General features: G+C 69.8%; 103 protein-coding genes, 2 tRNA genes and 1 pseudogene (2 of these 106 running past the window's edge). 55 read left to right on the forward strand and 51 right to left on the reverse strand.

What is annotated here, in order from left to right; genetic code table 11:
* Nucleotides 1-441: the 5' end (the start) of a cysteine synthase CysM gene (gene cysM / locus BLR05_RS05345; RefSeq protein ID WP_092832784.1), read on the reverse strand. 480 nt of this gene lie to the left of the window's left edge; only the first 441 of its 921 coding nucleotides appear in the window; its start codon is at nucleotides 439-441; the stop codon falls past the left edge of the window.
* 43 nt (nucleotides 442-484) lie between these two features.
* On the opposite strand from cysM, the gene BLR05_RS05350 reads away from it, so the two are divergent.
* From BLR05_RS05350 to BLR05_RS05355, 3 genes are all read left to right on the forward strand, one after another.
* Nucleotides 485-569 (forward strand) — tRNA-Leu (locus BLR05_RS05350).
* A 439-nt stretch (nucleotides 570-1,008) separates the two neighbouring features.
* A complete protein-coding gene (locus BLR05_RS25710; protein WP_143015863.1) occupies nucleotides 1,009-1,473 on the forward strand; it encodes a hypothetical protein in 465 nt (154 codons plus the stop codon).
* Nucleotides 1,470-2,222 (forward strand): DUF1828 domain-containing protein, encoded by a 753-nt coding sequence (locus tag BLR05_RS05355; RefSeq protein WP_092832785.1) that lies wholly within the window; start codon nucleotides 1,470-1,472, stop codon nucleotides 2,220-2,222. The genes BLR05_RS25710 and BLR05_RS05355 overlap by 4 nt, the downstream gene beginning before the upstream one ends.
* A gap of 178 nt (nucleotides 2,223-2,400) precedes the next feature.
* Here BLR05_RS05355 and BLR05_RS05360 read toward each other — a convergent pair whose 3' ends face one another.
* From BLR05_RS05360 to BLR05_RS05370, 4 genes are all read right to left on the reverse strand, one after another.
* On the reverse strand, nucleotides 2,401-2,628 hold the full coding sequence (locus BLR05_RS05360; protein ID WP_092832786.1) for a hypothetical protein: 228 nt from the start codon (nucleotides 2,626-2,628) through the stop codon (nucleotides 2,401-2,403).
* A 45-nt stretch (nucleotides 2,629-2,673) separates the two neighbouring features.
* On the reverse strand, nucleotides 2,674-2,820 hold the full coding sequence (locus tag BLR05_RS26470) for a hypothetical protein (protein ID WP_167361200.1): 147 nt from the start codon (nucleotides 2,818-2,820) through the stop codon (nucleotides 2,674-2,676).
* A 481-nt stretch (nucleotides 2,821-3,301) separates the two neighbouring features.
* A complete protein-coding gene (locus BLR05_RS05365; RefSeq protein ID WP_092832787.1) occupies nucleotides 3,302-3,532 on the reverse strand; it encodes a hypothetical protein in 231 nt (76 codons plus the stop codon).
* Between the two features lie 125 nt (nucleotides 3,533-3,657).
* Nucleotides 3,658-4,557, reverse strand: a complete 900-nt coding sequence (locus BLR05_RS05370; RefSeq protein ID WP_092832788.1) for a LysR substrate-binding domain-containing protein — start codon at nucleotides 4,555-4,557, stop codon at nucleotides 3,658-3,660.
* A gap of 152 nt (nucleotides 4,558-4,709) precedes the next feature.
* Here BLR05_RS05370 and BLR05_RS05375 point away from each other — a divergent pair, with 152 nt between their 5' ends.
* The 4 genes from BLR05_RS05375 to BLR05_RS05390 all read left to right on the forward strand — a co-directional run bounded on the left by BLR05_RS05375 (nucleotide 4,710) and on the right by BLR05_RS05390 (nucleotide 8,639).
* Nucleotides 4,710-5,909 (forward strand): acyl-CoA dehydrogenase, encoded by a 1,200-nt coding sequence (locus BLR05_RS05375; RefSeq protein ID WP_092832789.1) that lies wholly within the window; start codon nucleotides 4,710-4,712, stop codon nucleotides 5,907-5,909.
* A 7-nt stretch (nucleotides 5,910-5,916) separates the two neighbouring features.
* Nucleotides 5,917-7,218, forward strand: a complete 1,302-nt coding sequence (locus tag BLR05_RS05380) for a CaiB/BaiF CoA transferase family protein (protein ID WP_092832790.1) — start codon at nucleotides 5,917-5,919, stop codon at nucleotides 7,216-7,218.
* 226 nt (nucleotides 7,219-7,444) lie between these two features.
* Nucleotides 7,445-7,957: a hypothetical protein gene (locus tag BLR05_RS05385; protein ID WP_092832791.1), complete on the forward strand. Its 513-nt coding sequence runs from the start codon at nucleotides 7,445-7,447 to the stop codon at nucleotides 7,955-7,957.
* Nucleotides 7,958-7,982: 25 nt separating this feature from the next.
* Nucleotides 7,983-8,639: a DUF4124 domain-containing protein gene (locus BLR05_RS05390; protein WP_092832930.1), complete on the forward strand. Its 657-nt coding sequence runs from the start codon at nucleotides 7,983-7,985 to the stop codon at nucleotides 8,637-8,639.
* A 16-nt stretch (nucleotides 8,640-8,655) separates the two neighbouring features.
* Here the strand turns inward: BLR05_RS05390 and BLR05_RS05395 are convergent, their stop codons facing one another.
* Complete coding sequence (locus BLR05_RS05395) at nucleotides 8,656-9,603, reverse strand: NAD-dependent epimerase/dehydratase family protein (RefSeq protein ID WP_092832792.1); 948 nt, start codon at nucleotides 9,601-9,603, stop codon at nucleotides 8,656-8,658.
* Nucleotides 9,604-9,647: 44 nt separating this feature from the next.
* Here BLR05_RS05395 and BLR05_RS05400 point away from each other — a divergent pair, with 44 nt between their 5' ends.
* On the forward strand, nucleotides 9,648-10,721 hold the full coding sequence (locus BLR05_RS05400; RefSeq protein ID WP_092832793.1) for a CDP-6-deoxy-delta-3,4-glucoseen reductase: 1,074 nt from the start codon (nucleotides 9,648-9,650) through the stop codon (nucleotides 10,719-10,721).
* Nucleotides 10,722-10,766: 45 nt separating this feature from the next.
* Here the strand turns inward: BLR05_RS05400 and BLR05_RS05405 are convergent, their stop codons facing one another.
* Entirely contained in the window at nucleotides 10,767-11,114 is a 348-nt protein-coding gene (locus BLR05_RS05405; RefSeq protein ID WP_013595577.1) for a four-helix bundle copper-binding protein, read from the reverse strand.
* Nucleotides 11,115-11,253: 139 nt separating this feature from the next.
* Here BLR05_RS05405 and BLR05_RS05410 point away from each other — a divergent pair, with 139 nt between their 5' ends.
* Complete coding sequence (locus BLR05_RS05410; RefSeq protein ID WP_092832794.1) at nucleotides 11,254-12,237, forward strand: Bug family tripartite tricarboxylate transporter substrate binding protein; 984 nt, start codon at nucleotides 11,254-11,256, stop codon at nucleotides 12,235-12,237.
* On the opposite strand, the gene folK is transcribed toward BLR05_RS05410, so the two are convergent.
* The 4 genes from folK to hda are packed head-to-tail and all read right to left on the reverse strand — an operon-like array spanning nucleotide 12,234 to nucleotide 15,801.
* On the reverse strand, nucleotides 12,234-12,746 hold the full coding sequence (gene folK, locus BLR05_RS05415) for a 2-amino-4-hydroxy-6-hydroxymethyldihydropteridine diphosphokinase (protein ID WP_092832795.1): 513 nt from the start codon (nucleotides 12,744-12,746) through the stop codon (nucleotides 12,234-12,236). The genes BLR05_RS05410 and folK overlap by 4 nt on opposite strands.
* Nucleotides 12,746-14,341: a polynucleotide adenylyltransferase PcnB gene (pcnB, locus tag BLR05_RS05420; RefSeq protein ID WP_092832796.1), complete on the reverse strand. Its 1,596-nt coding sequence runs from the start codon at nucleotides 14,339-14,341 to the stop codon at nucleotides 12,746-12,748. Before pcnB ends, folK begins: the two co-directional genes overlap by 1 nt.
* Nucleotides 14,338-15,042 carry a histidinol-phosphatase gene (locus tag BLR05_RS05425; protein WP_092832797.1) on the reverse strand — a complete coding sequence of 235 codons (705 nt, stop codon included), beginning with the start codon at nucleotides 15,040-15,042 and terminating at the stop codon, nucleotides 14,338-14,340. Before BLR05_RS05425 ends, pcnB begins: the two co-directional genes overlap by 4 nt.
* Nucleotides 15,043-15,090: 48 nt before the next feature.
* Complete coding sequence (gene hda / locus BLR05_RS05430) at nucleotides 15,091-15,801, reverse strand: DnaA regulatory inactivator Hda (RefSeq protein WP_092832798.1); 711 nt, start codon at nucleotides 15,799-15,801, stop codon at nucleotides 15,091-15,093.
* 383 nt (nucleotides 15,802-16,184) lie between these two features.
* Between hda and purM the strand changes: the two genes are divergently transcribed.
* From purM to BLR05_RS05455, 5 genes are all read left to right on the forward strand, one after another.
* Nucleotides 16,185-17,243, forward strand: coding sequence for a phosphoribosylformylglycinamidine cyclo-ligase (gene purM / locus BLR05_RS05435; protein ID WP_092832799.1), 1,059 nt, complete (start codon nucleotides 16,185-16,187; stop codon nucleotides 17,241-17,243).
* A gap of 40 nt (nucleotides 17,244-17,283) precedes the next feature.
* Nucleotides 17,284-18,342 (forward strand): AI-2E family transporter, encoded by a 1,059-nt coding sequence (locus BLR05_RS05440; protein ID WP_092832800.1) that lies wholly within the window; start codon nucleotides 17,284-17,286, stop codon nucleotides 18,340-18,342.
* 121 nt (nucleotides 18,343-18,463) lie between these two features.
* Complete coding sequence (locus BLR05_RS05445; protein WP_092832801.1) at nucleotides 18,464-19,057, forward strand: isochorismatase family protein; 594 nt, start codon at nucleotides 18,464-18,466, stop codon at nucleotides 19,055-19,057.
* Nucleotides 19,054-19,704 carry a DJ-1/PfpI family protein gene (locus tag BLR05_RS05450; protein ID WP_092832802.1) on the forward strand — a complete coding sequence of 217 codons (651 nt, stop codon included), beginning with the start codon at nucleotides 19,054-19,056 and terminating at the stop codon, nucleotides 19,702-19,704. The genes BLR05_RS05445 and BLR05_RS05450 overlap by 4 nt, the downstream gene beginning before the upstream one ends.
* Complete coding sequence (locus tag BLR05_RS05455; RefSeq protein ID WP_092832803.1) at nucleotides 19,701-20,690, forward strand: GlxA family transcriptional regulator; 990 nt, start codon at nucleotides 19,701-19,703, stop codon at nucleotides 20,688-20,690. Before BLR05_RS05450 ends, BLR05_RS05455 begins: the two co-directional genes overlap by 4 nt.
* A gap of 24 nt (nucleotides 20,691-20,714) precedes the next feature.
* Here BLR05_RS05455 and BLR05_RS05460 read toward each other — a convergent pair whose 3' ends face one another.
* The 5 genes from BLR05_RS05460 to BLR05_RS05480 all read right to left on the reverse strand — a co-directional run bounded on the left by BLR05_RS05460 (nucleotide 20,715) and on the right by BLR05_RS05480 (nucleotide 25,042).
* Nucleotides 20,715-21,992 (reverse strand): Y-family DNA polymerase, encoded by a 1,278-nt coding sequence (locus BLR05_RS05460; protein WP_092832804.1) that lies wholly within the window; start codon nucleotides 21,990-21,992, stop codon nucleotides 20,715-20,717.
* A 65-nt stretch (nucleotides 21,993-22,057) separates the two neighbouring features.
* Nucleotides 22,058-22,585, reverse strand: coding sequence for a group I truncated hemoglobin (locus tag BLR05_RS05465; protein WP_092832805.1), 528 nt, complete (start codon nucleotides 22,583-22,585; stop codon nucleotides 22,058-22,060).
* A gap of 23 nt (nucleotides 22,586-22,608) precedes the next feature.
* The gene (locus BLR05_RS05470; protein WP_092832806.1) at nucleotides 22,609-23,565 is read right to left on the reverse strand and encodes a DUF3034 family protein; all 957 of its coding nucleotides are present in this window, start codon (nucleotides 23,563-23,565) and stop codon (nucleotides 22,609-22,611) included.
* A 79-nt stretch (nucleotides 23,566-23,644) separates the two neighbouring features.
* On the reverse strand, nucleotides 23,645-24,433 hold the full coding sequence (locus BLR05_RS05475) for an anti-sigma factor (RefSeq protein ID WP_092832807.1): 789 nt from the start codon (nucleotides 24,431-24,433) through the stop codon (nucleotides 23,645-23,647).
* Between the two features lie 33 nt (nucleotides 24,434-24,466).
* Nucleotides 24,467-25,042 carry a sigma-70 family RNA polymerase sigma factor gene (locus BLR05_RS05480; protein WP_092832808.1) on the reverse strand — a complete coding sequence of 192 codons (576 nt, stop codon included), beginning with the start codon at nucleotides 25,040-25,042 and terminating at the stop codon, nucleotides 24,467-24,469.
* Between the two features lie 282 nt (nucleotides 25,043-25,324).
* On the opposite strand from BLR05_RS05480, the gene BLR05_RS05485 reads away from it, so the two are divergent.
* Nucleotides 25,325-25,873, forward strand: a complete 549-nt coding sequence (locus BLR05_RS05485) for a DUF3455 domain-containing protein (RefSeq protein WP_092832809.1) — start codon at nucleotides 25,325-25,327, stop codon at nucleotides 25,871-25,873.
* Between the two features lie 406 nt (nucleotides 25,874-26,279).
* On the opposite strand, the pseudogene BLR05_RS27595 reads toward BLR05_RS05485, so the two are convergent.
* The 3 genes and pseudogenes from BLR05_RS27595 to BLR05_RS05495 all read right to left on the reverse strand — a co-directional run.
* Nucleotides 26,280-26,546 (reverse strand): annotated as a pseudogene (locus BLR05_RS27595) (methyl-accepting chemotaxis protein); the annotation flags it as partial.
* Between the two features lie 28 nt (nucleotides 26,547-26,574).
* Nucleotides 26,575-27,096 (reverse strand): nitrate- and nitrite sensing domain-containing protein, encoded by a 522-nt coding sequence (locus tag BLR05_RS27025; RefSeq protein WP_225978930.1) that lies wholly within the window; start codon nucleotides 27,094-27,096, stop codon nucleotides 26,575-26,577.
* 15 nt (nucleotides 27,097-27,111) lie between these two features.
* Nucleotides 27,112-28,272, reverse strand: coding sequence for an alpha-hydroxy acid oxidase (locus BLR05_RS05495; protein ID WP_092832810.1), 1,161 nt, complete (start codon nucleotides 28,270-28,272; stop codon nucleotides 27,112-27,114).
* Nucleotides 28,273-28,579: 307 nt separating this feature from the next.
* Between BLR05_RS05495 and BLR05_RS26475 the strand changes: the two genes are divergently transcribed.
* Nucleotides 28,580-28,750, forward strand: coding sequence for a hypothetical protein (locus BLR05_RS26475; RefSeq protein WP_167361201.1), 171 nt, complete (start codon nucleotides 28,580-28,582; stop codon nucleotides 28,748-28,750).
* Here the strand turns inward: BLR05_RS26475 and BLR05_RS05500 are convergent.
* The 5 genes from BLR05_RS05500 to BLR05_RS05520 all read right to left on the reverse strand — a co-directional run bounded on the left by BLR05_RS05500 (nucleotide 28,747) and on the right by BLR05_RS05520 (nucleotide 35,073).
* On the reverse strand, nucleotides 28,747-29,607 hold the full coding sequence (locus BLR05_RS05500; RefSeq protein WP_092832811.1) for a DMT family transporter: 861 nt from the start codon (nucleotides 29,605-29,607) through the stop codon (nucleotides 28,747-28,749). The two genes, BLR05_RS26475 and BLR05_RS05500, sit on opposite strands and share 4 nt — an antisense overlap.
* Before the next feature lie 98 nt (nucleotides 29,608-29,705).
* Nucleotides 29,706-32,060 (reverse strand): penicillin-binding protein 1C, encoded by a 2,355-nt coding sequence (gene pbpC / locus BLR05_RS05505; protein ID WP_208605984.1) that lies wholly within the window; start codon nucleotides 32,058-32,060, stop codon nucleotides 29,706-29,708.
* A 50-nt stretch (nucleotides 32,061-32,110) separates the two neighbouring features.
* Complete coding sequence (locus BLR05_RS05510; protein ID WP_092832813.1) at nucleotides 32,111-32,503, reverse strand: YkvA family protein; 393 nt, start codon at nucleotides 32,501-32,503, stop codon at nucleotides 32,111-32,113.
* Between the two features lie 89 nt (nucleotides 32,504-32,592).
* Nucleotides 32,593-34,377, reverse strand: a complete 1,785-nt coding sequence (locus BLR05_RS05515) for a methyl-accepting chemotaxis protein (RefSeq protein ID WP_092832814.1) — start codon at nucleotides 34,375-34,377, stop codon at nucleotides 32,593-32,595.
* A gap of 201 nt (nucleotides 34,378-34,578) precedes the next feature.
* Nucleotides 34,579-35,073 carry a nuclear transport factor 2 family protein gene (locus BLR05_RS05520; RefSeq protein ID WP_092832815.1) on the reverse strand — a complete coding sequence of 165 codons (495 nt, stop codon included), beginning with the start codon at nucleotides 35,071-35,073 and terminating at the stop codon, nucleotides 34,579-34,581.
* A gap of 174 nt (nucleotides 35,074-35,247) precedes the next feature.
* Between BLR05_RS05520 and BLR05_RS05525 the strand changes: the two genes are divergently transcribed.
* Nucleotides 35,248-35,484, forward strand: a complete 237-nt coding sequence (locus BLR05_RS05525; RefSeq protein ID WP_092832816.1) for a DUF3079 domain-containing protein — start codon at nucleotides 35,248-35,250, stop codon at nucleotides 35,482-35,484.
* Between the two features lie 49 nt (nucleotides 35,485-35,533).
* On the opposite strand, the gene BLR05_RS05530 is transcribed toward BLR05_RS05525, so the two are convergent.
* Nucleotides 35,534-41,548, reverse strand: coding sequence for an Ig-like domain-containing alpha-2-macroglobulin family protein (locus BLR05_RS05530; RefSeq protein WP_092832817.1), 6,015 nt, complete (start codon nucleotides 41,546-41,548; stop codon nucleotides 35,534-35,536).
* Between the two features lie 196 nt (nucleotides 41,549-41,744).
* Here BLR05_RS05530 and BLR05_RS05535 point away from each other — a divergent pair, with 196 nt between their 5' ends.
* Nucleotides 41,745-42,926, forward strand: a complete 1,182-nt coding sequence (locus tag BLR05_RS05535) for an OpgC domain-containing protein (protein WP_092832818.1) — start codon at nucleotides 41,745-41,747, stop codon at nucleotides 42,924-42,926.
* A 12-nt stretch (nucleotides 42,927-42,938) separates the two neighbouring features.
* On the opposite strand, the gene BLR05_RS05540 is transcribed toward BLR05_RS05535, so the two are convergent.
* Together BLR05_RS05540 and BLR05_RS05545 are read right to left on the reverse strand one after the other, a co-directional pair.
* Entirely contained in the window at nucleotides 42,939-43,745 is an 807-nt protein-coding gene (locus tag BLR05_RS05540; RefSeq protein ID WP_092832819.1) for an SGNH/GDSL hydrolase family protein, read from the reverse strand.
* 170 nt (nucleotides 43,746-43,915) lie between these two features.
* A complete protein-coding gene (locus tag BLR05_RS05545; RefSeq protein WP_092832820.1) occupies nucleotides 43,916-45,223 on the reverse strand; it encodes an MFS transporter in 1,308 nt (435 codons plus the stop codon).
* A gap of 96 nt (nucleotides 45,224-45,319) precedes the next feature.
* Here BLR05_RS05545 and BLR05_RS05550 point away from each other — a divergent pair, with 96 nt between their 5' ends.
* The gene (locus tag BLR05_RS05550) at nucleotides 45,320-46,228 is read left to right on the forward strand and encodes a LysR family transcriptional regulator (RefSeq protein ID WP_092832821.1); all 909 of its coding nucleotides are present in this window, start codon (nucleotides 45,320-45,322) and stop codon (nucleotides 46,226-46,228) included.
* Nucleotides 46,229-46,264: 36 nt separating this feature from the next.
* Here the strand turns inward: BLR05_RS05550 and BLR05_RS05555 are convergent, their stop codons facing one another.
* Nucleotides 46,265-47,248: a Bug family tripartite tricarboxylate transporter substrate binding protein gene (locus BLR05_RS05555; protein ID WP_092832822.1), complete on the reverse strand. Its 984-nt coding sequence runs from the start codon at nucleotides 47,246-47,248 to the stop codon at nucleotides 46,265-46,267.
* A gap of 35 nt (nucleotides 47,249-47,283) precedes the next feature.
* A complete protein-coding gene (gene argH / locus BLR05_RS05560) occupies nucleotides 47,284-48,741 on the reverse strand; it encodes an argininosuccinate lyase (protein ID WP_092832823.1) in 1,458 nt (485 codons plus the stop codon).
* Between the two features lie 51 nt (nucleotides 48,742-48,792).
* On the opposite strand from argH, the gene BLR05_RS05565 reads away from it, so the two are divergent.
* The 3 genes from BLR05_RS05565 to BLR05_RS05575 are packed head-to-tail and all read left to right on the forward strand — an operon-like array spanning nucleotide 48,793 to nucleotide 52,262.
* Nucleotides 48,793-49,857 (forward strand): sensor histidine kinase, encoded by a 1,065-nt coding sequence (locus BLR05_RS05565; RefSeq protein ID WP_092832824.1) that lies wholly within the window; start codon nucleotides 48,793-48,795, stop codon nucleotides 49,855-49,857.
* A gap of 38 nt (nucleotides 49,858-49,895) precedes the next feature.
* A complete protein-coding gene (locus tag BLR05_RS05570; RefSeq protein WP_092832825.1) occupies nucleotides 49,896-50,651 on the forward strand; it encodes a LytR/AlgR family response regulator transcription factor in 756 nt (251 codons plus the stop codon).
* An 18-nt stretch (nucleotides 50,652-50,669) separates the two neighbouring features.
* A complete protein-coding gene (locus tag BLR05_RS05575) occupies nucleotides 50,670-52,262 on the forward strand; it encodes a lyase family protein (RefSeq protein ID WP_092832826.1) in 1,593 nt (530 codons plus the stop codon).
* A 196-nt stretch (nucleotides 52,263-52,458) separates the two neighbouring features.
* Here the strand turns inward: BLR05_RS05575 and BLR05_RS05580 are convergent, their stop codons facing one another.
* Together BLR05_RS05580 and BLR05_RS05585 are read right to left on the reverse strand one after the other, a co-directional pair.
* On the reverse strand, nucleotides 52,459-53,349 hold the full coding sequence (locus BLR05_RS05580) for a ZIP family metal transporter (RefSeq protein WP_092832827.1): 891 nt from the start codon (nucleotides 53,347-53,349) through the stop codon (nucleotides 52,459-52,461).
* Between the two features lie 82 nt (nucleotides 53,350-53,431).
* Nucleotides 53,432-54,340, reverse strand: a complete 909-nt coding sequence (locus tag BLR05_RS05585; protein WP_092832828.1) for a dienelactone hydrolase family protein — start codon at nucleotides 54,338-54,340, stop codon at nucleotides 53,432-53,434.
* A 148-nt stretch (nucleotides 54,341-54,488) separates the two neighbouring features.
* On the opposite strand from BLR05_RS05585, the gene BLR05_RS05590 reads away from it, so the two are divergent.
* The 5 genes from BLR05_RS05590 (at nucleotide 54,489) to BLR05_RS05610 (ending at nucleotide 57,419) form a co-directional block, all read left to right on the forward strand.
* Nucleotides 54,489-55,076 (forward strand): GbsR/MarR family transcriptional regulator, encoded by a 588-nt coding sequence (locus BLR05_RS05590; protein WP_092832829.1) that lies wholly within the window; start codon nucleotides 54,489-54,491, stop codon nucleotides 55,074-55,076.
* 114 nt (nucleotides 55,077-55,190) lie between these two features.
* On the forward strand, nucleotides 55,191-55,634 hold the full coding sequence (locus BLR05_RS05595; RefSeq protein WP_092832830.1) for a thiol-disulfide oxidoreductase DCC family protein: 444 nt from the start codon (nucleotides 55,191-55,193) through the stop codon (nucleotides 55,632-55,634).
* Between the two features lie 11 nt (nucleotides 55,635-55,645).
* Nucleotides 55,646-56,548: an NAD-dependent epimerase/dehydratase family protein gene (locus tag BLR05_RS05600; protein ID WP_092832831.1), complete on the forward strand. Its 903-nt coding sequence runs from the start codon at nucleotides 55,646-55,648 to the stop codon at nucleotides 56,546-56,548.
* Nucleotides 56,545-56,946: a DoxX-like family protein gene (locus BLR05_RS05605; RefSeq protein WP_092832832.1), complete on the forward strand. Its 402-nt coding sequence runs from the start codon at nucleotides 56,545-56,547 to the stop codon at nucleotides 56,944-56,946. The genes BLR05_RS05600 and BLR05_RS05605 overlap by 4 nt, the downstream gene beginning before the upstream one ends.
* Nucleotides 56,943-57,419 carry a DUF2269 family protein gene (locus BLR05_RS05610; protein ID WP_092832833.1) on the forward strand — a complete coding sequence of 159 codons (477 nt, stop codon included), beginning with the start codon at nucleotides 56,943-56,945 and terminating at the stop codon, nucleotides 57,417-57,419. The genes BLR05_RS05605 and BLR05_RS05610 overlap by 4 nt, the downstream gene beginning before the upstream one ends.
* 6 nt (nucleotides 57,420-57,425) lie before the next feature.
* Here BLR05_RS05610 and BLR05_RS05615 read toward each other — a convergent pair whose 3' ends face one another.
* A complete protein-coding gene (locus tag BLR05_RS05615) occupies nucleotides 57,426-58,208 on the reverse strand; it encodes an aspartate/glutamate racemase family protein (RefSeq protein WP_092832834.1) in 783 nt (260 codons plus the stop codon).
* Complete coding sequence (locus BLR05_RS05620) at nucleotides 58,205-59,092, reverse strand: transporter substrate-binding domain-containing protein (RefSeq protein ID WP_092832835.1); 888 nt, start codon at nucleotides 59,090-59,092, stop codon at nucleotides 58,205-58,207. Before BLR05_RS05620 ends, BLR05_RS05615 begins: the two co-directional genes overlap by 4 nt.
* Nucleotides 59,093-59,397: 305 nt before the next feature.
* Between BLR05_RS05620 and BLR05_RS05625 the strand changes: the two genes are divergently transcribed.
* Nucleotides 59,398-60,657, forward strand: coding sequence for a D-amino acid dehydrogenase (locus tag BLR05_RS05625; protein WP_192883789.1), 1,260 nt, complete (start codon nucleotides 59,398-59,400; stop codon nucleotides 60,655-60,657).
* A gap of 13 nt (nucleotides 60,658-60,670) precedes the next feature.
* Here the strand turns inward: BLR05_RS05625 and BLR05_RS05630 are convergent, their stop codons facing one another.
* Nucleotides 60,671-61,612, reverse strand: coding sequence for a LysR substrate-binding domain-containing protein (locus tag BLR05_RS05630; RefSeq protein ID WP_092832836.1), 942 nt, complete (start codon nucleotides 61,610-61,612; stop codon nucleotides 60,671-60,673).
* A gap of 210 nt (nucleotides 61,613-61,822) precedes the next feature.
* Here BLR05_RS05630 and BLR05_RS05635 point away from each other — a divergent pair, with 210 nt between their 5' ends.
* Together BLR05_RS05635 and BLR05_RS05640 are read left to right on the forward strand one after the other, a co-directional pair.
* Nucleotides 61,823-62,413: a hypothetical protein gene (locus BLR05_RS05635; protein ID WP_244160050.1), complete on the forward strand. Its 591-nt coding sequence runs from the start codon at nucleotides 61,823-61,825 to the stop codon at nucleotides 62,411-62,413.
* A 150-nt stretch (nucleotides 62,414-62,563) separates the two neighbouring features.
* Nucleotides 62,564-63,259, forward strand: coding sequence for a hypothetical protein (locus tag BLR05_RS05640; RefSeq protein WP_092832837.1), 696 nt, complete (start codon nucleotides 62,564-62,566; stop codon nucleotides 63,257-63,259).
* Between the two features lie 10 nt (nucleotides 63,260-63,269).
* Here the strand turns inward: BLR05_RS05640 and BLR05_RS05645 are convergent, their stop codons facing one another.
* The 3 genes from BLR05_RS05645 to polA form a co-directional block, all read right to left on the reverse strand.
* A complete protein-coding gene (locus BLR05_RS05645; protein ID WP_092832933.1) occupies nucleotides 63,270-64,127 on the reverse strand; it encodes a hypothetical protein in 858 nt (285 codons plus the stop codon).
* A 111-nt stretch (nucleotides 64,128-64,238) separates the two neighbouring features.
* Nucleotides 64,239-64,862: an IPTL-CTERM sorting domain-containing protein gene (locus BLR05_RS05650; RefSeq protein ID WP_013595625.1), complete on the reverse strand. Its 624-nt coding sequence runs from the start codon at nucleotides 64,860-64,862 to the stop codon at nucleotides 64,239-64,241.
* A gap of 189 nt (nucleotides 64,863-65,051) precedes the next feature.
* Nucleotides 65,052-67,835 carry a DNA polymerase I gene (polA, locus tag BLR05_RS05655; protein WP_092832838.1) on the reverse strand — a complete coding sequence of 928 codons (2,784 nt, stop codon included), beginning with the start codon at nucleotides 67,833-67,835 and terminating at the stop codon, nucleotides 65,052-65,054.
* 58 nt (nucleotides 67,836-67,893) lie between these two features.
* On the opposite strand from polA, the gene BLR05_RS05660 reads away from it, so the two are divergent.
* The 13 genes from BLR05_RS05660 (at nucleotide 67,894) to BLR05_RS05725 (ending at nucleotide 82,574) form a co-directional block, all read left to right on the forward strand.
* A complete protein-coding gene (locus BLR05_RS05660; protein ID WP_092832839.1) occupies nucleotides 67,894-68,265 on the forward strand; it encodes a hypothetical protein in 372 nt (123 codons plus the stop codon).
* A gap of 149 nt (nucleotides 68,266-68,414) precedes the next feature.
* Nucleotides 68,415-69,389 (forward strand): homoserine kinase, encoded by a 975-nt coding sequence (locus tag BLR05_RS05665; RefSeq protein ID WP_092832840.1) that lies wholly within the window; start codon nucleotides 68,415-68,417, stop codon nucleotides 69,387-69,389.
* A 219-nt stretch (nucleotides 69,390-69,608) separates the two neighbouring features.
* Complete coding sequence (locus BLR05_RS05670; protein ID WP_092832841.1) at nucleotides 69,609-70,424, forward strand: BPSS1780 family membrane protein; 816 nt, start codon at nucleotides 69,609-69,611, stop codon at nucleotides 70,422-70,424.
* 223 nt (nucleotides 70,425-70,647) lie between these two features.
* Nucleotides 70,648-72,606 carry a PhoX family protein gene (locus BLR05_RS05675; RefSeq protein ID WP_092832934.1) on the forward strand — a complete coding sequence of 653 codons (1,959 nt, stop codon included), beginning with the start codon at nucleotides 70,648-70,650 and terminating at the stop codon, nucleotides 72,604-72,606.
* Between the two features lie 478 nt (nucleotides 72,607-73,084).
* A complete protein-coding gene (locus BLR05_RS05685) occupies nucleotides 73,085-74,308 on the forward strand; it encodes an imelysin family protein (protein ID WP_092832843.1) in 1,224 nt (407 codons plus the stop codon).
* A gap of 14 nt (nucleotides 74,309-74,322) precedes the next feature.
* Nucleotides 74,323-75,816 carry a di-heme oxidoreductase family protein gene (locus tag BLR05_RS05690; RefSeq protein WP_092832935.1) on the forward strand — a complete coding sequence of 498 codons (1,494 nt, stop codon included), beginning with the start codon at nucleotides 74,323-74,325 and terminating at the stop codon, nucleotides 75,814-75,816.
* Nucleotides 75,813-76,940 (forward strand): imelysin family protein, encoded by a 1,128-nt coding sequence (locus BLR05_RS05695; RefSeq protein WP_092832844.1) that lies wholly within the window; start codon nucleotides 75,813-75,815, stop codon nucleotides 76,938-76,940. Before BLR05_RS05690 ends, BLR05_RS05695 begins: the two co-directional genes overlap by 4 nt.
* 4 nt (nucleotides 76,941-76,944) lie before the next feature.
* Nucleotides 76,945-78,117, forward strand: a complete 1,173-nt coding sequence (locus tag BLR05_RS05700) for a DUF1513 domain-containing protein (RefSeq protein WP_244160051.1) — start codon at nucleotides 76,945-76,947, stop codon at nucleotides 78,115-78,117.
* A gap of 122 nt (nucleotides 78,118-78,239) precedes the next feature.
* A complete protein-coding gene (locus tag BLR05_RS05705) occupies nucleotides 78,240-79,058 on the forward strand; it encodes a collagen-like protein (RefSeq protein WP_092832846.1) in 819 nt (272 codons plus the stop codon).
* Between the two features lie 23 nt (nucleotides 79,059-79,081).
* The gene (locus tag BLR05_RS05710) at nucleotides 79,082-79,936 is read left to right on the forward strand and encodes an aspartyl/asparaginyl beta-hydroxylase domain-containing protein (protein WP_092832847.1); all 855 of its coding nucleotides are present in this window, start codon (nucleotides 79,082-79,084) and stop codon (nucleotides 79,934-79,936) included.
* Entirely contained in the window at nucleotides 79,924-80,982 is a 1,059-nt protein-coding gene (locus BLR05_RS05715; protein ID WP_092832848.1) for a sulfotransferase family protein, read from the forward strand. Before BLR05_RS05710 ends, BLR05_RS05715 begins: the two co-directional genes overlap by 13 nt.
* On the forward strand, nucleotides 80,979-82,028 hold the full coding sequence (locus BLR05_RS05720) for an ABC transporter substrate-binding protein (protein ID WP_092832849.1): 1,050 nt from the start codon (nucleotides 80,979-80,981) through the stop codon (nucleotides 82,026-82,028). Before BLR05_RS05715 ends, BLR05_RS05720 begins: the two co-directional genes overlap by 4 nt.
* A 15-nt stretch (nucleotides 82,029-82,043) precedes the next feature.
* The gene (locus BLR05_RS05725; RefSeq protein WP_092832850.1) at nucleotides 82,044-82,574 is read left to right on the forward strand and encodes a phage tail protein; all 531 of its coding nucleotides are present in this window, start codon (nucleotides 82,044-82,046) and stop codon (nucleotides 82,572-82,574) included.
* A 45-nt stretch (nucleotides 82,575-82,619) separates the two neighbouring features.
* On the opposite strand, the gene BLR05_RS05730 is transcribed toward BLR05_RS05725, so the two are convergent.
* Nucleotides 82,620-85,073, reverse strand: a complete 2,454-nt coding sequence (locus BLR05_RS05730; protein ID WP_092832851.1) for a UvrD-helicase domain-containing protein — start codon at nucleotides 85,071-85,073, stop codon at nucleotides 82,620-82,622.
* A gap of 65 nt (nucleotides 85,074-85,138) precedes the next feature.
* The gene (locus BLR05_RS05735) at nucleotides 85,139-86,008 is read right to left on the reverse strand and encodes a MurR/RpiR family transcriptional regulator (protein WP_092832852.1); all 870 of its coding nucleotides are present in this window, start codon (nucleotides 86,006-86,008) and stop codon (nucleotides 85,139-85,141) included.
* Nucleotides 86,009-86,177: 169 nt separating this feature from the next.
* Between BLR05_RS05735 and BLR05_RS05740 the strand changes: the two genes are divergently transcribed.
* The 5 genes from BLR05_RS05740 to BLR05_RS05760 all read left to right on the forward strand — a co-directional run bounded on the left by BLR05_RS05740 (nucleotide 86,178) and on the right by BLR05_RS05760 (nucleotide 90,631).
* Nucleotides 86,178-87,356: a M20 family metallopeptidase gene (locus BLR05_RS05740; protein WP_092832853.1), complete on the forward strand. Its 1,179-nt coding sequence runs from the start codon at nucleotides 86,178-86,180 to the stop codon at nucleotides 87,354-87,356.
* A 43-nt stretch (nucleotides 87,357-87,399) separates the two neighbouring features.
* Nucleotides 87,400-88,401, forward strand: a complete 1,002-nt coding sequence (locus tag BLR05_RS05745; protein ID WP_092832854.1) for a tripartite tricarboxylate transporter substrate binding protein BugE — start codon at nucleotides 87,400-87,402, stop codon at nucleotides 88,399-88,401.
* Nucleotides 88,402-88,497: 96 nt separating this feature from the next.
* Entirely contained in the window at nucleotides 88,498-89,250 is a 753-nt protein-coding gene (locus BLR05_RS05750) for a hypothetical protein (protein ID WP_092832936.1), read from the forward strand.
* A gap of 226 nt (nucleotides 89,251-89,476) precedes the next feature.
* Nucleotides 89,477-90,454: a GMP reductase gene (locus tag BLR05_RS05755; protein WP_092832855.1), complete on the forward strand. Its 978-nt coding sequence runs from the start codon at nucleotides 89,477-89,479 to the stop codon at nucleotides 90,452-90,454.
* A 101-nt stretch (nucleotides 90,455-90,555) separates the two neighbouring features.
* Nucleotides 90,556-90,631 (forward strand) — tRNA-Lys (locus BLR05_RS05760).
* A gap of 319 nt (nucleotides 90,632-90,950) precedes the next feature.
* Here BLR05_RS05760 and BLR05_RS05765 read toward each other — a convergent pair.
* The 5 genes from BLR05_RS05765 to BLR05_RS05785 form a co-directional block, all read right to left on the reverse strand.
* Nucleotides 90,951-91,175: a hypothetical protein gene (locus BLR05_RS05765; RefSeq protein ID WP_092832856.1), complete on the reverse strand. Its 225-nt coding sequence runs from the start codon at nucleotides 91,173-91,175 to the stop codon at nucleotides 90,951-90,953.
* Entirely contained in the window at nucleotides 91,172-91,663 is a 492-nt protein-coding gene (locus BLR05_RS05770) for a type VI secretion system amidase effector protein Tae4 (RefSeq protein ID WP_092832857.1), read from the reverse strand. The genes BLR05_RS05765 and BLR05_RS05770 overlap by 4 nt, the downstream gene beginning before the upstream one ends.
* 341 nt (nucleotides 91,664-92,004) lie before the next feature.
* Complete coding sequence (locus tag BLR05_RS05775; RefSeq protein WP_019701417.1) at nucleotides 92,005-92,295, reverse strand: KGG domain-containing protein; 291 nt, start codon at nucleotides 92,293-92,295, stop codon at nucleotides 92,005-92,007.
* Nucleotides 92,296-92,540: 245 nt separating this feature from the next.
* Nucleotides 92,541-93,953, reverse strand: coding sequence for a sigma-54-dependent transcriptional regulator (locus BLR05_RS05780; RefSeq protein ID WP_092832858.1), 1,413 nt, complete (start codon nucleotides 93,951-93,953; stop codon nucleotides 92,541-92,543).
* 77 nt (nucleotides 93,954-94,030) lie between these two features.
* A complete protein-coding gene (locus BLR05_RS05785; RefSeq protein ID WP_092832859.1) occupies nucleotides 94,031-97,111 on the reverse strand; it encodes an ATP-binding protein in 3,081 nt (1,026 codons plus the stop codon).
* A gap of 252 nt (nucleotides 97,112-97,363) precedes the next feature.
* On the opposite strand from BLR05_RS05785, the gene rpoN reads away from it, so the two are divergent.
* The 4 genes from rpoN to BLR05_RS05805 all read left to right on the forward strand — a co-directional run bounded on the left by rpoN (nucleotide 97,364) and on the right by BLR05_RS05805 (nucleotide 101,184).
* Nucleotides 97,364-98,770 (forward strand): RNA polymerase factor sigma-54, encoded by a 1,407-nt coding sequence (gene rpoN / locus BLR05_RS05790; protein WP_092832860.1) that lies wholly within the window; start codon nucleotides 97,364-97,366, stop codon nucleotides 98,768-98,770.
* Between the two features lie 65 nt (nucleotides 98,771-98,835).
* Entirely contained in the window at nucleotides 98,836-99,222 is a 387-nt protein-coding gene (locus tag BLR05_RS05795; RefSeq protein ID WP_092832861.1) for a hypothetical protein, read from the forward strand.
* Nucleotides 99,223-99,309: 87 nt separating this feature from the next.
* Nucleotides 99,310-99,813: a copper chaperone PCu(A)C gene (locus BLR05_RS05800; RefSeq protein WP_092832862.1), complete on the forward strand. Its 504-nt coding sequence runs from the start codon at nucleotides 99,310-99,312 to the stop codon at nucleotides 99,811-99,813.
* A 138-nt stretch (nucleotides 99,814-99,951) separates the two neighbouring features.
* Entirely contained in the window at nucleotides 99,952-101,184 is a 1,233-nt protein-coding gene (locus BLR05_RS05805; RefSeq protein ID WP_092832863.1) for a multidrug effflux MFS transporter, read from the forward strand.
* Nucleotides 101,185-101,239: 55 nt separating this feature from the next.
* Here the strand turns inward: BLR05_RS05805 and BLR05_RS05810 are convergent, their stop codons facing one another.
* The 3 genes from BLR05_RS05810 to orn all read right to left on the reverse strand — a co-directional run bounded on the left by BLR05_RS05810 (nucleotide 101,240) and on the right by orn (nucleotide 105,650).
* Complete coding sequence (locus BLR05_RS05810; protein WP_092832864.1) at nucleotides 101,240-102,703, reverse strand: sensor domain-containing diguanylate cyclase; 1,464 nt, start codon at nucleotides 102,701-102,703, stop codon at nucleotides 101,240-101,242.
* Nucleotides 102,704-102,865: 162 nt separating this feature from the next.
* Nucleotides 102,866-104,713, reverse strand: a complete 1,848-nt coding sequence (locus BLR05_RS05815) for a DEAD/DEAH box helicase (RefSeq protein ID WP_092832865.1) — start codon at nucleotides 104,711-104,713, stop codon at nucleotides 102,866-102,868.
* 355 nt (nucleotides 104,714-105,068) lie between these two features.
* On the reverse strand, nucleotides 105,069-105,650 hold the full coding sequence (gene orn / locus BLR05_RS05820; RefSeq protein ID WP_092832866.1) for an oligoribonuclease: 582 nt from the start codon (nucleotides 105,648-105,650) through the stop codon (nucleotides 105,069-105,071).
* Nucleotides 105,651-105,725: 75 nt separating this feature from the next.
* Here orn and BLR05_RS05825 point away from each other — a divergent pair, with 75 nt between their 5' ends.
* The 3 genes from BLR05_RS05825 to rsgA are packed head-to-tail and all read left to right on the forward strand — an operon-like array spanning nucleotide 105,726 to nucleotide 108,394.
* Entirely contained in the window at nucleotides 105,726-107,054 is a 1,329-nt protein-coding gene (locus BLR05_RS05825) for a M48 family metallopeptidase (protein WP_092832867.1), read from the forward strand.
* The gene (locus BLR05_RS05830; RefSeq protein WP_092832868.1) at nucleotides 107,051-107,398 is read left to right on the forward strand and encodes a 4a-hydroxytetrahydrobiopterin dehydratase; all 348 of its coding nucleotides are present in this window, start codon (nucleotides 107,051-107,053) and stop codon (nucleotides 107,396-107,398) included. The genes BLR05_RS05825 and BLR05_RS05830 overlap by 4 nt, the downstream gene beginning before the upstream one ends.
* Nucleotides 107,399-107,416: 18 nt before the next feature.
* A complete protein-coding gene (gene rsgA, locus BLR05_RS05835; RefSeq protein WP_092832869.1) occupies nucleotides 107,417-108,394 on the forward strand; it encodes a ribosome small subunit-dependent GTPase A in 978 nt (325 codons plus the stop codon).
* 35 nt (nucleotides 108,395-108,429) lie between these two features.
* Here the strand turns inward: rsgA and BLR05_RS05840 are convergent, their stop codons facing one another.
* From BLR05_RS05840 to trmD, 4 genes are all read right to left on the reverse strand, one after another.
* Nucleotides 108,430-109,422 carry a CobD/CbiB family protein gene (locus tag BLR05_RS05840; protein WP_092832937.1) on the reverse strand — a complete coding sequence of 331 codons (993 nt, stop codon included), beginning with the start codon at nucleotides 109,420-109,422 and terminating at the stop codon, nucleotides 108,430-108,432.
* A gap of 68 nt (nucleotides 109,423-109,490) precedes the next feature.
* Nucleotides 109,491-110,210 carry a CoA pyrophosphatase gene (locus tag BLR05_RS05845; protein ID WP_092832870.1) on the reverse strand — a complete coding sequence of 240 codons (720 nt, stop codon included), beginning with the start codon at nucleotides 110,208-110,210 and terminating at the stop codon, nucleotides 109,491-109,493.
* A gap of 97 nt (nucleotides 110,211-110,307) precedes the next feature.
* Nucleotides 110,308-110,694 carry a 50S ribosomal protein L19 gene (rplS, locus tag BLR05_RS05850; protein ID WP_013595663.1) on the reverse strand — a complete coding sequence of 129 codons (387 nt, stop codon included), beginning with the start codon at nucleotides 110,692-110,694 and terminating at the stop codon, nucleotides 110,308-110,310.
* Between the two features lie 146 nt (nucleotides 110,695-110,840).
* Nucleotides 110,841-111,015, reverse strand: partial view of a tRNA (guanosine(37)-N1)-methyltransferase TrmD gene (gene trmD, locus BLR05_RS05855; protein ID WP_092832871.1) — the 3' end only. Its footprint extends 593 nt past the window's final position; only the last 175 of its 768 coding nucleotides appear in the window; the start codon falls outside the window, past its right edge — the gene reads right to left on this strand; it ends in the stop codon at nucleotides 110,841-110,843.

The raw sequence follows: 111,015 nt of genomic DNA on the forward strand, positions 1-111,015 counted from the left end.
GCCCTTGCCCTGCCGCACCATGGTCTCGGCCAGGTCGCGCGCATATTCCATGCCGCCGCTCTTGGGCGTGAGGATCAGCTCCGCGCCGAACGCCTTCATCGTCTGGGCACGCTCCACCGACAGGTCTTCGGGCATCACCAGCACCATCCGGTAGCCCTTGATCGCCGCCGCCATCGCCAACGCGATGCCGGTATTGCCCGACGTGGCCTCGATGAGCGTGTCACCCGGCTTGATCTCCCCACGCTCCTCCGCGCGCCGGATCATGGACAACGCAGGGCGATCCTTCACGGAACCCGCCGGGTTGTTGCCCTCCAGCTTGCCCAGCACGACCGTGCCGCGCTCGGCGTTCTCCCGCGCGCCGATGCGCTGCAGGGCGACCAGCGGCGTGCGGCCGATCGCGTCTTCGATGGTGGGATAGGAGGGGGAAGGGGTGGTAGCCATAGCCCCCTACTGTGCCATAATCCCGGGCTTCCTTCTTCGCGTCGCCCGGGTGGTGAAATTGGTAGACGCAGGGGACTCAAAATCCCCCGCCGCAAGGCGTGCCGGTTCGATTCCGGCCCCGGGCACCATGGCTGCAGCGCCATGGTTCTAGCGCGTTTTCCGCATTCAATTTCGCGCGTTCCGTACAGCGCCCGACTGGGTACGGTTTCCCCTACCACTTCTTGAAACCCTGCTTGGCTAAGAGCCCAGCAGCGTGCACCGTGCTCTCTGACGCCAACCCGCCGCGGATCGGTTCGGGCGGTGCGGGTTGCCGGTGCCATCGCTTCTCTACAAGCTCTTGCTCGATCCGACACGGGTAAGAGTTGGGCCCGCTGGCAGTAAAGCGGACCTAGCGCTACAGTGTCGTGGCCGATTTCGCTCAACGATGTAGAGCAGAGTACGGGTTAGAACTATCCTCTAAAGGTAGGTACTTAACTCAAGGCTACCCGTCGACAGAGCCGTGCGGCATCACCCAACGGCGAGGCCTCACTACAAAAACAGATCCATACAAGTACTTAAGGGAGGGACATGGACACCCTTACAAGGGCGGAGGCTGAGGCAATCCTGTCAGAGCCCCACTACTGCGAAGACGCATCGCCGGACGACTGGGTGCTCTTGGAACGACCCAAGGGAGCATTTAGTTTTGAACTGGGGCTACTGAATTCGAGAGGTGAGAACGCAGGGCTCGTGGTGGCGATCCATTTCTTCCGCCAGCCGACCACACGTCTCATCACCATCAAGATGACGGTGTTCAAACAGCATCGCAAGCAGCCACCGGCCAGGGTCTATCAACTCCAGATTACGGCCAAGAGTTACTGTCCAGACGACTGGCACGACGAAGCCCATGAGCACTTCGGAGATGGACGCGATCCAGTCCCACAGTGGAGAGAGTGGCGGTCCTTTCCTGATATCCTGAAATTTTTCTCCCATCGAACCAACATCCAGTTCCGCCCTCCACTTGAGGACCCCGAATACCTGAGGCTCAAGCCATGATCTGCAGCAACCTACTCAAATTAACCGGATTTGCTTGCCACCCCATTGACGAGCAGGGTTCGCTTGCGCAGATTGTGACCCCGTTTTCTTTTGCTGATGGTGACCCTTTTCCTGTGTACGTTGAGACGTTCAGCAATGATGTTCATCGGTTCTTTGACGATGGGTTGACGTTGCTCCATTTCATGGGACGCGGCATGAAATTCGAGTCTGGGCACAAGTTGCGGTTCTTGAGCAACATTGCGAGCAAGCACGGTGCGACCCTCAACGAGGGTGGAGTGCTAGAGGTACTGTCTAAAGCGTCGCAGCCCGCAGAAGCGTTTGCGCGGTACATAGCGTGTTTGGTAGCAATCACGACCTGGGAAGAAGAGCACCAAGGCGTAGATGCTGATGGGTCAGCTTTCGCTACCATGGTGGCGCATGCACTCATGCAACTCCACCCTGAGCAGGAATTGGAGCAGCGGCCTAGCTATGTCGGAAGCTCAGGAAAGCGGCATGAACTGGACTTTAAGATCGGTGGGACGGGATACGTCGCAGTCAAGCCATCGCCGCAGTCGGCAGCTCCGGCACTATACAAACTGGTGGATATAACCAACCGCGAAAGCAACGCGCATGAATCCCTCGCCGTCGTGGTAGACGACAGGTTCGATCAGGAAGGGGCGAAAAGTACCCAACAGGTTTTTAGAGGCATTGCGAGCCGGGTCATCGGCTATAGCAAGATTGCACCTCCAGAGCCTTCTGTAGTTCAATAAGCATTCTTACCCATCCACAGAGCCCGTCTCGCGCGGGCTTTCTTTAGGCTTCCACCGGCCCAGCGTCGTACGCGCCCATCAACGCCAAGAAAGAAAACTTCGATACTCTGCAATTTGCCACCCGCGCACCATCCAAGCGCCACAAGATCGCCAAATTAAAGCAGCGCCAAAGCAGTGCTCACCGCGACCACTTCCGCTCGGCCTTCGGCTCCACCGTGATATCCACTTGCTTCTGCACTTCCGGCCGGCCGGTACGGGGATTGGTGTCCACCACATCCTCCAGCGTGATCTTGCTCACCTCGGCCTGGGTGTCTGTCTCCAGATCCTCCAGCACCTCACCCACCCGCTTCTCTGCGGCATCCACCTGTTGCTGCGTGGCGGGAGACGGGGTGGTGCGAGACAGCATGGCGGAGTTCCTTGGCAGAGAGACGGAAGGAAGGGATTGGGGCCGTCAGGACAGAACCTGTGCAACGGCCGAAGAGCCCGTCAGCCACCCGCAATGGGGAGGCAGATCGGCCGGCTCCGGTGGTGGCGCCGGAATGTCGGGCTCGACGGGCTGGTCGCCCTTGTCGGCAGGGGAGCGGTGCAGGGAAGGCATGGGGAATGGGAGCGAGGGAGAGCTAGGACGTAAGGGCCTGATCAGAATCCACTCATGACGGATGCCGCGAAGTAGGCGATTCCCAGGCTGGAGAAAAGCACGAATCCGGCCACGACAGTCAGCATTTCTTTCATGTTCGTCCTTCAATGGGGAACATTGCCCGGCCGGGGTGGATGCGAAACGCATCGACATGGCGCCACGGCCGGCGCAGAATTCCTGGAGAACGGCTGGTGGCAATGCCGCCCGAACCGCCTCCACTACGGCCCGCCGCGGGACGATCCGTCACCGGGCCTGGCCACTCGTTTTCAATCTCCGGGCACCTGCCGGAGGAGGGGAACAATTCCCGTCTCATGCAGGCACAGCCGATACTGTATGAAAACCCCGAATTCCGCGGTGTAGGACGAATGCCGGTTCGGTGTCGGACGGGTGGGCGGAAAAGAAAAAGCCGGGGTGCGCCCCCCGCCTGGCGCACGGCGGCGGGTCAGCCTTCCTGGCGGCGGATGACGGCGCGGCCGCTGTCGGTGATGACCAGGTCGCCGGTGGCGTTCTTCGCGATGTAGCCGCGCTCGTAAAGGCGGCCCGACAGGTGGTGGCGCAGCGCCGCCGGCACGCTGATGGCGCGGCCGATCTCCAGTTGCTTGAGGGCTTCGAGCTCATCGACGGTCGGGTCGAAATGGGGGGCGTGGTAGGTGCCGCTCGTGTGGTTTTGCATGTGCCGGTACTCCTTGTTGTGACGATGGGCAGGGAAACAGAGCCTGCAAGCGCCTGCTCTACAGCAGGCAGGTACAGCCTAGCCCGGGGTGGCAGCCGATGCAACCGGACAGGGTGCCGCCCGAGTCAAGTCGCGGCCATGTCCTGCAACCATGCGGCAAAGGCCGAGACGACAGGAGACTGAGGCTGCGCGGGGGTGACGAAGTAGTAGCCCCGCCCTCCCCGCGGCGGCCGGTCGCAGGCCGGCACGAGTTCGCCCCGGGCGCGCTCGGGCTCGATCAGCATCAGCGGCACCAGCGCCACGCCCAGGCCGTGGGCGGCCGCCACGGCGGACATGGAAAAGAGTTCATAGCGCGGGCCGTCCAGGGCGTGCTGGGGAGCGTGGACGCCCATGGACTCGAACCACTGGCGCCATGCCAGGGGCCGCGTCGTCTGCTGCAGCAGCGGCAATCCCGCCAGGGCTTCCGGCGGCAGGGGCCTGCCGTCCGGCAGCAGCGACGGGCTGCAGACGGGCGCCACGTCTTCCTGCAGCAGCCACATGGCCTGGGTGCCGGGCCAGTTGGCCACCTGCTCGGGCGTGCCGGCGTAGAGGGCCGCATCGAAGCCGGCGTCCGAAAAAAGGAAGGGCCGGACCTGGGTCTCGATGTGGACGACGATGTCGGGATGCCGTTGGGCCAGTTGCGGCAGCCGGGGCATCAGCCAGCGGGTGGCGAACGTGGGCACGGCGGCGAGCCGGATGGAGCCGCCCTGCCCCTGGTGGGCCATGACGTCCAGCGTGTCGCGCTCCAGCCCTTCCAGCCAGCGCCCGACCTGCGCAGCATAGTGGGTTCCGGCAGGCGTCAGGGCCACGCCGTGGCGGGTGCGGCGGAACAGGGCCACGCCCAGGAATTCCTCCAGCGCCATGATCTGCCGTGATACGGCGCTTTGCGTGAGGAACAGCTCCTGGGCCGCGCGCGTGTAGCTTTCGTGGCGGGCGGCAGCTTCGAAGCAGGCCAGGGCCTGGGTGGACGGCAGGGTGCGGCGCATGGGGGAATGCTACACAGGTATTCCATAACTTCATTTCTGGATGCAACTTCATCGCTTGCCGCAGCCCATCTGCAAGGCATAGCATCCACGCATCCCGAGTGACATGCCGAACCGGCAAATCACATCCTTCGCCCGATTTCAGGAGACACACCATGGCCCGCCCTGCCGCCTTCCACTGGGAAGACCCCTTCCTGCTCGACCAGCAGCTCAGCGACGACGAGCGCATGGTGCGTGATGCCGCAGAGGCCTACTGCCGCGACCGGCTGGCGACGCGCGTGCTCGAGCAGTTCCGCCACGAAAAAACCGATACGGCCATCTTCCGCGAGATGGGCGAGCTGGGCCTGCTGGGCCCGACCATTCCCGAGCAGTACGGCGGCCCGGGCCTGAACTACGTGGCCTACGGGCTGATCGCGCGGGAGATCGAGCGGGTCGATTCCGGCTACCGCTCGATGGCAAGCGTGCAGAGCTCGCTGGTGATGGTGCCGATCTTCGAGTTCGGCACCGAGGCGCAGAAGCAGAAGTACCTGCCGAAGTTGGCGAGCGGCGAATGGATCGGCTGTTTCGGCCTGACCGAGCCCGACCATGGCTCCGACCCCGGCAGCATGGCCACGCGCGCCTACAGGACCGCCGGCGGCTACAAGCTCAAGGGCAGCAAGATGTGGATCACCAACAGCCCGATCGCCGACGTGTTCGTCGTCTGGGCCAAGGAGGTGAGCGAGGCCGGCGCCGTGGGCCCGATCCGCGGCTTCGTGCTGGAAAAGGGCATGCAGGGTCTGACCGCGCCGGCCATCCACGGCAAGGTGGGCCTGCGCGCCTCGATCACCGGCGAGATCGTGATGGACGACGTGTTCGTACCCGAGGAAAACGCATTCCCCGAGGTGCAGGGCCTGAAGGGCCCGTTCACCTGCCTGAACAGCGCGCGCTACGGCATCGCCTGGGGCGCATTGGGCGCGGCCGAGTTCTGCTGGCACACGGCGCGCCAGTACACGCTGGACCGCAAGCAGTTCGGCCGACCGCTGGCCGCCAACCAGCTCATCCAGAAAAAGCTGGCCGACATGCAGACCGAGATCGCCATCGGCCTGCAGGCCTGCCTGCGGCTGGGCCGCATGAAGGACGAAGGCACGGCCGCCGTGGAGGCCACCTCCATCATCAAGCGCAACAGCTGCGGCAAGGCGCTGGACATCGCCCGCATGGCGCGCGACATGATGGGCGGCAACGGCATCAGCGACGAGTTCGGCGTGGCACGGCACCTGGTGAACCTGGAGGTGGTCAACACCTACGAGGGCACGCACGACGTGCACGCGCTCATCCTGGGCCGCGCCCAGACGGGCATCGCCGCGTTCGCGAACTGACGGCGCCATGCACGCGGCGCTCCCATCCGTCTCTTCGCCCGCCCCTGCACCCGCGGGCGGCGCGCTCGCCGGCATCCGGGTGCTCGACCTCTCGCGCGTGCTGGCCGGGCCATGGTGCACCCAGGTGCTGGCCGACCTGGGCGCGGATGTGGTCAAGGTCGAGCGCCCCGGCCTGGGCGACGACACGCGCCAGTGGGGCCCGCCGTTTTTGAAGGACGCCCAGGGCCGCGAGACGGACCAGGCGGCCTACTTCACGGCCTGCAATCGCAACAAGCGGTCCATCACGATCGACATGGCCCACCCGGAAGGCCAGGCGCTGATCCGGGACATGGCACTGCGGGCGGACGTGGTGGTGGAAAACTTCAAGGTGGGCGGGCTGAAGCAGTACGGCCTGGACCACGCAAGCCTGCGGGCCCTGAACCCGCGGCTCATCTACTGCTCGGTGACGGGTTTCGGACAGGACGGCCCCTATGCCGCGCGGGCCGGCTACGACCTCATGGTGCAGGCCATGACCGGCCTGATGGACATCACCGGCCGGGCGGACGGCGAACCGGGCGGCGGCCCGCTGCGGGTGGGCGTGGCGGTGATCGACCTGTTCACGGGCCTGTATGCCAGCAATGCCATCCTGGCGGCGCTGCATGCCCGCGACAACGCGGCCACCGGCACCGGCCAGGGCCAGCACATCGACATGGCGCTGCTGGACGTGGGCATGGCCGTGCTGGCCAACCAGGCCGCCGGCTTCCTGGCCACCGGGGAATCACCGCGGCGCCAGGGCAACAGCCACCCGAGCCTCGTGCCGTACCAGGACTTTCCCACGGCCGACGGCGCCATGCTGCTGGCCATCGGGAACGACGGCCAGTTCGCGCGCTTCTGCACGGCCGCCGGGCAGCCCGCGTGGGCATCGGACCCACGGTTCAGCACGAATACGCTGCGCGTGCGGCACCGCGCCGAGCTGGTGCCGCTCGTGGAGGCCGTGACCCGCACGCGCACCACCGCGCAGTGGGTCGCGCTGCTGGAGGACAAGGCCGTGCCCTGCGGGCCGATCAACAGCATTGCCCAGGCTTTCGACGACCTACAGGTGCGCGCGCGCGGGCTCGCCGTGGAGCTTCCGCGCCGGCCGGACGGCAGCGCAGGTGCGGATGGCATCGCCAGCGTGCGCGGCGTGGCCAGCCCGCTACGGCTGTCGGCCACGCCGCCGGTGCTGCGCAACGCGCCGCCCGCCCTGGGGCAGCACACCGAAGAGATCCTGGCGAACCTGGGGCTGGACGCGGCGGCCGTGGCACGGTTGCGCGACGCGGGCGTGGTGTAGCAGCCCGGCTGCAGGCGGCGGCGAGGGGCTCAGAGGTGTCGGCACCCGCATCCGGGGGATCGGGGCCCGCGCCGACAGACAGCGCGACGGGAGGTCAACCAAAATGCAGGCTGACGCGTCACATGGCCGTCATCCTCCGTTTGGCCGGCGGCCTGCCGGCCGGACGCCCGTCCACCGCGGACCGGCCTGCCTCCGGGCGCCGTATCCGCACCTGCAGCGAGAGCCCATGCGCCCACCCGCCCTCCTCCTCAAATCCCTGGCTGCCACCGCCGCGTGCGCCATGGCAGCGGGCTGCGCCGTGCCGGGCGATCCGTACTACGACTACGGCTATGGCTCCGGCCCTACCTACGGCAATGCCTATCCCACGGGCCCGTCCTACCCCTACGGCGGTGCGGTCTCGGTGTACGAACAGCCCACCTACGTCGTGCCCCGGCCCGGCTATCCCGTGGTCGTGCCCGCTCCGGGATATGCCGTGCGGCCGAATCCCTGGGACGACGGCTGGCGCGAACGGCGCGACCGCGAGGCGTGGGAGGCCCGCGAGCGCGAGAGGCAGCGTGAACGCGACCGGGACAGGGACCGTGACCGGGACCGCGCCCGGCCTTCGGGACCATCGCTGAGCGGCACGCTGCAGCAGGAATCCCGCCGCAAGGCCGACGAGCAGCGCTGGCGGGACGAAATGCGGTCCCAGGGCCGCCTGCCTCCGCAGGAGGGCCCGGGTCGCCTCTTCCAGAGGCCCTGAGCCCAGCATGAAAGGGCCGCGTTCCATGACCGGTTTTGCATCCCGCGCAGGCTGCATCGCCACGCTGTGCCTGGCGGGCACGTTCGCCCACGCCCAGGTGGTGCGCTGCACGGACCCCTCGACCGGCCAGGTGACCTACACGGACGGACGCTGCGACCGGGGTGCATCCGTGCGCGAGGTGGAGCCACGCAAGACGCCGGAGGAGATCGCGCAGGAACGCGAGCAGGCGCGCGAGGCGCTGGAGGCAAAGCGCCAGCGCCAGCAGGCGGAAGCGCTGGCCGAACAGCAGCAGGCCCGGCGGGAGGCGCAGGAATCACGCGCCCGGGGCCGGGAAATCTCCACCGACCCGGCGCGTTCGCCCGAGTGCGCGCGGTCCCGCCGCCAGCTCGACCGCGTGGCCGCCGAGACCGGCCAGGGCAGCTACGAGACCCAGGCCCGCCTGTCGGCAGCACAGCGGCAGATGGAGCTGGACTGCCTGGGCTCGGCGGGCTATGCGCAGGTGGAGCGCTCGCGCGGCGGAGGCACCACCTACGGGACGCAGGACGCCTATATGCCGCCAGTCGTGGTCGTGCCCAGGCACCCCGTGGTGGTGCAGCCGGCCGTGCCGGTGCCCAGGCCTCCGGGCACGCAGTGCAACGTGTTCCGGTGCTACGACGGCAACGGGAACATCTATCCCCGCTGACGACCCGCGAGGCCTTTCAGGCGCTTCGCAGCCCTTCGGCCACCGTCGGATAACGCAGCCGCACGCGCAATTCCTTCGCGAGCCGGGTGGCATCGAGCCGGCGCGATTCACCCATGAAGCTCAGCAGCATCGGCGATAGCTCTTCGCGGGCCTGCTCCCGCGTGATCCTGCGCGGGCGTGGCAGCCCGTACAGGTCGGCGGCGAGGTCGAAGTAGTCGCCCATCTTCAGGCCGCTCGCGTCGCTCACGTGGTAGATGCGCTGGGGCCGCCCCCGCCAGAGGGCTGCGACGCAGGCGCGGGCGAGGTCGTCGGCGTGGATGTGGTTGGTATGCACGTCGTCCTCGCGCACCAGCGCGGGCGTGCCGCGGCGCAGCCGGGCCTCCGGCGTGCCGCCCTCGCGGTCGGGCGCATAGATGCCGGGAATGCGCAGCACGCTCGCGTGCACGCCGGCGCGGCCCAGGTGGCGCACGGAACGTTCGGCATCCACGCGCCGCCGGGCGCGCGGCGTAATGGGCGCCACTGGCCGGGTTTCCGGCACGAGGGCACCTGCGCAGTCCCCATAGACACCGCTGGTCGAACCGTACACCAGCGCACGCGGAAGGCTGCGCAGCCGCAGCGCGCGCGCCAGGGCCGCCGTGCGCGGATCGGCCCACCGGGCGGCGCCGGCGTCGCGCTCCCCGGGCGGCGGGGCCAGGTGCAGGACGCGCGTGGCCAGGCCCGCGAGGCGCCGCAACGTGCGCACGTCGTCCAGGTTGCCCTGCAGGGGCACGATGCCGGCCGCACGCAATGCGGCGGCACGTCCCGGACTGGAGGTGAGCGCCAGCACGCGCGGGCGCGGCGCCCCCTGCGCGGCGCGCAGGGCGCCCACCGCGCGCAGGCCCACGTCGCCGCAGCCGACGACCAGCACACGTTCACGGCGGAAACGCGCCGGCAGCGCGCCAAGGGGGTTCAGGTTTGAGGGCAAAATCCGGTTCCGGCAACGAAGAGACACGCAAGGATAACGACCCCATGACCACCGCAGCGACGGCCGCAGCCTCCCACCAGATCACCGTGCAGCCCAGCGGCCGCGCCTTCACCGCCCAGGCCGGCGAGACCCTGCTGGGCGCCGCCATCCGCAGCGGCGTGGGCCTGCCTTACGGCTGCAAGGACGGCGCCTGCGGCTCCTGCAAGTGCCGCAAGCTCAGCGGTTCGGTCGTGCACGGCGAGCACCAGTCCAAGGCCCTGACGCCCGAGGAGGCGGACGCGGGCTTCGTGCTCACCTGCTGCGCCCAGCCGCTCACCGATGTGGTGCTGGAGTCCCGCCAGGTGACCGACGAAAGCGCCTACCCGATCAAGAAGATGCCGGTGCGCGTCTCCACGCTCGCGCGGGCGTCGCACGACGTGATGGTGCTGCGCCTGCAGCTGCCCGCGGCCGACACGTTCCGCTACCACGCGGGCCAGTACGTCGAGTTCATCCTCAAAGACGGCGCACGGCGCGCCTATTCCATGGCGAACGCGCCGCACACGCAGGAGGGCAGCCCGGGCATCGAACTGCACATCCGCCACATGCCGGGCGGCCGCTTCACCGACCATGTGTTCGGCGCCATGAAGGAAAAGGAAATCCTGCGCGTCGAAGGCCCCTTCGGCAGCTTCTTCCTGCGCGAGGACAGCACCAAGCCCATCATCCTGCTCGCCTCGGGCACGGGCTTCGCGCCGGTGAAGGCCCTCATCGAGCACCTGCGCTTCAAGGGGATCGACCGGCCGGCCACGCTCTACTGGGGCGGCCGCCGGCCCGCCGACCTGTACATGGACGCCTGGGTGCGCGAGTGCCTGGCGGACATGCCCGGGCTGCGCTACGTGCCGGTGGTCTCCCAGGCCCTGCCGGAAGACGGCTGGACCGGCCGCACGGGTTTTGTGCACCAGGCCGTGATGGACGACCACGCCGACCTGTCGGGCCACCAGGTGTATGCCTGCGGGGCACCTGTCGTGGTGGAGTCGGCGCGCAAGGCCTACAGTGCCGAACGCGGGCTGCCGCCGGAAGAGTTCTACGCCGACGCGTTCACGTCGGAAGCCGACAAGCACGGCCACACCATCGCCGCGTAGCCGCGCCGGCCGCGGCCCTGCACCGCTTCAAGCGGCACGAAGCCGTCAGGCCATCGCCCGGCACAGCTCCGCGCAGCGGCGGCACATGGCCGCGCAGGCCTGGCAGTGCGCCATGTCGTGCCGGCTGCATTCGTTGGCGCAGGCGTCGCACAGGCGGGCACAGAGCGCGCAGATCTCGTAGGCATGGGCGCTCTCGCGCGCCATCGCCGCTGCGGCAGTACGGCAGATGTCCGCGCAGTCCATGTCGAGCGCGATGCAGCGCACCATGTGCCGCGGATCCGGCTCGCGCAGGCAGGCGGCCGCACAATAGTTGCACGCATCTGCGCAATCGTTGCAGGCGCTGATGCAGTCCGCATAGCGGGAAGGGGGAAGCGTATCCTGGGAGGTCTGCATGGGGATGTCCTTGGAAGAGGCGGGGCGGGCTTCGCGAAGCGCCGCGGGCATGGTTTTGTTTATAGAAATCACCGCTCCGTGACGCTGTAGGACATCACAGCGAAGCCTGGCCGATGCGTTGCCATGTTTTTTTTGCACAATGTCGGACATGACGCATCGCAGACACTTCCTCCTTTCGGCGGCCACGGCAGCGGCGGCCTGTATTTCGCCCCTGGCGCATGCCCAGGACAACACCATCCGGCTCATCGTTCCCTACGCTCCCGGGGGGCCCCTGGACGTGACCTCCCGCGTGCTGGCCGAGCGGGTGCGCGATGCACTGGGCACGGTCATCATCGACAACAAGGCCGGCGCGGGCGGCAACATCGGCGCGGACGCCGTGGCCAAGGCGGCGCCGGACGGCTTGACCATCGGCCTGGCGGCCACGGCCACGCATGCCGTGAACCCATGGCTGTACAGCCGCATGCCCTACGACGCCGCAAAGGATTTCGCGGGCATCACGCAGATGGTGCGCGTGCCCAACGTGCTGGTGATGAACGCGGCCAAGGCCGAGCAGCTCAAGATCCACACCGTGGCCGACCTCATCGCCTACGCCAAGGCCAACCCGGCCAGGTTGAACTATGGCAGCGGCGGCAATGGCAGCGCGGGCCACCTGGCCGGCGAGATGTTCAAGCAGCGCGCGGGCATCTACGCGCTGCACATCCCCTACCGCGGTGCCAGCCCCGCCCAGCTCGCGCTGCTGGCCGGCGAAGTGGATTTCAACATCGACAACCTCGCTGCCGCAGCGCCTAACATCCGCGCCGGCAAGGTGAAGGCGCTCGCCGTGACCTCGCTGCAGGCCTCACCGATGCTGCCCGGCGTGCCGCCGCTGTCGGATACGTTCAAGGGGTTTTCCGTGGACACCTGGTGGGGCCTCGTCGCTCCGGCAGGCACGCCGAAGCCCGTGATCGCCAAGCTCAACAAGGCCTTCGTGGCGGCGCTGAACTCACCTGAGACCAGGACGCGCTTCACCACCCTCATGGCCGAGCCGGTGTCTTCCACACCCGAGCAGTTCGACGCCTTCATGGCATCCGAGCGCGCCAAGTACCAGCAGGTGGTCAAGGCGTCCGGCGCGAAGGTGGACTAAAAACCGCTCCAGCCGGGGCCGGCCGTGGCCTCCACGCGCTGGCCGGCCACGCGCTCGAGTGCAGCGGCCGGCACCCGATGCGGCGCCACCTCCGCCAGGGGCCGCAGCACGAAGGCCCGCTCGTCCACCCGCGGATGCGGCACGACAAGGCGCGCCGACGCGATGCGCGCGCCGCCATAGAAGAGCAGATCGAGATCCAGCGTGCGCGGCGCGTTGCGGTAGGGGCGCTCGCGCCCTGCATCGGCCTCGATGGCCAGCAGCGCATCCAGCAGCGCCGGGGCTGTCAGGCGGGTGACCACCAGCACCACGGCATTCAGGTAATCGGGGCCAGTCGCGTCCACCGGAGCGCTGGCGTACAGGGACGATACCGCCTGCAGCTGCGTGGACGGCAGCCCGGCGAGCGCGGCCACGGCCACGGCCAATGCGGCCCGGGCATACCCGAGGTTGGCGCCCAGCCCGATGCCGGCCAGGACGGGCTCCCGGGACGCGCCCACGGTCGCTCCGGACATCAGGCGTCAGGTGCGCCCTGCGGCGCGCCGTCGCCACCGCCGACAGGCTTGCGGCGGCGCCGGCGGCGCTTCTTCACGGCACCGCCATCGCCGGCATTGCCTTCGGTGCCATCGGCGTCGGCGGGCGCCTGCGGCGCATCATCGGCAACGGCCGCGCCGTCCTGCTGTACCGGCTTGGGCACGCGGCGCACCACGGGCGGGTTCTTGCGCTGGCGCTGCTTCTGCTCCTCGCGCACCTGGTCGATCATGTCCTCGCGACGGGCTTCATCGGCGAGCTGGAACTCCTGCCACCAGTCGGCCAGGGCCTCGTCCACCTCGCCCACGTCGGCGCGCAGCCGCAGGAAGTCGAAGCCCGCGCGGAAGCGCAGGTGCGTGACCATGCTGAACGGCGTGGTGCCCACTCGCTTTTCGAAGCGCGGCTGCATGACCCAGATCTCGCGCATGTCGGCGGCCAGCTTGCCGCGGCCGGACACGTCGCCGATGCGCTGGTCGAACACGTCGTCGATCGCGCCCTGCAGCGCCGGGAACGGATGCTCGCGCTGCGCGAGGCGGCGGTCCCACTGCGTCTTCACGTCCTGCCAGAGCACGCAGGCGAGCAGGAAGCTCGGCGCGACCGGCTTGCCCTCGCCCACGCGGCGGTCGGTGTCGGCCAGCGCGGCACTCACGAAGGAGGTGCCGGCCCGCTCCACCACCACGTCCAGCAGCGGATAGATGCCGGTGGCGAGGCCCAGCTTCTTGAGCTGCTCGATCGTGGCGATCGCGTGGCCGGTCTGCAGCAGCTTCAGCATCTCGTCGAACATGCGGCTCTGCGGCACGTCGGCCAGCAGCGCCTGCGATTCCACCAGCGGCGCTGCGGTCTTGGGCTCGATGCTGAAGCCGACGCCGGCGAGCTTGGCCGCGAATCGCACGGCGCGGATGATGCGCACCGGATCCTCGCGGTAGCGCGTGGCCGGGTCGCCGATCATGCGGATCACCTTCTTGCGCGCGTCCTGGATGCCCTTGTGGTAGTCCACCACCACCTGCGTGGCCGGGTCGTAGTACATCGCGTTGATGGTGAAGTCGCGGCGCGTGGCGTCCTCGTCCTGCGGGCCCCAGACGTTGTCGCGCAGCACGCGGCCGCTGGCGTCCACGGCATGCTGCATGCCTGCGAGCGCGGCCCGGGAGGTCTTCTCGTTGCCGCTCACCTGTTGCTCGGCGGCCGTATTGTCGAGGTAGGCGCGGAAGGTGGAGACCTCGATCACCTCGTGCTCGCGGCCGCGGCCGTGCACCACGTGCACGATGCGGAAGCGCTTGCCGATGATGAAGGCACGGCGGAACAGGCCCTTGACCTGCTCGGGCGTGGCATTGGTGGCCACGTCGAAATCCTTGGGCTTGAGGCCCAGCAGCAGGTCGCGCACGGCGCCGCCGACGATGTAGGCCTCGTAGCCGGCCTGCTGGAGCGTGCGCACCACCTCGGTGGCGCGGCGGTCCACGAGTTCCGGGTCGATGCCGTGCTCGGAGGCGGGCACATCCGCGCGCTTGCCGAAGCGGTTCTTTCCACGGCCCGCGCCCGGTGCGGCCTTGCCGAGCAGCTTGTCGATGAACTTCTTGATCATGGTGATGGCGTAGAAAACAGGTCCAGGATGCGCCAGCCGCGCTGCTGCGCGAGTGCGCGCAGGCGGGGGTCGGGGTTGGTGGCGACGGGGTGGTCGACTTTTTCGAGCAGGGGCACGTCGTTCATGGAATCGCTGTAGAAAGTGCTTTCCACATCGCTCCAGTTCCAGCCGCGGGCGGACAGCCATTGTTCCATGCGCCGCACCTTGCCCTCGCGCATGGAGGGCACGCCGCGGATGCCGCCGGTGATCCAGCCGCCGTCGTCGCGCTCGAGCTCCACGGCCAGCAGCTGCTCCACGCCCAGGGCCCGAGCGATCGGGGCCGTGACGAACTCGTTGGTGGCCGTGATGATGACCACTTCGTCGCCCGCGTCCCGGTGCGCGCGCAGCAACTCGAGGGCCGGGGGCAGGATGGCCGGGCCGATCACCTCGCGCATGAACCGTGCGTGCGCCGCCTCCGCGGCCTCGGGGCCGCGCTGGCGCACCGCGTCCACGGCGAAGCGCACATAGTCGTGCACATTCAGCGTGCCGGCCACGTAGTGGTCGTAGAACTCCTTGTTGCGGCGCCCGAATTCGGTGCGGTCGGTCCAGCCGATGCGGATGGTGAACTCGCCCCACTCGTAGTCGGAATCGAGCGGCAGCAGGGTGTGGTCCAGGTCGAAGAGCGCGAGCCGTGGGCGGGAAGCCGGAAGGTCGGAAGTCATGCGGATGTGCGTGCGGTTCGGGAAAGGCGGGTCGGCAGCGGCAACCCGCTATTCGGACTCCAGCATGGTCTTGAGCAGGGGAATCGTGATGGCCCGCTGCGTGCGCAGCGCGAAACTGTCGAGCTGGTCGAGCAGTTGCATGAGGCTGCCCAGGTCGCGCGAGAAGCGGCCCAGCATGTAGTTCATGACGTCGTCGCCCAGGGCGATGCCGCGGGCGTCGGCTTCCTGCCGCAGCACCGCGCGGCGCTCGGCCTCGTCCAGCAGGTGCAGCTGGAACACGTGGCCCCATCCCAGCCGCGTGCGCAGGTCGTCGCGCAGCGGCAGGTCGGCGGGCGGCAGTTCGCCGGCGGCCAGCACCCAGCGCGGCGCGCCGACGGCGGGGCTGATGGCATTGATGAACCAGTTGAACGCCGCGGCCTGCTGGGCGGTGGAATACAGGTGCACTTCGTCGAGCAGCACGGCAGACCAGCGCTCGTCGAAGGCCGTGGGCAGCATCACCGACGCGTCGAGCCAGCCCACCGTGCAGCCCTGCTCGCGCAGCGCCTCGCGCACCGCTTCGAGCAGGTACGTCTTGCCGCTGCCCGATTCGCCCCAGAGGTAGGTGGGCACGGGCGAGCGCACCGGTGCGGCGCCCGAAGCGGCATCGCCCTCCCCCACGGCGATGCGCAGGTGCTGCAGCGCCTGGGCGTTGGCGCCGGGAAAGAACCGCGCCAGCGTGGGGCCGGTGGCCAGGCCGATGTCGAGCGCGAGCTGCTTCATGGGAGCCCGTGCAGGCCGCCAGCCATGGCCACCGGCGCGCGGCGGGCCGGCGGCACGGATACGTGCACGGCGGTGACGCGGAACGGGGAAAGCGGCAGCGGCATGGATGAGGAACGGAACGAGGATCAGGGGGCGGCAAGGTGCACGGCCACCGGCCGTGCGCACGCTAAAGGCCGTCCCGGCGACGCGCACCGGGGCAAGCGGCGAGGCCCGGACAGCCCGGGCAACCCGCGATTTTAGTCTGCTGCAGAGACCGGTGCCGCCACGCACCGCCCATCCGCGGCGTGCACGGCCGAGGGGGCATTGGGCCGCGATGCCGGCGCGGCCTTAGAATCCGCGCGATCCGGCCCGCCCCGCGGCCCCCGCACCACACCATCGAGCCCATGAGTTCCTCCGCTTCCTCCACCCCCATTTCGTACAAAGACGCCGGCGTCGACATCGACGCGGGCGACGCGCTGGTCGAGCGCATCAAGCCGCTGGCGAAGAAGACGATGCGCGAAGGCGTGCTGGCCGGGATCGGCGGCTTCGGCGCGCTGTTCGAGGTGCCCAAGCGCTACAAGGAGCCGGTGCTGGTCTCCGGCACCGACGGCGTGGGCACCAAGCTCAAGCTGGCCTTCGAGTGGGACATGCACGACACGGTCGGCATCGACCTCGTGGCCATGAGCGTGAACGACGTGCTGGTGCAGGGCGCCGAGCCGCTCTTCTTCCTGGACTACTTCGCCTGCGGCAAGCTCCATGTGGATACCGCCGCCGCGGTGGTGGGCGGCATCGCCCGCGGCTGCGAGCTGTCGGGCTGCGCGCTGATCGGCGGCGAGACCGCCGAGATGCCCGGCATGTACCCGGCCGGCGAATACGACCTCGCGGGCTTCGCGGTGGGCGCGGTCGAGAAGTCGAAGATCCTCACCGGCCGCGAAGTGGCGGCCGGCGACGTGGTGCTGGGCCTGGCCTCCGCCGGCGTGCACTCCAACGGTTTCAGCCTGGTCCGCAAGTGCATCGAGCGCGCCGGCGACTCCGCCCCCGCCACGCTGGACGGCAAGCCCTTCAGGCAGGCCATCATGGAGCCCACGCGCCTGTACGTGAAGAACGTGCTGGCCGCGCTGGCGCAGCACCCCGCCGACGCGGGCGGCATCAAGGCCCTGGCCCACATCACGGGCGGCGGCCTGCTGGAGAACATCCCGCGCGTGCTGCCCGAGGGCCTCGCCGCCCACCTCAAGGCCGACAGCTGGCCGCAGACCGAACTCTTCGCCTGGCTGCAGAAGACGGCCGGCATCGACGACATCGAGATGAACCGCACCTTCAACAACGGCATCGGCATGGTGGTGGTGGTGTCCGCCGCCCAGGCCGAGGCCGTCGCCGCCACGCTGCGCGCGCAGGGCGAATCCGTGCACACCATCGGCGTGATCGCCGAGCGCGGCACGGGCGCCCCGGTCGTGGTGGCCTGATCCGCAAGCACATTTCACGACTCCCTCGCGCCCCCGTCCCATGGAGCCGCTTCCGACGGCCGACCTGCCCCCCGCAGCGCCGACGCGCGGCGTGCGCACGGCCAGCTACCTGCTGATGGGCGGCGCCCTGCTGCTCGTGATGTGGCAGGGCCTGCTGCCGGGCCTGATCTGCGCCTGCCTGGGCTTCCTGCTCACGCGCTGGCTCGCACCGCGGCTGGCAGGCGTGCTTCCACGCAGCTGGCAGGCCAGTGGCCACGCCATGCGCACTGGCCAGGTGGCCGCCGCCACGCTGGTGGGCATCGCGCCGCTGGCGCTGCTGGCGCTGGCGGCCACGCATTCGCGCACCTACGTGGTGGAGGCGCCGCAGCAGTACCGCGAGTTGCTCGACTTCCTGGCCCGGACGGTGCTGGAGCTGCGGCTCAAGCTGCCTCCGGACATCGGCGCCCACCTGCCGGAAGGCGCGGCGGAAATCCAGCGCACCATCGCCGGCTACCTGGGCGCCAAGGCCGGGGCGCTGGCCATGGCCGGCCGGGCCTGGCTCGGCGGGCTGCTGCACGCCTACGTGGGCCTGCTCATCGGCGCGCTGGCCGCCGTGCGGGCAACCGGCGGGCCGCGCGGGCCGCTGGCCGTGGCGCTGGCCGACCGCATCACCTACCTGGGCGAGGCATTCCGCCAGATCGTGGCGGCGCAGTTCTGGATCGCCACGTTCAACACGCTGCTCACCGCGCTGTTCCTGCTGGCCATCCTGCCGCTGTGGGACCTGCGCCTGCCCTACACCCCGGCCCTCATCACGCTGACCTTCCTTGCGGGCCTGGTGCCCATCGTGGGCAACCTGCTGTGCAACGCGGTGATCACCATCGTGGGCCTGTCGGTTTCGCCGACCGCGGCCATCGCCTGCCTGGCCTTCCTGGTGCTGATCCACAAGGCCGAATACGTCATCAATGCCAAGGTGGTGGGCCAGCGCACGCACATGGGCGTGTGGGAGCTGCTGTCGGTGATGTTCGTGGCCGAGGCGGTATTCGGCCCCGCGGGCCTGGTGGCGGCGCCGCTCTTCTACGCCTACCTCAAGAAAGAGCTGGAAGCCGTGCGGCTGGTGTGACGGCCGCATCCTCGGCGCTTGTCCGGAATTGATCGATGCAGGTCCGCGCAAGGCCGGACTTTCCTGCTCCTTCACGGCACCATCAAGGCAATCCAACCACCACCCGCTTACGGGAATTGCCATGAAAACCTGTCTGTTAGTGATCGACGTGCAGGAGTCGTTCCGCCACCGCCCCTTTTTCTCGGAAGACGGCCTGCCCGCCTATCTGGCGGCGCAGAACGCGCTCATCGAAGGCTGCGAGGCGCGCGGCATTCCCATCGTGCGCATACTGCACAGCGACGGCCCCGCAGAGGCATCGAACCCCTTCGCGCTCGCATCCGGGCAGGTGCGCCCCCTGGCCGCGCTGGCCGCATTCACGCCCGCGGCGGAGTTCACCAAGCACCGCCACAGCGCGCTGGTGGGCACCGGGCTGGATGTCTGGCTCACGCGCCAGGGCATCGGCCGGCTGATCGTGAGCGGCATCCGCACCGAGCAGTGCTGCGAGACCACCACCCGCCATGCCAGCGACCTGGGCTGGGAAGTGGACTACGTGGGCGAGGCCACGCTGACCTGGGACATGCGCCAGCCCGACGGCCGGCTGCTGACGGCGGCGGACATCCTGGCCCGCACGGAGACGGTGCTCGCAGGACGCTTCGCCACCCTGTGCACTGTGCCCCAGGCACTATTCCGCGCGCAGGCAGGCACTGAGGCAGCCCTCGCCAGGGAGGCCGCATGAGCACAGCCACCATCCGGGTGGCGATCCTGGCGTTCGACGATGTGGAGGCGCTGGACCTGGCCGGCCCCTACGAGGTGTTCACCACCGCCGCGCGCATGCATGCCCGCGAGCAGCCCGGCACGCCGCCGCTGTTCGACGTGCGTTGCGTGGCCCGTCCGGCCGCCGCCGAAGCCGTGGTGCGGGCGCGCGCCGGGCTGCGCATCGTGCCGGACGGTGATTTCGGCGAGGCGTTCCTGCCCGACGTGCTGATCGTGCCGGGCGGCGTGGTGGACGATGCCATGCGCTGCCCCGACACCCTCGCCTGGATCGCGCGCGCCGCTGCCGGCGCGCGGATCACGGCCTCTGTCTGCACCGGCGCCTTCCTGCTCGCGGCCGCGGGGGTGGTGCGCGACGGCACGGTCACCACCCACTGGGAGGATGTGGACGACCTGCGCAAACAGTTCCCGCAACTCGACGTGCGCACGGACGTGCGCTGGGTTCAGCACGGCGATGCCGGCCGGCTGTTCACCTCCGCGGGCATCAGTGCCGGCATCGACCTGTCGCTGCACTTGGTGGAACGCCTTGCCGGGCGCGCGCTGGCCGAACGCACGGCCCGCCAGATGGACACGCCCTGGCATCCCGATCCGCAGGGGGCCCTGCAACCATGACCAGCGGCAGGCCCGCACCGATCCACGTCGTCTTCGCCTTGCTGCCCCACAGCCTGGTGCTGGACTGGGCGGGCCCGGCGGAAGCGCTGCGCATCGCCAACCAGTGCCTGCGCGCGCAGGGGCTGCCCGAGCGTTTCGTGCTGCGCTTCGCAAGCCCCACGCCGCAATCGGTCACCTCGGTCGGCGCGGTGCTCAGCGGCCTGGAGCCCCTGCCCACGGCATGGCCTGCCGCTGCCTGGGTGGTGCTGATCGGCCTGCCGGGCGCAGCGATCGACGTGGCGACCGATGAGGCCCGCGCGCTGCTGCACTGGCTGCGCGGCCTGCGGCCGGAACGGGGACGGCTCGAGCTGCTGGCCATCTGCGCGGGCTCGGTGCTCGCGGCCCATGCCGGGCTGCTCGCGGGCCGGCGCGCCACCACGCACCACCAGCACCTCGCGGAGCTGCAGCAGGTGGAACCGCGCTGCGACGTGGTGGCCAACCGGGTCTTCGTGCCGGATGCCCCGCTCTACAGCAGCGCAGGCGTCACCACCGGCATCGATCTCGTGCTGCACCGCATCGCGGACGAATGCAGCCCGGCGATCGCCGCGCAGGTGGCCCAGACCATGGTGGTGGCGCTACGGCGCGGCCCCCACGATCCGGAGTTCTCGCCGTTCCTCGCGCACCGCGACCACCTGCACCCGGCGCTCCACCGCGTGCAGGACGCGGTGTCGCAGCACCCGGCCGGCGACTGGAGCGTCCCGGCCATGGCCGAGGTGGCGCATGCCTCGCCACGCCATCTCACCCGCCTGTTCATCGACCACGCGGGCATCGCCCCGCTGGCCTGGCTGCGCACCATCCGGCTGGCCACGGCCGAGGCGGCGCTGCACACGGGCCACACGGTGACGCAGGCGGCGGCCCTGGCCGGCTTCAGCTCGGACACCCAGTTGCGCCGGGCATGGCACCGGCTCGGGCGCGGCGGCACGCCGTCCGGGGCGGCGCGCGCCTGACCCGCAGGCACCGCGGCGCCGCTGTCAGTCGTCGAACAGGCGCCGCGTCTCGGGCACGCGGGTCGCGGCCTCCGCCTCGCGCGCCTCATCGTCCGTCAGCAGGTTGCCCACGCGCACCCCCAGCAGCCGCAGGCGCTTGTCCAGCGGCACGCGCTTGAGGCATTCGCCCGCCGCGCGCCGGATGGCGGCCGCATCCCGGGTATGGGCCGTGATGGTCTGGTCGCGCGTGGCGATCTTGAAGTCGTCGTAGCGCAGCTTGATGCCGATGGTCTTGCCCACGTAGCCCTTGCGGCGCAGGTCCTCGGCCACGCGCTCGCACAGGTCGGTGAAGATGCGGCCGAGTTCCGCGCGGTCGCGCACGGCGTGCAGGTCGCGGTCGAAGGTGGTCTCGCGGCTCATGGAGACGGGCTCGCTCTCGGTCACCACGGCCCGGTCGTCGCGGCCCCAGGCGGCCTCGTGCAGCCAGGCGCCGTAGGCCTTGCCGAAGGTGCGCACGAGCCAGTCGCGCGGGCGCGCCGCGAGGTCGCCGATGGTATGGATGCCATACGACTGCAGCTTCGCGTCCGCCTTCGGGCCGATGCCGTTGATCTTGCGGCAGGCCAGCGGCCAGATGGCCTCCCGCAGGTCGCCCTCGTGCACGATCGAGATGCCGTTGGGCTTGTTGAATTCGCTCGCCATCTTGGCGATGAGCTTGTTGGGCGCGACGCCGATCGAGCAGGTCAGGCCTGTGGCGTCGAAGATGCTTTTCTGGATGAGCCGCGCGAGCACCCGCCCGCCCTCGCGCTGGCCGCCGGGCACCTCGGTGAAGTCGATGTACACCTCGTCCACGCCGCGGTCTTCCATGGCGGGAGCGATGGAGAGGATCACGTCCTTGAACTGGCGGGAAAAGCGCCGGTAGGACGCGAAATCCACGGGCAGCAGGATGGCCTGCGGGCACAGCCGCGCCGCCTTCATCAGGCCCATGGCCGAACCCACCCCGAACTGCCGGGCCGGGTAGGTGGCGGTGGTGATCACGCCCCGGCCCACGTAGTCGCGCAGCAGCGGGAAGGCGTCCACGGGGATCTCGGCCTCGCGGCCGGCATAGGCGCTGGCGAGTGCGTCGTCTTCCCGCCGGCGACCGCCGCCGATGACGGCCGGAAGGCCCTTGAGTTGCGGATAGCGCAGCAACTCGACCGACGCATAGAAGGCATCCATGTCCAGGTGCGCGATGCGGCGCGGCAGGGACGCCGGCGCCGCGCTGGCGGGAGGGGCCGCGGCCTGCAACTGCGCGGACGTGTCAGGGGATGCGCTCACGGAACGCATTGTGCCGCGCCGGCCCGGCGCCCGCAGCGCGCCACGGGGTGCCCGGCCGCGGTCCCCGGGTTCGCTCAGCGCACGGTGATGACGTCGCGGTGCATCGGGGCCAGGAGCGCCAGCAGCCGGCTCTGCTGCGTGAAGGGTATGTGCTCGGCGTCCATGGCGTCCTGCAGCAGTTCCACCAGCACGTTGAAATCGCTCCGGCGGATGCGCAGGTCGGCGTGGGCATCCTTCATGCTGACGCCCTCGTATTCGCAGGGGCCGCCGGACAACACGCACAGCTGCGCCGAAATGCTGTCCTTGAGCGCGCGCGGGCGCACCCCCTTGAAGATCGGGCCGATCTGCGGATGCACGGTCGCGGCGTCTATGAGCCGGTCCACCACGCGGGCGATGCCCTCCCGCCCTCCCAGCGCTTCGTAGAGGCCGGGGGGCGCCGGCAGCACCGAGGTATCGACCGGCTGGCGCGGTACCGGTGGCGGAATGAGGGGAGCCTGGACCGGCGGCCCCTCCTGCGCCCGGGCCGGCGCCATGGCGCCCGGCAGGCCGCCGCAGGCAAGAAAGGCCGCACAGGCGGCCACGGTGTACCGGAGGATGGGCATGTGAAAGCTCCTGCCGCGCATGGTCAGTAGGCCGCCTGCAGCGACAGGTAGGCCCCGCGCTGGCGCCGGTAGGCGGTCACGCCGGGGACGACGCGGCCCAGATCGACGTAGGCCAGGGTGACGGAGAGATGCTTGCTCGGCACCCAGACCACGAAAATGTCGCGCCAGTCGTCCTCGCGCAGTGCGTCGCCCAGCCCGGCGGCGCGGCCCAGCGCCCGCAGGTTGTCGGGCTTGAAACGCCATTCCGCACCCACCGCCAGGTCGCGGCGCAGCAGATAGGCCACGGAGAACTCCGGCTGCAGCGATCGCCCCGACCTGGCCGGCCCGCGGCCCCCGAAGCCCAGCAGGCCGTTCTGGTTGGCATTGGTGTAGCGCAGCGTGGCATGCACCAGCAGGTTGCGGTCGAGCAGCAGCTTGGTGGCGCTCACATAGACATCCGTGCCCTCGGTGTCGGCGCCCAGGAACTCGATCACGCCGCCGGCCGATGCCGGGTGCAGCCGCTTGTGCTCCACGCCCACCGCGATCTGCGGCATGGGCGAATCGGTGTCGAGGACGGCGTCGCCGGCCAGCCGCACCTTGGCGCCGATGATGTCCATCTTGAGGTGCAGGTCGGGCTCCACGCCGAACGGCGCCACCGCATTGAGCGCGGACGCGGGCGCGGCGCCGAAATCCTGGCGCGCCACGGACAGCTCCACCCGGTCGTACAGGCCGAGCGCGAGGCCCGAACTGGTCAGGCCGTAGTCCCGCGTGCGCAGCCGCGTGGCGAAGGCGCTCACGCCGATCTCGCCTTCCGTCGCGTTGGTGCCGATCACGGCCCAGGGCGTGAGCCCTCCGCCCGCGGCGCCGGAGATGGAACTCACGCCGCCGGTGAGCGGCAGCTTGCCCGTCTCCGCCCCACCGGGGGCGGCCAGTGCCATGCAGAGCATGGCCAGCACGGGCGTGCGGAATGTCCGCATCGCAAGCCTGCGACGAAAGCTCATGGGACCCACCTCCTGGATCGCAGTATGCCAGCGACGCCGCTGCCGTGGCAGCGGGTTCCGCCCTGGACACCACGAAGGATCACGCCATGCGTTCGATCAGCGCACCCTTGAAAAGCACCGGCCCGGTCGGCCCCTTGTCGCCCGCCACGCCGCCTCGGGGCTCCAGGCTGACGGCCAGGGCCGGCACGCCGTGCACTGCGCCCTCGGACGCAGGCAGGCTCAGCAGCACCTGGCGGTCGAGCACGCCCAGCGAGCGCGGCGCGCCGCCGGGCGGCAGCGCCCAGAGCTGCAGGGACTTGTCGCCGGCCTCACGGTAGCCGCCCACGCGCTGCAGCACCAGCGCGTTCTTCGCCGCATCGAACGTGACCAGCAGGGACGGTGCGGCGTGGTCGTCGGCGAGCACCGCGACGTAGCGCACCTGCGGCGCGGCCTCCAGCTGGCGCTGCAGCTCGGCGATGCGCGCGCCGCTGTCGGTGCGCAGTCGCTCCTGCAAGCCGGCGCCCACTACCACCGCGGCCAGCGTGGCGACTGCGCCGGCCAGCGCGGCGCCACGCCAGAACACGAGGCTGCGCAGCCAGCCCTCCGCCCGGGCAGGCCGCGCCGGCCGGGCGGCTCGCTGCGCCTCCCGCGCCTGTTCTGCATCCACCAGGTTGCGGATGCGCAGCCACACGGCCGGCGGCGGCTCCAGCGGAGGCTGCAATTCGGTCAGGCCGGCCAGGCGCCCCTGCCATGCCAGCACGGCCGCGCGCACGGTTGCATGCTCGCGCGCCAGGGTCTCGAAACGGCGCCTCGCACCGCCGCGCAGCGTGCCGAGGGCGTGGGCCGCGGCCAGGCGTTCCAGCAGTTCGGGATGGCGGTTCAGGTCCATGGAGAGCCTGCTTTCATGTCGGGGGCCTGCAGGTCACGCATAGCGCGCCATGCATTCGCGCAGCTTGTCGAGGCTTCGCCGGATCCAGGTCTTCACCGTGCCCAGCGGCAGGTGCAGGTGCGCGGCCAGTTCGGCATGGCTCATGTCGCGCAGGTAGGCCAGGCTGACCACTTCCCGCTGACGGTTTTCGAGGCTCGCCAGGCACTGGTGCAGGGCCGTGGCTTCCTGGCTGGCCTGGGCGAGGTCGGCCGGCGCCGGATCGCTGTCGCTCAAGGACTGGGCGACATCGTCGTCGAACTCCTGCGTGAGCTGCGCGCGGTCGGCCTTGCGGCGGCGCAGGTGGTCGAGCGCGCGGCTGCGCACGATCAGGCCCATCCATGCCAGTGGCGGGCTCAGCGTCGCGCGGTAGGTGGCCGCGGTGCGCCAGACGGCGAGAAAGGCGTCCTGCAGCACGTCCTCGGCCGCCTCGCGCTGGCCAACGACGCGCATCGCGACACCGAACAGCCGCGACGCGGTGCGGTCGTAGAGCAGCTTGAGCGCGGCGTCATCCCGCCGCGCGACGCGTTCGATGAGTTCCATCAGTTCCTGGTCCGAGCAAGGCGTTCCCATGCGCCGATTGTGAGGGAAGGCATGGGTGCGGCAAGGGTGTGGGTGCCGGCCGTCCGATGCCATGCGATACGCGCCGGGGTCCCGCCCGGATGCAGATCACCCGCCATTGCTAGGGGAATCCCGGAGAGGTGAATCCACCTGCGCGCGCCGGCCGTAAAGGAAGCGGCTTTCCAAAAAACAGAACTCCATCCCGGGAAGGCCGTGCGGTACGCAGGCTCTTCCAGTGCGCGCACCTTCGCAGCGCCCCTGCCCTTCCCATCACAACCACCAAGGAGTGTTCCCATGCGAATCCATCTTCCCCTCGCGATCGTTGCCACCCTGGGCCTTGCAGCCTGCAGCCATATGGGCGGCGCCCCCATGGGAGCGTTCTCGCAGGCGTCCCTGCCGGCGGCGGTGCAGGTGCCCGCAGGGCACAAAGTGGCCCTGGAAACCGTGGGCAAGGGAGAAATCACGTACGAATGCCGCGCCAAGAAGGACATGGCGGGCGACTTCGAATGGGTGTTCGTCGGCCCGGACGCGAAGCTCTGGGACCGCAAGGGCGCCATGGTGGGCCGCTATTGGGGCCCGCCAGCCACCTGGGAAACCAGCGACGGATCCAAGGTGACCGCCACGCAACTGGCCGTGGCGCCCGCGGGCACGGGCAACATCCCTCTGCAGCTGGTCAAGGCGAACCCTGCCACGGGCATGGGGGCGATGCAGGGCGTGGCCTACATCCAGCGCGTGGCGACCCAGGGCGGCGTGGCGCCGGCCATGCCGTGCACGGCGGGCAACGCCGGGCAGAAGCAGATCGTGAAGTACCAGGCCGACTACATCTTCTGGCGCGCCGCCTGAGGCGCTCCGGCCCGCGCCGGATGAGGAAAAGCCCCGGGGCCTCGCGGCCCCGGGGCTTTTTTGCTGGCGGCGGATCAGGCGCCGGCGCCCAGCCGGAACATCGCCGCGGTATCCACCAGTTGCCGGACGTGATCTCGCCCACGATGCCGCTCACCTTGCGGATCGAATCCACGATGATGGTGGAGCCCAACTCCTCCATGGAGGCGGCGGTCTGCTCCAGCGCGCTGGCCTGGCTTTCGGTGCGCTGGCTCAGGTCTGCGTTGCCCTGGGCGATCTGCACGCTGGCGCTGGCCACGTTCTCGGCATTGAGCCGCACCGTGCCCACCACCGTGCCGAGCTTGCGGTTCATGGCGGCAAGCGCGTGCAGCAGGCGCGCCACCTCATCGCGGCCCTGGGGCTCGACGCGCGCGGTCAGGTCGCCGTCCGCCACGGCCTCGGCGATCCGCACGGCCTCGTCGATGGACCGGGTGGTGGCGCGGGTGACCATGGCCATGATCCAGAGCGCCGCTGCCGCCAGCGCCTCCAGCACGGCTTCCAGCACCAGCATACCCTGGCGCAGCTGCGCAATCTGGCTGTCCAGCGACTGCTCCAGCACGTCGAACGACACGCCCACCAGTTCGAACTGGGTGTCGGTGATGCGGGTCATGCGCGCGACCCAGTCGGTGGACGGCATGCTCAGCACGTCGGCCTTCACGATGTTGTCATCGGCCAGGTTGAACCCTTCCTGGGCCGCGGCCAGCGCCGCGTCGCGGGCCTTTTCCACGGCGGGGGGGCAGGCTTACGCCCGCCGCCAGTTCGAGCGCCTTGCGGGCATCGCCGTAGTATTTGCGCACCCGGTCGGACAGGGCCTCGATGCGCGCCCGCTCCTCGGGTGCCACCTCGCCACGCGCCAGCACCAGTGCGCCGTGCGCCCGCATCTGGCCCAGCGACTCCGTCAGCTGCGGCAACTGCCCGAGCACCGCCTTTTGCAGGTAGTGGGTGCGGATGTCGGTATCGCGGGCAAGTCCGGAGGTGTTGGCCACGTCGTCGATGAGGTCGAGCACCCGCTCGATGAGTGCCACGTGCAGCAGGTTGCTGTCCGCGCTACAGCACGCCCAATTTTTGGTATTCCCTGCCAAAAAAAGCTGTAGGTCCACCACGCGACCCAAAAAACGAAAAGTCGATGAAGATACGTTTTGTTTCTTATGGATTGTTTTTTGGATTAGCCCATCTTCATTGGGCATGCCGATCGGTTTGTCTCAACCGGGCAGCGTGCCCGGCAGCAGGATGGAACGGTCCACCCGGTGGATGTCGGTATGGCCGCAGAAGGCCATGGTGATGTCCAGCTCCTTCTGGATGATCTGCAGGGCCCGGGTGACGCCAGCCTCGCCAAAGGCCCCGAGCCCGTACAGGAAGCTGCGCCCTATGAGCGTGCCCCGGGCCCCCAGCGCCCAGGCCTTGAGCACGTCCTGCCCGCCCCGGATGCCGCCGTCCATCCATACCTCGATGTCCCGGCCCACGGCATCGACGACGGGCGGCAGCGCATGGATGGACGATGGCGCGCCGTCGAGTTGCCGTCCGCCATGGTTGCTCACCACGATGGCGTCTGCGCCCGTCTCCACCGCCAGCCGCGCATCGTCCGCATCCATGATCCCCTTGAGGATGAGCTTGCCGCCCCAGCGCTTCTTGATCCACTCGATATCGCGCCAGTTGAGCCGGGGGTCGAACTGCTCGGCTGTCCACGACGACAGCGACGAAAGATCGCCCACGCCCTTGGCGTGGCCCACGATGTTGCCGAAGCTGCGCCGCTTGGTGCCCAGCATGCCCGCGCACCACCGCGGCTTGGTCGCCAGGTCGAGCAGGTTGGCGAGCGTGGGCCGGGGCGGCGTGGACAGGCCGTTCTTGATGTCCTTGTGCCGCTGTCCGAGGATCTGCAGGTCGAGCGTGATCTGCAGCGCCGATACGCCGGCGGCCTTGGCGCGGTCGATCAGGCGTTCGACGAAGTCGCGGTCGCGCATCACGTACACCTGGAACCAGAAGCCCGGTCCGGCATGTTCGGCCACGTCCTCGATGGAGCAGATGCTCATCGTGGACAGCGTGAACGGCACGCCGAAGGCCCGCGCCGCGCGCGCGCCGAGGATCTCGCCGTCCGCATGCTGCATGCCGGTCAGGCCCGTGGGCGCGATGGCCACCGGCATGGCCACGTCCTGCCCCGCCATCCTCGTGCGGGTGGTGCGGTTTTCCATGTTCACCGCCACGCGCTGGCGCAGCCTGATCTTCTGGAAATCCTCGGAATTGGCGCGGTAGGTGCTTTCCGTGTAGGAGCCGGAATCGGCGTAGTCGTAGAACATGCGCGGCACGCGCCGGCGGGCGACGGTGCGCAGGTCTTCGATGCAGGTGATGCGGGACAGTGGGGCCACGGTGGATGCTCCTGGTCATTGTTGTTCTGCCGCATGGCGGCTGCCGGCCACCGGGATGCGGATGCAGAGGGCATCGTACCGGCGCTCCGCCCGGCGGGCGCTGAAGTTTTTTGCACGGGGTTGAACCTTTTTCCAGGTATCGCGGCCAGTGCGCCGCATGGCCGGCGCTCCGCGGCCATAGAAGGACCTTCGCATCGCGCCAGGACTCGGGTGCCGCGACCCCATGGATTCAATCCTGTGAGAAGCATGGAGTGATTCCGCCGGGCTTTTTGCGCGCCTTCTTCCATCACTCGAGGTCATAACGAAAATGCGAAGCACCCGTCTTCCGAAAAAGCTGCTCTCCATCACTCTGGCCGCGCTGACGGTCTTCGCGGTCGCGCCGGCATCCCGGGCCCAGGCCGGCGTGCTGGGCCAGGGCCTCACGACGGAAATCGCCTGGAACTGCCACGACAACCCCTGGCGCCCGGGCAGCCCCTAGCGCCGCGCCAGCGCCACGCCCCCGATGGCCACGGCGAATCCCACCACCTGCAGGGCCGTGAGCGTCTCGCCGAAGATGGCCCATGCCTGCAGGGCGGAGAGCGGCGGCACCGCGAGCACCAGCGCCGCCGTGCGCGTGGCCTCGCCATGGCGCATCAGCCAGATCAGCAGCGTGGCACCGCCGATCGACAGCACTAGCACCGAATAGGCGAGATAGCCCCAGAGCAGCGGCGATCCGTCCCAGCGCGCCTCGCCCAGGCACATCGCCATCAGGACCAGCACCGCGATGGAGCCCAGGTTCTGCACGGCGCTGGCGCTGCGCAGATCGCCGGCGGCCAGGGGCGACTTCTGCACCATGGACCCCACGGTGAGCGCGAGGATGCTGCCCGCAGCGGCCAGCAGCACCGGCAGCGGGAGCGCGGCCATCCCGGCACTGGCCGATAGCCGCGGCCACAGCACCATGGCCACGCCGCCGAAACCCAGCGCCAGCCCCGCCCAGGTGGACGGCCCGAGCCGGCGCCGCAGCACGGCCACGGCGATGAGGGCGGTGAACAACGGCTGCAGCGCACCGATGAGTGCCATCACCCCGGCCGGCAGACCGCGCGACATGGCCCACCAACTGGGCCCTATGTAGAGGCCGTTCATGAGCGCCCCCGCGGCGAGATGCAGGGCGATGCGGCGCGGCCCGCGCGGCCATTCGACACGCGCCCACGAAGCCGCGGTACCGAACAGCACGGCCACGCCCACGAAGCGCACGGCCAGGAACCAGAACGGATCGGCATGCGCGGACACCCCCCGCCCCACCAGAAAGCCCGTGGACCAGATCACGACGAAAAGCAGCGGAGCGATGGCATGCATGCCGGTTCCTTCCTCAAGGGAAAGCAGTATCCCTGGAACCGGGGCCGGCCGGGCGCGGCAGCCTGGCCACGCGCGGGCCACCGCCGCAGGGACTCATTTCAGGGCCGAGGCCCTTTCACCACGCCAGCCCCCCGTACCTCGATGCGGATCTCGTCCACCACCTGCCCTACCGCATCCACCAGCTCCACCCGGTGGCGTCCGGGCCAGGGCATCCAGGCCCATTCCGTCCCCCGGCCCTGCACCCTGCCGTCGATGCGCCAGCGCAGGCCCCCGGGCGCTGCGCCACCCGCCGCCGCGAACTGCAGCCGCTGATGGGCAGGAGGGATGTCGGGATCCAGCGCCACGATGGTGCCCGGTGCCGGCGACACGATGCGCGGCTGCGGGGCCTGCAGTCCGTCCAACGCACCGCCCTCGCCCGCCGCCGCCTCCGGCGCTTCGCGCCCCCGCGGTATGGCGCGGGGGCCCGCGTCCACCACGAACAGGGGCTGCTGGGTGCCGGCGAGGAACCACTCCTGGCGCGCGCTCTCCAGCAGGCGCGTGCCGCCCGGCTCGGGGCCGAAGCGCACGGCGGCGCGGACCAGCCCGGCCGGGGGCTCGGGCGCGCGGCTGCGCACGCCCCGCCCGTGCAGCCAGCCCATGATTTCGGCCCACACGGGCGCCGCGCCACTGGTGCCGCTCACATCATGCATGGGCGCGCCGCCGGCATTGCCCACCCAGACACCCACCGTGTAGCGCTGTGACCACCCCACTGCCCAGTTATCGCGCATGTCCTTGCTGGTGCCGGTCTTCACGGCGGTCCAGAACCGCGTGGCCAGCACGCTGTCGGTGCCGAAAGTGCGCGCACGCGCATTGCCGTCAGAGAGGATGTCGCCCACAATGAACGCCGCGCGCGGATCGATCGCTGGCGCTGCCGCCGCAGCGGCCGGGGCCGGTCTGGAGCCCGTGCGCCGGCCACCTGCAGGGGCAGGACGGAACACGACGGGACCGGTCCGCCCGCCGTTGGCGAGCGCGCGGTAGGCATTGGCCAGGTGGAGCAGCGGCATCTCGGCGCTGCCCAGCGCAAGGCTGTAGCCGTAGTAGTCGCCCGTCTCCCGCAAGGGCAGGCCCAGCGCCAGCAACTGGCGGAAGAACGCATCCGGGGTGACCATGGCGATGGTCCGCACCGCCGGCACGTTGAGCGAGGCGGCCAGGGCGGTGCGCACGGACACCCAGCCCTTGAACTGCCGGTCATAGTTCTGCGGGATATAGAGCCCCGACGCGGTGGGTATGTAGGCGGGCGAATCCTCGATCAGCGATGCGGCGGTGATGCGGCGCTGCGCGATCGCCTGGGCGTAGAGGAAAGGCTTGAGCGTGGAGCCCGGCTGGCGCGCGGCCAGCACCCCGTCCACCTCGCCCGCCTGGCTCAGCAGGCCGGACGATCCGACCCATGCCAGCACCTCGCCAGTGGCGTTGTCGAGCACGACGACGGCACCGTCTTCCACGTTGCGGCCGTGCAGCTCGCGCAGATGCTGGTGCAGCGACTGCACGGCCACGCGCTGCAGGGGCGCGCTGAGGCTGGAGACCACGGAAGACGGAACCGGCCCGTCCGTGCGGGCGAGCAGCTGGCGCGCGAAATGCGGCGCCAGGCCTTCGCTGGCCGCGTAGTCCCGGCGCTGCAGCGCGGCCGTGGTGAACAGGTCCAGCGCCTCGCAGTCGGCGGCCGGCCCCGCACGCCCGCCGCCGCCCGCAGGGGTCGCAGCCATGGCGCGCAGCACGCCGCAGGCACGCTGCGCCACGACGGCGGGCCGGGCGTTCGGGGCCCGCACCAGCGCCGCGGCGACCGCTGCCTCGCGGTCGTCCAGCCCATGCGGCGCCTTGCCGAACAGCGTGCGGGACAGCGCATCGATACCCACCAGCTCGCCCCGGAACGGCACGAGGTTGAGGTAGGCCTCCAGGATCTGGTCCTTGCGCCAGCGCCGCTCCAGCACCTGCGCGGCCACGCTCTGCCCGAGCTTCTGGGCCACCGACCGGCCGCCGGGTCCCTGCCGCCAGTCGCCGTCCAGCAGGCCGGCGAGCTGCATGGTCAGGGTGGAAGCGCCGCGCGTGCGCTGGTTCCACAGATTGCCCCAGGCAGCGGCCGACACGGCGCGCCAGTCCACGCCGCTGTGCCCGTAGAAACGCCGGTCCTCGCTGAGCACCAGCGCCTCCCGCAGCGCGGGCGATATGTCGTCCAGTCCCGTCCACTGGCCGCGCCGCACGGTGGCGTCGGTCCGCAGCCGCTGCAGCACTTCGCCTTCGCGCGAGAGCACCAGGGTTTCGGACGAGCGGTAGTCCGCGCGCACTTCCGCGTAGGCCGGCAAGGCGCTTGCGGACAGTGGCGCCCAGAGCGCGAGGCACAGCGGCACGGCGGCTAAAGCGCTGCGCAGGCATGCAAGACGGCTGACCGGGGAAGACGAAAGAACGCGGCCCGACATGAAGGCGTGCAGCCTATCACCAGGGACGCCGCCCACCGGCGGAACGCGCTTCATGCGGCGCTGCCCCGCCGCCGCCGTGCCCAGGCCCCGAGCCATGCCGCGCCCGCGATCCAGATGGGCACGAATACGATCGCCATGGCCGCGCTCAGGGGCCGTTGCACCGCCGGTCCGGCGCACCGGCGCGCACTTTCGAGCACGTCCGGGGGCAGCAACCGCACCACCAGGGCGATGCCGGGGGGTCCCAGGATGACGCCGTCCAGATAGCCGAGCACCGGGATGAAATTCGGGATGCGATCGATCGGGCTCAGGGGGTACGCCGCCACGCAGAGCGCGAGGAGCCGCACGGACCGGGGCGTCCGGGGATCGCACGCGGCGAAATACACGTTCAGTGTTTCCGTCTTCAGGCGGCGCGCCCACTGGCGCAGGGAGGCGAGGACAGGCATGGAAAAACCGCCACGGGGGCTGCCGCGGCGGTGCAAGGGCTGGAAGGCCCCGATTCTGGCGCAGCGGCGGGCTGCCGCCGCGGATCCGGTCAGAACGACTCCCAGTCGCCTGGCGCTCCCTGGACCGCCATGGCGGGGGCCGCCATGAGGCCCGCTGCGGCGGCGGCAGCGGCAGGCCGCAGCGCGGGTGTACGGGCGGGCGCGCGCACCTTCGCCGGTGACGGCTTGCGGGCAGGCGCGGAGGGCCGGGCCGCTGCCGGGGCGGGCACCGCGGGCGCCGCCGTCACGGAAGGCACCGCGGCCACCACCGCCTGCGGGCCGTCCGACGCCAGCCGGAACACGCTGACGGCCTGCACCAGATCCTGCGCCTGGGAACGGAGGCTGGAGGCCGCGGCCGCCATCTCCTCGACCAGTGCAGCGTTCTGCTGCGTGGTCTGGTCCATCTGGGTGACGGCCTCGCCCACCTGTGCGACGCCCGCGCTCTGCTCGCTGCTCGCCGCGCTGATCTCGCCCATGATGTCGGTCACGCGGCGGATGCTGCCGACCACCTCCGTCATGGTGCTGCCGGCCCGGTCGGCCAGCTGCGCGCCGCTTTCCACCCGCTCCACGCTGGCGGTGATGAGTTCCTTGATTTCCTTGGCCGCGCCGGCGCTGCGCTGCGCGAGGCTGCGCACCTCGCCCGCCACCACCGCGAAGCCGCGGCCCTGCTCGCCGGCACGCGCGGCCTCCACGGCCGCATTCAGGGCCAGGATGTTGGTCTGGAAGGCGATGCCGTCGATGACGTTGATGATGTCGGAGATGCGCCGCGAACTTTCCGAGATGCCCTTCATGGTGTCCACGACCTGCGCCACCACGGCGCCGCCCTGCTCCGCCACGCCGCTCGAGGCCTGCGCCAGCTGGTTGGCCTGCCGCGCGTTGTCCGCGTTCTGCGCCACCGTAGAGCCCAGTTCCTCCATGGAGGCGGCAGTTTCCTCCAGCGCGCTGGCCTGGCTTTCCGTGCGCGACGACAGGTCGGAATTGCCCTGCGCGATCTGCATGCTGGCGGAGGCGACGGATTCGCTGCCCTGGCGCACGCGGGAGACGACGGTGGCGAGCGCGGTGTTCATGTCGCGCAGGCTCTCCAGCAGCAGGCCTACCTCGTCCCGTGCATGGATCTCGATGCGCTGGGTCAGGTCGCCCGCGGCGACGGCCCGGGCCACGTCCACGGCCCTGGCGAGAGGGCGGGTGATGGAGCGGGTCACCCACAGGCTGAGCAGCACGGCCACGACCACGGCCAGCGTGGTCCCGCCGACCTCCACCTCCAGGGCCGTGGCACGGGCGTCTTCCGCCTCGGCCTGGCGCACTTCGAGCAGGTCGCGTTCGGCCTTGGAGAACTCGGTCTGCAAGGCGCGGAAACCGTCCATCGCGGCCTTGTCGCGTGCCTTGCCGAATTCGCCCACAAAAGCTTCCATCGGGACCTTGCCGGCATCCACGTCGCGGCGCATGTCCTGCAGCGACTGCATCACCGCGGTGAAGTCCGCCTGGCGGGCACGCAGCACGTCGAGCCGCTTCTGCTGCTCCGGATTGTCCGCGGTGAGCGTGCGCAGCGATTGCCAGGCGGAGTCGAAGGTCTCGCGCCCCTGGCTCCACGGGCCGAGGAAGGCGGTGCTGCCCGACAGCAGGTAGCCCCGGGCGCCGGTTTCCATGTCCACCACGCCCAGCAGCATCCGCTGGGCCTCCTCCAGCACCTTGTAGGTGTGGATGTTCATGCTGGTGGCCGTCTTGACGTGGTTCTGGCTCTGGATGGCCACGCCGATCACCACCAGGAAGATTGCGATGACGCCGCCGAATGCCAGCGCAAGCCGTCGGCCCAGGGGCCAGTGTGAAATGTTCATGGGAGTACCGCTTTCGTGCAGGAACGCCGCGCCATGGGGAAGGGCCGGCCCCCGGCCCTCGCCACGCGACATCCGTGGCCAACATCCGTCATGGGAGCACAATCGCGATACTAAAGTTACAAATTAATGCGATTTGTAGGCATTCGGCGTACCTCACTGTCGCGTTCGGACGTACAGCGGGCGTGCGCCGATGCTCCCTCCTCAGTTCTTCGTGGCCGCATCCCAGTGTTCGGCAATCTGCCCGTCCTGGATGCGGAACATGTCGAACCAGGTGGTCGTATAGGTCTGCTCCGCGTTTTGCGGATCAGGCAGGCGGCGGGCGAACACCATGGTGACCATGTCGCCCTCCGCGAGGATGCGCACCAGCGGGGCCCTCACCCTCGGCTGGATGGGCGAGCGTGGCGTGACCTGCGCCAGGAACTGCTTGAAAGGCTCGCGGCCCGTGGCCACGAGCGGGTTGTGCTGGATATAGTCTTCCTTCATGTAGCGGTCGGCCAGTTCCACCTGGCCGGACTCGAACACTTCCCGCCAGAAGTCGTACACCAGCCGCTTGTTGTATGCGAGCACCGGGTTGTGGGACCAGAGCAATTTGTCATGGTTGGGTTCTTCGGCCACAGGCACCTGGGCATGGGCCGAAAGGCATGCGGCGGCAGCACAGGCCAGCACGGCGCGGGAGAACAGCAGTTTCCAGGTCATCTCATTTCCTGTCGGGTTGCAACGGCCGGGTTATACCGGTACGTTCCCCCTGACGGAAAGATGGCATCTGCAAGCGATGTCAGCAGGTGTGTCGGCCTTGACCCGGCGCAAGACGCCGCCCTGCCGCCGGCGCAGACTGTTTGTTGCCGGCCCCAGGCAACACCTGCATCGACCATGACCCGGAAATTTCCCGAACGCCCCGCCCACCCGGAGCGCATCTGCTGGGGCTGCGACCGCTACTGCCCCGCCGCCGCGCTCGCCTGCGGCAACGGATCCGAGCGCTCCCCCCATCCAGCGGAGCTGTTCGGAGAGGATTGGCTTGCATGGTCGCCGGCGGCGGTGCTGCCGTCCGGCGGATCCACGCCGGACGGCGGACAGGCACCACAGCGGACCTCCGAGATCCGCAGATAGCGGCGGATGCCGGTGCGCCGGCCTCTCGGCCATGCGCACCCTGTGCCCGTCAGCGCGCGTCTTCCACCTTCATGCGGGGGTTGGGAGTTTCTCCGAACATCTCGGGCGCATACATCGCCTCCACCCGTGTCGGCGGGAGCGCGAACTCCCCGACGTTGTTCAGCCGCACGGTGTACTCGGCCGTGAGCGCCCCCTTGGACACGTACTCGTAGTAGCCGCGCCAGGCCTCGAAGCTGCGTTCCTCGTAGGCCATCCAGCCGCTGCCACGCTTCTCCCCCTGCGTCGCAATCTCGGAGTCGCGGCCCAGGCCGTTGCCCAGGATGGTGGCGCCGCCGGGCACCGGGTCGGTAAGCACCACCCAGGTCATGTCGGCGGTGGAGGTCACCTCGAGTTTCACGCGCAGCACATCACCGCGGGTGTACCGGCCCGCCACCGCCTGCTCCACCGGCGTGATGGTCTTCTTGACGGTGTAGCCGGCGGAGAACGGCTCCTTGAGCTGGACCGCAGCCACCGACTGCAGCGTGAGCCAGGGCTTGCCGGTGCCTTGCTGGGTCACCGTGAGCGTCTCCTTGCCGCCCGAGGCGCTCCAGGGCAGGAACATGCCGTTGTTGGTCAGGTTGCCGGGCGATGCGGGTGCACCGAACCAGGTCGTCTGGTGCGCAGCGCCGGTGGCATCGGCGGTGGAGACGCGGCCGACCTTGCTCCAGTCCACGCTGGCGGTATTGCGGCCCATCGTGGCGCGGGTGGACCCGGTGACCGGCGTGGCTTCGAACTTCGCGCTGAATTTCTCCAGCGCCAGGCCGCCCCAGAGGTTGGCCGTGGTGGTATGCCAGGCCCCGCCCTGCTGCCGCGCGATGAATCCGTTGGCCAGGCGCCCCATGTCGTCCTTCCAGGCCGGATCGTCCATCACGGCCAGCATGAGCCGCGCCGTGTTCACATCGCCGTTCTGCATGAGCCACCACCAGTAGTCGTCCTGTTCCGAGCTGAAGATCAGCTTGGTGCCCTGGTAGGACAGGCGGGACTTGAGTATCTGGGTGGCCTCTGCCATGCGCTGCTCGCGCTGCGGTGCATCGGTCACGCGGCGCAGCACGTTCAGCCAGTCGATCACGCTGTGCGTGGGCCACTGGTTGGGTGCCACGGTGATGGACGAGAGCATGCGGCCAGTGGCCTTGCCGTAGCGCGACAGCGCCTCGATCGCGGTGAGCTTGCGCATGTCCAGGTCCTTGCGCGGGCTCCAGAAGTCGCGCTGGATGCGCCCTTCCACGAAGGCGATCAGGCCGCGCTCCATCGGCGCGCGCACTTCCGGAGCCAGTGCGAAGGCCGGATCGATGGACGAGGCCTCGTGCGTGGCCGCGAGCAGGTAGGCAGTGAGCGTGTCGCTGCCGCGGTTGCCGCTGCCGGCCTGCGGCGGGAAGTAGCTGGCCAGGCCGTCGCCGTCCAGGTAGGTGGGCAGCTGCCCCACCACGGTCTGCCACATCCTGCCGTCGCGCAGGCCCACGGCCTTGCTGGTCTTCTGCTCCAGGCAGAGGAACGGGTAGTTGGCGAACCAGTCGCGCACGCCCGGCAGGCCCTCGGCGAGCTTGGGTTGCACCGACATCTTCAGCCCTCCCCGGCCGGGGATGGCGTCAGCAGGCGGCTTCACGTCGATGCCGAAGCTGCCGTCCACCTGCACGAGGGTGGCCTGCTGCACCGTCAGCGGCACGGCCGGCACGAGCCGCTGCGTGGCCTTGAGCGCATCGCGCGCGCCGCCGGCGCCGGGCGTGGTGTCACGCGCCTCGATCTCCCAGAGGATCGCCTCGGCCCGCGTGCGGGTGAGCTGGGCGGGCGCGGTCACGTTCCAGGCCACTTCGCGGGATTCGCCGGCCGGGATGTCCACCGTCTGCTTGTCCAGCGCGAGCAGCGTGGAGCGCGGTGCGACCTCCACCTTCATGGCCGCCTTGGTGGTGTTGCGCAGCGTGAACTGGGCGCGGAACTGGTCGTCCTCGCGCACCAGCGGCGGCAGGCCGCTGATGACCTGCAGGTCCTGCGTGGCCCGGATGCTGGTGGAGCCGGTACCGAACTGGCCGGTGCCCGCATCCGCCACCGCGACGATCTTGAAGGTGGTGAGGGCGTCGTTCAGCGGCACCGTGACCTGCGCGCGTCCGTTGGCGTCCAGGCGCACCGCGGGCTGCCAGAGCAGCAGGGTGTCGAGCAGCTCGCGCGTCTGCGCCCGCCCTCCCCCGCCGCCCGCCGGCACGGCCTTCTTGCCGTAGTGGCGCCGTCCGATGATCTCCATCTGCGCGGTGGAGGTCTCCACGCCCCAGGCGCGCCGCTGCAGCATCGCGTCCAGCAGGTTCCAGCTGGTGTTGGGCATCAGCTCCAGCAGGGCCTGGTCCACGGCGGCCACGGCCACCTCGGCGTTCGCCGCGGGCTTGCCGTCGGGCAGCGTGGCGGCGATGGTGACCTGCGCCTTGCCGCGCACCGGGTAGCTCTCCTTGTCGGCCGTTACCTTCACCTCGATGCGGTGCGCCTTGGCGCCCACCTTGATCTCGGCCAGCCCGAGCCGGTAGGCGGGCTTGGACAGATCCACCATGGCCGTGGGCGCGATGTATTCCTTGCCCTCGTACCAGAAGGCGGTCCACCACTCGCGCGGCGCCTTGAAGCCCCAGGTGAAGAAGCTGTACCAGGGCACCTCGCGCAGCCGTCCGCGCAGCGCGAGCACGCTCACATAGACGTTCGGGCCCCAGCCTTCCTCGATCTTGAGCTGCACCGTCGGGTCCTGGCCATTGAGCTGCACCACGCGCATGTCGATGAGGCCCTCGCGCTCCACGCTCACCAGCGCCGTGGCCTGGCGGAAAGGCATGCGCACCTGCAGCCGGGCGGTTTCCCCGGGCTGGTAGCTTTTCTTCTCGGGCAGCAGGTCGATGCGGTCGTGGTCTTCGCCGCCGAACCACAACTCGCCCTGCCGCGTCACCCAGACCGACGCGGCCGCCTCGGACTGGTTGCCGTCCTTGTCGCGCGCGGTGGCCACCAGTTCCACTTCGCCGGCCTCGTCGAGCTTGGCCTCGCACAGCACCAGTCCGCGGCTGTCGCTCTTGCCGGTGCACACCGTTCCCAGGTCCTTGGTCTCGGTCTTGTTGTCGTAGCTGTAGAAGCCGCCCACCATGCGCTTGCGGCTCGTGGTGGTGATGCGGGCCACGGCCTGCACCTGCACGGGCACGCCCTCCTGCACCTTGCCGTCCAGGCCGAGCGCCAGGGCCTGGAAGCGGATCTTCTGCGCGGCGGACACCCAGCCTTCGGTCTTGATGCCGGCCACCACCGCGGCCGGCCAGACCGTCTGCGTGCTGCGCAGGGTCTGCACCTCGCCGTTGGGGTCGGAATACGTGGCTTCCAGCACCAGGTCCTGGGCACGGCGGGAATTGGGAATGTTGTCGATCGCCACCTTGCCCGCGCCGTTGCGGTCGAGCGTCACGGCCAGCTTGTCGGCGATCACGCGCGCGTCGTCGGCAGAGGCGGGCTCCTCGTCGTCGCCGCTGTTTCCGCCCTGGGGCTGCGCACCCTTGCGGCGCGGCGGCTCGAAGCTGAAGGCGTCGAAATCGGGGAACTGCAGCGGCTTGCCGCGCACCAGTGCCGACACGCGCACCGGCAGGTTGGCTGCGCCGCCGCCGGACACATAGTTCACCTGCACGTCCGTGGGCACCGAACGCGGGCGCACCAGCGGCTTCTTGTCGGACGGCGCGATGCGGCCTTCCAGCACGGGCAGGCGGAACTCTTCCACGCGGAACTCGCCCGAGGTGAAGCTGCGGCCGCGGCTGTCGTCGTCGCCGCGCAGTTCCACGCTGTACACGCCCAGCTTGGCAGCGGGCGGCAGCGCGAAGGTGCTCTCGGCGCTCAGGCCCCCCGTGGGCGTGCGGCGCCACTGCAGCGGCTGGGTGAATTGCTGGCCGCTGCCCACATGGGCGATGGCCAGCGTGTGCGGCTGGCTGTCGGGCAGGCCGAAGCCCTGGCGGTTCTGCGTGCGCAGGATGTGCTTCATCGAGACCGTCTCGCCTGCGCGCAGCAGGGTGCGGTCGAAGATCGTGTGCGCGATCTGGTCCGGCTCGGGCTGGCTGCTCGTGGGCACGTTGAAGCGCCATGGCTCGATGCCGCGCTGCCAGTCGCTCCAGGTGAAGGCCATGTCCTGCACGCCGTCGGCGTCCTGGGCACGGGCGCTCACGAAATAGGCATTCATGCCCTCCAGGCCGTCGCGGCCCGGGCACGAGGGCGGCTGGGGCGACAGGCCGTCGAAGCGCGCGATGCCCTGCGCATCGGTCGTCGCGGTGGCCAGTTCGCGGCCGTCGCAGCCCGACACGCGCACCACCGCGCCCGGCACCACCTGCCCCTTGTCGAGCGTGGTGACCCAGGCGGCGGCATTCTCGCGCCCCAGCTTGAAGTGCACGCCCAGGTTGGTCACCAGCGCGGAGGTGCGCACGTACATCGTGCGCCCCGCACCGTGTCGTTCGTCCAGCAGCGAGCGGCCCAGCATCGGGGAGGCGATCTCCACCACGTGGAAGCCCGCCGGCAGCGGGATGCCGACCACCTCGAACGGACGGGGGTCGCCGCCAGCCGGGCGTGGCAGGTCCAGCACCTTGGCACGGGGCTGGCCGCCGAGCAGCGACACCATGCGCGACTGCACCGTGTCCTTGCCCTCGTCCTGCAGCACCTGGGGCAGCGGGCCGCGCACGTCACGGCTCGCCTCCCTGCGCGTCACCAGGTAGTCGTCGTACCGGCGGACCCGGCGGTACCAAGCGATGATGTCTGCATCGGCGGTGGGCTGGAAGGTGCTCACCTTGCCGGCGGGCGCCGGCGCGGCCGCGGGTGCGGAAGCGCCGGGCACGGTACCGGCCGCCACGCCCTGCACGCGCAGGTCCGCCTCGACATTGCGCAGGGTGACGGGCAGCAGCGCCGGTCCTTTCGCCCCTTCCGCGAAACGCTCCACCACGCCGAACGGCGAGGCGGCGAACTTGGCCAGCGGCGGCATCGGGCCGGTGGACACGGACAGCGGGAAGCTGTCCGCATTGCGCAGCGGCCGGCCCGAAGCGTCCTTGAAATCCTTGGGCAGCTCCAGCCGCATGGCGGTCTGCGGCGCGAAAGGCGGCATGAACTGCACGCCGTTGACCACCGTGTCGCCATCGCCTTCGCCGTCCAGTCGCGGCTTGAGGGTTTCCTTGTCCGATTTCAGCCGGATCGCCTCGGCGAGCCTGCGCGGCACGGGCGCGTTGAACGACAGGCGCATCGGCCGGATCGGCAGGCAGGCCGCCTGCGCATTCTCGCGCTCGCAACCGAAATCGGCGCTGAAGGGCTCGCGCACGGTGTAGCCGTAGCGGCGCTCCACGGTGTTGGGCACGCCGCTGGGGGTGGCCACGCCCTGGCCGTACACCAGTTGCACCTTGGAGCCCGAAGTGAGCCGGCGGTTGCAGGCCAGCGACGCATAGCGCAGGGGCGCCTGCCTGGCCGCGCTCTCCAGTCCCAGCGAAGTCAGCAGTGCGGCGCGTTCGGTGCCTTCGATGAGGCGCACCGGAATGCGCTCGCCCACGTCCTCGGCCACGCACCAGACGTTGGCCTTCACGCTCTCCAGGGTGGCCGGGCCGCTCAGCTGCAGCAGGAAGAACTGCTCCTCGTCGATGGGCTGGTAGGTGCCGGGGCGCACGCTCTGCACGAAGGGGCCGCCGGTATTGAACTGGTAGCGCACCGTGCCCGACAGGGCCGCGCCACTGGCGGACTTGAAGCCGGGCCGGGCGGTGGCCGTGCAGCGCGTGCCGGGCGGCAGGTCCGCAGCGAAGTCGTACACCCACTCGCGCTCGCCGGTCCAGCGGCCCGTGCCCCTGGACGCATCGCCTCCGCAATCCACGGAGAACGGCGCGGGAGCCTTCGGATCGCCGAAATTCACGGCAGCCGCGTCGAACTTCACCACCACCTGCCGCACGCGGGCGACCTCGCCCTGCGGCGAAAAGCTGGAGACGGACAGGGCCTGCGCTGCCCCGGCCGAGGCCAGGCCCAGGAAGGCGGCCAGCGCCGCGCGGACGAAATGCGTCGTTGTTGTCATGGATGTGCGAGCAATGGCGCGCTCCCCGAGGATGCAGCGGCCCCCGAACGGCGGCTGCCGGAGCGGCAAATTCCGGGAGGTTAGCCCATCGCCGGGGAACGGCGCACACTGCCGCCCCCTGAGTTGTAAACGGCCTACACAACCCGTTTACGGGATGCCCGCACAATGGCGCAGCGCTCGAAGCGCCCTCCACTCCATGCCCGAAACGTCCACTTCCCGCCGCTGGGAGATCGATGCCGTACGGGGACTCATGCTGGTCCTCATGACGGTCACCCATCTGCCCACGCGGCTCACGATGCCGCTCGGCCAGCCCTTCGGCTTCGTCTCCGCGGCGGAAGGGTTCGTACTGCTGTCCGCGTACATGGCCGGCATGGTGTACGGGCGCACCGCCGCGCGCCGCGGCATTCCGGCCATGCGGCAGGCCTTCCTGCGCCGGGCCACCAAGATCTACGCCTGCCAGGCCGCCACCCTGCTCTTCCTGTTCACCGTGATCACCTTCATCGGCATCCAGGTGGACGAACCGGCCATCAAGGGCCTCATCACCTTCTACCTCGCCAAGCCGATCGAGGCGCTGGCGGGCGGGCTGCTGCTCGTGTACGAGCCGCCCCTGCTGGACATCCTGCCCATCTACGTCCTCTTCATGCTCGCGAGTCCGTGGGTGATGTCGGTCGGGTTGCGGCGCGGCTGGACGCCGGTGCTGGCCGTGAGCACCGTGCTGTGGTTCCTGGCGCAGTTCGGGCTCTCGAAATGGTTCTACGACGCCATCGACACGGTGGTCCCCAACCCCATCCCCTTCCACGAGACAGGCACCTTCTCGATGTGGGGATGGCAGTTCCTCTGGGTGCTGGGCCTGTGGATGGGCGCATCGCGCAACGATCCCGAAGCGCCGCCCTTCGTCTTCCCGCGCTGGGCGGTGGGGGCGGCGGCGGCCATCGCGGTGGTGGGGTTCTGCTGGCGCCACGCGATCGGGCAGGTTCCCTTCGGCGACGGCCTGCCCGAATGGAACCTGTTGTTCGACAAGTGGCAGCTGGGACCGCTGCGGGTGCTCAACCTGTTCGCGCTGCTCGTGCTGGCGATCCGGTTCGGGCCGCCCCTGGCGGCGCGCATGCCCCGGCCCCGCTGGCTGGAAACGCTGGGCGCGGCCTCATTGCCGGTGTTCTGCGCGCACCTCGTGGTGGTACTGCTCGCCATCAGCCTGATGGGGGCACGCTACGACCGGCCCTGGTGGCAGGACATCGCCCTGCTGGCCGTCTGCTTCGCGGCCCTGCACGCCGTGGCGCGGGTCAGCCTGTGGTGGGACAAGGGCCCGGACGAGGATGCGCCGGGCACCCGCCGCAGGCTGCTGCGCCTGCGCAGGCCGCTGCCCCCGGCGTTGTAGCCTGGGGGAAACTCAGGGCCGTGCGCTGGCCCGGATGAGTCCGTCCGTCCGCGGCTGGGCGGCCGTGGCGCCGCTCGCCGGCACGCCGCCTTCGCCCACGTAGCTGCCGATGATGGTGCGCCAGAGGTCGTAGCCCGCATCGTTCATGTGCAGGTGGTCGGCTCCGAACAGTTCGGTGCGCGGCAGGCCCTGGGCATCCAGCATGGGGTTGAAGATGTCGATGAAATCGCTGTTGGGCACCGTGCGCACGTACTGCGCCAGCAGGTCGTTGGCCTCGCGCATGCGCGGCAGCAGCGACAGCCGCAGCGGGCTGGGCTTGATGGAGATGTAGCTGATGCGCGTCTCGGGCAGTGCCTCGCGCACCGAACGCACGAAGGACTGGAAGCTCTCGAGCACCTGCTCGGGCGTGCGCCCTTCCGCCAGGTCGTTGTCGCCCGCATACACCATCACGTGGCGGGGCCGGTATTGCAATACCAGGTTTTTCACGAAGTACTGGCAGTCGGCCATGGTCGAGCCGCCGAACCCGCGGTTGATGACCACGGGGAGCTGGCGGAAATCCTCGCGCAGATCCGTCCACAGGCGAATGGTCGAGCTGCCCACGAACAGCACGCCCCCCGCCTGGGGCTGGGCCGCCTTGTCCGCGGCCGCGAAGGCGTCCATGCTCGACTGCCAGCGCGCGTAAGGCGTCGGGAGCGCGGCGGCTGCCGAAGGTGCCGGCGTGGGCGCGGCCCAGGCGGCACCGGCCGGCAGAAGCACTGCGCACAGCGCGGCAGCGACGACGCGGCCAGGACGGAAACGGCGGAAAAGGCTCAGGGACATGGACGGGTCACTCCGAGAAAAACAGCAACTTGTGATCGATTGTCCGCCGCAGCATTCCCATGGAACACAATTTTTACAAATTAAACCTTATCCGTTACAAATTACCGATCCATTTTCACGGTGCGGCCGGCTGAGCGGCCCGCCAGGCCAGGGGATCTGCCAGGGGCTCATCAGTGGGCTAACACCGCCGCCCGTGCCGTTCCCGCCCTGCCCGGAGCCGCCGCAGCCCCCAGGCCGGCCAGCGCGATGCCACCCGTCAGCCCCGCCACGGCCGGCCATCCGCCGTGCTGCCAGAACCAGCCGCCCACGGATCCGGTCACGCTGGAGCCGAGGTAATAGAAGAGCAGGTAGAGCGACGCCGCATGGCCCTTGGCTTCGCCCGCCTGCGGCCCCACGGAGCCGCTCGCCACGGCATGGCCGATGAAAAAACCGGTGGTGACCAGCGCAATGCCGGCCACGACGGCGGGCAGCGGCGCGAACAGCGTCAGGCCCACGCCTGCCAGCATGAGGGCGAACCCGGCGGCCAGCAGCCGGTGGCGGCCGAAGCGGTCGGCCAGGGCGCCGGCGACCGACGAGGACACGATGCCGAAACCGAAGGCCAGGAAGATCAGGCTGGCCTGCGTCTGGCCCAGGTGGTAGGGCGCTCCGGACACCCGGAAGGTGGCGTAGTTGAACAGGGTGACGAAGACGCTGGTGAGCAGGAAGCCGATGGCATAGATGCGCAACAGCCCCGGATTGCGCAGGTGCCCGGCCCACGCACGCAGATGGAACCGCGCGTTGATGCCGGGCCGGCGCACGAAGCGGCGCGACGGCGGCAGGAGCCGCAGGAAACCTGCCGCCGCGGCCAGGCACAGCAGGCCGAGCCCCCCGAGCGCCAGGCGCCACGAGGTGAACTCGGTGACCAGCCCCATGCCCACGCAGCCCACCATGCCGCCGAAGGCTGTGCCGCCCACATAGAGGCCCATGGTGCGCGCGAGGGCGGCGGGCTCGATCTCCTCGGCCAGCCATGCCATGGCCACGGCGGGCACACCGCCCAGCACCAGCCCTTCCAGCGCCCGGGCCAAGAGCAGGCCATGCCACGTGGGCGCGAGGGCCGCGCCGATCTGCAACAGCGCCGCGAACGCCATGGATGCGCACATCAGCCCGCGGCGGCCGAGGGCCTGCGAGAACGCGCCGGCCAGCACGATGGCAAAGGCCAGCCAGCCCGTGGTGAGCGACAGCGCGAGCGAGCTCTCCGCCGGGCTGACGCCGAAACCCGACGCGAACGCCGGCAGCAGGGGCTGCACCGAATAGATCAGCGAAAAGCTGGCCAGGCCCAGCAGGAACATCGCCAGGCCGGCGCGGCGGTACTCCGGGGTGCCGCGCCGCACCCAGTCGGCATCGATGGCGCTGCCTTGCAGGGTGGAAGGAGACGGGGGAGTGGCGGCGCCGTCCGGGCTGCCGGAGGACGAAGGGGGAAAGGCGGAGGAAGAGGCCATGGACTGCGGAAGGTGACGCAGGTCAATGTAGGGCGCACGACTCCATCTGTCCAATATATCACACCCCATGGAGCCATATGTTCTATAAATGCCGACATGGAACTGCGACACATCCGCTACTTTCTCGCCGTGGCCGAGGAAGGCAACTTCACCCGGGCCGCGGCACGCCTGGGGATCGGGCAGCCGCCGCTGAGCCTGCAGATCCGCGACCTGGAAACCGAGGTCGGGGCCCCGCTCTTCCACCGGGTACCCCATGGCGCCGAGCTGACGGAAGCCGGCAGGGCCTTCCTGGAAAGGGTGCAGCCCCTCCCGGCGCAGGCCGCCCAGGCGCTGCAGGCGGCCCGGCGGGCGGCCCGCGGCGAGACCGGCCAACTGCAGCTGGGTTTTACCGGCACCGCGGCATTCAACCCCCTGGTTCCGGCCTGCATCCGGGCGTTCCGCCATGCCTTCCCCCAGGTGGAGCTGCGCCTGGTGGAAGCGAATTCGGTGGCGCTCGCCACGGCACTGCTGGAGGGGCGGCTCGATGCCGCCGTGCTGCGCCCTTCCCTCTCCGACCCGTCCGCGCTCGCGGTGCGGCCGTTGGTGGACGAGCCGCTCGTGGCCGCGTTGCCTGCCGACCATGCCTGCGCCCGCGGGCGCGGCGGACTGGCACTGCAGGCCTTGCGGGACGACCCGTTCATCCTCACCCCGCGCGCGGTGGGCGTCAGCCTGCACGACACCGTGCTGGACGCCTGCCGCGCCGCCGGCTTCGAGCCCGCGCAGGGCCAGCCCGCGCCGCAGATCGCGTCCATCCTGTCGCTGGTTGCGGCGGAAGTGGGCGTCTCGCTGGTGCCTGCCTGCATGCGCCAGCTCAGCGTGCGCGGCGTGGCCTTCCGCCCGCTGCGCGCTCCCGCGCCGCGCGTGGGCCTGGCCGTGGCCCACCGTGCCGCGCGGCCGCCGGAGCAGGCCCTGCAGTTCGCGGCCATCGCCCGGCGCGTGGCGGCAGGGCCGGGGCAGCCGGAGTGAGACACGCGGGCGCAGGCGCCCTGCCCCGCTCCTCGCTCACTGCGGCTGGAAGCCGCTCTCGCGGATGATGCGCGTCCAGGCCTGGGTGTAGGCACGCTCGCGCGCCGTAAGCTGCTGCGGGGTCATCGGCGTGACCGTCAGGCCCATGGCCACCAGTTGCTCCCGCACGTCGGCACGGGCCAGCACCTTGGCGAGGGCTTCCGAGAACTGCTGCACGCCCTTCGCGGGCATGCCGGCCGGCGCATAGAAGCCGTAGTAGGGAAGCTCCTCGAAACCCTTCAGGCCCAGCTCGCCGAAGGTGGGTACATCAGGCAGCGCGGCCTGCCGCCGGTCGCCCAGCACCGCCACGATGCGGATCTTGCCGGCCTTGTGGTTCTCCAGGAAGTCCGGCACCGATCCGACGCCCGCCGCGATCTGGTTGCCCAGCATGTCGCCCATCATCGGCGCACTGCCCCGGTAGGGAGCGGACACCAGGTCGAGCCGGTAGCGCTCGCCGAGCAGCTTCACCAGGAACTCGGGCGTGGAGGCCGGCGCGGGAATGCCCACCGCGCTCTTGCCGCCCTGCGACTTCACCCAGGCCACGTATTCCTCGAAACTGCGGGCCGGCGTGCCGCCGGACACCGCGAACGCATTCACGAAGGTGGCCACCCCGCCCACGGCGATGAAGTCGTGCACGGGATCGAAACCCGGGTGCTTGACCACCTGCGGCAGGATGGAGATGGTGTGGTCGTGCGTGAGGAAGACGGTGCTGCCGTCGAGCGGGGACGTCTTGAGCACCTGCGCGGCGATCTGGCCGCCGGCGCCGGGCCGGTTCTCCACCACCACCGGCACGCCGAGCACGTCCTTGAGCTTGTCGGCCAGCAGCCGCGCGATCGCGTCCGAACCGCCGCCGGGGGGGAAGCCCACCAGGATGCGCAGCGTCTTGCCGGCCTGCGCACCGGCCGCGAGGGGAAGGCCCGCCGCCAGCGCGGCGCCGGCAAGGGAGGCATGGGAGAGCAGGCGGCGGCGGGACAGGGTCATGGCAAGGTGCTCCGGTCGGGAAGAAAGCGAAGTGTTCAGCCCAGGCGCGCGCGGTGGCGCGCCAGCTGGGTGCGCACCTGGGCGGGCGCCGTGCCGCCCAGCGTGTTGCGGGCGTTCAGCGATCCGCGCAGGCTCAGGGCATCGAACACGTCCTTCTCGATGGCCGGATGAAAGCCCTGCAGTACCGTGAGCGGCAGCTCGGACAGGTCCACGCCATGCGACGTGGCGGCCTTCACCGCATGGGCCACGGTTTCGTGCGCGTCGCGGAACGGCAGGCCCTTCTTGACCAGGTAGTCGGCCAGGTCGGTGGCCGTGGCATAGCCCTTCTGCGCGGCCTGCTCCATGGCCTGCGGGTTGACGGTGATGCCGCCCGCCTTCTGGCCGGTGGCCGGGTCGGGCTGACCGCCAACCATCTCGGCGAAGATGCGCAGCGTGTCCTTGAGCGTATCGACGGTGTCGAACAGCGGCTCCTTGTCTTCCTGGTTGTCCTTGTTGTAGGCCAGGGGCTGGCCCTTCATCAGCGTGATCAGGCCCATCAGGTGGCCCACCACGCGGCCGGTCTTGCCACGCGCCAGCTCGGGCACGTCGGGGTTCTTCTTCTGCGGCATGATGGACGAGCCGGTGGTGAACCGGTCGGCGATCCGGATGAAGCCGAAGTTCTGGCTCATCCAGATGATGAGCTCCTCGGAGAGGCGGCTCACGTGCACCATGCAGAGGCTGGCGGCGGCCGTGAATTCGATGGCGAAGTCGCGGTCGCTCACGGCGTCCAGGCTGTTCTGGCACACGCCGTCCATGCCCAGCGTGCGGGCCACGCGCTCGCGGTCCAGCGGATAGGTGGTGCCGGCCAGCGCGGCGCTGCCCAGCGGCAGCACGTTGGTGCGACGGCGCACGTCCTGCATGCGGTCGGCATCGCGCGCGAACATTTCCACGTAGGCCAGCATGTGGTGGGCGAAGCTCACCGGCTGGGCAACCTGCAGGTGGGTGAAGCCGGGCAGGATCACATCCACGTTCTGTTCGGCCACATCCACCAGCGCCACCTGCAGCTCCTTGAGCAGGTCGGCGATCAGGTCGATCTCGCCGCGCAGCCAGAGCCGCACGTCGGTGGCGACCTGGTCGTTGCGGCTGCGGCCGGTGTGCAGGCGCTTGCCGGCATCGCCCACCAGTTGGGTCAGGCGGGCCTCGATGTTGAGGTGGACATCCTCGAGGTCGAGCTTCCAATCGAAGGCGCCGGACTCGATTTCCTGGGTGATCGTGGCCATGCCGCGCTGGATGGCGGCATGGTCGTCTGCGCCGATGATGCCCTGGGCCGCCAGCATGTCGGCATGCGCCAGGCTGCCGGCGATGTCGGCCTGCCACAGGCGCTTGTCGAAGAACACGCTCGACGTGTAGCGCTTGACCAGATCGCTCATGGGTTCGGAAAACAGGGCCGACCAGGCCTGGGCCTTGGTGGCGAGCTGGTCTTGGGAAGGTTGCGCGGAAGGGCTGGAGGACATGGAGGGCAATAATCCGGAGGTTTCGGCCACCCGGAACGCCCGGATGCCGCAATGCAAGAGACCCAAATTTTATCGACCCGGCCCCAACCCCTGGCCGAGCCCCCTCCGGACGGGCTCGGCGGGCGTGCGCTCGTCTTCGACGCATGCCACGTCGGCGTGGTGCTGCGCGCCGTGCTGTTCGTGGAAACCGTGCTCGGCGTGGGCGCCATGTACGGCGCCGACGGCCCGGTCGCCTGGCTGGCCCGGCTGTCGCTGCTGACCGGCGGCGCACTGCCGGCCACGCTGGCCTGGCTGGTCACGGCCTGCAGCCTCAAGACCCTGCTGCAGCGCCTGCCGGTGGCGCTGCAGTCCGCGGCCGGGGTGGGTCTGGGGGCGCTGGCCGGCCTCTACGCCTGCGGCATGCTCGTGCTGGTCGGCGTGCCCATGGAGGCGCCGTGGCTGGCCAGTGCCGCGAGCGGGGCGCTGCTGTCGGCCCTGCTCGTGGCAGCGCTGGTGCTGCGCGCCCGGGCACGCACGCCGGCCGCCACCACCGCGCGGCTGAGCGAGCTCCAGGCGCGCATCCGGCCGCACTTTCTCTTCAACACCCTCAACAGCGCCATCGCGCTGGTGCGCGACGAGCCGGCCAGGGCCGAGGCGCTGCTGGAAGACCTGAGCGACCTGTTCCGCCACGCCCTGGTGGAACAGGGCGACTCCGCGACGCTGGGCGAGGAGATCGCGCTCGCGCGGCGCTACCTCGCCATCGAGGAAGTGCGCTTCGGGGACCGCCTGCGCGTGCAATGGCTGCTCGACCCGCGCACCGACGGCGCCCGGCTGCCGCCGCTGCTGCTGCAGCCGCTGGTGGAAAACGCCGTCAAGCACGGCGTGGAGCCTTCCGCCCAGGGCGGCAAGCTGCGCGTGACGACCGAGCTGCGCGGTGCCCGCGCCGTGGTCACCATCACCAACACCGTGCCGCCCGGCGGGGGACGCGCGGACGACGACGCGCCCCGTGGCCACGGCATCGCCCTGGCCAACGTGCGGGGCCGGCTGCGCCTGCTGCACGATGTGCAGTGCGATTTCTCGGCGGGCATGCACAATGGTTTCTACCGGGTGCGCATCTCCCTGCCGGCGCACGCCTGATCCGCCATCGCGACCGACACTTCCTCCCTGCGGCTCCCATGCACATCCTCATCGTGGACGACGAAGCCCTGGCCCGCAGCCGCCTGCGTACGCTGCTGTCCGACGGCGGCGGGCACACCCTGGCCGAGGCGGCGAACGCCGCCGAAGCCCTGCAGCTGCTGAGCATCCCCGGCGATCGGCCCTTCGACGCCGTGCTGCTGGACATCCACATGCCAGGACAGGACGGACTCTCCCTGGCGCAGGTGCTGCGCGCGCAGGCCCGGCCGCCGGCCATCGTCTTCGTGACGGCGCATGCCGACCATGCCGTGAGTGCCTTCGAGCTGGACGCGGCGGACTACCTCACCAAGCCGGTGCGGGCCGAGCGCCTGCAGCAGGCACTGGCCAAGGCCCGGCGCGCCGCCGCCCAGCCCCCGGCTGCCCCCCCTGCCCCCCCTGCCCCCCCTGCCCCGCCGGACGCGGAAGCGCTGCTGATCCAGGACCGGGGGCGCACCGAGCGCGTGCCGCTGGACGAGGTGGTCTATGTCAAGGCCGAGCTCAAGTACCTCACCGTCCGCACGGGCACTCGCAGCTACATCCTGGACGGCTCGCTGAGCGAGCTGGAAGCGCGACACCCGTCGCGCTTCCTGCGCGTGCACCGGAATGCGCTGGTCGCCCGGCGCGCACTGCGCGCCATCGAGAAACACTACGACCCGGTGGAAGGCGAAGGCTGGGCCGTGCGCATGCACGGCCTGCCGGAACTGCTGTCGGTGTCGCGCCGGCAGGTGGCCGCGGTTCGCGAAGCGCTGGCGGGTTAGAACACACAGGAGACAGGCATGACGATTCCACGAGAAAGCTCCCGAAAACACCCCCGGGTGCGCACCGCGCTGCACGCCCTCGCCTGCGCCGCCGCGTTCTGCGCTGGCGCCGCGCCAGCGCAGCCGGCCTCTCCGGCGCCGGCCGCCAGCGCCCCCTCCGCTGCGCCGGCCCGGCCGGCCGCGGCCCCGCCGCGCGACGAATTCTTCTGGCTGGGCGAGATCAACAAGGCATCGGCCGTCATCAACATCGACGAAGGCCTGCTCGACAAGTCCCTGGCACCGCTGGTCCACGGCGGCATCAGCAAGGTGCTGGCAGACGGCAGCCGGCCCGGCGGCAAGCGGCCCCGGCTGGTGATCACCTTCGAGCCCCTGCTCATCGAGGCCGCGGGCCCGCAGATCACGCTGCTGCATGCCGGCCGCTCCAGCCAGGACATGCTCTCCACCGTGCGCGCGGCCATGCTGCGCGACCAGATGCTGCAACTGGCCGAGGCGCTGAACCAGACGACGGCCACCATGGTCCGGCTGGCCGGCAGGCACCAGGCCACCGTGGTGCCCAACTACACGAACGGCGTGGCCGCGCAGCCCAACAGCTACGGCCACTATCTGCTGGGCCTCGCCAGCGGCCTGGACCGCGACGCGCAACGCATCCGCGAGGCCTATGCCCGCATCGACCGTTCGCCCATGGGCACCACGGTGCTCAACGGCACGAGCTGGCCGCTCGACCGCCAGCGCATGGCGGACTACCTGGGCTTTTCCGCCATGGTGGACAACGCCTACGATGCGGCGCAGGTCTCGGCCGTGGACCAGCCGGTGGAGGCCGGCGCCATCGTCATGGCGATCGCCCTGCATGCCGGCACCTTCATCGAGGACGTGATGACGCAATACGCCCAGCCCCGTCCGTGGATCCTGCTGCAGGAAGGCGGCGGCAACACTTACGTGTCGAGCGCGATGCCGCAAAAGCGCAATCCGGGTCTGCTGAACGCCACGCGCCGCGACGCCTCGCAGGCGCTGACGCTGGGCATGGGCGCGGCCATCCAGGCGCACAACATTCCGCCCGGCATGCAGGACCCCAAGGAAGAGCGCAACAACACCGCCATGGTGCAGAGCGCGATCGACGTGCTGCGCCAGTGGGACCGCATCCTGGGCGCGCTGGTCATCGATCCGCAGCGCGCGCTCGAGGAGTTGAACAGCGACTGGACCGCCTCGCAGGAACTGGCCGACGTGCTGATGCGCAAGTACCGGCTGCCCTTCCGCGTGGGCCACCACTTCGCGTCGGAGGTGGTCGGCTACGCCAAGGCCAAGGACATCAAGCCGCTGGACTTCCCCTACGCCGAGGCGCGCCGCATCTATGCGGAATCGGTGCACGGCTCGGAATTCCCCGCGCAACTGCCCATGGACGAGGCCGAGTTCCGCGCCACGCTGGACCCGGTGGCCATCGTCCGCCACCGCGCGACGGCCGGCGGTCCCCAGCCGGCGGAAATGGCCCGCATGCTCAAGGCCGCCCAGGCGCGCGTGGAGCAGCAATCGGCCTGGATAGCCGCACAACGCGCCCGCATCGGCGGCAGCCTCGCCCGCCTGGACCGCGATTTCGACCGCCTATCCCCCCGCTGACCACGGCGCTGCGGCCGGTCCTGTCCTGTTCTGTCCTGTAGCGCCTAAAGTAGCCCGCGGCCCATGCCATGGCGCGGCCCGGGCCAGCAGCAGCCAAGCAAGGGCCGCCCCGCAGCGAGGGCTGCGTCCCCCCACCCGCCATGCGCAGCATGGCGAGAGAGGGGGGAGGCGGCGAAGCCGCTCAGGGGGGTGCCTCTTAATGTGCGTGCGCCATCCCGCTCACCAGCGTGACCACCACCATGCCACCCAGCAGCCAGGCGATCTGCGCCAGGGTCTGTTTGGCCGTCAGGCGCTTCTGCAGCTGGGGGATGAGGTCGGCCAGGGCCACATAGACGAAGCTGCTGGACGCGATGGCCAGGAAATACGGCAGCCAGTCCTGCAGCTCACCCACCAGGAAGTAGCCCACCACGCCCCCGAGCGCGGTGACCGCGCCGGCCAGGGACACCTTGACCAGGGCCGCGCGCCGGTCGCCGCTGGACTGGCGCAGCACCACCAGGTCGCCCATGTGGTGCGGCACTTCGTGGGCCAGGACGGCCAGCGCGGCGATGGCGCCCAGGCGCAGGTCGGCCAGGAAGGCGGAGGCGATCAGGATGCCGTCGCCGAAGCAATGCACGCTGTCGCCCGTGAGCAGGGCCCAGCCGCCGGAGCTGCGGTGGGAATGGGAATGGGCGTGCCCGCCGTCGCCGCCATGCGCGTGGGCATGGTGCCCGTGGCCATGTCCATGGTGGGTATGTCCATGGGCATCGGAATGCCCTCCAACTCCGGCGCCCGGCTCGTCGTTGGCAGGCCCCACGCCGTGCTCGTGGCCGTGGTGCCAGAGTTCCGCCTTGTCCAGCAGGAAGAAGAAGACCAGCCCCACCAGCAGCGTGGCGAAGAGTTCGTGCGCGCCGGCCTGGCTCTCGAAGGCCTCCGGCAGCAGGTGCATGAAGGCCGTGGCCAGCAGCGCGCCGGCGGCGAAGCTCAGCAGGTGCCGCGGGCCGATGCCCGAGCGGCCGTCCCCCCAGCCGGCCCGCATGAGCAGGGCGGCCACCCACACACTGCCGATGCCCGCGGCCAGGGTGGCCAGGATGATTGCGATCAAAGTCATAGCTGTACGCGCTCGATTCTCGAAAACGAAAAAAGCCCCGAAGGGCTTTGCTGCGGGACGCGGCGCCCGGCGGGGCGGCGCGTCAGCCCACGCCGTGCACCTTGAACCACGCCAGCGCGCGCTTCCAGCCATCCTCGGCGGCTTCCTTGCGGTAGCTGGGCCGGTAGTCGGCATGGAACGCATGCGGCGCGTCAGGGTACACCACGAACTCCGATGCCTTGGCGGCGGCGGAGCCGTTCTTGAGGGCCGCTTTCATCTTATCAATCGTGTCAAGAGGGATTCCGGTATCTTTTTCACCGTAGAGGCCGAGCACCGGCGCCTTGAGGATGGGGGCGATGTCCACCGGGTGCTTGGGCGTGAGCTCGCTCGCCTGGCCCACCAGCCGGCCGTACCACGCCACGCCGGCCTTGACCGGGCCGTGGGCCGCATAGAGCCAGGTGATGCGCCCGCCCCAGCAGAAGCCCGTGATGCCCACTCTGGAGAGATCGCCGCCGTGGTCGCCGGCCCACTTCACGGTCGCGTCGAGATCGGCCAGCACCTGGGCGTCGGGCACCTTGGAGACGATCTCGCTCATGAGCTTGGAGATTTCGGTGTACTGCGAGGCGTCGCCCTGGCGCACGAACATGTCCGGGGCGATGGCGAGATAGCCCGCCTTCGCGAAGCGGCGGCAGGTGTCGGCGATGTACTCGTGCACGCCGAAGATCTCCTGGATCACCAATACCACGGGCAGCCCCGTCTTGCCGGCGGGCGCGGCGCGGTACGCGGGCACCTTGAAGCCGTTGACGTCGATCTCGACCTTGCCCGCCACCAGCCCGTCGGACGGCGTATGGATGGCCGTCTGCGCCATCACCGGCATCGCCGCGGCGGCGTAGCCCACCCCGAAGCCCGCACCCAGCGCCACGCGCATGGCGGTGCGGCGGCTGGCGCCGGCGTCGCTGGACTGGCCGGGCAGCAGGGCGTCGAAATCTTTCCTGAGGTCGTCATGCAGCATGGAAGCTCCTGTGAAAGAAAAGAGGAAATGGAAAAGCGGGGTCCGGAAGACTGGGCAGTCTATGTGAGGGCACGGTCGATTGCACGGAATGGGATTCAACGGTAATTTCTGTATTGACAGAAATTACCGAAGCAATAGACTCACAACCATGCAACTGACCGACACCGCCCGCCGCTTCATCGTCCACTGGGGCGAGATGGGCACCGCCTGGGGCGTCAACCGCACCGTCGCCCAGATCCACGCCCTGCTCTTCTTCCATGGCCGTCCCTTGCATGCGGAAGACATCTGCGAAACTCTCGGCGTCGCCCGGTCCAACGCGAGCAACAGCCTCAAGGAACTGCTCAACTGGCACCTGATCCGCGTCACCCACGTCCTGGGCGACCGGCGCGACTATTTCGAAACTTCCACCGACATCTGGGAGCTGTTCCGCACCATCGTGCGCGAGCGCAAGGAGCGCGAGTTCGAGCCGACGGTGCGCATGCTGCGCGAACTGGCGAGCCGTCCCGAGATGGCTGACGAAGCCCCCGATGCGCAGGACCGCGTCCGGGAAACCCTGCGCCTGATGGAATCGCTGGACCTCTGGACGGAGGAGATGCTCCGGCTCACCCCCTCCACCCTCGAAAAGGTGCTGCGCCTGGGTGCCAGCGTGCAGAAGTTCGTGCGCGGCGATGACGCCGCGTCGCGAAGCAAGCGCTCCCCGGCCGGGCCGCAGCCTCCGAACAAGCCCGCCACCTGAGTGCACCACGCCATCGGTTCCCATACCCTTTTGCGCCCCGACATTTCATTTCGTACAGAAATTTAAAAAGCAGAGAAAACCCGACGACGGCCAACCATTTCCAAGGAGCCCGCCATGACCACCGATCCGCAAGCCCTCTATCCCCTCACCCTCTACTTCGATTCCCGCTGCCAGCTCTGCAATGCGGAGATGACCAACCTGCGGCTGCGCGACCGTGCCGGCCTGCTGCGGTTCGCGGATGTCTGGGCGCCCGGCTTCGAGGGCCCGCCGGGTACCACGCACGAGCAACTGCTGACACTGATCCATGCCCGCACCGCGGATGGACGGGTGCTGCGCGGCGTGGAGGTATTCCGCCACGCGTACGAGGCGGTGGGCCTGGGCTGGGTCACGGCGGCCACGCGCCTGCCGGTGCTGGGCCCGCTCGCGGACCGGCTCTACACGGTGCTGGCGCGCAACCGCTACCGCCTGCCGCGCTGGCTGGTCGGCGGCCTGTTCGAACGCGCGAGCCGGCGCGCGGCCCTGCGGCGGTGCCCCCCCGGCGACCGCTGCGACCTCTGAGGAGATCCACCATGCAAGTCCTCATCACCGGCGCGACCGGGTTCATCGGCCGGCACGTCGCCGCCCGGCTGCGCGCGGACGGCCACACCGTGCACGAAGGCGTTTCCCCGCGCCACGGCCGGCGCGATGCCGGGCAGGTGCCCGTGGATTTCGCACACGACACCGATCCGGGCGCCTGGCTGCCCCGCCTCGCGGGCATCGACGCGGTGGTCAACGCCGTGGGCGTGCTGCGCGACAGCCCCGGCCGCCCCATCGATGCACTGCACCGCGATACCCCGATCGCGCTGTTCCAGGCCTGCGCCCAGGCCCGCGTGCGGCGCGTGGTGCAGGTCTCCGCGCTGGGCGTGGACCGCAGCGAGACCCGCTATGCCCGCACCAAGCGCGGCGCGGACACGTTCCTGCTGGGCCTGGCGCAGGGCGCGGCCCCGGCGCCTTCCGCCTGCGTGCTGCGGCCCAGCATCGTGTTCGGCCGCGGCGGAGCGAGCAGCGCACTCTTCATGAACCTGGCGCGGCTGCCCGTGGTGGTCCTGCCGCGTCCCGTGCTGCAGGCCCGCGTGCAGCCCGTGGCCGTGCACGACCTGGCCGATGCCGTGTCCGCGCTGCTCGGCCCGGCCCTGGACCGGCAGGGCATCATCGAATGCGCGGGCCCGGAGGCCGTGCCCATGGCCGGACTGGTCGCCAGCCTGCGGGCCCAATGCGGACACGGGCCGGCCCATGTGGCGACGCTGCCGGACACGCTCAGCCGCCTGAGCGCACGCCTCGGCGACCGCATGCCGGCCTCGCCCTGGTGCAGCGAGAGCGTGGCGATGCTGGGCAGCGACAACACCGCCGATCCCGCGCCGCTGCGCAGCCTCCTGGGCCGCGAGGCCGTGCATTACCGCGATCTGGTCACGCGCGCCTGGAAGCAGCCATGACAGCGCGCGCACAACCATCGTCCGCAGGCCCGCGCGAACGGGGCTGGCTGCGCGAGAGCCTCGTGGCCGTCTGGCTGGGTACCGCCGTCGCCAGCGTGGCGGAGTTCCATGGCCAGAGCCGCGAACTGCTCGTGGCCGCCGGGATGCAGAACCCCCTACTCATGCAGGCCATCATCGCCGCCGGCATCGCCGCGGACCTGGCCGTCGGCGCGTGGCTGTGGTGGCGGCCGGGCCGGCCCACCTATGCCGCGGCCCTGCTGCTCATGGGCGCGATGACCGTGATCGCCACCGTCCTGCTGCCCGGGCTGTGGCTCGACCCGCTGGGCCGGCTGCTCAAGAACATTCCCATCGCGGCCATTCTGCTCGTGCTCTGGCACACGGAAGAAAGGCGTCCATGAACGCGTACCTGGTCCTCAAGTGGGTGCACATCCTCTCCAGCGTGCTGCTGGTGGGCACGGGATTCGGCTCGGCTTTCTACCTGTTCTTCGCCAACCGCAGCGGCAGCGTGCAGGCCCAGGCCGTGGTGGCGCGGCTCGTGGTGCGCGCGGACACCTGGTTCACCACCCCCGCGGGAATCGTGCAGCCGGTCAGCGGCGTGGCGCTGGCCCACATGGCCGGCTGGCCGCTCTCCACGCCGTGGATCGCCGCCTCGCTGGGGCTGTACGTGGTCGCCGGCCTGTGCTGGCTGCCCGTACTGTGGCTGCAGTGGCGCATGGCCGCCATGGCGCGCGACGCGGCGGAGCGCGGCACCGCGCTGCCGGAAGGCTACCGCCGCCATGCGCGCTGGTGGGAGGCGCTGGGCTACCCGGCCTTCATCGCCATGCTCGCGATCTACTACATGATGGTGGCCAAGCCGGCGCTCTGGGGCTGAGAACGGTCAAGGACGGCTGCCGTCGATCGGCTCCGGATACGCTTCGCGGGCCAGTGCATCCGCCAGCGCACGGGCAGGGTCCAGCAGCGCGGTGCCCGCGCCGGCCTCGTCCAGGGCCAGGGGAATCTCGGTGCACCCCATCACGATCACCTCGGCGCCGCCGGCATCGCGCAGCGCCTGCGCCACCTCGCGGAAGCACCGGCGCGCCAGTGCCATGTCACCGGCCTTCACGCCTTCGTAGATGCCCTGCATGAGCCGCTCGCGGCCGGCCTCGTCCGGCTCCAGGCATTCGATGCCGGCGTGCTCCAGCGCCTGCCGGTACAGGCCGCTGCGGTAGGTGCCCTGGGTGGCCAGCAGGCCCACGCGCAGCCGGCCCTGGGCGCGCAGCAGCGCTGCCACCTCGCGTGGCATGTGCAGCACGGCGAGCTGCGGGAACCGCTCCTGCAGCAGGCCGTGCCAGGCGTGCGCGGTGTTGCAGGCGATCGCCACGGCCCGGGCTCCGAGCGCGGCCAGGCGGCCCGTGGCCTGCAGCAGGGCGTCGCCCGGCTGGTGCGCCCCGGGCCGGGGGTCGTCCAGCGCCGCCGTGCGGTCCGGCACCGGTACCTGGGCAAGCCAGTGCTCCGGGTAGGCCTGGTCGCGCACGGCGATGCCCCGTGCCTGCATGCGCGCCGTGCACGCCTCGACGAAGAGGCGCGCGAAGTCCGCACCCGCCGCCGGCCCCATGCCGCCCAGGATGCCGACGGTGTGCGGCAGCCCAGCGCCCGCCACCCGCCCTGCCGGCTGCGTCATACCGCGGGCTTGTCGCTCTGCGCCGTGAGGTTGTCGCGCAGTTCCTTCGACATGGGCAGCCCCAGCGCCTGGCCCTTGGGCGGAATGGGCGACAGGAACCACTTGTTGTAGAGCTTCTCGAATTCACCGGACTTCATCATGCCGCCGATCACGCCGTTCACGAGGGCCTGGAACTGCGGGTCGTCCTTGCGCAGCATGCAGGCGTAGGGCTCGACCTGCAGCGCATCGCCGACCACATCCCACTCGGCCGGGTTCACGGCATTGGCTTTCAGGCCGAAGAGCAGGATGTCGTCCATGGCGAAGGCCAGGGCCCGGCCCGTGTCCACCAGCAGCATGGAGTCGTTGTGGTCCTTGCCCAGCACGATGTCCATGTCGAGGTTGTTCTCGCGGTTGTACTTGCGGATCACCTGCGCGTTGGTGGTGCCGGTGGTGCTGGCCACGGTTTTCTTCGCGAGGTCGGCGTAGTTCTTGACGCCGGAAGATTTCTTCACCAGCAGGCGCGTGCCCGTGTAGAAATAGTTGACGGCGAACTGCACGTCCTTGGCGCGGGCGGTGTTGTTGGTGGTGGAGCCGCACTCCAGGTCCACCGTGCCGTTGGTCACCAGCGGGATGCGGTTCTGCGAGGTCACGGCCTGCAATTCGACCTTGATGTCAGGCTTGTTCAGTTTCTTCTTCACCGCGTCCACCACCGCGTTGGAGATATCCACCGAGAACCCGATGGGCGCGCCGGCGCCGGCCAGATAGCTGAAGGGCACCGACGATTCGCGGTAGGCCAGCGTGATCTTGCCGCTGTCCGCGATCTTCTTCAGGGTGTCGGCCTGCGCGGCGGCGCCGGCCATCAGGCCGCAGGCCAGCAGTGCGGCGGAGCAGAGGGTGGTTTTCATGGGAATTCCTTCTCGGATGAGCGGGTGGTGAAAGGCGGCATGGCCCCCGCACGGTGCGGCGGTGCGAGCACTGTAGGAAGGTGGCGGCACCTTGAACAATTCATTCCACGCGCAATGCCATGCCTGAAAGTTATGCCCCTGTAGGGGTCAACCCGCAGGAGAAGCAAGAGCCACGCCGGGGCGCATGCCGCAACCCGCTCCGTTCCGGTGCATAACCTGGCGGCATGGGCGGCGCTCCGATCGGCATTGTCCAAGCGGCACGCACGCTTCTACAGTGCCCGCGGATGGAACGGATCGGAATCGATATGCATGCATGTGTGATGGGTGCCGGCATCGTGGGCCTGGCCACGGCCTATGCGCTGGAGCGGCAGGGATGGCAGGTGACGGTGATCGACCAGGGGCCGGTGGGCGGCGGTGCCAGCGGCGGCAACGGCGCGCAGCTGAGCTACAGCTACGTGCAGCCCCTGGCGGACGCATCGGTCTGGGGCCAGTTGCCCAAGCTGCTTTTTTCGCCGGATTCGCCGCTCAAGCTGCGGCCGCAGTGGAGCCTGCGCCAGTGGCGCTGGGGTGTGGCGTTCCTCGCGGCCTGCAATGACGCCACCTCCCGCCGCACCACCGGCTCCCTGCTGGAGCTGGCCGCGCGCAGCCGCCAGGCTTTCGAGCGGATGCGCGAGCGCGAGGGGCTGGACTGCGATTTCTCGCAAACCGGCAAGCTCGTGGTGTACCGCTCGCGCGAGGCACTGGCCGCCGGGGAACGGCAGATGGCGCTGCAGCGCGCATGGGGAAGCGAGCAGGAGTCGGTGTCCGCCGCCCGCTGCGTGGAGCTGGAGCCCGCTCTGGCCCACGATGCGGACCGCATCGCCGGAGCCATCCACACGCCCAGCGAGTGCGCCGCCGACTGCCAGAAGGTCTGCGACGGCCTGCACGCGCTGCTGGCTGCACGCGGCGTGCGCTTCCTGCTGGGGGCGCAGGTGGCAGGGTTCACGCGCGGCGCGGACGGCGCGGTCACCGCAGTGCGCGTGCGCCCCGGCGCATCGGGCACGGAAATCCCGGTGGCCGCGGACCAGTTCGTGCTGGCCCTGGGCAGCGCGAGCGCGGCCTGGGCGGCCCGCCTGGGCGTCCACGTGCCCGTCTATCCGCTCAAGGGCTACAGCATCACGGTGGACGCGCCCGAAGACGCGGCGTGGGCGCCGCGGGTGAACGTGACCGATGCGGCCCGCAAGGTGGTCTTCGCGCGGCTGGGCAACCGCCTGCGCGTGGCCGGCATGGCGGAGCTCGTGGGCGACGACCGCAGCATTCCCTCGGACCGCATCGAGCGCCTGCGTGCCACCGTGGCCGCGGTGCTGGGCCATGATCCCGGCACAGGCGCCGGCCTGCGCCCCTGGACCGGCATGCGCCCCGCCACGCCCACCGGCCTGCCCGTCGTGGGCCGCAGGCCGGGCGGCCCGCCCAACCTGTGGCTGCACACCGGACACGGGGCGCTGGGCTTCACCCTGTCCTTCGGCACCGCGGAACAGCTCGCGCACGCCATGGCCGGCGGCCGCCAGGCCGCACGAAACGCCTGAAGTCTCAAGACGGTCAGGCGTCCGGCGCCGTATCCGGCAGCGCTCCCGCGCGGCCCTGCAGCGTTTCGAGGGCCGCGTCGCGCATGCAGCGCACCATGGCATCGGCCAGCAGGGACGCCGGGCGGTGGGGCATGCGCAGCGCCTTGACCGGCACGGCGATGCGCGGCAGCAGCTCCAGCACGTCCACCCGGCTGGGGTCGGCGGAGGCGGCGGTGCAGGCATCCACCAGCGCCACCCCCAGCCCGTGGTGCGCCAGCGCCAGTGCGGCATGGTAGGTCTGCACCGTGATCGCGGAGGTCAGCCCCACTTCCGCTTCGCGGCAAGCATGGTTCACCATGGTGCCCAGCGGATCGTTCAGCCCCAGCCGCACCACCGGCACATCGACCAGGTCGGCCAGGTGCACCGAGCCCCGGTCCACGAGCGCCGCGTCGAGCAGGCCGCGCGGAGCGACGCACACCATGCGGCCCTCGGCCAGGGTTTCCTGCTCCAGCGAGGGGTGCGACAGCGCGGAGAACACGAACCCTACGTCCGCCTCCTGCAGCACCAGGGCGGAGACGATCTGCGGCGAATGCAGGGATTCGATCGTCACCTGCACGCCCGGATGCAGGGCATGGAAGGCGCGCAGCGCCCGCGGCATCACCTCGTGGCTCAGTGCCAGCACGCTGAGGATGTGCAGTTCGCCCTCGCGCTGCCGCCCGCGCAGGCTGCCCGCCAGGCGCTGCACCTCGTCGAGCTGCGTGAACAGGCGCTCGATGTGCGGGAAAAGCGTCTGCGCCTCCCGCGTGGGAACCAGCCGCCCCTTGTGGCGATGAAAGAGCGCGAAGCCCAGCTGCAGCTCCGCATGGGACAGGATGCGGCTCACTGCCGGCTGCGTGACGTTGATGAGGCGCGCGGCGGCGCTCACGCTGCCCGTGAGCATGACGGCGTTGAAGACTTCGATGTGGCGCAGGCGCATGGGGTATGGGAACAGGGCGCAACGGCCCGAGGACGGTCGAGGCGCGCATATTGCATCAAAACGTATCCCGACGAAGTGCCGCGCGGCAATTGGAAACAAACCTGCACACCTCTCATATTCCAACCGATAGAGTGGCGCGCCCGTCTCTCTTTCCCCGGATGCACCGGTCCCACGATGGCCTGCGAATCACCGCCTGCACTGCGCCGCGCCGTGCGCCCCGCCCTTCTGTGCTGCATCGCGCTCGCCTGGGGCGTGGCGCACGCGGCACCCTATCCGACCAAATCCCTCGCCGCGCGGGTCGCCATACTGGATGCACGCTCGCCGGCAACCGCCCGCCTCGCCACGATGGATGCAACGGATCCGTCTGTCCTGCCCGGCGATGGCGCGCCGCTCCCGCAATTGCGTTTCCTGCGCCTGTCGCCGGCCACGGCATCCTCCAAGGAATGCTGCGTGCAGCCCCTGGCCCCCGTCGATCCGCGGGACGCCTCCACTCTTCGCTATGAAGGGGAAGACGCCCAGCCGGCCGCAGAACGCGAAGTCCGTTTCACCCATGCGCCCCGGGAGGGATTCGTCGGACTGGCGGTGGAGGGCGATGCCGTGGTGACACGGATGCCGAGCCACCGGATCCTGCTGCGGTGGCCGGACCGCAAGGCATCGCTGCGCGTGGACCATTGCCTGTCGGCGGAGGGGCTGCACCTGAAGATCTCCGAAGGGACCGGCGCCGGCCCCTGGAAGCCCGCGGCGCACTACTACCTTCCCCTGGCAGCCGATGCGCGGCCCGACTGCCCGCAAGGCTGGTGAGCGGCAAGCCGGCCGCCCGGCATGCGGACACGGGCCGCAGCGGTATGCACATCTTTACGGGCGCCCCCGGAACTCCACGCATACTTCGCCCCTCAGCATCCGGTGGCGCGCGCAGCGCGCCTGGCACCGCCCGGATCTTTCCCCTTCCCGATGATGGCCACTGAACGACGACACCGATCCCCTTTCCGTACCGGCACCCTCTTCTTCCTGGCCTTCTCCCTGGCGATCGCCTGCGGCGAGGCGCCCGCGAAGCCCAAAGCCGCCAGCAAGTCGAGGGCTGCCGCCAAGGCCCGCAAAGCCACCAAGCCCCGCGCACCGGCACCTGCCGCAGTCTCGCAGGGCGATCCGCTGTCCTCGCGCGTCGGCGTGGTGGACGCCAGCGCCCCCGGCGCCGCACGGCTCGCGCTGGCATCCGGCAGCACGGCGATACCGTCCGGAAGTCTTCACTATCTGTCCCTGGCTCCCGCGGCGAAAGCCCCGGAATGCTGCATCCGCCCGCAGGCCGCCGTGCCGCCCCGGGATGTCGCCATCCTGCGCTTCGATGGCGACAATTCGCAGCTCGCCGCCGAACACACGGCCCAGTTCACGCAGGCACCGGGCGAATCCTTCATGGGCCTGGCGCTGCAGGGCAAGGCCACGGTCACCCGGGCTTCCGACCAGCGGCTGTTCCTGCAATGGCCGGACCGCAAGGTCTCGGTGCGCGTGGACCACTGCGTTTCCGGAGAGGCCATGCATGTGCGCATCGCCGACAGCGCGGGTCCCGGCCAATGGCAGCCTGCCGCGTACTACTACCTGCCGCTCGCGGTACCGGCCCAGCCGGACTGTCCGGTGGACGAGGCGCCCTGAAGCCGCGGTATTACGTCCGCCCTCCGGAAGCGCCCCACTCCGTCAGTTGCCGGTTGAGCCACATGGATTCCTGCAGGGGCGTGGCCTTGCGCAGCGAAGCGCAGGCCGCCATGGACAGGCTGCGTCCCTGCCGCGCGTCCACCGCCCGGCGGCGCGGCGCGATGCATGCCAGGAAGGACTCCCGCGCCGCCGCCGGCAGGGACGGCGCGGTGGACAGGTAGGCCTCCGCCGCCTGGTAGCGGTCCCGGCGCTGCCAGGCCACCATGTAGGCCGAACTGTTCGAGAGCAGCAAAGCCTTCCTGTGCGGCAGGTGCATGACGAGCGGGGCGATCGGCGCCAGGGCCGGCCATACGTCGTTGGCGTAGAACTCCGCCCCCCAGTAGGCCTGGCCGATGCGCACGAAATGCTCCAGGCTGGAAATGTTCACCAGCCCGGACTCCGCCATCGGCAGGATTTCGATCGAGGGCTTGCGCACGTCCACCGTGTCGTTGGAGACATCCACATACAGGCTGCCGAACTGGAATGCGTTCTGGAAGTAGCGCTCGCGCAGCACACCCCAGACAGCGCCCACGTAGCCGCCCTCGCCCATGAAAGCGCGGATGGCGTCCAGCCCGGGCAGCGCAGCGTCCGATGCCACCGCCGCGCGCAGCTTCCTCTCAAACGCCTCCGAGATCTCCAGGCAGCAGCCGTAGGGATAGGGCTTGCGGTACGTGGGAATGCAACCTGGCAGCTTCTGGTCGATTTCACGGCGCACGGCATACAGGTAGTGCTCCACCTCGGCCAGCCGGCCCTGCAGGTGGCGCTCGGTCAGGCGTTGCTGCTCCTGGTCTGCAGGGCGGATTTCCTGGGGGATGAAACGACGGGACACACGCAAACCGCTCCCGATGCGGAGCTGCATATACAAAGACTTACATTCTAACCCAGCAGGGCGACAGACAGCGTGCTGCCTGCGCACACCGCCCGGCGTCGCCGATAAAGGTCAGCGTCGGCGCGTGCGGGCCAGTCCGAAGAGGGCCAGCAGGCCGGACATCAAAATCACACCCCATTCGGACAACGTCGGAATGCTTGCCACAGTGCCACCACCGCCCACGGGGGTGGTACTGCCGGCAACCGTGATGCCCAGGGTCGCGCGGCGGGAGGAGTCCAGCGGCGGCGTGGAGCCGTTGGTCTGCGTCACGGTACCGGTGCACGGCGCCTGGCCCGTGTTGATGAACAGGGCGCCCGGGCCGCTGACCAGGGTCTGCTTGAACGTGACCGTGGAGCCGGCGGGAATCACCGCATTGTTGAAGCTGAAGGTGACGGGCGTGCCGCCGGCAGTGTTCGCGGCGATGTTGGCGGTCGAGTTCACGGTGCCGACCAGCGTGCCGTCGAAGGCGTTCAGCCGTGCCTCGAGCGTGACGGTATAGCTGCCGCCGGTATTCGTTCCGTAGTTGACGGTCACCGTATCGAGCGTGGTGCCACCGTAGTTCGGCAGATAGAAGGAACGACTGATGTTGTCGCCGGTCGTGCTGGGACTCGATGGACAGCTGACGATCGTGGCGGCGCCGGCGAATGCCGGCGCGAGCAGGGCGGACAACGCCAGGGCGCGGAGAGTGTGTTGCATGGTGCCAGGACAGTGATGGGAGCAAACGGGGAGAAGCGTATCCCAGTGTAAAACGGTGCGCCCCCGCAGGCCACCCAAACAGAGGCCTCGTTCACCGCTTTCCATACCAGGCCCGACCATTCACCGGGACCGTGGCACCGTCCGCCTTCCCCGGCCGGCGAAGCACAGCAGGGGGCCTCCACGGGCCCGTCAGTGCGCCTTCTCCCAGTTCGGCCCCGTGCCCACCTCGGCCAGCAGCGGCACCTTGAGCTCGGCCACGCCCGCCATGAGCCGCGGGATCTCCGTGCGCAGCCAGCCGGCCTCGTCCTCCGGCAATTCGAAGACCAGTTCGTCGTGCACCTGCATGATCATCAGCACCTGCGGCTTGTCCGCGTCCAGCACGGCCTGCACGGCCACCATCGCCTTCTTGATGAGGTCGGCCGCCGTGCCCTGCATGGGCGCGTTGATGGCGGCGCGCTCGGCCGCGCCGCGCCGCGGGCCGTTGGGCGAATTGATCTCGGGCAGGTAGAGCCGCCGGCCGAACACCGTCTCGACATAGCCGCGCGCCTTGGCCGAGGCCTTGGTCTCGTCCATGTACTGCTTCACGCCGGGATAGCGCTGGAAGTAACGGTCGATGTAGGCCGCGGCGGCCTTGTTGTCGATGCCCAGGTTGCGCGCGAGGCCGAAGCTGCTCATGCCGTAGATGAGCCCGAAGTTGATCACCTTGGCATAGCGGCGCTGCTCGCTGCTCACCTGGTCCACCGCCACGCCGAACACCTCGGCCGCAGTGGCGCGGTGCACGTCCAGCCCTTCGGTGAAGGCGCGCAGCAGCGCGTCGTCGCCGCTCAGGTGGGCCATGATGCGCAGCTCGATCTGGCTGTAGTCGGCGCTGGCGATCACGCGGCCCGGCGGGGCCACGAAGGCCTCGCGCACGCGCCGGCCCTCGGCCGTGCGGATGGGGATGTTCTGCAGGTTGGGCTCGTTGCTCGACAGGCGCCCCGTCACGGCCACGGCCTGCGCGTAGTGCGTATGCACCCGGCCGGTGCGCGGGTCGGCCAGCTGGCCCAGCTTGTCGGTATAGGTGCCCTTGAGCTTGGAGAGGCTGCGGTGCTCCAGGATCTTGGCGGGCAGCGGGTAGTCCTCGGCGAGCTTTTCCAGCACCTCCTCGTCGGTGCTGCGCGCGCCGGTGGCGGTCTTCTTCACCACCGGCAGGCCGAGCTTGTCGAAAAAGATCTCGCCGAGCTGCTTGGGACTGCCGAGGTTGAAAGGCTGGCCGGCGATGTCGTAGGCCTCCTGCTCGAGCTTGAGGATGCGCTGCGCGAGGTCGTGGCTCTGCTGCTGCAGCGTGGCCGTGTCGATCAGCACGCCGTTGCGCTCGATGCGGAACAGCACCTCGCTGCTGGCCATCTCCAGGGCATAGATGGCGGAGAGCTTCTCGTCGGCCTCGATCAGCGGCCACAGCACGCGGTGCACGTCCAGAGTCTGGTCGGAGTCCTCGCAGGAATAGGCGGCGGCCTGCTCGACCGGCACCTGGGCGAACGGGATCTGCTTGGCGCCCTTGCCGCAGAGGTCTTCGTAGCTGATGCCGGTACGGCCCGTGTGGCGTTCCGCCAGGCTCGCGAGATTGTGCGGCTTGTGCACTTCCAGCACGTAGCTCTGTAGCATGGTGTCGTGGACGTAGCCCTGCACGCCGATGCCGTGGTTGGCGAACACGTGGCGGTCGTACTTGACGTGCTGGCCGAGCTTCGCCCGCGAGCCGTCCTCCAGCCAGGGTTTCAGGCGCTCCAGCACCGCGGCCAGGGGCAGTTGCTCGGGCGCGTCCGGCCCGCTGTGGGCCAGGGGAATGTAGGCCGCGGCACCGGGCTCCACGCTGAAGCTCAGGCCCACGATCTCGGCACGCAGTTCGTCGAGCGAGGTGGTCTCGGTGTCGAGCGCCACCAGCTCGGCGCCGCGGATGCGCTCCAGCCAGCGGTCGAAATCCTCCCAGGTGAGCACGGTGTCGTAGGCCACCTCGCGCCCCTGCGCGGCTTCGGCCACGAAGGTGGTTTCAGGGCTCGCGAACAGGTCGCCGCTCGCGCCGGACAGCGTGGCCGTGGCGTTCGCCGGCAGGTCGTCTTGCAGCGCACGGGCGAGGCCCTTGAAGCCGTAGGCCTGGTAGAAGTCGCGCAGCGCCGCGTTGTCGGAGGCCCCCATGGCCACCCCGGCCAGGTCGGGCAGTCCCTCCACATGGCCCGTGAGGTCGCAGTCGGTGCGGATGGTGACCAGCTCGCGCCCCTTGGGCAGCCACTCCAGCGCGCCGCGCAGGTTCTCGCCGGCCACGCCCTTGATCTCGGCCGCGTGCGCCAGCAGCCCGTCGAGCGAGCCGTATTCGTTCAGCCACTTGGCGGCCGTCTTGGGGCCCACCTTGGGCACGCCGGGCACGTTGTCCACTGCATCGCCGACCAGCGTCTGGTAATCGACCATCAGCGTGGGCGGAACGCCGAACTCGGCCGTGACGCCCGCCACGTCGCGGCGCTTGCCGCTCATGGTGTCGATGATGGTGATGTGCTCGTCCACCAGTTGCGACAGATCCTTGTCGCCGCTGGAGACGATGACCTCGATGCCCTGGCGTGCGGCGCAGGCCGCGAGGGTGCCGATCACGTCGTCGGCTTCCACGCCGGGCACGCAGACCACCGGCCAGCCCATCAGGCGCACGACCTCGTGGATGGGCTCGATCTGCGCGCGCAGGTCGTCGGGCATGGGGGCGCGGTGCGCCTTGTATTCGGGATAGAGCGTGTCGCGGAAGGTCGGCCCGCTCGCGTCGAAGACGCAGGCGGCGTAGTCGGCGGGATAGTCCCTGCGCAGCGCTTGCAGCATGTTGATCATGCCGCGGATGGCCCCGGTGGCGGGGCTGGCCGGGTCGCCGGGCACGGCCCGCAGGTCCGGCATGGCGTGGAAGGCGCGGTAGAGGTAGCTGGAGCCGTCCACCAGCACCAGGGTCTTGGGTTTGCTCATGGTCCGGGATTGTGCCCGCGGGCGGGTACGCGCGCCCGTGCGGGCCTACAATCCGCCCATGCGCGCCGCCACCACCCTTCTCTTCCTGGCGCTGGCCTCCGGGCCGGCCCTTGCCCAGACTCCCGCACCCTCGCCCGCTGCTCCGCAGGCCGCCCCCGCGGCGGACGCGCAGCCCGGTGCCGCGGCGGATGCCGAGCCGGGCCGGCGCAACCAGCGCGTGGAACGCATCCGCGTCGAGGACGAAGGCAGCCGCGTGGACGAACTGCGCGTGGGCGGGCAGACGCAGAGCATCACGGTGCAGCCCAAGGCCGGCACCACCATGCCCGAATACGAAGTGCAGCCGCCCGATGGCGTGCGCGCGCGGCCCGGCAGCCGCAATGGCGCGGAAACCATCACCAGCCCGCGGGTCTGGAATGTCATGAAGTTCTGATCCAACGCCCGGGCGCCTGCGCCCCGGCGCCACCCGCTCCGCAGCGGATACGGAGGCCTTCCTGCGGCCGCCTGCCGCGGCATCCGGCCCGGCGGCCCGCCCGCCGCTCCGCTCCTTTTTCTGTCTTCCGCTCTTTTCCCCGCCCAGCAATGGCCGTTTTCACCGAAGTCTCCAAGAAAGAGGCGCGCGATCTGCTGCGCCGTTTGCAGTTGGGCACCCTGGAGTCGCTGCGCGGCATCGAAGGCGGGATCGAGAACACGAACTACTTCCTCACCAGCGACCAGGGCGAGTACGTGCTCACGCTGTTCGAGCGCCTGAACGCCGAGCAGCTGCCGTTCTACCTGCACCTGATGAAGCACCTCGCGCAGGCGGGGATTCCCGTGCCGGACCCGCGCGGCGACCGCCATGGCAACATCCTGCACGCCGTCGCGGGCAAGCCTGCCGCCGTGGTGAACAAGCTGCCCGGCAGGAGCCAGCTCGCACCGGAACCGGTGCACTGCGCGGCGGTGGGCGGCATGCTGGCCCGCATGCACCTGGCCGGGCGGGACTACGAGCGCCGGCAGCCCAACCTGCGCGGCCTGGCCTGGTGGAACGAGACGGTGCCCGCGGTGCTGCCCCACATCGCCGAGGCCCAGAGCACCCTGCTGCGCTCGGAACTGGCCTACCAGAACCATGTCGCCGCGTCCCCGGGCTACGCGGCGCTGCCGCGCGGCCCCGTCCATGCCGACCTGTTCCGCGACAACGCCATGTTCGACGGCGAGACCCTGACGGGGTTCTTCGACTTCTATTTCGCCGGCGTGGACACCTGGCTGTTCGACCTGGCGGTGTGCCTGAACGACTGGTGCATCGACTGGCCCACCGGCCTGCACGCGCCCGGCCGCGCCACGGCCATGCTGGACGCCTACCAGGCGGTGCGGCCGCTCTCGGCCGACGAGCGGGCCCTGCTGCCTGCGATGCTGCGCGCGGGCGCACTGCGCTTCTGGATCTCCCGCCTGTGGGATTTCCACCTGCCGCGCGAGGCCAGCCTGCTCACGCCGCACGATCCCACGCACTTCGAGCGGGTGCTGCGCGGCCGCATCGCCCGGCCGCTGCATGCGCGTGCCGGAGGCGGATTCGACGAATGAGCCTGCCGGCTGCCGGCCACCGTGGCGGCGCGGCCACATGAAACCTGCCGGCGCGCCTGGAAACCCGCGCCGGCACGGCCCATCCGGCCCTTCGGCGCGACAATCCTTCCCATGCGCGCGCCGCAGCATGCCAGTTGCCCCACGCCTGCCGAAACGACCGCGCCTCCCGCGAAGCGCCCAGCCACTGCCCCACGGGCGTAACACGCACACTGCACCGCAATGAAACTGCACATCGTCCCTGCCCGCGCCGGCCTGGAATGGGTCCGCCTCGGCATCCGCATCTTCTGGCGCCAGCCGATGGCGCTGGCGGCCCTGTTCTTCCTGACCATGGCGGCGATGTCCATCGCCACGCTGCTGCCGCTCGTCGGGCCCGCCGTGGCGCTGGCACTGCTGCCCTCCGCCACGCTGGCCATGATGGTGGCCGCCGGGGACGCCACGCAGGGCCGCTTTCCCACCCCGGCCCTGCTGCTGGTGGCCTTCCGCACCGGCCGGCAGCGCCTGCGCTCCATGCTCGTGCTCGGCGCGCTCTACGCCGTCGGCTTCCTCGCCGTCATGGCGATTTCCGCGCTGCTGGACGGCGGGCAGTTCGCGCGCGTTTACCTGGGTGGGGAGGAACTCACGCGCGAGATGGCCGAGATGCCGCAGTTCCAGGCGGCGATGTGGCTCGCGCTCGCACTCTACGTGCCGCTGTCGCTGCTCTTCTGGCACGCGCCCGGCCTGGTGCACTGGCACGGCGTTCCGCCGGTGAAAGCGCTGTTCTTCAGCATCGTCGCCTGCCTGCGCAACATCGGCGCGTTCACCGTGTACGGCCTGGCATGGACAGGGGTCTTCCTGGGCGCGGGCATCGCCGCCAGCGTGTTCGTGACGCTGCTGGCGCTCATGGGCCTGGGCAACGCGCTCGCGGCCGGCATCATGGTCGGCACGGCCATGCTGCTGGCGGCGATGTTCTTTACCTCCGTGGTGTTCTCCTTCCGCGACTGCTTCGAGCCGCCCGAGCGCCCGGCGCCGCTCCCGGAAAGCCCCGCCACCGCCTGATGCCGCGAACGCCGGCACGCCTCCTGCAGGCGGGCGACTCCAGTGGCTCCAGGCGCCCGGTCACGGTACCGTCACCAAAGCGTCAAATCCCCGTCATCACGGATTCCTAGCATCCCGGTCCGGAGACAGGCCCGGGTACGCCCGGCCTGCCCATCGAGAGGCCCGTTGCGCATTCATGCGTCTGCGGCGCCCGTACAGCAGACCGACCCATCCGGAATCCATGATGTCCCACACCCCGATGCCCTCCCGCCGCAAGGCCCTGCAATTCCTGGCCGGCATGCCCCTGCTGCCCCTGGGCGCCACTGCATCCGCCGCCTCCGTGCTGGCCGCCTGCGGCGGCGGCAGCGGCGGCATCACCCCCGTGAGCTTCGCATCCGCCAGCTTCACGTCGATGGCCGCGCCCACGCTTTCCACGCCCGCCGCGATGGCGACGACCACCGTCGGCTCCACGCTGAACGTCAAGTTCAGCGACGACTCGGTCCAGAGCTACCAGCTGGCCTACCAGCCGTTCTTCGTCACGGGCGACCGCGTGTCCGACGGCAAGGGCGGCACGATCCTGGCCGGCGGCTACGTGGACATCAACAACCGGCCGATCATCGACACGACCGTGGCCGGCAAGGATCGCCAGTTCTTCTCCGATTCGCCCGACGGCACCTCGCTGCTCACCGTGCCCAATGCCAAGGTGGACGGCGTGAAAGGCAACCCCGTGTTCGCGGTGGTGCAGTTCGAATACACCACCTGGGCGCAGGACGGCAAGACCGACATGTACGGCAAGCTGCCCTCTCCCATCGCGGTGCTGTCGCTCGATCAGGACCCCGCCACCGGCAAGCTGACGCTCGTGAAATACCACAACGTGGACACCTCCACGGTGCACGGACTGTGGATCACCTGCGGCGCGAGCCTCTCGCCCTGGGGCACGCACCTTTCCAGCGAGGAGTACGAGCCCGACGCGTTCACGGCGGCGTCGAACGCGCAGTTCAAGGCCTACAGCAAGAACCTCTACGGCAGCGAGACGGCCGCCAACCCCTACCACTACGGCCACATGCCCGAAGTGACGGTGAACGCCGACGGCACCGCCTCCATCAAGAAGCACTTCTGCATGGGCCGCATCTCCCATGAGCTGGTGCAGGTGATGCCCGACCAGCGCACCGCCCTGATGGGCGACGACGCCACCAACAGCGGCTACTTCGTCTTCGTGGCCGACAAGGAAAAAGACCTGTCCTCCGGCACGCTGTACGCGGCCAAGGTGGGCTCCGGCTTCTCGATCGACCCGGCTGCCAACTCCGCCGCCCCGCTCACCTGGATCAAGCTCGGCTCGGCCACCAGCGCGGAAATCGAGAAGCTCGCCAGCACGCTCAAGCCCACCGACATCATGTCCGTGGCCTCCACCGACCCGAAGGACGCGAGCTACACGAAGATCGTCGCCAACGGCAAGACCGAATGGATCAAGATCAACCCCGGCATGGAAAAGGCCGCCGCCTTCCTGGAAACGCACCGCTACGCCGCATTCGCCGGCGCGAGCCTGGGCTTCACCAAGATGGAAGGCACCACCGTCAACGCCAAGGAAAAGATCGCCTACTCGGCGCTGCAGAACGTGCAGGCCTCGATGGTGGCCGGCAATGCCGCCAACGTGCCGGGCAACGGCATCTCGGTGCCCAGGCAGCTCGTCGCCGGCGCGGTGATGGCGCTCAACCTGCGTGGCGGCCAGAAGGACACCCAGGGCAACACCATCAACAGCGACTGGATGCCGGTGGACACGAAGGCCCTGCTGGCCGGCGAGGACATCGCCGCCGACGCCCTGGGCAACACGGCCAACCCCAACAACATCGCCAACCCGGACAACCTGAAGTTCTCCGAGAAGCTGCGCACCCTCTTCATCGGCGAGGACAGCAGCCAGCACGTGAACAACTTCCTGTGGGCCTACAACGTCGATACGAAGCAGCTCTCGCGCCTCATGTCGGTGCCGGCGGGCGGCGAATCCACCGGCCTGCATGCCGTGGACGAGATCAACGGCTTCACCTACATCATGAGCAACTTCCAGCACGCCGGTGATTGGGGCAGCATCCACTCCAAGGTGAAGGACCAGCTCGACCCGCTGGTTCGCGCCAACTACAAGGACAAGTTCGGTTCCGCCGTGGGCTACCTGACCGGCACGCCCCGGCAGATGAAGCTCAGCGCCTGACCGGCGCCGTCCGCGGGGCATGCGCCGCGGATATCTCCCCTGACGGCGAGGCCCCTTTCGGGCCTCGCTTTTTTTCGTCCGCGGCATGCGGCCTCTGCGTTCTCCGAAGCCACCTGAACCGCCCTCCGGAGCGGTTGCCCCTGCGCAACGACTTGCTATTTTTAGCATAGCAAAAACCCTTCATCGGATGTGGCGTTCCAGGCATTCCTTTCGTCTGCGGATGGGCGCATGGGCGGCGTCCGGAGATGATAATTAATCTCATTCCTATAATGCCTGCGCCCGCCGTGCTGCACCGCGGTGCGGACCGGGAGGGGTCTGCGCCGCCGGGAAGCGCAGGGCACGCCCGGGTGGGCTCCAGCCCTCCCGGCTTCACCAGGTTCCGTACGCCGCGGCGCGCCATGCGCCGGCCCGGCAGCACGGGCACCGTGGATGCCCTGCTGCATCCGCACCGCCTTTTCCCATCATTTCAGGAGATGCCATGACCACCGCTTCGTTCCAAACCACCGTTCTCTCCGGGCTGCTGGCCATCGTTGCGCTCGGCTCCACGGGGGTGGTCCTGGCACAGGCGGCCCCGCAGGGCGCCGGCGTGTCCGCCGCGGCGCCTTCGGCCACGGCGGTCACCCCCGCCGCCGTGGCGGCGCACTACGCCGTGCTGGTGCACGCGAACTACGAGGACGCGCTGAACGCCGCCAGGACGATGCAGGCCGCCATCAAGGCCTTCACCGCCAGGCCGTCCGCGGAGACTCTGGCCGAGGCGCGCAAGACCTGGCTGGCCGCGCGCGAGTTCTACGGGCAGACGGAAGCGTTCCGCTTCTACGGCGGCCCCATCGACGACGACAAGGGCCCGGAGGGCCAGCTCAACGCCTGGCCCATGGACGAGTCCTATGTGGACAGCGTGGAAGGCAAGCCCGGCTCGGGCCTGGTGAATGACCGGAAATTCGCCATCACCAAGAAGAACCTCGCCGCGCAGAACGAGCGCGGCGGCGAGGAGAACGTCGCCACGGGCTGGCATGCCATCGAGTTCTTCCTGTGGGGGCAGGACCTGTCCGAGACCGGCCCGGGGGACCGCAATTTCGAGGACTTCGTGGACGGCAAGGGCCGGAACGCCGACCGCCGCCGCCAGTACCTGAACGTGGTCACGGACCTGCTCATCGACGACCTGGCCTCGCTCGTCAAGGCCTGGGACCCGAAAGCGCCGAACAACTACCGCGCGAAGTTCGTGAAGGGCGGCCAGGAATCCGTGCGCAAGATGCTGGTGGGCCTGGGCTCGCTGTCCCGCGGCGAGCTGGCTGGCGAGCGGCTGGAAGTGGCCCTCAACAGCCAGGACCAGGAAGACGAGCACTCCTGCTTCTCCGACAACACCCACCGCGACGCCGTCGCCAATGCCCTGGGCATCCGGAACGTCTGGCTCGGCGAGTACCGGCGTGCCGACGGCAGCCTGGTGCAGGGCGCCTCGCTGCGTGGCCTGGTCGCCAAGAAGGACGCCGCACTGGCCGAACGGACCACGCAGCAGATCGCCGCCTCCGTGCAGGCAGCCGAGGGCATCCAGGCCCCCTTCGACCGCGAGATCATCGGCGGCAAGGACGCCCCGGGCCGCCTGCGCATCCAGAAAACCATCGACAGCCTCACGCAACAGAGCAAGGATCTCGTGGAGGCCGCCAACGCCATCGGCATCACCAAGCTGACGCTCGTGCAACCGTGAAGGCGATGCGCGACATGACTTCCTCGCAGGCCGACCCGGGGCGGCGGCGCGCGCTCTGGCCGGCCGTTGCCCTCGCAGGCACCGGCATGGCCGCCGCGGGCGCCCTGCTCCTGGCCAACGGCGCCGCGGCAGGCGACCCGCCCGACCCGCTCGGGGAAAAGACCGGTGGCGACACCACGGTCTATGCCACCGGCCGCAACGCCTTCTCGTTCCCCGCGGCCAACCTCGAGGACGCCGAACGCACGCGCTTCGTGATCGGCAACTCGTTCTTCAAGCGCAACTGGGTGGAAGCCGGCGCCTCGACCAAGGCGCGCGACGGCCTGGGCCCGCATTTCATCGCACGCTCCTGCGGCGGCTGCCACGTGCAGGACGGCCGCGGCGAGCCGCCGGAGATCTTCAACCGCCTCGGCGAAACCCGCGACCCGATCGTCTCGCTGCTCATCCGCCTGTCGATCCCCGGCACCGACCCGCACGGCGGCCCCAACCCGGAACCGGTGTATGGCGACCAGCTCAACACGGCCGCCGTGCAGGGCGTGAAGCCCGAGGGCACGGTCACCCTGCGCTACGAGACCGTGCAGGGCCGTTTTGCCGACGGCACGCCCTACACCCTGCTCAAGCCCCACTACGGCGTGCGCGACCTGGGCTACGGCCCGCTGCATGCCGGCACCATGCTCAGCCCGCGCATCGCGCCGCAGGTCATCGGCGTGGGGCTGCTGGAGGCCATCGACGAGGCGGACATCCTCGCCAACGCTGCCGACCAGGCGGCCGCGCCCGGTCCGGTCAAGGGACGGCCCAACTACGTCTGGGACGCGCCGTCGGGCCGCAAGATGCTGGGCCGCTTCGGCTGGAAGGCCAACGTGGCCACCCTCGCGCACCAGACCGGCGGCGCGTTCGTCGGCGACATGGGCATCACCTCCCGGCACTTTCCCAGCGAGCACTGCACCACCACGCAGGTGGACTGCGGCGCAGCGCCCAGCGGCCGCAGCGCGGGAGCGCGCGGCCAGGAAGGCGTGGAGATCGACGACAAGACCTTCGACGACGTGGTCTTCTACCAGGCTACGCTGGCCCCGCCCGCGCGCCGCGACGTGAACGACGCGGCCGTGCTGCGCGGCCAGGCGCTGTTCGCGCAGGCCCAGTGCGCGGCCTGCCACCGCCCGAGCTATGTGACGAAGGAAGGCCCCTTCCCGCGGCTGACCAGCAAGGCCCTGTCGGGCCAGCGGATCTGGCCTTACACCGATCTATTGCTGCACGACATGGGCGAAGGCCTGGCCGACGGACGGCCCGATTTCCTGGCCACCGGCCGGCAGTGGCGGACACCGCCGCTGTGGGGCATCGGGCTCATCAAGGACGTGAACGGCCACACCCGGCTGCTGCACGACGGCCGCGCTCGCGGCGTGCTGGAGGCCATCCTCTGGCACGGCGGCGAGGCGGAAGAAGCGAAGCAGAACGTGCTGAAGATGGACAAGGCCGAGCGCGACGCGCTGGTCCGATTCGTGGAGTCCCTATGACCGCATCCCTTGAACTCCTTTCCGCCCTGCGACGCCGCGGCGCGCCGGCCCTGGTGGCCGCGGGTGTCGCGCTGCTGGCGGCGGGCGCGCAGGCCCAGGCACCGGCAGACTGGCGCCGCGACGCCGTGCCGTTCTATGACACCACGCACGCGCTGCTGGGGCTCTACACCCACTGGGGCCTGCCGCGCGCCACGGAGTTCGCCCAGGCATCGGGCGCCCTGCCTCCGGCGCTGCGCGCGCTCTGCACCGCAGCGCCCGACGGCTCGTCCGCGCCGCTGGCCGGCGCGCGCCAGGCGTGGCAGCGCGCCATGCTGGCCTGGGAGGGCCTCTCCGCCGTGGCCGTCGGCCCGGTGGTGGCGCGCCGCGCGCAGCGCCAGATCGACTTCATGCCCGCGCGCCCCCAGCTCATCGAGCGCGCGATCAAGGCGCAGCCGCAGGGCGCCACGGCCTTCGAGCGCGTGGGCACGCCGGCCAAGGGCCTGCCGGCGCTCGAATGGCTGCTGTGGACCCAGCCGGCGCAGCCCGCCTCTCCCGCGTGCGCGTACGCCGTGGAAGTCGCGCTCGACGTGGAGCGTGAAGCCGTGGCCCAGCAGGCCGCGTTCAGCGAGGCCGCGCACACCGACTGGGGTGCCGAGGAGCAGCAGGAGCGCTCCGCCCAGGCCATGGGCGAATTCATCAACCAGTGGGTGGGCGGCATCGAGCGCCTGCGCTGGGCGCACATGGAAAAGCCCCTGCGCGCCGCGCAGGGCACGCGTGCGCCCGACTATCCCCGTGCCGCGAGCGGCCAGATCCGGGCTGCCTGGAACGCCGAATGGGCCGCCCTGCGCGCCCTGACGGTACAGGCCGACGGCACGCCCCCGGTACAGCCGGGCCAGGGAGCGGTGCCGCTGGAAACCTACCTGCGCGGGCGGGGCCTGAACCCCCTCGCCGACCGCCTTCGCGACGCGGCTTTGCGCATCGACGCGGCGATGGCGGCCGCTGCCAGTCCGGATGCCGCTGCACCCGACGGCCCGCGGGTGCTGCAGGCCGCGAAAGAGTTGAGTGCGCTCAAGCGCCTGGCCGAAGCCGAGGTGGCGCCGGCGCTGCAGGTCAGCATCGGGTTTTCGGATGCGGACGGGGACTGACGCGATGAACGCATCTCGCGGGAAAGGCGGCATGGCCCCGGGCGGGCCTTCGCGGCGCGGGGCCCTGTGTACGCTGGCCGGCATCGGGCTCGCCATCCCGTTGTCCGGCGCCTGGAGCAGCGCGGGGGCGGCGGGTACGCCCCTGCGCCTCGCGGCCGCCTGGCAGCAGGAGGATGGCGGCTACCGCATCGGCCTGCTGGAAGCACTGCCCGGATCCGGCACCGCACTGCGCGCGCTGCACGCGCTGGAGATTCCCACCCGCGCGCACGGCCTGTGCCCCCTGCCCGATGGCAGCATCGTGGCCGCGTCGCGCCGCCCGGGCGACTGGCTGCTGCGCTGGTGGCCCGGTACGGCGCGCGAGCCCGTCTGGCAGTGGTCCGACGGCCAGCGCTCGTTCAATGGCCATGTGATCGCGTCACCGGACGCGCGCGCGCTGCTGTCCACGGAAACCGAGGCGGACACGGGCCGCAGCCTCGTCGTGCTGCGCGATGCATCCACCCTGGAAGTGCGCGCGGAATGGCACGCGCAGGGCATCGATGCGCATGAACTGATCTGGGACCGGCGCGTGCCGGTGGACGGCATGCCGACCCTGATCGTGGCCAACGGCGGCGTGCCGACGGCCCCCGAGACCGGCCGCGTGAAACGGGCGCTGGACACCATGGATTCGTCCATCGTGCGCCTGCACGGAGGCACCGGCGAAACCCTCGGGCAATGGCGCCTCGGGGATCGCCGCCTGAGCCTGCGCCACCTCGCCTGGAATCCGCGTGCGGACGTGCTTGGCATCGCACTGCAGGCCGAGCACGACGGGCCGGATGCGCGCACCGCGGCGCCGGTGCTCGCGCTCTTCGATGGCAAGGCGCTGCGGGCCGCAGACCCGGCGCCGCAGGCACTGCCCGGCGGCCTGCGGGGGTACGGAGGCAGCATCGCCGGATTGGCGCAAGGCTGGACCGTGAGCTGTCCCCGCGCCCAGGGCATCGCCGCCTTCGACGCCAGCGGCGCCTGGCAGCGCCTCATCCCGCTGCCCGAGGCCTGCGCCCTGGCGGTGCACGGTTCCGGGCTGTGGGCGGCAGGAGTGGACCATACCCTGCAGAACGCCCAGGCCACGGCACCGCTCCGACACCCCCACAGCCCCTCGCTCGCGGACGCGCGAATGGACAACCACTGGTACCCCGCCTGATTCATAAACCACGGCAGATATACATTCAAATACAATTACACGGAAAGTTATACAAGGCATTACAAGAGCACTCATTTGTGCAAGGTTTTACCTACACTCCGGCGATTCCCGCGAGGTCGCCAATGCCTTTTCTTCCCCCCCACCGCACACGTCTGATCGCGCTCTGCTGGGCAGGCGCGCTGCACTGCCACGCCGCCCTGGCGGCGGACATCCTGCTCGCCCCTCCGCCCAACGGCGGCTTCTCGGTGACCAGCAGCGACAAGACGCAGATCCGGCTGCGCGTGGACGAGGCCTCGGGCACCGTCACACTGCCCGGGCTGGCCTCGGTGCCGCCACAGGGCACGCCCGTGTGCCATGGTCCGGGCGGCGTGCTCGGCGATTGCAGCGCCGGAGTGGTCGGTGCCACGGGTGCGACCGGCGCCACGGGTGCGACCGGCCCGGCAGGGGCGACCGGCCCCACGGGCAGCGCAGGGCCCACGGGGGCGACGGGCGCCGCAGGCCCCACGGGCGCATCCGGCGCCACCGGAGCCACCGGCCCGGCGGGTGCGACCGGGCCTGCCGGCCCCGCGGGCCCGTCCGGGCCCACTGGTGCGACGGGAACGACAGGCGCACAGGGCAGCGTCGGCCCCACCGGGCCCACGGGCGCGACCGGCTCCGTGAGCACGGCCGTCGCGATCCGCACCTTCACGCTGTCCACCGTGAACAGCGACGCCTGCGCGGTCGTGTCCTGCTGCAATCCCGGAGAGAAAGTGCTGGGTGGCGGGCATGCCGCGAACACCGGCAGGGTTTCGCCCGAAGATGCGGCCGTTTATGTTGGCGAAAGCCGCCCGGTCGATAACTGCGGCGGATCCACGGGCACCCTCGGTTGGTCGGTGAAGATACTCAACTCGTACCGCGCGAACCTGCAGAGCTGCTCCGCCTACGCCATTTGCTCGCAGTAGCGCCAAGCCTTCCGGTTACCACGATGACCGAGACCACGCACACGCCCCGGGCCCACCGCTGCGCCGCTCCGGAGGACTTTCCGCGCGCCCGCCGCATCGCGCGCGGCGTGGACATGGCTGCCGCGCTGGCGGAAGTCGATGCATTGCCGCACGCCCGGTGGGGGCCGCACTTCAATCTCGCCAAGCACAACGGCGGCTGGCACGTGGCCGCATTGCGCGGCACGCCCCGCTCGCCCCTGGCCGCCGCGCCGGGGGAGTTCTCCGCCGACCTCTACCAGGACGGCGCAGCGATGGCGCAGTGCCCGTCCGTGCGCGCGCTGGTGGCCGCCATCGCGGGCGACGCGCCCCTCAAATCGGTGCGGGTGCTGCGGCTGGCACCCGGGGGCACCATCCTCGAACACACCGATCCGGGCGTCGGCCTGCGGGACGGCGAAGCCCGCCTGCACCTGCCGCTGCGCACGCACGACGAGGTCTTCTTCTACGTAGGCAGCGAGCGCGTACCCATGCGCGCCGGAGAATGGTGGTACGCCGATTTTTCCCTGCCCCACCGCGTGTCCAACCGGGGAGCGCGCGAGCGCCTGCACCTTGTGGTGGACTGCGCGGCCACGCCCGCGCTGAGCGGGGCCATTGCCGCGGGAGACGCGGGCGAGCCGCTGCCCGAAGCGCACGATCCGCAATGTCAGTTCGCACGGTTCCGCCAGGAAGTCTTCGGCGATCCGGCGCTGCAGGAGCGCCTGATCGGCATCCGCTCGCGCGAGGATTTCGCGCAGGCCTGCGTGCAACAGGGCCAGGCCCTGGGCCGGTATTTTTCCGAGGCGGAGGTCCTGTCCGCCATGGCCTGCGGGCGCGATGCATGGATGCGGCAATGGATCGTATGAATTTCGAGGGCTGGTCGCCCATTCGCATCTATCGGGAGCCGGGCGGCGAACTGCTCGTGGACTGGATGCGCGCGCCGCCGGAAGTCACGCGCACGCCCTTCTTCGCCGATGGCGTGCAGAACGCGATGCAGTGGCCGTTCCACCAGGCATTCCGCCGCCAGACGCCTCTGGCCGACCTGATCGACTGGGCACACACCTCGCCGGGCCTGCAGCCGTCGGGCATCGTCTTCCACGTCTCGCGCTGCGGCTCGACGCTCGTCACCCAGGCGTTCGCGGCGCTTGAGGACCACGTGGCCCTGTCGGAACCGCCGCCGCTGGACGACCTGCTGCGTGCGGAACACCGGCTGCCCGGCCTGGACGCGGCCCAGGCACTCGCTGCTGCGCGGGCCTTCGCGAGCGCATGGGCCCAGCCGTCGCTGCCCGGACATGGAAGCCGGCGCAGCCATCTCGTCATCAAGTGCGACTGCTGGGACACGGCCCTGGCCGGCCGTATCGCCGAAGCCTGGCCCGATACGCCGTGGCTTTTCCTGTACCGCGATCCGGTGGAGGTGCTGGTGTCGCAGATGCAGCAGCGTGCGGCCTACCTGATCCCCGGCGGACCGCTCGGCGTCAACCCCGCAGGCATCCCTTTCGACGAAGCGCTGCACATGGGTCCGGAAACCTATTGCGCGCGCAGCCTGGGCAGCATCTACGCGGCGATGGTCCGGGAATTCCGGCCGGAATGCACGCTGCTGCTCGACTACCGGCAACTGCCCGAGGCCATCTCCCGGGCGATAGCACTGCATTTCGGCATGCAGCCCGGCGCGCAGGCCATCGAACGCATGCAGGCCACCTTCGGCGTGCATGCGAAGAATCCCTCACACCCCTTCGCCCCCGATGCCGGGCGCAAGCACCACGAGGCGCCGCAGCGCCTGCGTGCGCTGGCGCAGGAATGGATCGCCCCGCACTACGATGCCCTGGAGCGGCTGCGCGCCCGCCAGGACGGCGAGGCGCGGGCGGCCGGCCACAGGCCCGGCGCCCTTGCCACAGGAGCGACACTCCCATGACCCTTCCGCCCCCCCCCACTGCGCGCCTCGGCCGCCGCGGCTTTCTCGGGGCATCGGCGTCCACGGCCGCCGCCGCGGCCTGCGCCCCGGCCTCCGGCCTGGCGGCAACGGCCACGCGCGCCAGCGAACGGCCCGCCCCCGGTGCGCGCCTCACCGTGGGCGTGCTGCTGCCCGAATCGTCCCGCTACCCCACGCTGTCCGCGGAGTTCCTTGCCGGGCTGGACGCCGGGGCCGCCGCTTCCGGCCTGGCATCGCCGCGCTGGTTGCCCCTGCCCTATGGCCGCAGCGTGCGATCGGCGCTGCAGCAGGCCCGGGCCGCCGTGGAAACCGGCACGGTGGATGCCCTGGCGGGCTGGCTGCCCGTGGACTCCGCCATGGAATTCGCGCCGCTGCTGCAGCGGCACGGCGTGCCATTCCTCGCGAGCGATACGGGCGCCGACCGGCTTCCCGACCGCCCCGCCGCACGCTCGCCCTGGCTCGTTCCGCATACCCTGGAGTTGTGGCAGTCCTGTGCCCGCCTGGGGCGAGAGGCACCGCGTCGCTGGGGTACCCGTGCGGTGCTCTGCATGGGCCTGCTCGAAAGCGGATACGACTTTCCTCACGAGTTCCGTGCAGCCTTCGAGGCCGCCGGGGGTACGGTGGCCGCCACCCATGTCTCGGGCCTGCCGGACGGACGGCCCGAATTCGACGGGCTGCGGTCCGTGCTGAAGGGAACGGCCGCCGATTTCGTGGTGGTGCTTTACTCGGGCAGGCAGGCGGAGCGCTTCCGCGCGGCATGGCAGCGCCTCGGCATGGACCGCCAGCAGCCCCTGGTGGGCAGCCCGGTCGCGCTCGAAAGCCCGCTGTCCGCAGCGTCCCCGGCAGCGGCACTGCAGTTGGGCACCGATGCAGGGGAGCGCCTGGCACGGTGGCAGGCGGCGGTCCCTGGCGGGGCGCTGGCGGCCCTGGCCCGGCTGCACGCCGCCCTCCAGGAACCGGCATTCCTGCCCACGGCCGCACGCCCGGGCGTGCGCAGTGGCTGGACCAATCCCTATCTCGTGACTTGATCAAGGACAAAAGACATGGCCATGGATCCATTCATCGGCGAAATCAGCATTTTCGCCGGCAACTATCCTCCCAGAGGCTGGGCGTTCTGCCAGGGGCAGATCCTGTCCATCTCCCAGAACGCGGCGCTCTTTTCACTGCTGGGCACCACCTACGGGGGCAACGGCACCACGACGTTCGCGCTGCCGGACCTGCGGGGGCGCATACCGCTGGGCCAGGGTCAGGGACCCGGCCTGCAGACCTACGTTCAGGGGCAGGTGGGCGGGCAGGAGGCCGTGACGCTGCTGAACAGCCAGATGCCCATGCACGTCCACCCCACATCGGTGGCGGTGAGCAGCAGTGCCGGGAACACCGCGGCACCCAATGGCCGCTACCTTGCCGCTTCCGACCAGCGCAACAACCAGTACACCGACCAAAACGGGAATGGCAACCTGGGGGGCGTTTCGGGCGGTGTAGCGGGAGGCAGCCAGTCGCACGAAAACATGCAGCCCTACCTCTGCATCAACTTCATCATCGCCCTGCAGGGCGTCTTTCCGTCGCGCAACTGACCGGCCGGGCCGGCGATCGTCTCGTCTGCCGGCACGGCCCCCGCATCAATCCACCACCGTGAGCTTGGCCACCGACAGCGCCAGCCACTTGGTGCCATGGCGGGGGAAGTTCACCTGCGCGCGCGCATCGTCGCCCGCGCCTTCGAGCGACAGCACCTTGCCCTCGCCGAACTTGGTGTGGAACACCGCCAGGCCCACGCGCAGCCCATGCGTGGGCGGTACCTTCTGCGCCGGCACGGGCGGGCTCGCGAAGCTTTCGGACTTGCCCGATCCGAAGCCACCCCACGGCGCGCCTGCGCTCCCGCTCCGTCCGCCGGACTGCGGCGCGAAGCTGCCGAAGCCTTGCTGCTTGGGCGTGATCCATTTCAGAGCCGCCTCGGGCAGTTCGTCGAAGAACCGGCTCTTGATGTTGTAGCGCGTCTGCCCGTGCAGCAGGCGCGTCTGCGAATGGCTCAGGTAGAGCCGCTTGCGCGCGCGCGTGATCGCCACGTACATCAGGCGGCGCTCTTCCTCCAGGCCGTCCCGGTCGCTCATCGAGTTCTCGTGCGGGAACAGGCCCTCCTCCATGCCGCCGATGAACACGGCGTCGAACTCCAGCCCCTTGGAGGCGTGCACCGTCATGAGCTGCACGGCGTCCTGCCCGGCCTGGGCCTGGTTGTCACCGGCCTCCAGCGCCGCATGGGTGAGGAAGGCCACCAGCGGCGAGAGCGTCTCGCCGGTGTCGGCATCCACCACGCCTGGCAGCGGCTCGTCGACCACGGGCTGCGACGGGTCGATGCCCTGGCTGGCCGGGCTCTGGCGCAGGCTGTTGCCATGCTCGTCCACCGGCAGCGCGACGGCGTCCCGCCCGAAGCCTTCCTGCGTCACGAAGCTCTCGGCGGCGTTGATCAGTTCCTCCAGGTTCTCCAGCCGGTCCGCGCCTTCCTTCTCGGCGCGGTAGTGCTCCACCAGCCCGCTCGATTCGAGCATCTGGCCGATGATCTCGCGCAGGGTCTGGCCCTGCGTCTGCTCGCGCATCACATCCACCATGGCGACGAACGCGCCCAGGTTGGCGCCCGCCTTGCCGGGCACGGCACTCACGGCATCGTGCAGCGAGCAGCCGGCCTGCCGCGCCGCGTCCTGCAGCACCTCGACCGAGCGTGCCCCGATGCCGCGCGGCGGGAAGTTCACCACGCGCATGAAGCTCGTGTCGTCGTGCGGGTTCTCCAGCAGGCGCAGGTAGGCCAGCGCATGCTTGATTTCCGCGCGCTCGAAGAAGCGCAGGCCGCCGTACACGCGGTAGGGCACCGCGGCATTGAACAGCGCCGATTCGATCACCCGGCTCTGCGCGTTGCTGCGGTAGAGCACGGCGATCTCGCGTCGCTCGAAGCCGTCATTGCGCGCGAGCTGGCGGATCTCGTCCACCATCCATTGCGCCTCCGCCAGGTCGGTGGGCGCTTCATACACGCGCACAGGCTCGCCGGGTCCCTGCGTGGTGCGCAGGTTCTTGCCCAGGCGGCGGCTGTTGTGGCTGATGAGGGCGTTGGCCGAATCCAGGATGTTGCTATAGCTGCGGTAGTTCTGCTCCAGCTTGATCTGGTGGCGCACGTCGAACTCCCGCACGAAATCCTGCATGTTGCCCACGCGCGCGCCGCGGAAGGCGTAAATGCTCTGGTCGTCGTCGCCCACCGCCAGCACGCTGCCGTGCGTGACGAGGCGGCCGTCCACCATGTCGCCCGCGAGCTGCTTGAGCCAGGCGTACTGCAGCTTGTTCGTATCCTGGAATTCGTCCACCAGGATGTGCTGGAAGCGCCGCTGGTAGTGCGCGCGGATCGGGTCGTTGCCCTGCAGCAGTTCATAGCTGCGCAGCATCAGCTCGCCGAAATCCACCACGCCCTCGCGCTGGCACTGCTCCTCGTACAGCTGGTAGAGCTCCACCTTCTTGCGCCCGTCCGCATCGCGTGGATCCACGTCGCCGGGCCGCAGTCCCTCTTCCTTGCAGCCGCTGATGAAGTAGGCCATCTGCTTCGGAGGAAAGCGCTCCTCGTCGATGTTGAACTGCTTGCACAGCCGCTTCACGGCCGAGAGCTGGTCCTGCGTGTCCAGGATCTGGAAGGTGGAGGGCAACCCTGCCGACTTGTGGTGGGCGCGCAGCAGCCGGTTGCACAGGCCGTGGAAGGTGCCGATCCACATGCCGCGCATATTCACCGGCAGCATGGCCGAGAGGCGGGCCGTCATTTCCTTGGCGGCCTTGTTGGTGAAGGTGACGGCCAGGATGCCGCCGGGGGTGGCGTAGCCGTTCTGCAGCAGCCAGGCAATGCGCGTGGTGAGCACGCGGGTCTTGCCGGAGCCGGCACCGGCCAGGATGAGCGCATGGCCGGCGGGCAGGGTCACGGCCGCGAGCTGCTCGTCGTTCAGGTTCTGCAGCAGGGGCGATGCGGCCGCCGGCGGCGTGGCCGGGCCTGGCTCGGCAGCGCCGAAAGGCGCTGGCGCGCCGGAAAACAGGTCGTGTGGGAGCATGCCCCCATTGTAGGAACACGGGCGCCCCGGCCCGGGCCGCGGGGTCATGCCCCCGGACCCTGTCCCTACGTCAGCAGTCCGTCCAGCGCATCGGACTCGAACTGCTTCCACAGCGCATCGCGGCGCTCCAGCGCCTCCTGCACCGCGCCGTGGCGCAGCTGCGCCACCGCCGACACCAGGGCATTGCAGAGAAAGAAGGCCGCGGTGTAGGAATCGAACGGCGACGCGTTGGCCGTGCTCGCTACCAGCGTGTGCTGCGCATGCTGCACGATGGGCGCCACCGGGCTGTCCGTGAGCGCCACCACCGTGGCGCCCTGCGCGCGGAAATGCTGCGCCGCCAGCAGGCCGCCGCGCGAATAGCGGCGTATGGTGAACACCAGCAGCACGTCCTGCGGCTGCACCCACAGCATCCGGTCCACTGCGAAGGGGGCGCCCGCCCCCAGGTCCTGCACGCCCGGGCGGCACATGTTCAGGTGCGTGGCCAAGTGGCTGGCCACGGGCGCGCTGTTCTTCTCGGCCATCACGAACACGCGGCCTTTCCCGTGCCCCAGCAGGCGCGCCGCCGCCTCGAAGGCGGCCATGTCCAGTCCCTGCCGGGTGGCGGCCAGGTTGTGCTGGTCGTGCAGCAGGGCATCGTCCACGCACTCGGCCAGGCGGCGTCCGGCGCCCAGGGTGGCAGGCGCGCGCTGCGCCGCGGTCTGCAGGCGCGAGGTGACCTCCGTGCGGGCCTCGCGCCGCACCTCGGCCAGACTGCCGTAGCCCAGCTTGGAAAACATCCGCACCACCGTGGAAGCGCTCGTGCCCGTGCGCGCCGCAATCGCACTGGCGGAATCCAGCAGCCCGTCAGGGTAGTGGCGCAGCAGGTCGTCGGCCAGCGCGCGCTCGCTGGCGGTCAGGGATGCGGCATGGGCGGCGAGCCGTTCGGTCAGGAGCATGGGTCGGGAAAGGAGGTGCGGGTAGCGCGCGGGCAACGTGCCGCTCGCGCTGATTGTGCACGGCGCGTCACGCGGGAACGCAAACCTGATTGCAACACTCATTGCAAGACAATATGATTTATGAAATTTCCATTTCAATCATTCCCCGTTGCCGCAACACTGCCCGACCATGACCGCCACCTCCTCCGCGCCTGCCGTCCCCTCTTCCGCCCAGCCCCTGCTCGACTGGCTCGCCTCGCAGGAGCAGGCCATGGCCGACCTGCTGGCGCGGATCGTCAACATCGACAGCGGCAGCGGCCATGAAGAGGGCGTGCGCCAGGTCGCCGCAGTGCTGCGCGGCCGCCTGGAGGCCGCGGGCATCGCCGTGCAGACCCTGCCCGAGCCGGGCTGGGGCGAGTGCATCCTGGCCAGGGTGCCGGGCAGCGACGCGGCCGCCTCGGGCCACTACCAGCTCATGGGGCACATGGACACGGTCTTCCCGCTCGGCACGGCGGCGCAGCGGCCCTGGCGCGTGGAAGGCGGCAAGGCCTTCGGCCCGGGCGTGGCAGACATGAAGTCGGGCCTGGTGATGAACGTCTTCGTGGCAGAGGCCCTGGCACGCTTCGGCGGCAACGCCACCCCGGTGCACCTGCTGTTCACTGCCGACGAAGAAGTGGGATCGCCGGCCTGCCGCACCGTCATCCGCGAGCACGTGCAGGGCGCCCGCGCCGTGCTCAATGCCGAACCCGGCCGCATCAGCGGCAACGTGGTCAACGAGCGCAAGGGCTCCTACCGCATCGACTTCGAGGTGACCGGCGTGGCCGCGCACGCGGGCATCAACCCGGCCCAGGGCGCGAGCGCCATCGACGCGCTGGCCCGCAAGATCCTGGCGCTGCACGCCCTGAACGGCTGCGAGCCCGGCATCACGGTGAACGTGGGCTTCATCCAGGGCGGCATGGCCTCCAACGTGGTGGCCCCGCTGGCCTCGGCGCACGTGGACCTGCGCTACACCGCCGGCAACGACCTGGAGGGCGTGCTCGCGCGCATCCAGGCCATCATCGAGGAAGAATCCCTGCCGCGCACCGGCGGCCGCATCGTCGCCAAAACCGGCACCCTGCCCATGGCCCGGACGCCCGACGCACTGCTGCAGACCTACCAGCGCTGCGCGCAGCAGATCGGCTTCTCGGTCGAGGGCGAAGCCACCGGCGGCGCGGCCGACAGCGGCATCACCTCGAACATGGGCATCCCCTCGCTGTGCGCGCTGGGCCCCGTGGGCGGCTACGCCCACAGCGAGCGCGAGTTCTGCGACCTCACCACCTTCGTGCCCCGCGCCCAGGCGCTGGCGCTCACGCTGCTGGCGCTGGGCTGAGCCGGCTTCCACCCTTTTTGTTGTCCTGACCTTTCCGAGACCTATGTCCTTCGAACGCACCCCCGCCACCCGCCGCCAGATCCTCGCCACCGGCCTGGGCCTCGCCGGCGCCGCCGCCCTGCCCGCCTTCGCGGCCGGCGACAAGTACCCCAGCCGCCCGATCACCCTGGTCGTGCCCTTCCCGCCCGGCGGCTCCGTGGACGTCATGGCGCGCCAGTACACCGAATCGCTGGGCCGCATCCTGGGCGTGCCGATCGTCGTGGACAACAAGCCCGGCGCGGGCGGCTCCATCGGCACCCAGTTCGTGGCGCGGGCCCCGGCAGACGGCTACACCCTCGTGGCCTCTTCGCAAAGCAGCCACCTGGCCAACCCGCTGGTGCAGCCCAAGCTGGGCTACGACCCGATCAAGGACTTCGAGAACATCGCCATCCTGGGCCGCCAGCCCAACGTGCTGGTCGCCCACCCGAGCGTGCCCGCGAAGAACTTCGCCGAGTTCGTGGCCTACCTGAAGGCGAACCCCGGCCAGGTCAACTTCGCCACGGCCGGCGCCGGCAGCATGGGCCAGATCAACGCCGAGGCGTTCCTGCTGGCCGTGGGCGCCAGGGGCGTGCACATCCCCTACCGCGGCGGCTCGCCCTACGTGACGGCCATCCTGGCGGGCGAAGTGCAGTTCGCGCTCGACAACCTGGTGGTGTTCCTGCAGCACATCCAGGCCGGCAAGCTGCGCGCCCTGGCCGTGGCGTCGGACACGCGCGTGGCCCAGCTGCCCGACGTGCCGACCTTCAAGGAACTGGGCTTCCCCGCCCTGAACCAGCCGTCGTGGACCGGCATCGCCGCGCCGGCGGGCACGCCGGCCGCCGTCGTGGCCACGCTGTACAAGGCCATCCGCAAGGCCGCGACCGAACCGGCGATGATCGAGAACCTCAAGGCCCGTGGCGTGATCCCGCCCGAAGACATGCCGCCCGCCGCCTTCGAGAAGATGATGTCCGAGCGCCTCGTCTCTTACGGCGAGGTGGTGCGCAAGGCCAACATCAAGCCGGAATAAGAGCGGCTGGCACGCTCCGGCGAAGCGGTCCTGCGCCGCGGCGCGTCTTGTGGGAACATGCGCTGCACCCCCACCGCACAGCCCCAGGACCCGCCGATGCGCACCTCCCTCTCCGCCCTGCTCCTCTGCCTCGCGCCGGCCTGGATGGCCGGCGCCCCCTCTTCCGCTGCGGCCCAGTGGACCGCGTGCAGCAGCGACGGCAAGGCCGCGCCGCGCGTGCTCTACGAGCGCTTCCTCAGCGCAGATTGCACTGCCTGCTGGGCCGATGCGCCTGCCACGGCCCCCGGCAGCCGGTCCCTGGTGCTGGACTGGATCGTGCCGGGCCGCCAGGGCGACGAAGCGCCCTTGTCCGCCGCCGCCACGCGCGACGCGCTGGAACGCCTGCAGGCGCTGCGCCGCGATCCGCCCGCAGCCACCGACACCGCCATCACCGACGTCACCGCCACAGCCCCGCTGCCGGGCCGGCTGCGCGTGGCCCTGGGCCCGCCCGTCAATGGCTATGTCGGCGCCACCATTGCCCTGGCACGGAGCGGAGGCAAGGCCGCAGCCCCACATGTCCGCGCCGGCACCCGCCATGCATTCACGCTGCTGCTGGTCGAGACCGTACCCGCCGGAGCGGAAGGCAATGCCGCAGAACGCCACATCGTGCGCAATGCACTGCAGGGCACCTGGGAGGCTGGCACGGCAGCGCCCCGTGCCGGATGGTCGGAGTTGCGGCCCATGCGCATCCCCGACGGTGCCGATCCGGACCGGCTCGGCGCCGTGGGCTGGCTGCAGGATGCAGGCGGCACGGTGGTTGCGGCGGCACGGGCCCAATGCCCCGCCCGCGGCGCCGGCGGACCGCAGTAACCCTTCGCCGCGTCCGCCAACCCCCTGGCACATGCCGGATGCGTGCGGCAGGGGTAGAATCAGTTACCGGGCCCAAGTTTCTTGACGTCCGGTTTTTTTGTGCCTGCGCACAGCAGGGTTCGGCAGAGGCCTCCACGGCCCGCCCGCACAACCGGCCTCCAAGCCAAGCGCCCCATCGCGGGGGAAAACGGTCCTCCGCGACCTTTCACAGGAGCTTGGAAATCTCATGGAAATCTTCGACTACGACAACGTCCTGCTGCTGCCGCGCAAGTGCCGCGTGGAGAGCCGCTCCGAGTGCGACGCCAGCGTCACCCTCGGGCAGCGCAGCTTCCGCCTTCCGGTGGTGCCGGCGAACATGAAGACGGTGGTGGACGAGAAGATCTGCCGCTGGCTCGCCGGCAACGGCTACTTCTACGTCATGCACCGGTTCGACCTGGACAACGTGCAGTTCGTGCGCGACATGCACGCCGCCGGCTGCTTCGCCTCCATCTCGCTGGGCGTGAAGCAGCCCGACTACGACACGGTGGACCGGCTCGTCGCGGAAGGCCTCTGCCCCGAGTACATCACCATCGACATCGCCCACGGCCATGCGGACACCGTGAAGGCCATGATCGCCTACCTCAAGCAGCACCTGCCGCAGGCCTTCATCATCGCCGGCAACGTGGCCACGCCCGAGGCCATCATCGACCTGGAAAACTGGGGCGCGGACGCGACCAAGGTGGGCGTGGGCCCGGGCAAGGTGTGCATCACCAAGCTCAAGACCGGCTTCGGCACGGGCGGCTGGCAGCTCTCGGCGCTCAAGTGGTGCGCCCGCGTGGCCACCAAGCCCATCATTGCAGACGGCGGCATCCGCAGCCACGGCGACATCGCCAAGAGCATCCGCTTCGGCGCCACCATGGTCATGATCGGCTCGCTGTTCGCAGGCCACGAGGAATCCCCCGGCAAGACCGTGGAAGTGGACGGCGAGCAGTTCAAGGAGTACTACGGCTCCGCCAGCGACTTCAACAAGGGCGAGTACAAGCACGTGGAAGGCAAGCGCATCCTCGAGCCCGTCAAGGGCCGCCTCGCCGACACGCTGGTGGAGATGGAGCAGGACGTGCAGAGCTCCATCAGCTACTCCGGCGGCCGCAAGCTCATGGACATCCGCAAGGTGAACTACGTGATCCTGGGCGGCGACAATGCCGGTGAACACCTGCTGATGTGAGGCTATGGAAAATTTTTGCGGGCCAGCTTGCAGGCAGGCGAAAAAGTAGTGCATAATTCGAGGCTCTGCAGCGCTGCAGACACAGTTTCAAAAGTTACTGTGGGTTCTTAGCTCAGTTGGTAGAGCAGCGGACTCTTAATCCGTAGGTCGAGTGTTCGAGTCACTCAGGACCCACCACCACAAAGCCGCAAGGCTGAAAACGCCGGTGCTATCGTAAAGGTAGCGCCGGCGTTTTTTCTATTGGTGTCTGCATGGGGCGTTTATGCTCTACGCCACGTGTACAGGTGGTCTACACCACAGTGTTTGCGCTAATAGCGCCGGCCTTTTTCATTCGGGCTCGAATGTGATGCCTTATGAGACGTGTCTCCAGTCTCGCGCATCCCTTCGAACACCTTTTCCAGCAATGGCTTTGCAGGCGCGAGCGCAGCCAGAGTTGAGGACTTGGCCACAAACAGGCCTCGTCCACACCCGTTCGCCGTCACGAGGGCGACGCAGACTAAGCCCTGCGCGCGCGCCGCCGGTGCAGCGCATAGCCGACCAGCGCGCCGGTGAATGCGGAAACTGGGAGAACCACGAACAAGAGCACGGCGGCCAGGATGTTGGACCGCTCTTCGTTCAGGGGATAGCCGGAGCCGAAGACGCGGCTGAACGCCGCAGAAGCCAGAACGCCGAGAAGCACGCCCAGGATCACCCCGGCAATGATGTGGAGTGTGGCTTTCATGCGAGTTGCCAGAACCATACCGCCTGGGCTTTTTCCATATCTGAAACGTCGCTCAGGATGCTATGAATCCCGTAGCTACCGATGCGCGCATGGATGCGCAGCCAGGAGCCGCGATCGGTCAGTCGGCTGCCGTTCCAAAGGTCGATGTGGTCCCCCTGCATGCCAGGGCCCCAGTAGTTCTGGAAGAACACCAGGCCGGTACGGTTTTTCATGCCCGCGCTCCCCTCCGTACGGCCGAATGCCTGTGCGCCGGTGAACTTCTCGATACTGATCGGCAGGCGCGTCCCCTCTTGCGCCCGGATAGGGTATTTCGTGGCGCCCTGTTGCCAAGACCATGCGCCGCGGAACGTGCGGAAGTCCACGCCGGTACGCATGAGCGCTGCGGAGAAGTTGATGGCACATTGGTTTTCGTAGGCTGCTTTATTCAGCAGTGGCGCATCACCTCGCACGTTGGGATGGTTTTTCCAGATGTCTTGGAAGTTTGGCATTTGCTTGTCTGCGGAATGAGCAAAAGGCCTGGAGCGTGACCTTTGCGATGGGCTGGCCTCTCGCCAGCACTCGGCATTACCACGGTTATTCCTTACCAAATTCTTACGCAGCAGACTGTGAATTGTTGGGTTTGGAAACAGCGCAGAAGCTTGCGACTTTCCATCCTTCGACATACGCACCTGTCCTGCCCGTCAGCCCGTCCACCCATCACAGCAGCCTTGCACGGCGTTTTTACGGCAAGAAATCCTTTCGAAAAGCCTTCGCCCATGAAAAAGGCCCGCCATGAAGGCGGGCCCAGACGCTCCGGGAACGGCGATGCCGGCACCGGCGCGCGCTCACTTCAGGACGAGGCAGCGCCTGCGCTGGCGCCCGCACCGCCGCCGCTGGAAGCCGCAGACTTGCGATGGCTCTTGCGGCCAGCCTCGCGAGCTTCTTCCGACGTGAATTGGTGGGCGTTGCCGCTGGCGTGGGCCGCCCGCCCGCCCAGGGACGCAATCTCGCGCTGGCGGGCCGGGTCCATGCCCGCGAACCCCCGCCGGGCCGGACCGGCACGGCGGGCTCCCTGCTTCAGCGCCTCTTCCGCCTGTGCTTGCTTGCCCGTATCGCGTTCGTTCGTTGGGTCATTGGCCATGTACCGCTCCTCTCAACAAAATGGAAATGGATGGATGGAAATTTGCAGTCCGGCGCTACGGCAGCCAGGCCTACGCAATGGCACAGGGCAAACGGCGTGCCCGACCGTTCGGACAAGGCAGACGGGCAAAAAAAGAGCCCGCCATGGTGGCGGGCCCAAGAGGGGCGCGCCTGGCGGGGCAGCCAGGCACGTATCACGGGGCAAGCGGCGTGCCCCGGAAGCGGGGGCAGGCCGCCGCCTGCGCGTCAGCGCGTGGAAGAAGGGTCCGCGGCCGTGCTTTCGTAGGCCTTGAGCTTGTTGTAGAGGGTCTTGAGGCTCACGCCGAGGGCCGCCGCAGCGCGCTCCTTGTGGTTGTCGAAATGCCGCAGGGTGCGCAGGATGAGCTGCTGCTCCACGTCCGCGATCGAGGTGCCCACATCCACGCGCAACTGCCCCGCGGATTCGGCCCACCCCTCCACCGGCGTGCGGGTTGCCCGGCCCTCGGAGGCGGCCTCGGCCTCGGCACCGTTGGTCGGGAGCCACTGCGCCGTGATCGCATCGCCCTCGGCCATCACATAGGCGCGCTGCATCACATTGCGCAGTTCGCGCACATTCCCCGGCCAGCGGTAGCGCTCCAGGCGCTCCAGGGCCTGGGGATCCAGCCGCTTGGAGCGGCCTTCCTGCTGCCCGATCGCCGCCAGGAAATGGGCACTCAGCAGGCCGATGTCCTCGGCACGGTCGCGCAGCGGCGGCAACTCGATCGGGAACACGTTCAGCCGGTAGAACAGGTCCTCGCGCAGCGTCCCTCCCGCCACGGCGGCCAGGGGGTCGCGGTTGGTCGCCGCCACGATGCGCACGTCGGTGGCGCGCTCCACGGTGGAGCCCACGCGCATGAAGGTGCCGGTTTCCAGCACCCGCAGCAGCTTGACCTGCAGCTCCAGGGGCATTTCGGTCACCTCGTCCAGGAACAGCGTGCCGCCGTGTGCGCGCTCGAAGAACCCCTGGTGCTGGCGCTCCGCGCCGGTGAAGCTGCCCTTCTCGTGGCCGAAGATCTCGCTTTCCATCAACTGGGGCGAGATCGCTCCGCAGTTGATGGCCAGGAAGGGCTGCGAGCGCCGGCGGCTCAGGTCATGCACCGTGCGCGCCACGAGCTCCTTGCCGGTACCGCTGTCGCCGGTCACGAACACCGTCACCGAGGTGCCGGCCACGCGCGCGATCTGCTCGTACACCCGCCGCATGCAGGCCGAGCGCCCCACCAGGTGGCCGAAGCGCCCGGTATCGTCCACCGTCTTGCGCCAGGACTCGATCTCCGCGGCGATCTCGGCGGGGGGCATCACGCGCGAAAGCACCCCGCGCAACTGCGGCAGGCTCACGGGTTTCACGAGATAGTCGGCCGCGCCGAGGCGCAGCGCCTGGATCGACGTCTCCAGCGTGGCGTGCCCCGTCACCAGCACCACCTGCGTGTTGGAACGCAGCGACTGCTCGTTCATGAACGACAGGCCGTTGCCATCCGGCAGGTGCAGGTCCAGCAGCACCACGTCCGGCGGCTGCAGCACCATCTTCTTGCGCGCGGCCTCCAGCGTGTGCGCCGTGGCGGCGTGATAGCCCTCGGCGCTGCACAGCGCCGCCAGCATGTCCGCCGCATCGGCGTCATCGTCCACGATCAGAGCCAAACCCATGAGTCCTCCAGGATGCCTTGCCACGGTGCAGCCGTCCGCACACCGCGCAATACAGATGCATGTGGACTCTGCACCCGTCAAGGCGTGCGGTCCATTGCGTTTTGTAATTGTTCCATCGTGATCGGCTTGACGAGGTATTCGTCAAATCCGGCTTTCCGCGCCTTGGAAATATCCTGCGCCTGGCCGTAGCCCGACACCGCCACCATCCGGCCGGCATAACCCGCCGCCCGCGCGCGCAGCGCGATCTCGTACCCATCCACGCCCGGCAGTCCGATATCGACGATGGCCACGTCGGGCCGCTCCGCGATGATCAGGACCAGCCCGTCCAGCCCGTCCTCGGCCGTGTGCACCGTATGCCCCCCGCCCTGCAGGTAGGCATTCACGGAGCGCAGCATGTCCGCATTGTCCTCCACCACCACGATCCGCCGCGACGGGCCGTGCGGGCGCCTCGCCACGGCGTCCGCAGGCACGGCAGCGCTGCCGGGCGCCACCCGCGGCCAGCGCACCGCGAATACCGTTCCGTCCTCCGAGGTGGAGACGTCGATCGTGCCACCGTGCTGCTCCACCAGGTGCTGCACCAGCGTCAGCCCCACGCCCAGTCCGCCGTCCTGCCGGTCCAGCATGCGCTCTCCCTGGCGGAACAGGTCGAAGATGTGCGGCAGCAGGTCCTCGTCGATGCCGTCGCCCCCGTCCGCCACGCACAGCACGGCCTCGTCGCCCTCGCAGGCCACGCTCACATCGATGCTGCGGCCCTCGGGCGTGTACTTGATGGCGTTCTGCAGGAGATTCACGATCACCTGCTCGATGCGCGTCGCATCGCCGTTGATCCAGGCCGGCTGCAGATCGAACGTCCAGGCGTGGCGCCGCATCGTGCCCCCGACGGACAGGGATTCGCGCACGCTGCGCACCCGCTCGGCCAGATCGGTGGGACGGCGCGCCAGCACGGCGTTGCCGCGCAGCACGCGGCTGACGTCCAGCAGGTCGCGCATCATGCTCGCCAGGTGCTGGGTCTGGCGCTGGATGATGCCCAGGGCCTGGTTCGTCGTCTCCGGCCCGCCCGCGCCGGTGGACAGCACATCGGATGCCGCCGCGATGGCCGCCAGCGGATTGCGCAGTTCATGGCTCAGCATGGTCAGGAATTCGTCCTTGGCCCGGCTGGCGGCCTCCGCCTGCCGCCGTGCCGCCTGCTCCTGCTCGGACTGCAGCGCCCGCCGCCGCTCCGCGTTCTTCTGCTCGGTGACGTCCACCGTGATCCCCACGACCTGCTCGGGGCGGCCGCGGATGCCGTAGCGCAGCAGCAGCCGGCTGGACAGCCACCGGGGCGCGTCGTCGGGCGCGGCGGCGATCCGGTACTCCAGCTGCGCCCTGGAGCCGCGGGTGCGCAGCGAGCGGGCCAGCGAGCGCCGCAGCCGTGCGCGGTCGTCCGCATGCACGAGCGCGCTCCAGGCCCTCAGCCCGCGTGGCCCTCCGCCACCCGCCTGCAGAGCCGCCGGGTCGCTCCCGAACAGTCCTTCCTGGCCCGCCGTCCATACCAGCTCCGACGGCCGGAATCGGTACTCGAAAAATCCCACGTAGCCCGCTTCGCAGGCCAGGTCGATCAGGCTCTGCTTTTCCTGGCGCTTGCGGTCCGCGGCCAGCCAGAGGGCCATCACCTGCAGCAGTTCGGTGATGTCCGTCACCGCGCTCAGTGCGCCGCGCGGCCGTCCCTGCTCGTCGAGCAGCGGCACCGCGCTGGTCACGACCGACATGGACGCGCGCCCCGGCACGCGGATCTCCAGTTCCATCGGACCGACGGGCTGGGCCAGGCGGCACGCCAGCAGCAGGGGCTGCTCCTCGGGCTCGAGCTCCTTCCCGCCACGGAAGATCCGGGCCGGCACCTCCCGGCCGTCCTCTTCGTCCGCAACACCCAGCAGGCCCCGCATCACGGGGTTGAGGACCACATGGCCGCAGTCCGCGCCGTCGGCGAATGCCAGGCCGATGGGCGTGTTCTCGAACAGGGCCTCGAATTCCGCGGCCTTGGCCTGCAGCCGCTGCCGCGTGGTGGCATCGCGCCGCTGCGCGGTCCAGAGCGCATCGCGCAGCAGGGCGATCTCCCGCACGGGAATGCGCAGGGACGGCGGCAGGCGCTGGGCCCGCGCCAGCATCTGCAGCGGCTGGGCGATGCGCCATGCCAGCAGGAACGCCAGTGCGACGCCCATCACCAGGCAGGCCCCCATGGTGGCGATCGCGGACAGCACGGTGCGGCCCTCGGCCGCCTCGATGGGCGCCGCCGGCACGCCCACGCTCACCTGCCAGCCGTAATGCGCCACCGGCCGCCAGGCCGCCAGCGCGGGCTCGGCGATGCCATCCGCGCCCATGCGGGCCTGCACGCGCTCCACGCCCGTGGGCAGGAGTTGCCGGCCGCGCGCCAGATGGCCTGCCGCGGCCACCACGTTCTGGCGTGCATCCACCAGCGCGATGAAGCCCCCGTCCGGCGGCGTGGCCGTGGACAGCAGCTTCTGCCACGCATGCGCGTCCATGCGTGCGCCGAGCACATGGCCGCCTTCGGCCGCGAGGCGCACCGGCACGGCCAGCGCCACCTCGGCCCGGGCCGAGTCCACGGCGACGGATTCCGAAAGCGCCGCGCGGTGCTCCGACGAGGCCCTGCGCACCAGCGCCTCGATGGCCGCATTCTGCACCGCATCGCCCGCAGGCCGGGCGGTGTCGAATACGATGCGTCCGTCGGCCGCTGCGAGGAACACGCTGTGCCACTGGGGTTTCATGGGCGGCCGCTGGCGCAGCCAGCGCTCGAGCGCGGAGGGCTGGCCGGACCGCAGCGCATCCGTGCGCTCCAGCGCCAGCAGCGCATCGACCGTGGAGGCCATGTCCAGCGCCACGGTCTGCGCCAGCCCGGCGGCGCTGTGGCCCAGCACGGACTGCAGGCGGCTGCGTGCCTGCACGAGGTCCGCTGCGACCTTGTAGGTCAGCAGCAGCGCGATGGGCAGTGTCGCGGCCAGGATCATGGCCACCAAGTAGGTCCGCAGCGACGCCGACGGCCAGGCGCGTTCAGCCCAGCCGGGCAGCCCCTGCCGCGGCCATCCGGAGTCCTTCGCCTCCTGCGCGCCGGCATCCTCCTCTTCTCCGGAAGGGGGGATCGGTGAATCGGTGTGTTGGGCCATGCAATAGTTTCCGCAATTAATACCGTCCGGTGGCAGCATTCCGGGCCAGGAGGGCGCGTTCGCCGCGCCTGCGCAACCGCATGGCAATCCGCACTCCCCGCTCGACTCCCACCGTTACAGGCTTCGCTTTGCGGGCTGCCGAATTGTTGCAAAGGTATCTATACGTATACTGTCAGACAAGGGCGGCATGGTGTTTGCACGAAGAGTCCGAAGGCCACATGTGGCTGGCCTGACCAAGGAACCTTTCGCCCGATGCCGACACTCGCTCTTCGAGCCCGACAGACGCAGTCCCCGCACCTTTCGCCCCGCCTGCAGAAGGCCGTGCAGTTGCTGCAGATGCCGACCGCGGAATTCATCCAGAGCGTGATGGCCGCCGTGGACGAGAATCCTTTTCTCGAGGAAGACGAACCGGCTGCGCCTGCTGCCCCGGGCCCGGAGGACGGACCCGCCTGGACCGCGGCCCCGGGATCCCGGTCGGCCCAGGGCGGCAGCGGCGATGGCCTGTCCATGCTGGAACGCGAACCGGCGACCGCCACGCTGCACGAACACCTGCACGCGCAGCTGCGCCTCCTGCGGTTGCCCGACCGCGCCTTCCTCCTGGCGAGCCTGGTCGTCGAGGAGCTGTCCGACGACGGCTACCTCGCCCCCCCACTGGAGTCCCTCTGCGGCGACTACGGCGTGGACCCGGAGGCGACGCCCGAAGAACTGGACGCCGCACTGCGCACCGTGCAGTCCCTGGAGCCCGCGGGCGTGGGCGCGCGCAATCTGCAGGAATGCCTGAGCCTGCAGCTGCCCGCGGTTGTCTGCCCGCTGCAGCGTGCGCTGTGCGACGCGGTGCTGGCCAGGGCGGCGGAAGGGTCCGGGCCGCAGGCCATGCGGCAGCTGGCGACGCGACTGGACGTGCCCGCGCATGCCGTGCGGGAAGCGCTCGAGCGGCTGCGGCACCTCGACCCCCACCCGGGATGGCGCCATGGGCACCAGCCGGTGCAGTACATCGTGCCCGACGTCATCGCGCACAAGGCCCGCGGCCAGTGGACCGTCTCGCTGAATGAGGCCGTCATGCCGCGCGTGCGCGTCAACCGCCAGTACCAGCAGCTCCTGCAGACGCCGGCCAGCGCGGCCGACGGGGCCCCGTCCGTCGCGGACGATGCGGGCACGCGCACCGCGCACCGCGACCTGGCGGAGCAGCTGGCCGAGGCCCGCTGGACCGTACGCCACGTGCAGCAGCGCTTTTCCACCGTGCTCGACGTTGCCAGGGCGATCCTGCGGCGGCAGCCCCACTTCCTTGAATACGGCCCCATCGGCATGCGGCCGCTGGCGCTCAAGGACATCGCCGAAGACGTGGGCGTGCACGTGTCCACCGTATCGCGCGTGACGAACAACAAGTACCTGCAGACACCGTTCGGCCTGTTCGAGCTGAAGTATTTCTTCTCCCGCGCCATGGCCACGCCCACGGGGCGGGACAGCTCGCCCACGGCCATCCGCGGGCTCGTGCAGGAAATCCTGGCGGCGGACGACGGGCAGCGTCCGCTCTCCGACGTGGACATCGCGCGGCAGCTCGAGCGCCAGGGCATCCGCATCGCGCGCCGCACGGTGACCAAGTACCGGCAGCAACTGCGCATTCCGCCTGCCGAGCAGCGTGCCGCCGCGCTTCCCTGAGGCGGTGCCCCCAGGGCCACACAGGCGCGGGGCCGCGGGGGACGGCCGATAATCACCGGCGCACCATGCCGTTCCTCCGCAGCGCCCTCGCCGTTCGCCGATTCGTGCTCGCCTGCTTCCTGTGGGCGATCGCCGCGTCGGGTGCGTCCCCGCTGGTGCTCTCCGCCGAGCCCCTGGACCGCATCTGCTCGGCGGACGGTACCGCCGTGTGGGCGGCGATGCCTGCGGCGGAGCGCGGCGAACCGGCACCGCTGCCGCATGCCCATGCGCTGGATTGCCCCGCATGCCTGCCCACGGGACTGGCACCGCCCGCAGGTCCGGCCGGTGCCCTGCAGCCCGCGCCCCTGCCTGCGGCGCGCCCCTCCGGCCGCCAGAACCCGCATCCCGCATGCCCTGCCGCCGGACATCTCCCGGCCAGGGGCCCGCCGCGGTGCGCTCCCTCCGGAGCCTGAAGCGCTCCAGCTTCCTGCCTTACTTATAGGCTTATAGGCCTTCTCCTCCGGGCGCCGCGCTGCGGCCCCTCCGAACGGACATCACCCATGAAACACATCCTTTCCTCTTCCCTGATCGCCATCGCCGCCCTGGCCAGCCTGGCGGCCCACGGCCAGACCGCCACCGTCCAGGACGCCTGGGTCCGCGCGACCGTGCCCCAGCAAAAGGCGACCGGCGCCTTCATGAAGATCACCGCCGCCAGGCCGATGCAGCTCGTCGGCGTGAAATCGCCCGCGGCCCCCGTGGCGGAAATCCACGAAATGCGGCTGCAGGACAACGTCATGAAAATGCGGGCCGTGGACAAGCTCGACCTTCCTGCCGGCCAGGCCGTGGAACTCAAGCCCGGCGGCTACCACGTCATGCTCATGGACCTGCCCAAACCGGTGAAAGCGGGCGACACCGTGCCCCTGCAACTCGTGCTGGAAGGCGCGGACGGACAGCGCCAGACGGTGGACGTGCAGGCTTCCGTGCGCGCCCTGGGCGCGACCGGGAACAGCGCCCCTGCGCAGGACGCCCCGGCCCATGGGGGCCACGGCGCGCACCAGCACTGACGCCCGTGGGACGCAGGCCGGCCACCCGGCCTGCAGCGCCGCCCCGATAATGGAAGCCGCGCGCCCACCTGCCTGCGGCCCGCACCGCGTGGGCCGGTCCACCTCTTCCCCGCCCCCAGCCCCCGCACTGCTTCCACCATGAATCCAGACGCCCACCATCTCTGGCGCGCCCCGCGCTGGGCCCTCGCCGTCCTGCTGGCCGTGCTGGGCATGCTGGGGCCGTTCTCGATCGACACCTATATACCGGCGTTCTCGGGCATCGCGGCGGCACTGGGCGCCACGCCGGTGCAGATGCAGCAGACGCTGTCGGCCTACCTGTTCGGCTTCGCATTCATGACGCTGTTCCACGGCGCACTCTCCGACAGCTTCGGGCGCAGGCCGGTGGTGCTCTGGGGCATCGCCGTGTTCACGCTGGCCTCCGCGGGCTGCGCCCTGTCCCAAAGCATCGGCCAGCTGGTGCTGTTCCGCGCGATGCAGGGCCTGTCGGCCGGCGCGGGCATCGTGGTCTCGCGGGCGGTGATCCGCGACATGTTCCCGCCCGCCCAGGCCCAGCAGGTGATGAGCCAGGTCACCATCTATTTCGGCGTGGCACCGGCCATCGCCCCCATCGTCGGCGGATGGCTGTTCGTCCACGCAGGCTGGCACAGCGTGTTCTGGTTCCTCACCGGCGTGGGGCTGCTGCTCTGGATCGCCAACTACCGCCTGCTGCCAGAGACACTGCATGCGGACTACCGCCAGCCCTTCAACGCCCGCCACCTGCTCCAGGGCTACTGGCAACTGGGCTCCAGCCCGCGCTTCCTGCTGCTGGCGCTCGCCAGCGGAGTACCGTTCAACGGCATGTTCCTCTACGTGCTCGCGGCCCCCGCGTTCCTTGGCGAGCACCTGCACCTGACGCCCACGCACTTCTTCTGGTTCTTCATACTGACCATCTCGGGCATCATGGGCGGCGCCTGGCTCAGCGGCCGCCTGGCCGGACGCATCCCGCCCAAGCGCCAGATACGGCACGGCTTCCTCATCATGTTCGTCATGTCGCTGCTGAACCTGGTGGCCAACGCGCTGTTCACGGCGCACGTCTCTTGGGCGCTGTTCCCTATTGCGGTCTTCGCCTTCGGGTGGGCGCTGATGGTGCCCGTCGTCACTCTGCTCGTGCTGGACCTGTACCCCGAGCGCCGCGGCATGGCCTCGTCGCTGCAGGCCTTCGTCGGCTCCACCGCCAATGGCCTGGTGGCGGGCGTGGTGGCCCCGCTGGTGATGCACTCCACCCTGCTGCTGGCCTGCGCGTCGCTGGGGATGATGTGCGTGGGCCTGGTGGCCTGGGTCTATCTGCACCACCGCTGGCCGGACATCGGCCGCGTGGCCACCGCCGCGTGAAGAACGCGCGACCCGCCGCGCCGCGCACAGCGTGCCGCGGCCGGAGGCACCCGCTTCAGCCGCGGCGGCGTTCCAGCCCGGCCTGCTGGTAGTAGCGCAGCTTCTCCGCGTACATGGCCTGGTCGGCGCGGTGCACGGCCGCCTCGACCTGGTCGCCCGACACCGCGATGGCCGTCCCGATGGCCAGGCTGAGCGGGTTGCCCGGATAGAACTGGTTGTTGAGCTCCAGCAGCGATGCGATCCGGTCGGTGACGGCCTGCGCGCCGCGCTCGTCGCAGGCCGGCAGCAGCAGGGCGAATTCGTCGCCGCCGATGCGCGCGGCGCAGTCCGGGGAATCCACCGCCTTGAGGAGCACCTCGCCCACCCGGCGCAGCAACGCATCGCCCGCCGCGTGGCCGTACTCGTCGTTGATGGTCTTCAGCCCGTTCAGGTCCAGTACCACCACGGCCACCGGCCAGGGGCCCTTGCGGACGAGCCGGTTCAGCTCCTCCATGTAGAAGGCGCGGTTGCGCAGCTGGGTGAGCACATCGTGCTTGCCCAGGTACTCCAGATAGGCCTCCGCCTTCTTGCGGGCCGTGATGTCCACCAGGGACAGCAGCACCATGGACCAGTCGTGCCTGCGCTCGTCCAGCACCGCGAACTGCATGTGGATGTACACCGGCTCGCCGGAGAGGCTGTAGTTCACGACCTCGCGCTGCTGCACCAGCCGCCCCTCCCACAGGTCGAGCAGTTGCTCGGCGAACGACTCGGCCATCTCGCCGCGGAACACCTTGCCGATCTGCTGGAGCAACTGCTCCTTGCTGTCGGCCCCGAACATCTCCAGCGTCTGCTGGTTCACGTCGATGACGCGGATCTCCTGCATGCAGCGCGTGACGAACTCCGGATGCACCTTCAGGAAGGTCTTGAAATCGCGGATCCCCTGTGCACGCACGTCGTCGAGCAGGCGCTTGACGGAGCTGAAATCCTCGACCCACAAAGACACCGGCGAATGCTCGAACAGGCCGCGCGCATACTGCTCGCTGCCCAGCAGCGCCGAGCCGGCACGGATCTGCTCGGTGTTGTCTTCCAGCGAGATCAGCACGCGGTCCCAGCGGTCCTCATGGCCCGGCAGGATGCGGCCGCGGATATGCACGTCGAGACGGCGGCCGTCGAGCGCATAGTTGACCGTCTGGTTGGAGAACTCCAGCGAGCCGGCCCACAGCTGCCGCAGCTCGGAGATCGCCTGTTCGAACATGTCTCCCCGGAAAACCCGGTCCAGCGAAGCCAGCAGCGTGGCCTGGTCGGGTGCCGCGAACAGTTCCAGGGTGCGCCGGTTCACCTTCAGCACCTTCAGGCACACGCCGTACTGCTGCATGCGCGCACGGTCCGCACGCACATGGGCCTCGGCATCCACCACGCCTTCGCTGCGCCATCCGTCGAGCAGCGACTTCAATGCGCTGAAATCCTCCAGCCACAGCGAAACCGGGGCCAGGTCGAACATGTGTTCGAAATCATTGTCCGACGAAGGAGAAAAGCTCATTTCCGGAATACTCCGTGCATACGGGCGGGGGGCATCCATGCCGGTGCGGCCCGGCCCTGGGGGGATGGATTATCTGCCGCGTCCACACGCCGGCAGCCCCGTGCCGCGGCATGGACGAAAAAAAGCCAGCCTCCAGGGCTGGCCTTCTTGTTCACGCAGTGATCAACGCGCCGGACGGGCCGGACGCTTGCGCGCATCGTGCGGTGCAAACGACGGCTTGCCGCCACCCGCTCCGGGCTTGGCGAAGGCCGGCTTGCGGGGTGCGAAATCACCACCACGGCTTCCGCCCTCGCCGCGGCCGCCACCGAAGCCGCCACGTGCCGGCTCGCCGAAGCCCTGCTTGCGGCCATAGCCATCGCCGTCGCGGCGCGAACCGAAGCCGCGCTGGTCTTCACGGGGTGCGAAACCGCGCTGGTCATCGCGCGGAGCGAAGCCCCGGGCGTCGTCGCGGCCACGGCCATGGCGATCGCCGAAACCACCGCGGCCGCCGCCACCGTTCGGACGGCGATCACGGAAACCGCCACTGCCTTCGCGGCCGCGGCCGCCGAATTCCGGACGGGCTTGCGGCGCGCGCTGCTGCGGCTCCAGACCGGCGATCACGTCGGTCTTGAACTGCTGTCGGCTGTAGCCTTCGATGTCGAAGATCTTGCGGCGGTCGCGGAACTCGGCGAACGTAACGGCCAAACCGTCGCGGCCGGCACGGCCCGTGCGGCCGATGCGGTGCGTGTAATCCTCGGCCTTCATCGGCAGGCCGAAGTTGAAGACGTGGGTGATCGTGGGCACGTCGATGCCGCGGGCCGCCACGTCGGTGGCAACCAGGATCTGCACCTGGCCGTTGCGCAGCGCCATCAGGCGGCGGTTGCGCAGGCCCTGGCTCAGTGCGCCGTGCAGCGCCACGGCCGAGAAGCCTTCCTGCTGCAGGTCGTTGGCGAGGCCGTCACATTCCACCTGGGTGCTGGCGAACACGATGGCCTGGTTGATGGTGGTGTCACGCAGCCAGTGGTCCAGCAGCTTGCGCTTGTGCTGGGCGTTGTCGGCCCAGAAAAGCGTCTGCTTGATGTTGGCGTGCTTTTCCTGCGGGGAATCGATCTGCACCTTCTTCACCGAGGTGCCGCCGTCGTGCATGACGCGCATCGCCAGTTGCTGGATGCGGGGCGCGAAGGTCGCGCTGAACATCATGGTCTGCTTGCGCTGGCTGGTCAGCTCGTTGATTTCCGCGAGATCGTCGGAGAAGCCGAGGTCGAGCATGCGGTCGGCCTCGTCCACCACCAGGAACTGCACCTGGTCGAGCTTGATCTGCATCGAGCGCTGCAGGTCCAGCAGGCGGCCGGGCGTCGCCACCACGAGGTCGGCGTTCTGCAGCTTGGCGATCTGCAGCTGGTAGGGGATGCCACCCACCACGTTGGCCACGCGCAGGCCGCGGCAATGGCGCACGAGCTCGATCGCGTCGTGGGCCACCTGCTGGGCGAGTTCGCGGGTGGGGCACAGGATGAGCGCGCCGGGGGTCGCTGCCTTGAAGTGGCGCGGGTTGGTCGGGTCCTTGCGCTTGGCGCGCTTCGGAGCGGTCTCGCCGCGGGCGAGGGCTTCGGCCGCAGCAGCTTCGTATTCCGCACGGGCAGCCGCCTGCGCAGCGGCCTGCTGGCCGATCAGCGTATGCAGCACGGGCAGCAGGAACGCCGCCGTCTTGCCGCTGCCGGTCTGGCTGGAAACCATCAGGTCGATGAACTTGCCCGCGTCGGCGCCGGCACCCATGGCCAGGGGAATGGCACGCTCCTGCACGCCGGTGGGCTGGGTGTAGCCCAGGTCGGCGACGGCCTGCACGAGTTCGGGGGCCAGGCCCAGCTCGACGAAACCGTTGGGCACTGCCACGGTGTCAGCTGCGACGGCTTCGGGAGCCACGGCGGTGGTGTCTGCAGCCAGGGCCACAGGCGTAGCGGTGGCTTCCGTTTCGGCCACGAAAGAGGTATCTGCAGGCGCGAAAGCGCCTTGCACTTGCAAAGTGTCGGTCATGTCTATGTTTCTCACACGAAGACGAACGCAGGCAAAGAGGCCTGCGCGGGCTCCGTTAATGGTTAAAAAACATCAACCATTCAACGGAACCTGCACCCGTGGTGGCGGGGCTGGTGAGCATTGGTGCGGAAGATCATGCAGCGTTTCTGGAGAGATTCGCTGCCGTCCGCGGCCCGGTGTGAAAGGGAGATGCGCAAAGTTGCGCGAATCGATAAAGGCCGGCCATCATCTGGTCCGGTGTTTCCGCGCAAGCTTGCCATTGTCGCACGGTTCGGGTTTTCCCGCAAACCCCGAATGCCTGCGCATGGATGAGGGTCAAAGCCCCGCCATGTACCGGCCACCGGCCGACGCCCCTTCAGGGCACCAGCAGGTGCTTGCGGTAATGCGCCAGTTCCTCGATGGATTCATGCACATCGGCCAGCGCAGTGTGCTTCTGCGCCTTCTTGAAGCTGGCGTACACCTCGGGCTTCCAGCGACGGGACAGCTCCTTGAGGGTACTCACGTCCACATTGCGGTAGTGGAAGAACGCCTCCAGCTTCGGCATGTAGCGCACGAGGAAACGCCGGTCCTGGCCGATGCTGTTGCCGCACAGGGGTGCCACGCCCTTGCGCACATAGCGCACGAGAAACTCCAGGATGGCCTGCTCGGCTTCGGCTTCCGTGACCGTGGAGGCCCGCACCTTCTCGATGAGACCGCTGCGTCCGTGCGTGCCCTTGTTCCAGGCATCCATGCCGTTGAGCAGGGCGTCGGACTGGTGGATGGCGAACACCGGCCCCTCGACCCGCGGCTTCAGCTCCGGGCCGGTCACCACGACCGCGATCTCCAGCAGGCGGTCCTTCTCGGGATCGAGCCCCGTCATCTCGCAGTCGAGCCAGACGAAATTCAGGTCGGATTTGGGAAGGACGGGAGGGGCGGAGACGGGTGCGATATCGGACATGGCACGGATTGTCTCCCAATGCGGAGCGTCCCTGCCGCCCCGATGCCGCCCCGCGAAGCCCTAAACTCCCGGTACATGCCCTCCGCTCCCGATACCGCCCCCTACTTCACCACACCCGCCGGCCTGCTGACCGCAGCCTTCGCCCTGCTGCTGGCCGCCGGCCTGCTGGTGCGCTTCTGGCTGGCGTCCCGGCAGATCCGGCACGTCGCGCGCCACCGCGGCGCCGTCCCGGAGCCATTCGCCGGACGCATCCCCCTCGCGGCCCACCAGAAGGCGGCGGACTACACCATCGCCAAGGCGCGCCTGGGCCTGCTGGAGACGGCGCTGGGCGCCGCCGTGCTGCTGGGCTGGACGCTGCTGGGCGGGCTGGACGCTCTCAACCAGGCGCTGCGGTCCCTGCCGGGCGGCGGCATGGCGCAGCAGATCGCCTTGCTGGCGGCGTTCGCGCTGGCGAGCGGGCTCATCGACCTGCCCCTCGCGGCCTACCAGACCTTCGTGCTCGAAGAGCGTTTCGGCTTCAACAAGACCACGCCGCGCCTCTGGCTCAAGGACCTGGCGCGGTCCACGCTGATGGGTGCCGCGATCGGGCTTCCGCTGGCCGCCCTGATTCTCTGGCTCATGGGCGCGGCGGGCGCGCTCTGGTGGCTCTGGGCATGGGCCGCCTGGACGGCGTTCAGCCTGGTGCTCATGGTGGTGTACCCGCTCTTCATCGCGCCGCTCTACAACCGCTTCCAGCCCCTGGCGGACGAATCTCTCAAGGCCCGCGTCACGGCGCTCATGCAGCGCTGCGGCTTCGCGGCCAAGGGCCTGTTCGTGATGGACGGCAGCCGCCGCAGCGCCCACGCCAACGCATATTTCACGGGCTTCGGGGCCGCCAAGCGGGTGGTGTTCTACGACACCCTGCTGCGCCAGCTGCAGCCGGGCGAGGTCGAGGCCGTGCTCGCCCACGAACTCGGCCACTTCAAGCACCGCCACATCGCCAGGCGCATGGCGGGCGTGTTCGCGATGGCGCTGCTCGGTTTCGCCCTGCTGGGCTGGCTTTCGGGGCAGACCTGGTTCTACGAAGGCCTGGGCGTGCAGCCCGCCGTCCTGCTTCCCGGCCAGCCCGCGGGCTCGGCCTCCAACGATGCGCTGGCGCTGCTGCTGTTCCTGCTGGCCACACCCGTGCTGACCTTCTTCGTCTCGCCGGTTTTCGCCCAGCTCTCGCGCCGCGACGAATTCGAGGCCGATGCCTATGCCATGGCGCAGGCCGAAGGCAGCGCGCTGGCCTCGGCGCTGCTCAAGCTCTACGAGGACAACGCCTCCACGCTCACCCCGGACCCGGTGTACGCGCGGTTCTACTACTCCCATCCGCCGGCCAGCGAACGGCTGGCGCGCATGCCCCTTCCCCAGCCATCGACATGACCTCTTCCATGCTCACCAAGAAAGACTGGTCCGCCCACGCACGCCGTGCGCTCAGCCCCACCGAGATCGTCACGCGCCTGGCGGACCTGCAGGGCTGGGCCCTGAGTGGCGACGGCGCCGCCGTCGCGATCGAGAAGACCTACCGCTTCGCGAACTACTACGAAACCATTTCGTTCGTGAACGCCGTCGCCTTCATCGCGAATGCACAGGACCACCACCCCGACCTGTCGGTGCACTACGACCGCTGCGTGGTCCGCCTGAACACCCACGACGTCAAGGGCATCTCCACCACCGACCTCGAATGCGCCGCGCGCTTCGACGCGCTGCTGGCGGCCTCCGAATGACGGCCCGACCGGCAATCCATGACTGAGCGCTCGGCCCCCCTCGAAGGCCTGGTCGTCGCCAGCCACGGCCGCCACTGCCTGGTCGAAAGCCCCGACGGGTCGCGGCGCATCTGCCATCCGCGCGGCAAGAAGAGCCAGGCGGTCGTCGGCGACCGCGTGCTCTGGCAGGCGCCTCCGCCCGGCCAGGGCGACGAAGGCACCATCGAGAAAGTGCTGGAGCGCCGCAACCTGTTTTACCGGCAGGACGAGATCCGCACCAAATCGTTCGCCGCCAACCTGGACCAGGTCCTGATCCTCATCGCCGCCGAGCCGGTGTTCTCCGAAAGCCAGCTCGCGCGGGCCCTGATCGCGGCAGAGGCCGAACGCATCGCCCCGGTCATCGCCCTCAACAAGAGCGACCTGGTGGAGCCCTTCGAACGGGCCTGGGCGCGGCTCTGGCCCTACCGGCACATGTGCGGCGACGGCGCCGGGCGGCACCATTACCAGGTGCTGCCGCTGTCGCTCACCCACTCGGCGGAGGTGGACCATGCCGCGCTGCGCGAGCAACTGCAGGGCAAGACCACGCTGGTGCTGGGCCCCTCCGGATCGGGCAAGAGCACGCTCATCAACCTGCTCGTGCCCCATGCATCGGCCGTCACGGGAGAGATCTCGCAGGCGCTCAATTCGGGCAGGCACACCACCACCACCACCACGTGGTACTGGGTGGACCCGCAGGAACGCACCACCGCCCTCATCGACTCCCCGGGCTTCCAGGAATTCGGGCTGCACCATATCGGCGCGGCCGACCTGCCCCGGCTCATGCCGGACATCGGCCAGCACGCGGGCGAGTGCCGCTTCTACAACTGCACCCATCTGCACGAACCCGGTTGCGCCGTCATGGCGCACGTGGACGAGCCCGATGCCTCGCCGGTTCCGGGTTCGGGCCGCATCGGCGCGAACCGCTACCAGATCTACCGGCAGCTCCACGAGGAACTGAGCACGCACCGCCACTGGTGAGCGGAGGGCCGGCGCCCCGGAGGAGCGCCGTGGCCTCAGCCGAGCAGGCGGGCCAGGGTGAGCAGGGCGAGCAGCAGCATCCACACCACGACCGAGCGCCACACCAGGCCCACCACGCCGCGCAGGTGGGCCACCTCCGGCTCCCGGCCCGGCGTGCTGTCGCCGCCGGCCGGGCCGGGCTCGGGCGCCAGGACGCCCTCGCCCAGCGCGTCCTGGCGCGCCTGCAGGACTTCGCCGCCGAGGCGCACGTTGATGGCGCCGGCAGTGGCCGCCAGGATCACGCCGTCGTTGTCGTTGGGAAAATGCTGCGCATGGAAGCGCCAGCCGTCGATGGCCTCCTCGAAGCTGCCCACCACGGCGAAACTGAGGGCCGTGAGGCGTGCAGGCAGCCAGTCCACCACCGTCCAGGCCTGGGCGGCTGCGCGCTGCAGCGGCTCGCTGCCGGGATGCACGAGGCTCGCCCCGCGGCCGCCCGTCTTCCAGTAGCGGGACACGAATTCCGCCAGCCGGTAGAACACCGCGCCCGCGGGACCGAGGCCCAGCGCCGCCAGGATGGAGAACCAGGCCAGCACCCCGAAGACGTGGCGGTGCGCCGCAATCACCGAATACTCGATCACGTGGCGCACGATCTCGCTGCGCGGCAGCAGGCCCACGTCCACCTGCTGCCAGGCAGCCAGGCGGGCCCGGGCAGCATCCTCATCGCGCTCTTCCAGCGCATCCCGGATGTTCGTGAAATGGTGGCTGAACTGCCGGAAACCCAGCGTGAGATAGAGCACGGCAATGCTCCACACCACGGCGGCCGGCCATCCGATGGCCACCATCAGCAGCCAGTGCACCCCCAGCACGGCCAGCGACGGCACGCACACCGCGAGGGTCCATGCCACCCAGCCATGGTGCGGCTTGCCCGCATCGAAATTGCGGCTCACGGAGAGCGCCCACGCGCGCACGCCGGCATGGATCGGGTTGCTGCGAGCCAGCGGGCGGGCCTGCTCGATCAGCAACGCCATCAGGATGGCAAAGAAGCTCATGCCGGCAATCATACTGGGCCGTAACCGCAGGAAACACTGAGGCCACCCCTCCCCGGCGCGTCGCCCGCTCAGGCCAGCAGGAAGCGGTAGAAATTGCGCAGCATGCCCGCCGTCGCACCCCAGATGAAGTGGGTCTTGCCCGTCGCCGGATCGGTGTAGGGCATGGAGAACCACTCGCGCCGGGCACCGCCGATGTCGAAGGCATGGCGCCGGTGGTTCGACGGGTCCATCAGGAAGGCCAGCGGCACCTCGAAGATATCGGCCACCTCATAAGGATTCGGCTCGAAGCTGCCTTCCGGACGGACCAGCGCGACCACGGGCGTGACGAGGAAGGCCGTGCCGGTGGCATAGACGGGCAAGGTGCCCAGCACCTCCGCCCTGCCGCTGTCGAGACCCACTTCTTCGCGCGCCTCGCGCAGCGCGGCGGCGGCGGCGTCCGCATCGCCCGGATCCACGCGCCCGCCCGGGAAGGCCACCTGCCCCGAATGGTTGGACAGGTGCGCGGTACGCTCCGTCAGCAGCACGGTCGGCTCCTCGCGCAGCATGATCGCCAGCAGCACGGCCGCATCGCGCGGCGCACGGGCCGTCATGGCCCGCTCGCGCAGCACGTCGGGCGTCCAGGACGGCGGCGCGGCAAAGCGCCGGCGCAGCGCCTCGGGCGTCCACGCGCCGGCCGGCACCGCAGGCAGGTGACCGTCCGTCCCCAGCACCGGAACCGTCCGGGGATCGAATCCTGGCAGGGCCGTCAACGGCCCGGAGGCGGCCGCGGAGGAAAGGGAAGAGGACATGCGTCTGGGTTCCACGGAGAGACACCGCGCGGCGGCCATGAAAAAAGCCGCTACAGGACCCTGTAGCGGCTTCGGATGCCAGAGCGGCAGCCCGGCCTCAAGCGGCGGGAGCAGCAGCCTTGTTGACGCGCGAAGGCAGCTTTTCCTTGATGCGGGCCGACTTGCCGGAACGGTCGCGCAGGTAGTACAGCTTGGCACGGCGGACGTCGCCGCGGCGCTTCACTTCGATGCTGGCGATCAGCGGGCTGTAGGTCTGGAACGTACGCTCCACGCCTTCGCCGCTGGAGATCTTGCGCACGGTGAAGCCGCTGTTGAGGCCACGGTTGCGCTTGGCGATCACCACGCCTTCGTAGGCCTGCACGCGCTTGCGGGTGCCTTCCACCACGTTCACGCTCACGATGACGGTGTCGCCAGGCGCGAATTCGGGGATGGTCTTGTTCAAGCGGGCGATTTCTTCCTGCTCGAGGGTCTGGATCAGATTCATTGTTGGTTTCCTTGCGATCATGGCCGCGCCAGGATTGGCAGGCGTCGGGATTGACGCATGGTGCTGAAGGGCTGCCCCTTAAAGCCCTGCAGTTGCAGGGCGGGAACATCCGCCAGCGGCCGGGCAGAGGATCGAAAAGCCCACCATTATAGCAAGCCGTTCAGTTTCGCCAAGACGGCCTCGTCCGCGCGGTCGAGGCGTCCTGCCGCGCGCGCGGACTCGATGAGGTCCGGCCGGTGTCGCGCCGTCACGCCGAGCCGCTGGTCCCGCCGCCAGCGCTCGATCTGCGCATGGTGGCCCGACAGCAGCGCAGCGGGCACC

The organism is Paracidovorax cattleyae (assembly GCF_900104515.1).
GTDB lineage: Bacteria > Pseudomonadota > Gammaproteobacteria > Burkholderiales > Burkholderiaceae_C > Paracidovorax > Paracidovorax cattleyae.

Coding starts and splice junctions, on each gene's coding strand:
- BLR05_RS05570 (WP_092832825.1), top strand. CDS start 49,896: ATGCACATCCTCATCGTGGACGACGAAGCCCTGGCCCGCAGCCGCCTG.
- BLR05_RS05540 (WP_092832819.1), bottom strand. CDS start 43,745: ATGTCCCTGAGCCTTTTCCGCCGTTTCCGTCCTGGCCGCGTCGTCGCT.
- BLR05_RS05530 (WP_092832817.1), bottom strand. CDS start 41,548: ATGACAACAACGACGCATTTCGTCCGCGCGGCGCTGGCCGCCTTCCTG.
- pbpC (WP_208605984.1), bottom strand. CDS start 32,060: ATGTCGGGCCGCGTTCTTTCGTCTTCCCCGGTCAGCCGTCTTGCATGC.
- BLR05_RS05730 (WP_092832851.1), bottom strand. CDS start 85,073: ATGCTCCCACACGACCTGTTTTCCGGCGCGCCAGCGCCTTTCGGCGCT.
- BLR05_RS05805 (WP_092832863.1), top strand. CDS start 99,952: ATGAATCCAGACGCCCACCATCTCTGGCGCGCCCCGCGCTGGGCCCTC.
- BLR05_RS05355 (WP_092832785.1), top strand. CDS start 1,470: ATGATCTGCAGCAACCTACTCAAATTAACCGGATTTGCTTGCCACCCC.
- BLR05_RS05830 (WP_092832868.1), top strand. CDS start 107,051: ATGACCTCTTCCATGCTCACCAAGAAAGACTGGTCCGCCCACGCACGC.
- BLR05_RS05390 (WP_092832930.1), top strand. CDS start 7,983: ATGACCGGTTTTGCATCCCGCGCAGGCTGCATCGCCACGCTGTGCCTG.
- BLR05_RS05620 (WP_092832835.1), bottom strand. CDS start 59,092: ATGAAAACCACCCTCTGCTCCGCCGCACTGCTGGCCTGCGGCCTGATG.
- BLR05_RS05705 (WP_092832846.1), top strand. CDS start 78,240: ATGCCTTTTCTTCCCCCCCACCGCACACGTCTGATCGCGCTCTGCTGG.
- hda (WP_092832798.1), bottom strand. CDS start 15,801: ATGAAGCAGCTCGCGCTCGACATCGGCCTGGCCACCGGCCCCACGCTG.
- BLR05_RS05380 (WP_092832790.1), top strand. CDS start 5,917: ATGCACGCGGCGCTCCCATCCGTCTCTTCGCCCGCCCCTGCACCCGCG.
- BLR05_RS05375 (WP_092832789.1), top strand. CDS start 4,710: ATGGCCCGCCCTGCCGCCTTCCACTGGGAAGACCCCTTCCTGCTCGAC.
- BLR05_RS05650 (WP_013595625.1), bottom strand. CDS start 64,862: ATGCAACACACTCTCCGCGCCCTGGCGTTGTCCGCCCTGCTCGCGCCG.
- rplS (WP_013595663.1), bottom strand. CDS start 110,694: ATGAATCTGATCCAGACCCTCGAGCAGGAAGAAATCGCCCGCTTGAAC.
- BLR05_RS05600 (WP_092832831.1), top strand. CDS start 55,646: ATGCAAGTCCTCATCACCGGCGCGACCGGGTTCATCGGCCGGCACGTC.
- BLR05_RS05565 (WP_092832824.1), top strand. CDS start 48,793: ATGCAAGAGACCCAAATTTTATCGACCCGGCCCCAACCCCTGGCCGAG.
- BLR05_RS05640 (WP_092832837.1), top strand. CDS start 62,564: ATGATGGCCACTGAACGACGACACCGATCCCCTTTCCGTACCGGCACC.
- folK (WP_092832795.1), bottom strand. CDS start 12,746: ATGTCCGGAGCGACCGTGGGCGCGTCCCGGGAGCCCGTCCTGGCCGGC.
- BLR05_RS05715 (WP_092832848.1), top strand. CDS start 79,924: ATGGATCGTATGAATTTCGAGGGCTGGTCGCCCATTCGCATCTATCGG.
- BLR05_RS05615 (WP_092832834.1), bottom strand. CDS start 58,208: ATGACGCAGCCGGCAGGGCGGGTGGCGGGCGCTGGGCTGCCGCACACC.
- purM (WP_092832799.1), top strand. CDS start 16,185: ATGAGTTCCTCCGCTTCCTCCACCCCCATTTCGTACAAAGACGCCGGC.
- BLR05_RS05735 (WP_092832852.1), bottom strand. CDS start 86,008: ATGCTCCTGACCGAACGGCTCGCCGCCCATGCCGCATCCCTGACCGCC.
- BLR05_RS05480 (WP_092832808.1), bottom strand. CDS start 25,042: ATGGGAACGCCTTGCTCGGACCAGGAACTGATGGAACTCATCGAACGC.
- BLR05_RS05630 (WP_092832836.1), bottom strand. CDS start 61,612: ATGCGCCTGCGCCACATCGAAGTCTTCAACGCCGTCATGCTCACGGGC.
- BLR05_RS05360 (WP_092832786.1), bottom strand. CDS start 2,628: ATGCTGTCTCGCACCACCCCGTCTCCCGCCACGCAGCAACAGGTGGAT.
- BLR05_RS05770 (WP_092832857.1), bottom strand. CDS start 91,663: ATGCCAAACTTCCAAGACATCTGGAAAAACCATCCCAACGTGCGAGGT.
- BLR05_RS05475 (WP_092832807.1), bottom strand. CDS start 24,433: ATGGACCTGAACCGCCATCCCGAACTGCTGGAACGCCTGGCCGCGGCC.
- BLR05_RS05840 (WP_092832937.1), bottom strand. CDS start 109,422: ATGAGCTTCTTTGCCATCCTGATGGCGTTGCTGATCGAGCAGGCCCGC.
- BLR05_RS05510 (WP_092832813.1), bottom strand. CDS start 32,503: ATGCCTGTCCTCGCCTCCCTGCGCCAGTGGGCGCGCCGCCTGAAGACG.
- BLR05_RS05545 (WP_092832820.1), bottom strand. CDS start 45,223: ATGGCCTCTTCCTCCGCCTTTCCCCCTTCGTCCTCCGGCAGCCCGGAC.
- BLR05_RS05785 (WP_092832859.1), bottom strand. CDS start 97,111: ATGGCCCAACACACCGATTCACCGATCCCCCCTTCCGGAGAAGAGGAG.
- rpoN (WP_092832860.1), top strand. CDS start 97,364: ATGCCGACACTCGCTCTTCGAGCCCGACAGACGCAGTCCCCGCACCTT.
- BLR05_RS26470 (WP_167361200.1), bottom strand. CDS start 2,820: ATGCCTTCCCTGCACCGCTCCCCTGCCGACAAGGGCGACCAGCCCGTC.
- BLR05_RS05605 (WP_092832832.1), top strand. CDS start 56,545: ATGACAGCGCGCGCACAACCATCGTCCGCAGGCCCGCGCGAACGGGGC.
- BLR05_RS05555 (WP_092832822.1), bottom strand. CDS start 47,248: ATGACCCTGTCCCGCCGCCGCCTGCTCTCCCATGCCTCCCTTGCCGGC.
- BLR05_RS05455 (WP_092832803.1), top strand. CDS start 19,701: ATGACCAGCGGCAGGCCCGCACCGATCCACGTCGTCTTCGCCTTGCTG.
- BLR05_RS05700 (WP_244160051.1), top strand. CDS start 76,945: ATGAACGCATCTCGCGGGAAAGGCGGCATGGCCCCGGGCGGGCCTTCG.
- BLR05_RS05845 (WP_092832870.1), bottom strand. CDS start 110,210: ATGTCCTCTTCCCTTTCCTCCGCGGCCGCCTCCGGGCCGTTGACGGCC.
- BLR05_RS05525 (WP_092832816.1), top strand. CDS start 35,248: ATGACCCGGAAATTTCCCGAACGCCCCGCCCACCCGGAGCGCATCTGC.
- BLR05_RS05470 (WP_092832806.1), bottom strand. CDS start 23,565: ATGAGCTTTCGTCGCAGGCTTGCGATGCGGACATTCCGCACGCCCGTG.
- BLR05_RS05665 (WP_092832840.1), top strand. CDS start 68,415: ATGGCCGTTTTCACCGAAGTCTCCAAGAAAGAGGCGCGCGATCTGCTG.
- BLR05_RS05670 (WP_092832841.1), top strand. CDS start 69,609: ATGAAACTGCACATCGTCCCTGCCCGCGCCGGCCTGGAATGGGTCCGC.
- polA (WP_092832838.1), bottom strand. CDS start 67,835: ATGAGCAAACCCAAGACCCTGGTGCTGGTGGACGGCTCCAGCTACCTC.
- BLR05_RS05610 (WP_092832833.1), top strand. CDS start 56,943: ATGAACGCGTACCTGGTCCTCAAGTGGGTGCACATCCTCTCCAGCGTG.
- BLR05_RS05575 (WP_092832826.1), top strand. CDS start 50,670: ATGACGATTCCACGAGAAAGCTCCCGAAAACACCCCCGGGTGCGCACC.
- BLR05_RS05745 (WP_092832854.1), top strand. CDS start 87,400: ATGTCCTTCGAACGCACCCCCGCCACCCGCCGCCAGATCCTCGCCACC.
- orn (WP_092832866.1), bottom strand. CDS start 105,650: ATGTCCGATATCGCACCCGTCTCCGCCCCTCCCGTCCTTCCCAAATCC.
- pcnB (WP_092832796.1), bottom strand. CDS start 14,341: ATGATCAAGAAGTTCATCGACAAGCTGCTCGGCAAGGCCGCACCGGGC.
- BLR05_RS05595 (WP_092832830.1), top strand. CDS start 55,191: ATGACCACCGATCCGCAAGCCCTCTATCCCCTCACCCTCTACTTCGAT.
- BLR05_RS05550 (WP_092832821.1), top strand. CDS start 45,320: ATGGAACTGCGACACATCCGCTACTTTCTCGCCGTGGCCGAGGAAGGC.
- BLR05_RS05795 (WP_092832861.1), top strand. CDS start 98,836: ATGCCGTTCCTCCGCAGCGCCCTCGCCGTTCGCCGATTCGTGCTCGCC.
- BLR05_RS05720 (WP_092832849.1), top strand. CDS start 80,979: ATGACCCTTCCGCCCCCCCCCACTGCGCGCCTCGGCCGCCGCGGCTTT.
- BLR05_RS25710 (WP_143015863.1), top strand. CDS start 1,009: ATGGACACCCTTACAAGGGCGGAGGCTGAGGCAATCCTGTCAGAGCCC.
- BLR05_RS05450 (WP_092832802.1), top strand. CDS start 19,054: ATGAGCACAGCCACCATCCGGGTGGCGATCCTGGCGTTCGACGATGTG.
- BLR05_RS05800 (WP_092832862.1), top strand. CDS start 99,310: ATGAAACACATCCTTTCCTCTTCCCTGATCGCCATCGCCGCCCTGGCC.
- BLR05_RS05710 (WP_092832847.1), top strand. CDS start 79,082: ATGACCGAGACCACGCACACGCCCCGGGCCCACCGCTGCGCCGCTCCG.
- argH (WP_092832823.1), bottom strand. CDS start 48,741: ATGTCCTCCAGCCCTTCCGCGCAACCTTCCCAAGACCAGCTCGCCACC.
- BLR05_RS05425 (WP_092832797.1), bottom strand. CDS start 15,042: ATGACTTCCGACCTTCCGGCTTCCCGCCCACGGCTCGCGCTCTTCGAC.
- rsgA (WP_092832869.1), top strand. CDS start 107,417: ATGACTGAGCGCTCGGCCCCCCTCGAAGGCCTGGTCGTCGCCAGCCAC.
- BLR05_RS05675 (WP_092832934.1), top strand. CDS start 70,648: ATGTCCCACACCCCGATGCCCTCCCGCCGCAAGGCCCTGCAATTCCTG.
- BLR05_RS05780 (WP_092832858.1), bottom strand. CDS start 93,953: ATGGGTTTGGCTCTGATCGTGGACGATGACGCCGATGCGGCGGACATG.
- BLR05_RS05690 (WP_092832935.1), top strand. CDS start 74,323: ATGACTTCCTCGCAGGCCGACCCGGGGCGGCGGCGCGCGCTCTGGCCG.
- BLR05_RS05515 (WP_092832814.1), bottom strand. CDS start 34,377: ATGAACATTTCACACTGGCCCCTGGGCCGACGGCTTGCGCTGGCATTC.
- BLR05_RS05385 (WP_092832791.1), top strand. CDS start 7,445: ATGCGCCCACCCGCCCTCCTCCTCAAATCCCTGGCTGCCACCGCCGCG.
- BLR05_RS05405 (WP_013595577.1), bottom strand. CDS start 11,114: ATGCAGACCTCCCAGGATACGCTTCCCCCTTCCCGCTATGCGGACTGC.
- BLR05_RS05580 (WP_092832827.1), bottom strand. CDS start 53,349: ATGACTTTGATCGCAATCATCCTGGCCACCCTGGCCGCGGGCATCGGC.
- BLR05_RS05625 (WP_192883789.1), top strand. CDS start 59,398: ATGCATGCATGTGTGATGGGTGCCGGCATCGTGGGCCTGGCCACGGCC.
- BLR05_RS05695 (WP_092832844.1), top strand. CDS start 75,813: ATGACCGCATCCCTTGAACTCCTTTCCGCCCTGCGACGCCGCGGCGCG.
- BLR05_RS05410 (WP_092832794.1), top strand. CDS start 11,254: ATGTCGGACATGACGCATCGCAGACACTTCCTCCTTTCGGCGGCCACG.
- BLR05_RS05740 (WP_092832853.1), top strand. CDS start 86,178: ATGACCGCCACCTCCTCCGCGCCTGCCGTCCCCTCTTCCGCCCAGCCC.
- BLR05_RS05825 (WP_092832867.1), top strand. CDS start 105,726: ATGCCCTCCGCTCCCGATACCGCCCCCTACTTCACCACACCCGCCGGC.
- BLR05_RS27025 (WP_225978930.1), bottom strand. CDS start 27,096: ATGCCCAATGAAGATGGGCTAATCCAAAAAACAATCCATAAGAAACAA.
- BLR05_RS05755 (WP_092832855.1), top strand. CDS start 89,477: ATGGAAATCTTCGACTACGACAACGTCCTGCTGCTGCCGCGCAAGTGC.
- BLR05_RS05810 (WP_092832864.1), bottom strand. CDS start 102,703: ATGAGCTTTTCTCCTTCGTCGGACAATGATTTCGAACACATGTTCGAC.
- BLR05_RS05460 (WP_092832804.1), bottom strand. CDS start 21,992: ATGCGTTCCGTGAGCGCATCCCCTGACACGTCCGCGCAGTTGCAGGCC.
- BLR05_RS05445 (WP_092832801.1), top strand. CDS start 18,464: ATGAAAACCTGTCTGTTAGTGATCGACGTGCAGGAGTCGTTCCGCCAC.
- BLR05_RS05400 (WP_092832793.1), top strand. CDS start 9,648: ATGACCACCGCAGCGACGGCCGCAGCCTCCCACCAGATCACCGTGCAG.
- BLR05_RS05440 (WP_092832800.1), top strand. CDS start 17,284: ATGGAGCCGCTTCCGACGGCCGACCTGCCCCCCGCAGCGCCGACGCGC.
- BLR05_RS05660 (WP_092832839.1), top strand. CDS start 67,894: ATGCGCGCCGCCACCACCCTTCTCTTCCTGGCGCTGGCCTCCGGGCCG.
- BLR05_RS05815 (WP_092832865.1), bottom strand. CDS start 104,713: ATGACCGACACTTTGCAAGTGCAAGGCGCTTTCGCGCCTGCAGATACC.
- BLR05_RS05485 (WP_092832809.1), top strand. CDS start 25,325: ATGCGAATCCATCTTCCCCTCGCGATCGTTGCCACCCTGGGCCTTGCA.
- BLR05_RS26475 (WP_167361201.1), top strand. CDS start 28,580: ATGCGAAGCACCCGTCTTCCGAAAAAGCTGCTCTCCATCACTCTGGCC.
- BLR05_RS05725 (WP_092832850.1), top strand. CDS start 82,044: ATGGCCATGGATCCATTCATCGGCGAAATCAGCATTTTCGCCGGCAAC.
- BLR05_RS05365 (WP_092832787.1), bottom strand. CDS start 3,532: ATGCAAAACCACACGAGCGGCACCTACCACGCCCCCCATTTCGACCCG.
- BLR05_RS05500 (WP_092832811.1), bottom strand. CDS start 29,607: ATGCATGCCATCGCTCCGCTGCTTTTCGTCGTGATCTGGTCCACGGGC.
- BLR05_RS05535 (WP_092832818.1), top strand. CDS start 41,745: ATGCCCGAAACGTCCACTTCCCGCCGCTGGGAGATCGATGCCGTACGG.
- BLR05_RS05765 (WP_092832856.1), bottom strand. CDS start 91,175: ATGAAAGCCACACTCCACATCATTGCCGGGGTGATCCTGGGCGTGCTT.
- BLR05_RS05750 (WP_092832936.1), top strand. CDS start 88,498: ATGCGCACCTCCCTCTCCGCCCTGCTCCTCTGCCTCGCGCCGGCCTGG.
- BLR05_RS05520 (WP_092832815.1), bottom strand. CDS start 35,073: ATGACCTGGAAACTGCTGTTCTCCCGCGCCGTGCTGGCCTGTGCTGCC.
- BLR05_RS05775 (WP_019701417.1), bottom strand. CDS start 92,295: ATGGCCAATGACCCAACGAACGAACGCGATACGGGCAAGCAAGCACAG.
- BLR05_RS05370 (WP_092832788.1), bottom strand. CDS start 4,557: ATGCGCCGCACCCTGCCGTCCACCCAGGCCCTGGCCTGCTTCGAAGCT.
- BLR05_RS05465 (WP_092832805.1), bottom strand. CDS start 22,585: ATGCCCATCCTCCGGTACACCGTGGCCGCCTGTGCGGCCTTTCTTGCC.
- BLR05_RS05590 (WP_092832829.1), top strand. CDS start 54,489: ATGCAACTGACCGACACCGCCCGCCGCTTCATCGTCCACTGGGGCGAG.
- BLR05_RS05585 (WP_092832828.1), bottom strand. CDS start 54,340: ATGCTGCATGACGACCTCAGGAAAGATTTCGACGCCCTGCTGCCCGGC.
- BLR05_RS05685 (WP_092832843.1), top strand. CDS start 73,085: ATGACCACCGCTTCGTTCCAAACCACCGTTCTCTCCGGGCTGCTGGCC.